General features: G+C 68.9%; 84 protein-coding genes and 4 tRNA genes (1 of these 88 running past the window's edge). 56 read left to right on the top strand and 32 right to left on the bottom strand.

Annotation, left to right across the window (positions count from 1 at the left end):
- The 4 genes from Q9Q40_01850 to Q9Q40_01835 form a co-directional block, all read right to left on the bottom strand.
- Positions 1–3,687, bottom strand: partial view of an ATP-binding protein gene (locus Q9Q40_01850; GenBank protein ID MDQ7005953.1) — the 5' portion only. It extends 420 nt beyond the left edge of the window; only the first 3,687 of its 4,107 coding nucleotides appear in the window; its start codon is at positions 3,685–3,687; its stop codon lies off the left edge, out of view.
- A 648-nt stretch (positions 3,688–4,335) separates the two neighbouring features.
- The gene (locus tag Q9Q40_01845) at positions 4,336–9,588 is read right to left on the bottom strand and encodes a sigma 54-interacting transcriptional regulator (protein MDQ7005952.1); all 5,253 of its coding nucleotides are present in this window, start codon (positions 9,586–9,588) and stop codon (positions 4,336–4,338) included.
- Between the two features lie 450 nt (positions 9,589–10,038).
- Positions 10,039–10,114, bottom strand: a tRNA-Ala gene (locus tag Q9Q40_01840).
- A 61-nt stretch (positions 10,115–10,175) separates the two neighbouring features.
- Positions 10,176–10,250: transfer RNA gene (locus Q9Q40_01835), tRNA-Val, on the bottom strand.
- A gap of 624 nt (positions 10,251–10,874) precedes the next feature.
- Between Q9Q40_01835 and Q9Q40_01830 the strand changes: the two genes are divergently transcribed.
- Positions 10,875–13,649 carry a vitamin B12-dependent ribonucleotide reductase gene (locus Q9Q40_01830; protein ID MDQ7005951.1) on the top strand — a complete coding sequence of 925 codons (2,775 nt, stop codon included), beginning with the start codon at positions 10,875–10,877 and terminating at the stop codon, positions 13,647–13,649.
- A 401-nt stretch (positions 13,650–14,050) separates the two neighbouring features.
- Here the strand turns inward: Q9Q40_01830 and Q9Q40_01825 are convergent, their stop codons facing one another.
- Positions 14,051–14,671, bottom strand: a complete 621-nt coding sequence (locus Q9Q40_01825; protein ID MDQ7005950.1) for an XRE family transcriptional regulator — start codon at positions 14,669–14,671, stop codon at positions 14,051–14,053.
- Positions 14,672–14,978: 307 nt separating this feature from the next.
- Between Q9Q40_01825 and Q9Q40_01820 the strand changes: the two genes are divergently transcribed.
- From Q9Q40_01820 to Q9Q40_01805, 4 genes are all read left to right on the top strand, one after another.
- Positions 14,979–16,295: an adenylosuccinate synthase gene (locus Q9Q40_01820; GenBank protein MDQ7005949.1), complete on the top strand. Its 1,317-nt coding sequence runs from the start codon at positions 14,979–14,981 to the stop codon at positions 16,293–16,295.
- Positions 16,292–16,516 carry a hypothetical protein gene (locus tag Q9Q40_01815; protein ID MDQ7005948.1) on the top strand — a complete coding sequence of 75 codons (225 nt, stop codon included), beginning with the start codon at positions 16,292–16,294 and terminating at the stop codon, positions 16,514–16,516. Before Q9Q40_01820 ends, Q9Q40_01815 begins: the two co-directional genes overlap by 4 nt.
- 78 nt (positions 16,517–16,594) lie before the next feature.
- A tRNA-Lys gene (locus Q9Q40_01810) sits at positions 16,595–16,670 on the top strand.
- A 21-nt stretch (positions 16,671–16,691) separates the two neighbouring features.
- Entirely contained in the window at positions 16,692–17,864 is a 1,173-nt protein-coding gene (locus Q9Q40_01805; protein ID MDQ7005947.1) for a radical SAM protein, read from the top strand.
- 272 nt (positions 17,865–18,136) lie between these two features.
- On the opposite strand, the gene Q9Q40_01800 is transcribed toward Q9Q40_01805, so the two are convergent.
- The 3 genes from Q9Q40_01800 to Q9Q40_01790 form a co-directional block, all read right to left on the bottom strand.
- Positions 18,137–20,329, bottom strand: coding sequence for a response regulator (locus tag Q9Q40_01800; GenBank protein ID MDQ7005946.1), 2,193 nt, complete (start codon positions 20,327–20,329; stop codon positions 18,137–18,139).
- A 73-nt stretch (positions 20,330–20,402) separates the two neighbouring features.
- Positions 20,403–26,201 carry a S8 family serine peptidase gene (locus Q9Q40_01795; protein ID MDQ7005945.1) on the bottom strand — a complete coding sequence of 1,933 codons (5,799 nt, stop codon included), beginning with the start codon at positions 26,199–26,201 and terminating at the stop codon, positions 20,403–20,405.
- A gap of 58 nt (positions 26,202–26,259) precedes the next feature.
- Positions 26,260–26,589 (bottom strand): hypothetical protein, encoded by a 330-nt coding sequence (locus Q9Q40_01790; protein ID MDQ7005944.1) that lies wholly within the window; start codon positions 26,587–26,589, stop codon positions 26,260–26,262.
- Positions 26,590–26,753: 164 nt separating this feature from the next.
- Between Q9Q40_01790 and Q9Q40_01785 the strand changes: the two genes are divergently transcribed.
- The 9 genes from Q9Q40_01785 to Q9Q40_01745 all read left to right on the top strand — a co-directional run bounded on the left by Q9Q40_01785 (position 26,754) and on the right by Q9Q40_01745 (position 37,024).
- Entirely contained in the window at positions 26,754–27,929 is a 1,176-nt protein-coding gene (locus tag Q9Q40_01785) for a type IV pilus twitching motility protein PilT (GenBank protein MDQ7005943.1), read from the top strand.
- 57 nt (positions 27,930–27,986) lie between these two features.
- Complete coding sequence (locus Q9Q40_01780; protein MDQ7005942.1) at positions 27,987–28,487, top strand: RecX family transcriptional regulator; 501 nt, start codon at positions 27,987–27,989, stop codon at positions 28,485–28,487.
- Positions 28,487–31,132 carry an alanine--tRNA ligase gene (gene alaS, locus Q9Q40_01775; protein ID MDQ7005941.1) on the top strand — a complete coding sequence of 882 codons (2,646 nt, stop codon included), beginning with the start codon at positions 28,487–28,489 and terminating at the stop codon, positions 31,130–31,132. Before Q9Q40_01780 ends, alaS begins: the two co-directional genes overlap by 1 nt.
- A gap of 29 nt (positions 31,133–31,161) precedes the next feature.
- Positions 31,162–31,737: a lytic transglycosylase domain-containing protein gene (locus Q9Q40_01770; protein MDQ7005940.1), complete on the top strand. Its 576-nt coding sequence runs from the start codon at positions 31,162–31,164 to the stop codon at positions 31,735–31,737.
- Between the two features lie 288 nt (positions 31,738–32,025).
- Positions 32,026–32,889 (top strand): hypothetical protein, encoded by an 864-nt coding sequence (locus Q9Q40_01765; GenBank protein MDQ7005939.1) that lies wholly within the window; start codon positions 32,026–32,028, stop codon positions 32,887–32,889.
- A 59-nt stretch (positions 32,890–32,948) separates the two neighbouring features.
- Entirely contained in the window at positions 32,949–33,764 is an 816-nt protein-coding gene (locus Q9Q40_01760) for a hypothetical protein (GenBank protein ID MDQ7005938.1), read from the top strand.
- Positions 33,765–34,006: 242 nt separating this feature from the next.
- The gene (locus Q9Q40_01755) at positions 34,007–34,870 is read left to right on the top strand and encodes a hypothetical protein (GenBank protein MDQ7005937.1); all 864 of its coding nucleotides are present in this window, start codon (positions 34,007–34,009) and stop codon (positions 34,868–34,870) included.
- A gap of 53 nt (positions 34,871–34,923) precedes the next feature.
- The gene (locus Q9Q40_01750) at positions 34,924–35,742 is read left to right on the top strand and encodes a hypothetical protein (protein MDQ7005936.1); all 819 of its coding nucleotides are present in this window, start codon (positions 34,924–34,926) and stop codon (positions 35,740–35,742) included.
- A 433-nt stretch (positions 35,743–36,175) separates the two neighbouring features.
- On the top strand, positions 36,176–37,024 hold the full coding sequence (locus Q9Q40_01745; protein ID MDQ7005935.1) for a hypothetical protein: 849 nt from the start codon (positions 36,176–36,178) through the stop codon (positions 37,022–37,024).
- Between the two features lie 114 nt (positions 37,025–37,138).
- Here the strand turns inward: Q9Q40_01745 and Q9Q40_01740 are convergent, their stop codons facing one another.
- Positions 37,139–38,632 carry a S8 family serine peptidase gene (locus tag Q9Q40_01740; GenBank protein ID MDQ7005934.1) on the bottom strand — a complete coding sequence of 498 codons (1,494 nt, stop codon included), beginning with the start codon at positions 38,630–38,632 and terminating at the stop codon, positions 37,139–37,141.
- Positions 38,633–38,960: 328 nt separating this feature from the next.
- On the opposite strand from Q9Q40_01740, the gene Q9Q40_01735 reads away from it, so the two are divergent.
- Together Q9Q40_01735 and Q9Q40_01730 are read left to right on the top strand one after the other, a co-directional pair.
- Positions 38,961–46,055: a thrombospondin type 3 repeat-containing protein gene (locus Q9Q40_01735; GenBank protein ID MDQ7005933.1), complete on the top strand. Its 7,095-nt coding sequence runs from the start codon at positions 38,961–38,963 to the stop codon at positions 46,053–46,055.
- A gap of 139 nt (positions 46,056–46,194) precedes the next feature.
- Complete coding sequence (locus tag Q9Q40_01730) at positions 46,195–47,772, top strand: glucose-6-phosphate isomerase (GenBank protein MDQ7005932.1); 1,578 nt, start codon at positions 46,195–46,197, stop codon at positions 47,770–47,772.
- A 1-nt stretch (position 47,773) separates the two neighbouring features.
- Here the strand turns inward: Q9Q40_01730 and Q9Q40_01725 are convergent, their stop codons facing one another.
- The gene (locus Q9Q40_01725) at positions 47,774–48,697 is read right to left on the bottom strand and encodes an RluA family pseudouridine synthase (protein MDQ7005931.1); all 924 of its coding nucleotides are present in this window, start codon (positions 48,695–48,697) and stop codon (positions 47,774–47,776) included.
- A 123-nt stretch (positions 48,698–48,820) separates the two neighbouring features.
- Here Q9Q40_01725 and argS point away from each other — a divergent pair, with 123 nt between their 5' ends.
- Complete coding sequence (argS, locus tag Q9Q40_01720) at positions 48,821–50,581, top strand: arginine--tRNA ligase (protein MDQ7005930.1); 1,761 nt, start codon at positions 48,821–48,823, stop codon at positions 50,579–50,581.
- Positions 50,582–50,953: 372 nt separating this feature from the next.
- Here the strand turns inward: argS and Q9Q40_01715 are convergent.
- Positions 50,954–51,028: transfer RNA gene (locus Q9Q40_01715), tRNA-Thr, on the bottom strand.
- A gap of 196 nt (positions 51,029–51,224) precedes the next feature.
- Between Q9Q40_01715 and Q9Q40_01710 the strand changes: the two genes are divergently transcribed.
- The 5 genes from Q9Q40_01710 to Q9Q40_01690 all read left to right on the top strand — a co-directional run bounded on the left by Q9Q40_01710 (position 51,225) and on the right by Q9Q40_01690 (position 57,246).
- Entirely contained in the window at positions 51,225–51,623 is a 399-nt protein-coding gene (locus Q9Q40_01710) for a polymer-forming cytoskeletal protein (GenBank protein MDQ7005929.1), read from the top strand.
- Positions 51,624–51,732: 109 nt separating this feature from the next.
- Positions 51,733–52,275: a hypothetical protein gene (locus tag Q9Q40_01705; protein ID MDQ7005928.1), complete on the top strand. Its 543-nt coding sequence runs from the start codon at positions 51,733–51,735 to the stop codon at positions 52,273–52,275.
- 80 nt (positions 52,276–52,355) lie between these two features.
- Positions 52,356–55,100 (top strand): insulinase family protein, encoded by a 2,745-nt coding sequence (locus Q9Q40_01700; GenBank protein ID MDQ7005927.1) that lies wholly within the window; start codon positions 52,356–52,358, stop codon positions 55,098–55,100.
- Positions 55,097–56,212: a DUF3524 domain-containing protein gene (locus Q9Q40_01695; protein ID MDQ7005926.1), complete on the top strand. Its 1,116-nt coding sequence runs from the start codon at positions 55,097–55,099 to the stop codon at positions 56,210–56,212. The genes Q9Q40_01700 and Q9Q40_01695 overlap by 4 nt, the downstream gene beginning before the upstream one ends.
- A complete protein-coding gene (locus Q9Q40_01690; protein ID MDQ7005925.1) occupies positions 56,209–57,246 on the top strand; it encodes a hypothetical protein in 1,038 nt (345 codons plus the stop codon). The genes Q9Q40_01695 and Q9Q40_01690 overlap by 4 nt, the downstream gene beginning before the upstream one ends.
- Here Q9Q40_01690 and Q9Q40_01685 read toward each other — a convergent pair.
- Positions 57,233–57,688, bottom strand: coding sequence for a hypothetical protein (locus tag Q9Q40_01685; GenBank protein MDQ7005924.1), 456 nt, complete (start codon positions 57,686–57,688; stop codon positions 57,233–57,235). The genes Q9Q40_01690 and Q9Q40_01685 overlap by 14 nt on opposite strands.
- 160 nt (positions 57,689–57,848) lie before the next feature.
- Between Q9Q40_01685 and Q9Q40_01680 the strand changes: the two genes are divergently transcribed.
- From Q9Q40_01680 to Q9Q40_01640, 9 genes are all read left to right on the top strand, one after another.
- Positions 57,849–58,487, top strand: coding sequence for a hypothetical protein (locus Q9Q40_01680; protein MDQ7005923.1), 639 nt, complete (start codon positions 57,849–57,851; stop codon positions 58,485–58,487).
- Position 58,488: 1 nt separating this feature from the next.
- Positions 58,489–59,073 carry an AAA family ATPase gene (locus tag Q9Q40_01675; protein MDQ7005922.1) on the top strand — a complete coding sequence of 195 codons (585 nt, stop codon included), beginning with the start codon at positions 58,489–58,491 and terminating at the stop codon, positions 59,071–59,073.
- 64 nt (positions 59,074–59,137) lie between these two features.
- Positions 59,138–59,632, top strand: a complete 495-nt coding sequence (locus Q9Q40_01670; GenBank protein MDQ7005921.1) for an NADH-quinone oxidoreductase subunit I — start codon at positions 59,138–59,140, stop codon at positions 59,630–59,632.
- A gap of 46 nt (positions 59,633–59,678) precedes the next feature.
- Positions 59,679–61,661 (top strand): 1-deoxy-D-xylulose-5-phosphate synthase, encoded by a 1,983-nt coding sequence (gene dxs / locus Q9Q40_01665; protein ID MDQ7005920.1) that lies wholly within the window; start codon positions 59,679–59,681, stop codon positions 61,659–61,661.
- 67 nt (positions 61,662–61,728) lie between these two features.
- The gene (locus Q9Q40_01660) at positions 61,729–63,213 is read left to right on the top strand and encodes a leucyl aminopeptidase (GenBank protein MDQ7005919.1); all 1,485 of its coding nucleotides are present in this window, start codon (positions 61,729–61,731) and stop codon (positions 63,211–63,213) included.
- A 170-nt stretch (positions 63,214–63,383) separates the two neighbouring features.
- Positions 63,384–64,082, top strand: a complete 699-nt coding sequence (locus Q9Q40_01655) for a cytochrome c3 family protein (protein MDQ7005918.1) — start codon at positions 63,384–63,386, stop codon at positions 64,080–64,082.
- Positions 64,075–64,986 (top strand): 4Fe-4S dicluster domain-containing protein, encoded by a 912-nt coding sequence (locus tag Q9Q40_01650; protein ID MDQ7005917.1) that lies wholly within the window; start codon positions 64,075–64,077, stop codon positions 64,984–64,986. Before Q9Q40_01655 ends, Q9Q40_01650 begins: the two co-directional genes overlap by 8 nt.
- Positions 64,987–65,025: 39 nt before the next feature.
- Positions 65,026–66,246, top strand: coding sequence for an NrfD/PsrC family molybdoenzyme membrane anchor subunit (gene nrfD, locus Q9Q40_01645; protein ID MDQ7005916.1), 1,221 nt, complete (start codon positions 65,026–65,028; stop codon positions 66,244–66,246).
- A 1-nt stretch (position 66,247) separates the two neighbouring features.
- On the top strand, positions 66,248–68,011 hold the full coding sequence (locus Q9Q40_01640) for a hypothetical protein (GenBank protein ID MDQ7005915.1): 1,764 nt from the start codon (positions 66,248–66,250) through the stop codon (positions 68,009–68,011).
- Positions 68,012–68,031: 20 nt separating this feature from the next.
- Here Q9Q40_01640 and pcnB read toward each other — a convergent pair whose 3' ends face one another.
- From pcnB to Q9Q40_01620, 4 genes are read right to left on the bottom strand one after another with little or no spacing between them, the layout of a single operon-like run.
- Positions 68,032–69,396 carry a polynucleotide adenylyltransferase PcnB gene (gene pcnB / locus Q9Q40_01635; protein ID MDQ7005914.1) on the bottom strand — a complete coding sequence of 455 codons (1,365 nt, stop codon included), beginning with the start codon at positions 69,394–69,396 and terminating at the stop codon, positions 68,032–68,034.
- Between the two features lie 5 nt (positions 69,397–69,401).
- Positions 69,402–70,157: a succinate dehydrogenase iron-sulfur subunit gene (gene sdhB, locus Q9Q40_01630; GenBank protein MDQ7005913.1), complete on the bottom strand. Its 756-nt coding sequence runs from the start codon at positions 70,155–70,157 to the stop codon at positions 69,402–69,404.
- Positions 70,158–70,172: 15 nt separating this feature from the next.
- Positions 70,173–71,993, bottom strand: coding sequence for a succinate dehydrogenase flavoprotein subunit (sdhA, locus tag Q9Q40_01625; protein MDQ7005912.1), 1,821 nt, complete (start codon positions 71,991–71,993; stop codon positions 70,173–70,175).
- Positions 71,990–72,748, bottom strand: a complete 759-nt coding sequence (locus Q9Q40_01620; GenBank protein MDQ7005911.1) for a succinate dehydrogenase — start codon at positions 72,746–72,748, stop codon at positions 71,990–71,992. The genes sdhA and Q9Q40_01620 overlap by 4 nt, the downstream gene beginning before the upstream one ends.
- A 31-nt stretch (positions 72,749–72,779) precedes the next feature.
- On the opposite strand from Q9Q40_01620, the gene Q9Q40_01615 reads away from it, so the two are divergent.
- The 4 genes from Q9Q40_01615 (at position 72,780) to Q9Q40_01600 (ending at position 76,687) form a co-directional block, all read left to right on the top strand.
- Positions 72,780–73,853 (top strand): hypothetical protein, encoded by a 1,074-nt coding sequence (locus Q9Q40_01615; GenBank protein MDQ7005910.1) that lies wholly within the window; start codon positions 72,780–72,782, stop codon positions 73,851–73,853.
- 80 nt (positions 73,854–73,933) lie between these two features.
- Positions 73,934–74,950, top strand: coding sequence for a DHH family phosphoesterase (locus tag Q9Q40_01610; protein MDQ7005909.1), 1,017 nt, complete (start codon positions 73,934–73,936; stop codon positions 74,948–74,950).
- Between the two features lie 61 nt (positions 74,951–75,011).
- Positions 75,012–75,944: a proline dehydrogenase family protein gene (locus Q9Q40_01605; protein ID MDQ7005908.1), complete on the top strand. Its 933-nt coding sequence runs from the start codon at positions 75,012–75,014 to the stop codon at positions 75,942–75,944.
- Entirely contained in the window at positions 75,941–76,687 is a 747-nt protein-coding gene (locus tag Q9Q40_01600; protein ID MDQ7005907.1) for a metallophosphoesterase, read from the top strand. Before Q9Q40_01605 ends, Q9Q40_01600 begins: the two co-directional genes overlap by 4 nt.
- 5 nt (positions 76,688–76,692) lie before the next feature.
- Here the strand turns inward: Q9Q40_01600 and Q9Q40_01595 are convergent, their stop codons facing one another.
- Positions 76,693–77,217 carry a hypothetical protein gene (locus Q9Q40_01595; protein MDQ7005906.1) on the bottom strand — a complete coding sequence of 175 codons (525 nt, stop codon included), beginning with the start codon at positions 77,215–77,217 and terminating at the stop codon, positions 76,693–76,695.
- Positions 77,218–77,399: 182 nt separating this feature from the next.
- Here Q9Q40_01595 and Q9Q40_01590 point away from each other — a divergent pair, with 182 nt between their 5' ends.
- On the top strand, positions 77,400–77,690 hold the full coding sequence (locus Q9Q40_01590; GenBank protein ID MDQ7005905.1) for a zinc ribbon domain-containing protein: 291 nt from the start codon (positions 77,400–77,402) through the stop codon (positions 77,688–77,690).
- 420 nt (positions 77,691–78,110) lie between these two features.
- A complete protein-coding gene (rny, locus tag Q9Q40_01585) occupies positions 78,111–79,709 on the top strand; it encodes a ribonuclease Y (protein MDQ7005904.1) in 1,599 nt (532 codons plus the stop codon).
- A 62-nt stretch (positions 79,710–79,771) separates the two neighbouring features.
- Here rny and Q9Q40_01580 read toward each other — a convergent pair whose 3' ends face one another.
- A complete protein-coding gene (locus tag Q9Q40_01580) occupies positions 79,772–80,968 on the bottom strand; it encodes a PP2C family protein-serine/threonine phosphatase (protein ID MDQ7005903.1) in 1,197 nt (398 codons plus the stop codon).
- Positions 80,969–81,078: 110 nt separating this feature from the next.
- Here Q9Q40_01580 and Q9Q40_01575 point away from each other — a divergent pair, with 110 nt between their 5' ends.
- From Q9Q40_01575 to Q9Q40_01495, 17 genes are all read left to right on the top strand, one after another.
- Positions 81,079–81,687, top strand: coding sequence for a S24/S26 family peptidase (locus Q9Q40_01575; GenBank protein MDQ7005902.1), 609 nt, complete (start codon positions 81,079–81,081; stop codon positions 81,685–81,687).
- A 123-nt stretch (positions 81,688–81,810) separates the two neighbouring features.
- Positions 81,811–83,838 (top strand): oligopeptide transporter, OPT family, encoded by a 2,028-nt coding sequence (locus tag Q9Q40_01570; protein ID MDQ7005901.1) that lies wholly within the window; start codon positions 81,811–81,813, stop codon positions 83,836–83,838.
- Positions 83,839–83,853: 15 nt separating this feature from the next.
- Entirely contained in the window at positions 83,854–84,207 is a 354-nt protein-coding gene (locus Q9Q40_01565; protein MDQ7005900.1) for a PqqD family protein, read from the top strand.
- Positions 84,204–84,791: a 3'-5' exonuclease gene (locus Q9Q40_01560; GenBank protein MDQ7005899.1), complete on the top strand. Its 588-nt coding sequence runs from the start codon at positions 84,204–84,206 to the stop codon at positions 84,789–84,791. Before Q9Q40_01565 ends, Q9Q40_01560 begins: the two co-directional genes overlap by 4 nt.
- Before the next feature lie 87 nt (positions 84,792–84,878).
- Complete coding sequence (locus Q9Q40_01555) at positions 84,879–85,574, top strand: TVP38/TMEM64 family protein (GenBank protein ID MDQ7005898.1); 696 nt, start codon at positions 84,879–84,881, stop codon at positions 85,572–85,574.
- Positions 85,575–85,786: 212 nt separating this feature from the next.
- A complete protein-coding gene (locus tag Q9Q40_01550) occupies positions 85,787–87,634 on the top strand; it encodes an NAD(P)H-dependent oxidoreductase subunit E (GenBank protein ID MDQ7005897.1) in 1,848 nt (615 codons plus the stop codon).
- On the top strand, positions 87,631–88,341 hold the full coding sequence (locus tag Q9Q40_01545) for a 2Fe-2S iron-sulfur cluster-binding protein (protein MDQ7005896.1): 711 nt from the start codon (positions 87,631–87,633) through the stop codon (positions 88,339–88,341). The genes Q9Q40_01550 and Q9Q40_01545 overlap by 4 nt, the downstream gene beginning before the upstream one ends.
- On the top strand, positions 88,338–88,883 hold the full coding sequence (locus Q9Q40_01540) for an NADP oxidoreductase (protein MDQ7005895.1): 546 nt from the start codon (positions 88,338–88,340) through the stop codon (positions 88,881–88,883). Before Q9Q40_01545 ends, Q9Q40_01540 begins: the two co-directional genes overlap by 4 nt.
- A 23-nt stretch (positions 88,884–88,906) precedes the next feature.
- On the top strand, positions 88,907–90,346 hold the full coding sequence (locus Q9Q40_01535) for a Ni/Fe hydrogenase subunit alpha (protein ID MDQ7005894.1): 1,440 nt from the start codon (positions 88,907–88,909) through the stop codon (positions 90,344–90,346).
- Positions 90,343–90,858 (top strand): hydrogenase maturation protease, encoded by a 516-nt coding sequence (locus Q9Q40_01530; GenBank protein ID MDQ7005893.1) that lies wholly within the window; start codon positions 90,343–90,345, stop codon positions 90,856–90,858. The genes Q9Q40_01535 and Q9Q40_01530 overlap by 4 nt, the downstream gene beginning before the upstream one ends.
- Positions 90,821–91,198: a response regulator gene (locus Q9Q40_01525; protein MDQ7005892.1), complete on the top strand. Its 378-nt coding sequence runs from the start codon at positions 90,821–90,823 to the stop codon at positions 91,196–91,198. The genes Q9Q40_01530 and Q9Q40_01525 overlap by 38 nt, the downstream gene beginning before the upstream one ends.
- Positions 91,195–93,567, top strand: coding sequence for a carbamoyltransferase HypF (gene hypF / locus Q9Q40_01520; protein MDQ7005891.1), 2,373 nt, complete (start codon positions 91,195–91,197; stop codon positions 93,565–93,567). Before Q9Q40_01525 ends, hypF begins: the two co-directional genes overlap by 4 nt.
- Positions 93,564–94,676, top strand: coding sequence for a hydrogenase formation protein HypD (gene hypD, locus Q9Q40_01515; protein ID MDQ7005890.1), 1,113 nt, complete (start codon positions 93,564–93,566; stop codon positions 94,674–94,676). The genes hypF and hypD overlap by 4 nt, the downstream gene beginning before the upstream one ends.
- 18 nt (positions 94,677–94,694) lie before the next feature.
- On the top strand, positions 94,695–95,711 hold the full coding sequence (hypE, locus tag Q9Q40_01510) for a hydrogenase expression/formation protein HypE (GenBank protein ID MDQ7005889.1): 1,017 nt from the start codon (positions 94,695–94,697) through the stop codon (positions 95,709–95,711).
- 12 nt (positions 95,712–95,723) lie between these two features.
- On the top strand, positions 95,724–96,065 hold the full coding sequence (hypA, locus tag Q9Q40_01505; GenBank protein MDQ7005888.1) for a hydrogenase maturation nickel metallochaperone HypA: 342 nt from the start codon (positions 95,724–95,726) through the stop codon (positions 96,063–96,065).
- On the top strand, positions 96,065–96,862 hold the full coding sequence (gene hypB / locus Q9Q40_01500) for a hydrogenase nickel incorporation protein HypB (GenBank protein MDQ7005887.1): 798 nt from the start codon (positions 96,065–96,067) through the stop codon (positions 96,860–96,862). The genes hypA and hypB overlap by 1 nt, the downstream gene beginning before the upstream one ends.
- A 364-nt stretch (positions 96,863–97,226) precedes the next feature.
- Positions 97,227–97,397 carry a hypothetical protein gene (locus tag Q9Q40_01495; GenBank protein ID MDQ7005886.1) on the top strand — a complete coding sequence of 57 codons (171 nt, stop codon included), beginning with the start codon at positions 97,227–97,229 and terminating at the stop codon, positions 97,395–97,397.
- A gap of 536 nt (positions 97,398–97,933) precedes the next feature.
- On the opposite strand, the gene Q9Q40_01490 is transcribed toward Q9Q40_01495, so the two are convergent.
- A complete protein-coding gene (locus tag Q9Q40_01490; protein MDQ7005885.1) occupies positions 97,934–98,320 on the bottom strand; it encodes a hypothetical protein in 387 nt (128 codons plus the stop codon).
- A gap of 413 nt (positions 98,321–98,733) precedes the next feature.
- Here Q9Q40_01490 and Q9Q40_01485 point away from each other — a divergent pair, with 413 nt between their 5' ends.
- Entirely contained in the window at positions 98,734–99,924 is a 1,191-nt protein-coding gene (locus Q9Q40_01485) for a putative porin (GenBank protein ID MDQ7005884.1), read from the top strand.
- 107 nt (positions 99,925–100,031) lie between these two features.
- Here the strand turns inward: Q9Q40_01485 and Q9Q40_01480 are convergent, their stop codons facing one another.
- Entirely contained in the window at positions 100,032–100,703 is a 672-nt protein-coding gene (locus tag Q9Q40_01480) for an HD domain-containing protein (protein MDQ7005883.1), read from the bottom strand.
- 122 nt (positions 100,704–100,825) lie between these two features.
- Here Q9Q40_01480 and Q9Q40_01475 point away from each other — a divergent pair, with 122 nt between their 5' ends.
- On the top strand, positions 100,826–101,722 hold the full coding sequence (locus Q9Q40_01475) for a LysR family transcriptional regulator (protein MDQ7005882.1): 897 nt from the start codon (positions 100,826–100,828) through the stop codon (positions 101,720–101,722).
- A gap of 62 nt (positions 101,723–101,784) precedes the next feature.
- Here Q9Q40_01475 and Q9Q40_01470 read toward each other — a convergent pair whose 3' ends face one another.
- From Q9Q40_01470 to Q9Q40_01415, 12 genes are all read right to left on the bottom strand, one after another.
- A complete protein-coding gene (locus tag Q9Q40_01470) occupies positions 101,785–102,468 on the bottom strand; it encodes a TIGR04283 family arsenosugar biosynthesis glycosyltransferase (protein MDQ7005881.1) in 684 nt (227 codons plus the stop codon).
- Positions 102,465–103,865 (bottom strand): protoporphyrinogen oxidase, encoded by a 1,401-nt coding sequence (gene hemG / locus Q9Q40_01465; GenBank protein ID MDQ7005880.1) that lies wholly within the window; start codon positions 103,863–103,865, stop codon positions 102,465–102,467. Before hemG ends, Q9Q40_01470 begins: the two co-directional genes overlap by 4 nt.
- A 3-nt stretch (positions 103,866–103,868) precedes the next feature.
- Positions 103,869–105,275: an oxygen-independent coproporphyrinogen III oxidase gene (gene hemN / locus Q9Q40_01460; protein MDQ7005879.1), complete on the bottom strand. Its 1,407-nt coding sequence runs from the start codon at positions 105,273–105,275 to the stop codon at positions 103,869–103,871.
- Positions 105,272–106,288 (bottom strand): uroporphyrinogen decarboxylase, encoded by a 1,017-nt coding sequence (gene hemE / locus Q9Q40_01455; GenBank protein ID MDQ7005878.1) that lies wholly within the window; start codon positions 106,286–106,288, stop codon positions 105,272–105,274. The genes hemN and hemE overlap by 4 nt, the downstream gene beginning before the upstream one ends.
- A complete protein-coding gene (locus Q9Q40_01450) occupies positions 106,285–107,007 on the bottom strand; it encodes a response regulator transcription factor (protein MDQ7005877.1) in 723 nt (240 codons plus the stop codon). The genes hemE and Q9Q40_01450 overlap by 4 nt, the downstream gene beginning before the upstream one ends.
- Positions 107,004–108,083, bottom strand: a complete 1,080-nt coding sequence (locus Q9Q40_01445; GenBank protein ID MDQ7005876.1) for a HAMP domain-containing sensor histidine kinase — start codon at positions 108,081–108,083, stop codon at positions 107,004–107,006. The genes Q9Q40_01450 and Q9Q40_01445 overlap by 4 nt, the downstream gene beginning before the upstream one ends.
- A 25-nt stretch (positions 108,084–108,108) precedes the next feature.
- A complete protein-coding gene (hemC, locus tag Q9Q40_01440; GenBank protein ID MDQ7005875.1) occupies positions 108,109–109,011 on the bottom strand; it encodes a hydroxymethylbilane synthase in 903 nt (300 codons plus the stop codon).
- 31 nt (positions 109,012–109,042) lie between these two features.
- Entirely contained in the window at positions 109,043–110,377 is a 1,335-nt protein-coding gene (gene hemA, locus Q9Q40_01435) for a glutamyl-tRNA reductase (GenBank protein ID MDQ7005874.1), read from the bottom strand.
- A gap of 75 nt (positions 110,378–110,452) precedes the next feature.
- Positions 110,453–111,469, bottom strand: coding sequence for a ferrochelatase (gene hemH, locus Q9Q40_01430; protein MDQ7005873.1), 1,017 nt, complete (start codon positions 111,467–111,469; stop codon positions 110,453–110,455).
- 5 nt (positions 111,470–111,474) lie between these two features.
- Entirely contained in the window at positions 111,475–112,773 is a 1,299-nt protein-coding gene (hemL, locus tag Q9Q40_01425; protein MDQ7005872.1) for a glutamate-1-semialdehyde 2,1-aminomutase, read from the bottom strand.
- Complete coding sequence (hemB, locus tag Q9Q40_01420) at positions 112,770–113,774, bottom strand: porphobilinogen synthase (protein MDQ7005871.1); 1,005 nt, start codon at positions 113,772–113,774, stop codon at positions 112,770–112,772. Before hemB ends, hemL begins: the two co-directional genes overlap by 4 nt.
- 168 nt (positions 113,775–113,942) lie before the next feature.
- Positions 113,943–114,113: a hypothetical protein gene (locus tag Q9Q40_01415; GenBank protein MDQ7005870.1), complete on the bottom strand. Its 171-nt coding sequence runs from the start codon at positions 114,111–114,113 to the stop codon at positions 113,943–113,945.
- Positions 114,114–115,343: the final 1,230 nt, after the last annotated feature.

The following is a 115,343-nucleotide window of genomic DNA, read 5'->3' as shown; positions in this document are numbered from 1 at the left end:
GTAGGCCGCCAGCCACGTACGCACCTCGGGGGCCAGGTCCACCGGTTCCAGGCTGGCGTGGAGCAGGTGGGAGTAGTCGGCGAACTCCCGGGCGGTCTCCCGCAGCACCTGCACCTGTTCGTCGATGGTGGCCAGGGCGCGGGTCAGGCTCTGCTCGAGCCCGGGGTCCCGGCGCTCGAGCAGGCGCTGGACGTGGGAGACCATCAGGCTGATCGGCGTCAGGGGATTCTTGATCTCGTGGGCGATGCGCCGGGCCATTTCGGCCCAGGCCGCCAGCCGCTCGGACTGCACCGCGTCGGTCAGGTCCTCGATGACGATCAGCCGCAGGCCGCGTCCCTCTTCCAGTCCGGGCAGGTCGAGGGCGGAGACCCGCAGGTGGCGATGCCGGTCCCCCTCGTCGATCTCGAGGCTCTCCCGGCGCTCGCCGCCCTGGCCGACCAGGCGCTCCACCGTGCGGGCCAGGGGATCGTTCCCGAGCCGCAGCGCTTCGGCGGGGGTGACTCCCAGGAGCTGTCCCGCCCGCGGGTTGGCGGCCCAGACCCTGCGGTCCCGGGTGACGGCCATCACGGCCAGGGGGATGCTGGCGATGATGGTCTCGATCGCCGCCCGCCGACGTTCGAGTCCCCGTTGCTGCCGGGCGAGGGAACGGGCCATCAGGCGAAAAGCACGACCCAGCGAGCGGGTCTCTTCGCAGCCCGCCACGGGAATCGGCGAGTCGAAGTGGCCGGCCGCCAGGCGGCCGGTGGCCTGCTCGAGCTGGGAGAGGGGGCGGACCAGCCGACGGGTGGCCGGACGCAGCAGGGCGAAGGAAAGGGCCAGCAGCAGGGCCGTGCTGACCAGCAGCGCCCGGTCCATGTCGGCCAGGCTCTCGGCATAGCGCCGGCCTGCGCGGGCGAGAGGAATGGTCAGCACACCGGGGTTGCCGTCGGGCCCCCGGTAGGGACTGTAGACCACCGCCGCGCCCGAGGCGGCCGCCGAGAGCAGGCCCTCCCGCCGGATCAGCAGGGGACGGCGGCCGAGGGTCAGCTCGCGCCAGGTGCGCCCGGGCAGTCGTTCGGGCCACAGGCCGGCTCTGACCAGGTCGCTGCGGCTACCGGCGGCGAGGGCACCGTCACGCCAAAGAAAGAGGTTCTCGCCCAGGGTGCGGGCCAGCCAGGCGGCAATGGGTTCCGCGTCGGTGGCTGCCAGGGGTTCGCCTTCCCCCAGGGCCAGGTAGTCCTCCACCAGGCGACGGGCGAAGTGAGCCGTGCGCCGACCGTCGGAGGTCAGGCGCTGATGGGCCTGGGCCGAGGCCGCCGCGCGCCCCGCCCCGGCCAGGGCCAACAGTGGAGCCAGGCCCGCGACGACCAGCACCAGGCCGACCTGCACGCCAAAGCGCCCCGCCGCCGCCCGCAGGCGGGGGAAGACGCCCAGCACCGCGCCACGGGGATCCTGCTCGATACGGTGCAGGGCGAGGGTCAGCAGGGCACCGGCCAGCAGGCTCACCGCCCAGCCCACGGGAATCGCCGCCATCTCCAGCAGCCCCGGCGGCACGACTGCCAGGCAGAGGGTCCCCGTGGCGTCCGCCACCTCGTAGACGTCGTAGCCGCGGGAGCCCGGCTCGTGGATCCGGCGCCAGCGGGGAGCGGTGGGGGGGGCGAGGGGCGCGGGAGGGCCGGCCTCCAACTCCGAGTGGAGAAGATGTCCCGCCGGGTCGAACCAGGCGAGCCGGGGCTCGAGGGCCCCCCGGCGGGGAAGGATCGGCTTGTCGGTCTCGGCCCGGATCGCCGCGCCGAGAGGGTCGTCGGCTCGGCGGGAGGGGATGTTTCCGGGCTCGGCCAGGATGGCCGCGACCCAGCTTCCACCGTCGGGACGCAGGACCTCCGCCCGCACCAGCCGGAACTGGCCCTCGACGAAGCGCTGGGTCTCCACTTCGGGGGCATCGAAGCGCCGGGGAAAGGGGCCGGTCGGGCCGTCTTCGAGGTCGGCGGCCACCAGGCGCGGTTCGGGGTCCACCGGGGGAACGCCGGTGATGAAGCGGTCCACCACGCGCCCCCGGGCGTCGTATTTCCAGACCCCCGACGCCAGGCCCATCCGGCCGAGGGGCGAGTTCCACCACAGGTCGATGGCATCCCGCTCCCGGGCCAGCACCGGCCGGCGGTCGGGAGGAACGGCCAGGGCCAGGGTTTCGAGCAGGGCGTTCTCCCAGGTCCATCCCCGCTGCAGCAGCTCCGGTGCCAACTCGCGCACGGCCCTCTGGCGCCCGGCCGCGGGCAGGGTCAGGGCGTGGACGGAGCCTGCCGTCAGCCCCGCCAGCAGGGCCGCGGCCAGCCATGTGCGACCTCCCACGGCGCTGCCGAGGCAGCGCAGGGCGAGCTGAAAACCCGCCCAGGGGAGTGCGGCCAGGGCGACCATCAGCAGCGCTGCCACCACGCCGCCTCCTTCGGGGAGCACCACCGCACCCGGGGAGAGTTCCGTGGCGAGGGTCAGGCGATGGACCAGGCCCAGGCCGGTCCCCGCCAGGGCCAGTCCGCCGATGCCGATCCCGCGGCGCCGTCGGGGCGAGAGAGGCAGGCCCACCAGGGCGGATACGCCGGCGAGGGCCAGGCCCGTCAGGGCCGCGTCCAGGGGCCGGCCGACCAGCCCTTCGGCCAGCCAGCGGGCCCATGGGTGGGTTGGGAGCAGCGTCTCCGGGAGCCAGGGCGCCGTGGCGGCGCTGCCGAGACCCAGCAGCGGCGCCGGCTGGGCCACCAGCCAGACCCCTCGCGCCACCGCCAGGCGCAGGGCGCCGCCGCGCCCGCCGGCCATGGCGGTGGCGATCAGCCACAGGGTGCCGAGCAGGCCGAAGAGGCCTTGGCGCCTGCGGGCGTGGTCCCGGGCGATCACCTCGGGGGGGGACTGGGTCAGGGTCGCCCGGGCCATCAGGCTGCCGTCGGGAGCCTGGAGGGGGATCATGGACCAGAAGGCGGGGGCGGTCCCCTCGTCGGTACCGCCGATCTCGGCCTGGATGCCTTCGCCCACGGCTTCCCAGCGCAGCCGCGCCTGCACGTGGGGCCCGAGCCCTCCGCCCAGGGGGCCCGGGGCGGGCTCCGGGGGAAGTGCGATCTCGGCCACCAGCCAGCGGGCGGGGTCGGTGTAGCGCCGGGCGCAGACCAGGCGCAGGCTCAGGCCGCGGCGCAGGACCATCAGGGCCGGGCCGGGGGCGAGGCTCGCCGCGAGCCGTGCTCGTTCCCCGGCGGCGAGGGGCGTGGTCCAGCCGGACCAGCCCAGCGGCGGGCCTCCCCCCTCGGGCAGCACCGTCAGGCCGCCACGCTCTCCGAGGCTCTGCCGGCGCTGGTCGAGCCAGGCGTAGTCGCCACCGGCCGGGGGGGGCGGCGCCACCGCCGCGTCGAGGATTTCGACCTGCTCCCGCCATCGCTGCTGCACCTGCTCGGCGGCCGGGGCGAGGAAATGGTCGGGCCCGGGAACCGGGCGCCATTCGGGGGTGGTGGCCAGGCCGCCGAGCACCAGGAGCACCGCCGGCAGCAGGCGCGACCGCGGCTGGCGGCTCCAGGTCGCCAGCAGGAACACCAGCGCCCACAGGACCAGCGCGGCGGCCGCCCAGGCCGCCCGGCGGTAGGGCAACAGGCCGCAGGCCAGCGCCAGGGCCGCCGGCAGGAGAACGGCCGAGCGCGGTGAAGGCCGCGTGCCGGGGCGCTGGTTCATCATCGCCGGATGATAGCGCTCCGGCGCCCTCGAAACAGCTACGAACACACAGAAAAGCCCGCCAGGGGGAGAGGCGGGCTTTCTGTACCAAGGAAACTATCTTCGAGCCGGTTCGGCGTGCGCTTGCTGTCAAGTAGGCCCCGACAAGGGGTACCGAAGGTTAGGGGGCTTGGGTCTTTCGACCCTTTGGCATCGGGCTGGGCGCTGCATCGGTTGCGTGGGTCGCAACTGGGTTTTTCCTACCCTCCGGCCACCCCTTGTCGGGTCTTTCCGCCTTCGCGCCCTGACATAGAGCAATCACCGTACCAGTTTCGTCGCTAGCCTGAAAACGGCCTATTTACAACTAATACGAACAATTTCGGGCAGCATGCGGGGCTGTGTCTCCCTCCACTGCACCGTTGCACTCCCCACCGCTGTTGCAGCTTGCAACAGTCAGCCGGTGGCCCCGGATCGCGTTCACGGCGGCGGGAGCGCTTCGGTGAAGACGCTGCTCCCGGCGCTCGAGAGGCCTGGCGGTCGAACCGCCGGTTTCGAACCGCTTGCGGAGCTTCTTTGCACAGGGCGGCGAGCCGAAGACAACAACCCGGACCGTGGACCCGGGAAGCCGAACTTCGGCTCCCGGGCGGGGATGTCGGCTTTTTCAGCGGGCTGCTAGGGGTCGAGGCGATCGGCGTAGCGCTTGAGCTTGCGGTAGAGGGTGGAGCGGTCGATGCCGAGCATCTCCGCGGCGCGAGTCCGGTTACCTCCGGCGGTGGCCAGGGCCTGGCGGATCTGCTCGAGTTCGGTGGCTTCGAGAGTGCTGATGCTCTCGTCCCGGGGGCGGCCGGCCTGGCGGGCCCGCGCGCGCTCGAGGAAAGCAGCGTTTTCCAGCACGTCCAGCTCGGTGATCACTTCGCCCCGGGTGAAGGCGGCGAGCTTGGTGACTTCGTTCTCCAGTTCCCGGACGTTACCCGGCCAGTCGTAGCGCAGGAAAAGACGCAGAGCGGGGGGTTCGATGGACTTCGGCGCCTGCCCCGTCTTCTTCGCTGCGTGCTCGAGGAAGTGGCCCACCAGCAGGCCCAGGTCCTCGAGGCGCTCGCGCAGGGGAGCCATGTGAACCTGGGCCACGTCCAGGCGGTAGAAGAGGTCTTCGCGGAACTTGCCCGCGGCGACCATCTCCGACAGGTCCCGGTTGGTCGCCGCCACGATACGCACGTCCACCCGGCGGTCGGTGTCTTCCCCCACCCGGCGGATCTCGCCGAACTGGATCGCCCGCAGCAGTTTGGGCTGCAGGTGCAGGGGCATCTCACCGATCTCGTCGAGGAAGAGGGTGCCCTGGTGGGCCTGCTCGAACAGGCCCTTGCGATCCCGGTCGGCCCCCGTGAACGAGCCCCTGCGGTGGCCGAAGAGTTCCGACTCGAGCAGGGTGTCGGTCAGGGCCGCGCAGTTGACGGTCACGAAGCGCTGCTCGCTGCGCGGGCCGTTGTAATGCAGCACCCGGGCCACCAGGTCCTTGCCGGTACCGGATTCACCGGTGACCAGCACCGGGATCTCGGTGGGCAGGATCTTGTCGATGGCCCGGTAGACCTTCTGCATCGGGTTCGACGCGCCGATCATGCAGTCGTAGCGATACCGCACTTCCAGGTTGGACTGCTTTTCGAGGATCTCCACGCGCTGCTCTTCCACCTGTTCGGCGAGCTGCTCGTTCAGGCGGCGGATCTCCTCGGCCTGGGTGCGGAGCTGGGTGACCAGGCGGGCGTTGGCCAGGGCGATGCCCGCCTGGTCCGCCAGGCGGGAAAGCCAGGTCTGGCTCGACTGGTCGAAGAGGGCCATGGGCTTGCGGGAGTCGGTGACGATGGCGCCGACGACCTTGCCGCGCACCCGCAGGGGGTGGGCCAGGATCGAGTGGATCTGCAGGGCGTGAATCGAGCGGGAGTCGCTCAGCCGTTCGTCGGTCTGGGCGTCGTGGGAGGCCAGGGGCTTGTCGTCGCGGATCACCTGCCGCGCCACCGAGCGGCTGAACTCGCGTTCCTCGCCGGCCAGGTCCACGCCCCCCTCCCGGCGGGCCAGTTCCGCGGCGGTGTCGCCGCCTTCCTCGAGAAGGACGAAGCCCCGCTCCGCCCCGGTCAGCTCGATGGCGGTATCGACCAGGATCTCGAGCAGGCGTTCGAGTTCGAGAGTGGAGTTGAGGGCCCGGTTGATCTCGAGCAGGCGTTCGAGGGCCTGGACCTGCCGGGTGGTCTCGGGGGCTGCCTGGCTTTCGGGGGCCGCCCGGTATCCAGCGTTTTCCGCACCGGCGGCGGCCAGCAGGGAGCGCACCCGCGGCTGCGCCCTCCAGCGGGTACGTTGGGGGCCGGGGAGGCCCTCGAGCAGGGCGTCGAGGCCGGCGATGGCGTCCCGCTCGCAGCGGGCGGCGCCGTCGACCTCCCCCAGGCGCCGGCAGGCGGTGGCGGCGGCGGCCCAGGCCCGCCAGGCCAGGTCGGAGCGCTCCCGGCGCGCGAGCACCTCGGCGGCGGCGAGCGCCTCGTCCCGGGCCAGGCTCATCTCGCCTCCCGGCTGGGCCAGTTCCAATTCGGCCGCCAGCAAGCGGGCGCAGGCCACCATCTCTTCCTGGCCTCCCTTTTCCGCCTCGGCGCGAATCTTCTTCAGGGCCAGCCCGGCGCGCTCTTCGTCGCGCAGGGCGAGGTAACTTTCCGCCAGCCCGACCAGCCCCTGGACTTCCAGTTCCGACAGGCGAACGCGGCGAGCCAGGAAGGAGCACTCCTGCAGCAGTTCCCGGGCCCGGTCGGGCTGGCCCGCCGCCAGGTGCGCCCGGCCCAGCAGCAGCGAGCGCCGGGCCCGGAAAAGGGGGGCTTCGGCCCGGCCCAGGCGTGAGAGGGCCTCGTGCACCGCCTCCACGTCACCGAGGAAGGCGTGCAACGTGCCCAGCGCGAAGGCCGCGGCGTTGGCGGCGGGTTCCGAACGGGCCTCCTGGGCCAGAGCCCGGGCCTCCCCGGCCCGGGTCAGGGCGACGCGCAGGCGCCCGAGTTCACCGAGGCGTTCGGCCTGCTCGGCGAGCACCTCGGCGGCGGGGGCGCTGCGTCCCAGCCTGCGATAGAGGGTGGCGGCCTGGGAAAGGCGGCCGACCGCCTCCGAACGGCGTCCGAGGCGGCCGAGCAGCCTTCCGGTCAGGGCCTGGGCCTCGGCCTCTCGTCCCTGGTGGCCGGTGCGCCGGGCGTCGGCCAGCAGGTCGTCGAGGGCTTCGAGGGCGTCTCCCAGTCGGCCCGAGGCCTCCATGGCCAGCACGCGACCGCGCCGGGCGGCGTGGCGGCCGGCCGTGGAGCCGGTGCCGAGGGATTCCTGTTCGGCTTCCCGGTAGCACTCCTGGGCCCGCTCGAGCTGGCCCTCGCGGAGAGCCAGGTCTCCGCGGGCCAGCAGCAGGGCGGCGACGAGGTGGGCCTGCCCCGCGCGTCGTGCCTGGCGCAGCCCGGTCTCGAGACGCTCGGCCGCGTCCGCCAGGCGGCCCATGGCGGCCAGCAGGCGTCCCATCTCCAGCAGGACCCCCGCGCCCCCCGCCGTGTCCCCCAACTCGTCACTGAGGGCCAGGGCCTGTTCGAGCTGGTCGAGGGCCGTGTCGATTTTTCCGGTTTCTCCGTGGAAGGTGCCGGCCGCCCGCAGGGTGCGGGAGAGTTCCGCAGTCTCGGCCCCGACGATGGCGAGGGCCCGGCCGTACTCGGCGGCGGCGTCCTCGGGATGACCGAGGGCGGCCAGGGCGGAGGCCCGGATACGCCGCAGGCGCTGGAGCAGGGAGGCGTCTTCCACCTCCCCCAGGACGGCCAGCGCCCGGTCGCAGAGGCCGAGGGCCTGCCGGGGTGTGCCGGCGTCCAGGGCCGCGGCGGCCGCTTCCACCAGCAGGCGGGCTCCCCTCTCGGTCTGCCCGGCGGCGAGAAGGTGTCTGGCCTGCTGGAGCTGGCGGCCCTCTTGTCCGGCCAGGCACTCGGCCCGGCGCAGGTGGAGCGACTCGAGCGCCCCGGCCGGCAGGCGGGCGACGATGGCTTCGGCCAGGGCGGGGACGGCCAGGGCGAGTCCCAGCCGGCCTTCCGCTCGCCGGACCCGGCGCACCAGGCCCTCCCGGACCAGCAGGTCGATATCGTCGGGGTGGGTGGCCGAGTGGGGCTCGATGGCTTCCAGTTCGTCGAAGTCCAGGCTCTCCCCTTCGGCCAGGGCCAGGGCCGCGAGCACGGCCCGACTACCGGCCGGCCACTGCTCCCACTGGGCATCGAGGCGCTGGGTGGAACGGGGCGAGACCAGGCGGCCCTCGGCCAGTTCTGCCGGTACGGCTTCGGGCAGGGGCGCACCCGGCCCGGCCTTGCCCGAGCGCACCAGGGCCGTGACCATGTCCACTGCTGCGGCGGGCACGCCACCGCTGGCCCGGTGGAGGGCTCGCTGCCAGGGTTCGGGCAGCAGGCTCTCCCCCAGCATCGTGGCGCCCAGTCGGCCGGTGGCCGCCTCGTCCAGGGGGCGCAGTCGCAGCAGCCGGGCCAGACCCTGTTCGAGCAACACGTCTTTCAGCGGCAGTCCGTCGCCCGCCACGGTGGCTACCATCAGGCAGGGGAGTCCCGCCCGGGGGATGCGCCGCGCGAGGTCTTCGACCAGGGTTACCGAGGCGGCGTCGGCGGCATGGAGATCGTCGATCAGCAGGACGCTCTCCCGTCCCACGAGGTGGCGGCTGAACCGTTCGGCCCGGGAGTCCAGGTCCCGGGCCTGGAGGGTGTCGGCCTGCCCCCCCCCGCCGCTGGCCAGGTGCGCGAGCATGGTGTCGGCGAGGCCGAAGGGCCGGCGGGGCGCCTCGGCTCCGCGGATCAGCAGCGCCGGCCGTCCGGAAAGACGGGCCAGCAGCCGGAACTCCTCGAGCAGTCGGGAGCGGCCCATGCCCGGCTCGCTTTCCACCAGGAGCACGGCGCCCCGCTCCCGGGAGAGGTCTTCGAGAGCCGTGCGGAACAGTTCGATCTCCCGCTCTCGACCGGCGAGGGCCGGCGTCAAGGGTTCCGCCAGGGGAGGCAGGCGCTGGGGGTGGCGTCCGGACAGGCCGGCCAGGCGGCGGCGCACCTCGTCGGCGGTGGACGGGCGTTGCTCCGGTTGCTTGGCCAGCAGTTCGAGGATCAGGGCCTCCAGGCTGGCAGGCACCTCCGGGTTGAGGTGCCGCGGTGGGGTGGGGCGGGTGGACAGGTGCGCCCGCAGGATCTCGAAGGGTGTGTTGCCGCTGAACGGGTCCTCGCCGGTGGCCAGGCGGAAGAGAACACAGCCCAGGGAGTAGAGGTCCGCCCGGCCATCGACCGCTCCGCCCCGCAGGGTTTCCGGGGCGACAGTGGCCAGGGTGCCGCGGATCCGGCCCGCATCGACGCTGGCCGCGCTTTCGGCCAGCCCCAGGTCCATCAGCCACACCGGCGGCGGATCCCGCTCCATCTCCGGGCCGACGAGGATGTTGGCGGGTGTCACGTCGCGGTGGACCAGCCCCTGGGCGTGGAGGGAGCCGAGGGCATCGAGCACCGCGTCGGCGACCCGGGCCAGGCAGGCCCAGTCGGGGGAGGCTCCGAGCACTTCGTCCACGGGATGACCGGGAACCAGGTCCATGGTGAACCAGGGCACCGCCACACCCTCGCCTCCGGGCTGCTGCACGCCGAAGTCGTGGACCTGCACCAAGTGAGGGTGACGCAGGCGGGTCAGGAGCTGAAACTCGTGGTGGAAGGCCCGGATCAGGGCCGGGGACTCGCGGCCATCGCTGCCGGCCAACAGCTTGAGAGCCAGCGTCCCGCCGCCGACGGTGTCGCGGACCCGATAGACCTGCGCGGCTGCGCCGGCTCCCAGGCGTCCGAGGATTTCGTAGCGTCCGGCGATGATCCGGGGTGCTTCTTCGGGGGAGGGTGGTTGTCGGGGCTTTTTCATGGACCCCTTATGCCCCGCGACGTTGCAGAGTGCAACAGTGAAGCGGTGGCGGTGCAGGCCGGTGGAGAAAGGGGGAGCGGCGGATGGGGGGGCGGGCCGGAACCTGGGGCGGGTCGGAAAGTCCCGGCGGGAAGGGCCTTGGGGGCGGGGTCAAAAAAAACGACCCCGCCGGGGGGTCGAAGTTGGTAGAGGAAAAGGAGCCAGTCGCCCCTCTTTAGTGCAAACCTAATGCCAGGTATCCTCGGAAGCCACAGAAAGGCTCTTTCGAGATGGAAACAATCGCAGGAGAAAGGGTTCGGGGGCTGGCGAACTGTCCGCTCCAGGTGTCGCCGGCCGCGCCAATCTGGCGCGCGTGCCAGCCTGGCCGGCATGGAGTGACGCGGCGTGACACCGGGGTGCCGCGAAGTGTCAGCGGGTGCAGGATGCATGAGCCGGCGGCGGGAGAGAGTATGGTGGACCGCAAGGGACTCGAACCCTCGACCTCCGCGTTGCGAACGCGGCGCTCTCCCAACTGAGCTAGCGGCCCACTGCCTTAAGAGGGGTGCGCTGCCTGCGCCGCCGCGGCGGGCCGGACAGCCGGATCCTCGTGGTGGGGCGTGTAGGATTTGAACCTACGACTTCCACCGTGTGAAGATGGCACTCTACCACTGAGTTAACGCCCCACGGGGACGGCGGGTTATAGCATGGCCCGCGTTCCCTGTCCAATCTCCGGAGACTGTTGCCGGCAGGGCGCCGGCCGGAGTGTCGGGGGATTCGCAGTTTCGCCTTTGATACGCTGTCAATGCCCGGGGAGGCTGGCGGCTCCCCGTTGCCGGTCCCCCAGCGGGCGTCGCTTCTCCCGGCCGGCAGGCTAAAGCCTTGAAAATGCTATATATTGGGTGATCGCAGGGGGGAGCCACTAGATATTGTGCTTTTGGCGTTGACATGCGGCATCCATCTCGGCTAGGGTTCGCTGGCGTCATCGGGGCCCGCCACTGTCCGTACTTGTTTCCAGCGGCGGTTCGGGCGGGGTCTCGAGGAGGTGCTGCCGGGGATCGAGGGCCGGCGGCAGGCGGCCGGTGGGAGCCGGTCCAGGGAGACACGGGGCGGTCAGGCCGGATCCGTGGGGCGGAGGGCCTTGCGGGAAGTCATGGGCACTTCGGCGCCGGCGGCGCGGAAGTTTTCCTGCAGGTCCCGGGTTGAACATTTGAACTTTGGCTATCCGGCCTGCCCGTGGCCGGGGCTATGTCGCGAGCCGGCTGCCGCGCTTTTCGGGGCGCCACCAGCCGGAAAGATTCGGAGAGAGCATGTCGGTCCAGGAAAACCCCCAGCTTCCCGTTGGTTCTCCCCACCCGGCCAGGATCTCCAGCGGCGGACCGGAGGCTTCCGCACCCCGGAACCGGGGCGGATTCGTCGAAGGGCCGGGGCTGGCCATCGAGCGTTTCTTCACCAAGGCGGGAGAAGATCCTTTCGAGCAGGTGGAGTGGGAGAAACGCACCGCGTCGATCACCAACGAGAAGGGAGAGGTCTTCTTCGAGCAGGCCGACGTGGAGGTGCCCGCCTTCTGGTCGCAGACGGCGACCAACATCGTCGCCCAGAAGTACTTTCGGGGAACGCCGGGAACCGCGGAGCGCGAAAGTTCCGTCCGCCAGTTGATCGGGCGGGTGGTGCGGGCCATCGTGCAGTGGGGCGACGAGGGGGGCTACTTCGCCACGGAGAGCGATCGGGACGCTTTCAGGGACGAGCTGACCTATCTGCTGCTGCATCAGCGGATGGCCTTCAACTCGCCCGTGTGGTTCAACTGCGGCGTCGAGGAAAAGCCCCAGGTCAGCGCTTGTTTCATCAATTCGGTGAAGGACTCGATGGCCTCGATTCTCGACCTGGCCAAGACCGAGGGGATGCTCTTCAAGTTCGGCTCGGGTACCGGCAGCAACCTTTCTGCGCTCCGGTCCTCCAAGGAACCCCTCTCCGGTGGCGGCACCGCCTCGGGGCCGGTTTCCTTCATGCGCGGCTATGACGCCTTCGCCGGGGTGATCAAGTCCGGCGGCAAGACCCGCCGGGCGGCGAAGATGGTGATCCTGAACGCGGATCACCCGGACATCGAGGAATTCGTCGAATGCAAGGTGCGCGAAGAACGCAAGGCGCGAGTCCTGATCGAGGCCGGTTACGACGCGGCTTTCAATGTCCAGGGCGGGGCCTACGATTCGGTCTTCTTTCAGAACGCCAATCACTCGGTGCGGGTTTCCGATGAGTTCATGCGGGCCGTGTCGGAAGATCGTTCCTGGGATCTCAAGGCCGTGATGGACGGTCAGACGGTCAAGACGGTGCGCGCCCGGGAGCTGATGCGCAAGATCGCCGAGGCGGCCTGGGAATGCGGCGACCCGGGGATCCAGTTCGACACCACGATCAACTCCTGGCACACCTCCAAGGCCTCGGGGCGCATCAACGCGTCGAACCCCTGCTCGGAGTACATGTTCCTTGACGACACCGCCTGCAACCTGGCGTCGATCAACCTCAAAAAGTATCTCACCACCGACGGCGAGTTCGATGCCGAGGGGTTCCGCCACTCGGTGTCCATGACGATCCTGGCCCAGGAGATCCTGGTCGACAACGCCAGCTATCCCACGCCCCAGATCACCGAGAACTCGTACAAGTACCGGCCCCTGGGCTTGGGCTACGCCAACCTGGGCGCTACGCTGATGACCCTCGGCCTGCCCTACGATTCCGAGAGTGGGCGGGCCTACGCCGCGGCGATCACGGCGCTGATGTGCGGCGAGGCTTACCACACCTCGGCCCGAATCGCCGAGCTTCACGGGGGGCCTTTCGCCGGCTACGATCCCAACGCCGAGTCGATGCAGGAGGTGATCTCCAAGCATCGTCTGCACGCCGAATCTCTGCCCGAGGACCTGGTGCCCGGCAACCTGCTCCGGGCTGCGCGGACGGCCTGGCGCAAGGCGCAGCAGGTGGGGCGCCGTTCCGGCTTCCGCAATTCCCAGGTCACGGTGCTGGCGCCCACCGGCACGATCGCCTTCATGATGGATTGCGACACCACGGGTATCGAGCCGGACCTGGCGCTGATCAAGTACAAGAAACTCGTCGGCGGCGGGACGATCAAGATCGTCAACAACACTGTGCCCGTGGCTCTCGGCCGGCTGGGCTACAGCAACGAGCAGGTGCAGGAAATCATCGATTACATCGATGCCAACGAAACCATCGAGGGGGCTCCCCACCTCAAGGAGGAGCACCTGCCGGTCTTCGATTGTTCGTTCCGGCCGGCTCGCGGGACCCGTTCCATCGAGTGGATGGGGCATCTGAGGATGATGGCTGCCGCCCAGCCTTTCCTGTCCGGAGCGATCAGCAAGACCGTCAACATGCCCGCCGACGCCACGGTGGATGACGTGGAACGGGCCTACATGGAGGCCTGGCGGCTGGGGCTCAAGGCGGTGGCGATCTACCGCGATGGCTGCAAGCAGACCCAGCCCCTTTCCGCGGCGGCGGGCGAGGGGGCCGAGGGTACGGTGGCCGGCCAACCCCAGCGCCGCCGTCTGCCCGACGAGAGGAAGGCGATCACCCACAAGTTCTCGGTGCAGGGGCACGAGGGTTACGTGACCGTGGGCCTCTATCCCGATACGGGCCAGCCGGGAGAGATCTTCGTGGTGATGGCCAAGCAGGGGTCGGTGGTCTCCGGCTTGATGGACTCCTTCGCCACGGCGATCTCGCTGGCCCTCCAGTATGGGGTGCCGCTCAAGGTCCTGGCGGACAAGTTCGCCCACGTGCGCTTCGAGCCGTCGGGCTTTACCAACAACCCGCAGATTCCCATCGCCAAGTCCATCATCGACTACCTCTTCCGCTGGTTGGCGTTGAAGTTCCTCGACACGGACGTGGAATCCGGCGACGCGGATCTCGAAGGACGGGAGAGCCCGGGGGCGACGGAGGTGGATCCGGGGATGGAAGCCCGGGAAAAAGCTGTTTTTCTCGCCCAGTCCGATGCCCCCGCCTGCCACGTTTGCGGTACGATCATGGTCCGCAATGGCGCGTGTTACGCATGCACCAATTGCGGGGCCACTTCTGGCTGCTCCTGATCTCTCCCCCCCCTTTGAGTCAGGAGTTCAGGGCGCCGTTCCCACCCCCTGGGGACGGCGCCCGTCTTCGTTTCAGGCAGGGACGCAGACGCCGAGGCCGGCCTCCGGAAGGCCCATGCGCGATGCGGCCGAGGGCATCCGGGCGGCGGAGCGCGGCGGCAGGTACGGTTTCGTTTTCCGTCTTTCGAATTTGCCGATGGGTGCTGCCGCGACGAGCTTGTAAGTGGGCTTCCTGCAGCGAGTTGCGACCCTGTCCGCGGCTGGCACGGGGGTTGCTTTCAGAGCCGGGCAGCGTGCGGACGGGAGACCGTGGTCGTCGAGAAAGGCTCGAAGGGCTGCGGGTCGGGCTCTCCCGTTCGCTTTTTTCCCGTCCCCGGCCCGTCCCCGGGTCGAGCGGGTACTCAGGGAGAAGAAGACGCCGCCCGCACCACCGGGCCCAAGGTCACCGTGACCAGGCGACCCACCTCCAGGCAGCGGATGCCGTGCTCGGTGCCGGCCGGCACCTCGATCGACGGGTGATCCGTGGGGGAGAGCAGCAGGCGTTCACCGTTCATCTCGATCTCGAAGCGCCCGTCGACGGCGACGAAGATCTGGGCCACCGAGTGAGCGTGGGCGGAGAATCGAGCGTCGGGCGATTTGGCCTTGAGTTCCGCGACCTGGTAGATGCGGTCGACGGCGGTGCTCAGGTGACGCAGGCTGAAATCCGGGGATTCGAACTGGTCCTTGCGGGATTCGATGAAGGGTTGGTTGAAATCCTCGGAAGGCGTCAGGTCGTCGAAGATGGAATTGAAGTAATGGCGGGTATCGTCGGAGGCGCGGGCCCGATAGGCCGCGAAGAGCAACTCGCGCCGGTCCAGACCGAGGGAATCGGCCAGCCGCAGGACGACCCCGTCGCCGGGAATCTTCCCGTCGTTTTCGATCTGGACGATGTAAGGCTGGGTCACGCCGACCTTCTCGGCGAGTTGCTTCTTGTTCAATTCCAGACGTTCGCGGTGGAACTTGATGATTTCTGCGAAGGTCATCTCTGGCCCCCTACGTGGGATAACGATCCAAAATCAATGGGCAGTTTGGCCTAATTATCCAGTCAGGTCAAGATTTTTCCGACAAACGAGTTAGGTAGCCCCCTTGCGGGTCCTCGGTTCGGCCGAGGCATAATAACTTACCGTTAAAGGTTTAGTCAATCCGGGGCCGGCTCCGAACGGCCGGGCGGTCGGGGGATATCACCCCCGTGGGCTGGGACGGTTCCTCCCGCGCCGGTATACTGCGCCGGTTTGCATGGGAAAAACTACCCTCGCGCACTCCCGTGCGGAGGGCGATCGGGGTCGATACATGACACACCTGGCGGTCATTGGCGCCCAGTGGGGCGATGAGGGCAAGGGGAAGGTCGTCGACCTGCTCTCCCCTCATTTCTCGGTGGTCGCCCGTTACCAGGGCGGGCCCAACGCGGGGCACACGGTCGTCTTCGACGGAGCGACCCACGCCCTGCACCACATTCCCTCCGGGATCTTCCACGAGGGGGTGATCTCGGTGATCGGGCCCGGCACCCTGGTCGACCCCGACCGGTTGCTCGAGGAAGTCGAAGGGCTGGTCGGAAAGGGGGTCCCGGTCGACCGGCGGCTGCGCATCGCCCTGCGGGCCCACGTGATCATGCCCTGGCACCTGGGACTCGACGGGGGCTGGGAGTCGCGTCTCGAGGGGCAGGCCATCGGCACCACCCGCAGGGGCATCGGCCCGGCCTATTCGGCCAAGATGGAGCGCTTCGGGGTCCGGATGGCGGACCTGGCGCGCCCCGAAGAGGTGACGGCGCGCTACAGGGCCGCCCTGGGCATGGGCTTGGCCGGCCGGCTCGAGTCCGTGGGTGCGCCGATGCCGTCCGAGGAGGAGATCCAAAGCGCGGCCCGGCGGTGGTGGGACCAACTCGGTCCCCTCTGCTGCGATACGACCGACCTGCTGCACCAGGCGCTGCGCGACGGACGGACGATCCTCTTCGAAGGCGCCCAGGGAACCTTGCTCGACGTGGACCACGGCAGCTATCCCTTCGTCACGTCGTCGAGCACCGTGGCCGGAGGCATCCCCGCCGGACTCGGGGTGCCGCCCCGGAGCGTGGAGCGGGTCGTGGGCGTGGCCAAGGCCTACCTGACCCGGGTCGGTGCGGGCCCTTTTCCCAGCGAGGACGAGGGCGAGGCCGGCGCGCACCTGCGCAAGGTGGGCCGGGAGTTCGGCACCACCACGGGCCGGCCCCGGCGCTGCGGCTGGTTCGATGCCGTCGCCGCCCGCTACGCCGTGCGCCTGAGCGGGATCGACGGCCTGGCTCTGACCAAGTTCGACGTGCTCAGCGGACTGCCACGGTTGCGGATCGCTGTGGCCTACGAAATCGACGGCGAGCGTACCGAGACCCTGCCGGCGGTGGCCTCCGACCTCGAGCGGGCCCGGGTGATCTACGAGGACCTCGAGGGCTGGACCGAGCCTCTCGAAGGGGTCGGCCGCCTCGAAGACCTGCCCCGCGCCGCTCGGGTCTACCTCGACCGGGTCCAGGAACTGGCCGAGTGCCCCCTGGCCCTGGTCTCAGTGGGGCCGGACCGTACCCAGACCATCGTGCCGGCGGGCAGCCTGCTGGAAGCCGTCGGCGTGGAACTCACTCCATGAGGGACAGTCGGGCTCCCGTCGAGGAGAGTCGGGTGACCGTGGCCCTCCGCGGCGATCGGGAAAGCGCTGAGCGGCTGGCGGCCCGGCTGAGCGCGCGGGGCATCGCGGCGCGGGTGGCGGTGCCGGGACCCGCCCTTCACGACCTGCCTCCCGGAAGGTGGGCGGTGGAGGTCGCCGGCTCCCGAGTCGAGGCCGCCCTGGAGGATATCGAAGACGAATAGGGCCGAGCGGCTTGCTCCCGGCCCGGGGCCGTGAATAATCTCCCAGCGGGGACGGTGCGAGCCGCTCCCCTGGCACGTGGGCCGTTAGCTCAATCGGTAGAGCAGCAGACTTTTAATCTGCGGGTTCGGGGTTCGATTCCCTGACGGCTCACCATTTCTCTCCGCGGTGAGGCACATGGCCGGATCGACGCCCCGGGCGCGTGGGACCTGCCGCCTGCAGCTCGCCGGTCGCACGTGTTGGTTTCGCTGGAGCCCGCGCTCGGTGGTCGCCGCCGTGGACGGGGACCTCGTTTGCTGGGATCGGGCCGGTCGCCCCTGGGCCGGCGTCTGGGAGGGCCGGAGCTGGCGTCGCAGCCTGGCCGGCGAGTACCTGGAAATCCTGGACTCCCGGGGCCTGCGGGTTCTGAAGCCTTGCGCGGCGGAAGAGGCCCGGCGCTGGGACCAGCGGGCCCGGCGGCTGGCCCGGAATCTCCAGGCGGCGCTGGTCGCCCTCGGCGGGGAGCCCGCCGCGATGGCGCCCCGGCTCGAGGCGATGACCGGCGACCGCAGCGGTGATGCCGAGGCGTTCTCGCGGATCTACCGGCCGATCTCCATCCTTCCGCCGGACCGCTACCTCGCCCTGGTGCTCCAGTTTTCGAGGGGCTGCCCCTGGAACCGCTGCACCTTCTGCCACTTCTACCGGGACCGGTCGTTCCGGCCCCTCGACCCGGCGGCTGCGCGGGCTCACCTGGAAGCGGTGGTGGAAGGGTTCGGGGCCGGCATCACCTTGCGCCGCAGCATCTTCCTCGCCGACGCCAACGCCCTGGCCGCGCCCCCGGGCCGGATCGAACAGTGGCTGGGTCTGATCCGGGAGGCCTTTCCCGAGGCCTCTCCCGGTCCCCGAGCCGACGGCATCTACAGCTTCACCGACCTGCTGACCGGCGGCGACCAGGACCCCGCTTTCTGGCAGCGCCTGGCCCGCGGGGGCCTGACGGGGGTCTACCTGGGACTCGAAACCGGCCATGGCGAGTTGCTCGAGCGGCTGGGCAAGCCGGGACCGCCGGGCCGGGCCGTGGAGATGGTGCACCGGATCAAGCAGGCCGGGCTGAAGGTGGGGGTGATTCTGCTGGCGGGCTTCGCCGCCCCCCTGGCAGCCGCTCACCGCCGCGCCAGCCTGGATCTGGTCCGCCGGTTGCCCCTGGGCCCCGACGATCTGGTCTTCGTCTCGCCCCTGGTGGGCGCGCCCGCCGGCGTGGCCGTACTCGATCCCGAGGACCGTCGCCGGCAGGCGCGAGACCTGATCGGCGCCCTGCGGGAGGTATGTGGCCGCCGGGCGGCGCTCTACGACATCCGGCGCTTCGTGTACTGATCCGTCCACCGTGGAGCGGACAATGTGGTTCCCGGCCGGCCGGGCTGCCGGGGGGGGCGGGCTCGAAAAGCTTGCCTCAGGCCGTGGGGCTTGGCTTCCAGGGGGGACGGGAAGGGCAGCCGGCGGCGATCGGCCGCCTCCCGGGTCGCGGCTCAGCCGGCCCGGGTGCCGCCCCGGTGCGCGGCTGGACGCAACCCGGCCCCACCCCGCGGGCTTGCGCCGTCTGGGCCTCTGGACCGGGGTGCCCATTCTTCGCTCCACGGTGGGTGGGTTCAGGGAAGCGTGGGGGACAGTCGGCGGCGCAGGCAGCGGTTGACGGTTTCGAGCAGTTCCCGCCGGCGGATCGGCTTGCTCAGGTAGTCGTTCATTCCCACTTCCAGGCAGAGATCCCGATCCCCCGCCATGGCGTGGGCCGTCAGGGCGATCACCGGCACGTCCTGCAGCTTGGGGTGGCGCCGCATGCGACGGGTGGCCTCCAGGCCATCGAGCACCGGCATCTGGATGTCCATCAGAACCAGGTCGAAGGGTTGCCGCTCGAGCCGATCGAGGGCCTTCTGGCCGTCGTCGGCCCGGCTCACCTCGTGCCCCGCTTTTTCGAGGAGGCTGGTGACCAGCCGTGCATTGACCGGGTTGTCCTCCACGACGAGGATGCGTGCCGCCGGGCACGCCGTCGCCTCGTCGCGGTCCGCCGCGGGAGCCCAGAGCTGGTCGAGTTTTTCCCTCAGCCGGGAGCGGGTCAGGGGCAAGGCGAGGCCGCTTCCGCCCACTTCGACCAGGGGCGGAGCGTTCGGCCCGGCGGCCGCGGCGATCCGGCCGTCACCGGCCAGGGCGGGGTCGATCAGCAACAGCTCGGCCGGCGCTCCCTGTCGGGCGGCCTGGTGGAGGTGGTCGATGGCGGCTTGGGTCGAGTCGGCCTCGCGGCAACGCAATCCCAGGAAGAGCAGCTTCTCCCGCAGGCAACGGCGGACCGCCGCCGAAGGGTGGAGCACCAGCGCCGGACGGCCGGCCAGGTGCCGGGCCGCGGGAGTAGGGGTTGCGTCCACGAGTTCCGCGGGAAGCTCGATGGTGAAGGTGGATCCCTCGCCGGGCGTGGAGTGGACACGGATCTCGCCTCCCATCGCCCGGCACAGTTGCCGGCTCAGGGCCAGGCCCAGGGCGCCGCTTCCGCCTCCTTCACCCGCATCGGTGGGGTGGGTCTCGAAGATCCGCTCCTGCATGTCCGGGGGGATGCCGGGCCCCTGGTCGCTGACGGAAAATCGCAGGCGGCGGCTTCCGGCCTGGACCGGGCCGGCAGGTTCGGCGCGCACGACGATCTCGCCCCGCAGGGAGAAGCGGATCGCGTTGCCCACCACGTTGAGGAGGATCTGGCGCAGCCGGGCGGCGTCGGCGCGGACGGCCCGGGGGAGGTCCCGCCGGGGGATGTCCACCAGCAGCAAACCCTTGGCCTGGGCCCGGGGGGAGAGATGCTGACAGACCTCTTCGACGATGGCCGCAGGCTCGAAGACGGTGGGCAGCAGCTCGAACTGGCCGGCTTCCAGTCGAGAGAAGTCGAGCACGTCGTCGACGGTCAGCAGCAGGTCCCCGGCACAGCGCTGGATCGTCTCCAGGCCCTCCCTGAGAGCCGGATGGGGATCGTCGTCCAGGAGGAACTCGCAGGTGCCGAAGATGCCGCTGAGGGGCGTGCGAACCTCGTAGGAGACGTGGGTCAGCAGACGGTCCTTGGCGCGGGACAGAGCCTGGGCCGCCCGCAGGGCCTGCTCGGCGGCGCTGACGTCGCGGGCCACCAGCGCCATGGCCGGTCGGTCCCTGAACAGCAGGCTGGCGCCCACCACCTCGGCTTCGACGGTCGTGCCGTCCGCCCGGCGAAAGCGCAGCGGCTGGGGCCGCGCGGCCGAGCGTTCGCAGACCTTCGCCAGCAGGGCCTGGAGGTCGCCCGACTCTTCGGGGGCCAGCCACTGTGCGAGAGGAACCGGTTGGTGGGGCTCTTCCTCGCGACCCAACCAGCGGCGGGCGAAGGCGTTGGTGGCGAGGATCTCCAGGCCGGTGGTGGAGACCACGATCACCGCTTCGGGAATCGCCTCCACCAACGCCGCGAAGCTGCGTTCGGTCTGGCGCAGCCTGCGCTGGCTGGCGGATTCGAGCAGATGCAGGTGGCGGTGACGGCGTGCGGCGTCGTCCAGCAGCCAGCCGGTGACCAGGGCCACGGTGAGCAGGGCCTCGAGGCCCAGGATCCGGGCCAAGCCTTCGCCGGCACCGTCGAACAGGCCCGGAAGGGGCCAGGGAAGGGGGATGGCGACGGCCGCCGCCGCGATCGTCGCCCATACGCAGAGTCCAGCCAGGGTCCAGCGGGGCGTGGCCTGGCGGCCCCTGCGCCGGTCCCGCAACCAGCGTCGGACGGTCACTCCGGCCATCATCGCCGGGGGCAGGGCGAAGAGGATGGCGCCGATCGCTCCAGGTTCGTTCAACACAGCTCTCCCGGAGAGCTTATCGGCCCCGTCACGCCGCCCTGTAACCCTGGAATGGCCGCGCCGGCCGGCCTCACGGGCAGGCCGGGGAAGGGTGCCCCTCGACCAGGTAGAAATAGTTCAGGCCGTCGCTCCGCACCCCATGGCGCGCTTCGGGCGCCGGGGCTTCGAGGAAGGTGGTCGATCCGGCCACGGTGGCGGGATCTCCCGAGTGGAGGAATCGATAGCGGGCGGCGCCCCCGATGGGCGTCGAACGCAGGACCAGGTTGGTTGTCGAGACGCCTTGCAGCACCTCGAGGCGGGCCGCCGTCTGCACCGCACCCTCCAGGTCGCCGCAGTCCGTCACCTCGATGCGGGAGGGGGCCGGGCCGGGCAGGTCGCAACCGCTTCCGGAACGCGCGACGACCTGATAGAGGTGGGGCCGGTTGGCCTCCGCCTGGAGGTCGGTGTAGGAGGTCTGATCCGCCGCCACGCGGGCGATCTCCTCGCCGTCACGGTAGATCACGAACTCGCCCGGGCCGCCGCCGCCCCAGCTCTCCACCGCGCCCCAGCTCAGTTCGATGGCGCCGGCGGTCTGGGGGTCGGGGTCCTTCGCCTCCAGCAGGCCCGCGAAGCTGGGCGCGGGGTAGCAGCCTCCCGCCTGGCAGGAGGTGGGCAGCAGGGCCGCCGTGATGGACAGGTCGTCGAGCACCGCGCCCCCGTCCGTACCGCAGTCGGTGGACATGCGGGCGCGGAAGCGCAGCTCGCTGCCGGCCCAGGCGGAGAGGTCGAAGACGAACTCCTGCCAGCCGGAAAGGCCGTCCACGTCGGGTCCGGTGATGGCCCCCTGGCTCGGTGGATAGTCACAGCCGTTGATCCACGATCCGCTGCCGCCGCCCGCGCCGGCGCAGGGCGGGGCCACGGTCTGGGCGAAGGTGCTCGGGTAGCCGCCGATGGGGTCGATCGGCGTGAAAGCGCCGCCGTCGACGGCGATCTCGATGACCAGGCCGTCCCACTGGTACTCGATGTCGTAGTCGACCCACAGGTGCAGTTCCGAGCCTCCGGAACCGTCGAGCGCCACGTCGGGGCTGACCAGGGAGAAGCAGGACAGGGGCGGGTAGCGCCCGTCGCCCAGGGACTCGTCGTCGGTCCAGTAGGACCAGTCGCCCCCGTGGCGCACCGCGACGGGAGAGCGGGACCAGCCCGCCCCCGCGTCATTCTCGTCGACGCTGACCGTGCTGGTCATCTTCGCCGGAACAGTGTCGCCGGCATCGTCGAGCCACGTGCCGAGCTGTCGCGGTCCGCCGGCGCGGAAACGGCCCCGGACCGCGTCCCCCTCGACCTGGGTCACCGTATCCACGGCCCGCACCGCGTAGTGGTAGACCTGCCCGGTGGGCTGGCCCTGATCGTCCCATCCGCTGAGCAGGGCGTCGTCCACCAGCGACGTGGCCGCGGTGCGGGCGAGGAGGTTTCCCGGCCCGGTGACGAAGTTCTCCTCGGTGGAGCGATAGACCGCGTATTCCACCGGATGCGAGCACGGTGAGGTCGCGGCGGCCCAGTCGAGCTGCAAGCTGCAGGTGGCGCCGGCGCCATCGGTGGCGACCAGGCTCGCCGGGGCGCTCGGCGCCAGGCGGCAGTCGGGCGCGGGACCGGTCAGGCCCGTGGAGGCCGCCGCCGAGGCGCAGAGCCCCGAGGCGCTGACCGCCTCGACTTCCCACGTGTCGGTGGCCGGATCCTCCGGCAGATCCACCAGGGCCGCGTCGGGGGCCTGGACCCGACCGGCGAGGACCCGCGCGCCGCCGGTGACGCGGTAGACGTCGTAGTGATCCGCGCCGCCGACAGGGTCCCAGGCCACCAGGACGCCGCCGGTGTCGAGCCGGGTGGCGGTCAGGGCCTGGGGCGTGTCCGGCGGGGTGCAGCCCGGAGCGCAGGCCGCCGTGGCGTCATCGACGATCTGGATGTTTTCGTAGTCGACTTCGACGTTGTCCACCCGCCAGCGGTACTCGTCCCCCGACGAGCCCCCGCAGGAAGAGGCGCCGGTTTCGGTGTCGTTGGAGGCGGCATGGAAGATGAGCTGGAAGAGGGTCGCGTCGGGCACCGGTGGCAGCTCGAATTCGGCGATCTCGCTCAGGTCCAGGTCGACCTGGTGGTCGTTTCCGTCGGCGGACTGGTTGCGGTAGTAGCCGCTCGAGATCAACCGCCCGTCGCGGTTGGTGAAAATGTCGACCACCGTGCGGTCACAGAGCTTGCCGTCCTCGTTGATCAACAGGTGGTAGTCCTCGAGGAAGCGTACCCGCTGGAGCACCGTGCGTGAGCCCGCGGGGCCCGTGTCGACCTGGGGCGAGACCAGGCGGTGGTGCTTTTCGTTGCTGGTCGACAGCCAGGTGCCGTTGCAGGAGGGGAAGAGGGCCATGGGCTCACCGAAGCAGAAGGAGAACTGCCAGGTCTCCTCGCTGGTCGAGCAGTTCTGGTCCAGGTCGAAGTAGTACCAGGAGTCCAGGGGCGCGTCGGAAGAGCCGTCGTGGCAGAGCAGCGTGGCGGAGGTGAAGTCCTCGCTCCAGGTGGCCTGGGTGCGCTGCTCGTCGGCCTCCACCGTCAGGGGCAGGGGCACTCGCCGCTGGACGGAAGAGTCGCTGGTGGTCACCACCAGCTCCAGCCCGCGGGTGTCGCGGGGGGCGGCCCCGTCTCGCAGGGAAAGGCGGTAGGCGGCGACTCCCGCCGCCGAGCCTCCGGCGGGGATCGTGCCGAAGGTACTGGTGTCCTGTTCGATGAAGACGTCACCGAGGGAGGAGACCAGTCGGGCCTGGACACCGGGGAGGTCCGTACGGCCGGGGTTGACCAGCGTCAGCGCCAGGTCCACCGACTCGCCCGCATCGAGGTAACCGTCGTTGTCGCAGCCGCCGCTGATCGTCGCGGCGGCGATTTGCACGCTTCCCGAGCAGGCCACCGAAGCCTTCGCCGTGGCGCTCAACAGCGGATCGTCGTCGTCGTAGGTCACCGTCAGGGTTTCGGAATCAGCCACCTGGAGGATGCCGTCGGAGGTCGCCAGGGCGGTGTTGGCGGCCAGGGGCAGGCTGCCGGTGAAACGTCCGCCGCCCGCGTCGACGAGGGTCAGGGTTTCGGCGTCACCCGAGCCTGTGGTGACGTCGACCGTCGGCGCGATGGTGCGATTGCCGTCGAGAACCTCGATCACCACGTCGCCGCTGCAGGGGTAGCGCTGCTTGTCGAAGCTCACCGTGCCCCCGCTGGTGGAGACGGGTCCGGTGGCGACGACGGCGAAGTCCTGGCGGCTGCTGAGATCCGCCCAGCCGGACCCTGGAACGGACTCGCCCACCACCTCGACCTTCCACAGACCGGGAGTCAGGGTGTAGCCCGCCAGGCGCACCATCTCCACGTTGTCCGGATCGTTGAGGGGGCGGACACCCGGCTGGGTGTACTCGATGGTGAAAGGGGATCGATCCCGTGGATTCCAGGCGTTGCCCCAGTACACCGTGCCGTCGGGGGCGGTCAGGCGAAGATCCAGGTCGTTGACCAGGAAAGTCGGCGAGGCCACCAGGGACGGCGGGTCGGGCCAGGTCAGCACTACTTTCAGGTCGCTCGAGGTGGAGTCCACGTAAAATTCCGCCGACCACGTCTCCCCTGTGCTCAATCCCGCGTTCCGGGGCACGTCCCACAAGGCCAGGCCCCGACTGTCGCCGTCGAAGTAGAGGGCGTCGTCGAGCATCAGGCGGCCCCAGCCCTGGTCTGTCGTGGGGGCGTCGTCCTGTACCAGCGAGAGGTCGCAGTCCCGGTCGTCCCGGCATTGCAGGCCCTGGTTCCCTGCGCAGAGGCTGCACTCTTCGTCGTCCTGGCAGGTGGTGAATGTGTTGCTGCACAGGCCGACGAGCGTGTCGCAGGTGTCGATGTTGCACGGACCGTAGTCGGGTCCTCCGCGGCCGGTCATGTTCAACGCGCCGGCGATCAGCACGGCCTTGAGCAGGGCGGCGGAAGGGATGAAGCCGTCAGCGGCGTTCTCCGTTCCCGTGGGATAGAAGCCCTTGCGGAAGTACTCCCGGGCCAGGGCGGCGAAGCCCGCGGTCAGGGGGGCGGCGAAGGACGTACCGCTGACTTCCCGGGTCGTGCACGTGCGGCCGGTCTCTCCCAGGTCGGAGTCTCCCGTGATCAGCTGTTTGCCGGAGATCACCAGATCGGGCTTGAGTCGTCCATCTTCCGTCGGCCCCCTCGAGGAAAACTCCGCCAGGTTGTCGGGATCCAGGTCCTCGCTGGGAGAAAGGCGGGCCTCGGAGGCGCCCACGGTGACCACGTTTTTCGCCGTTCCGGGCGAGTCGAGGCTGCCGGCGTAGGGGCCCCGGTTGCCGGCGCTGAAGACGATCAGAAAGTCCGGGTGGTTCCAGACCATGCGGTCCGTGAAGAAGGAGAGCAGGTCGTACTGGTTGCCCGCCGAGCCCCAGGAGTTGGTGGAGATACGCGCCCCGGCTTCGTACTCCTGCTCGAACATCCTGTCCAGCACCCGGGGAACGGGCAGACCGAGTCCCACCAGGGTCCCGCTGTCGTTGCCCAGGTCCTCGACCACCAGCTTGGCCAGGGGGGCCATGCCGTCACTCGCGTCGTGGTGCGGTCCGACCGGGTCGTTTTCGTCGGCGGGATTGTCCGGATTGTCTCCCACGGCCGCGATGGCGACCCAGGTGCCGTGGGGGTCACCGCTGCGCACGTCGTAGGCGGTCGCCGAGTCCTGCAGGCTGCCGAGCAGGTTGTAGGCGATGATCTTGCGCCGGGTGTCGTCCACCGGCAGGGGGCCCCGGGAGGCGCCGAAGGCCGGTATGCTGGACACGGGAGGGAGCCCGGCGGCATCCTCCATCCAGCACACGTCCGGGTCCACGCCGGTATCGGCGATGGCGATGATCTCGCCGGCGCCGAGCAGGCCGTGCTTCCAGATCGTCGCCGAGGCGGAGTAGTTCTGTCGGGCGAAGACGTCGTAGGACTGACCGATCCAGACGGCATCGTCGTTGTGCAGGTCCACCATCCCGGCAGGCTCGACGACCACCACTTCCTCGAGCGCCGCCAGCGCTCCGAGATCGAAGGCCAGCCGCCGGAGAGGCAGTTCCAGGGTCAGGGCCGTCACGCCGCTGCTTTCCGCGCCCTGCAGGACTTCGACGCCGGGCAAGGCCCGGCCGACCGCGGCGCGGGCCCCGGCCAGATCGACGCCGGGGGCGAAGAGCAGGTCCAGCCGCAAGGACTCGGCCCGCTCGCCTGGCAGGGGGTGCTGGAGAGCCAGCCCGCGGGCCAGGCGGCCGAGGCGGCGGTCGACCTTGAAGCCGGGTTCGTAGCGTCCGACCCAGCGGACCCCCGCGCTGCCCGCGAGGGTCGCCAGGGCGTAGGCATCGGCGCGTACCAGGTAGGCCTGGTGGGGAACGTAGGACAGGATCTCCGCTCCCGCGGCGAGGATCCGGGCTCGTTGGGCCGGTCCCGGAGCCTGCTCGAACTGCACCACGGCCAGCCGCGGAGCGGTGGCGGGTAGGCTCCGCGAGCCGGGGGGGACGGGGACGAAGGCGGAGAGATCCGGGGGACCATGGAGGAGTGGGTCGAAGCGCGCTCCATCGAAGAGGATCCAATCTCGGAGGGCGGCCAGGCGCTCGAGCTGGCGGCGGGCGGGTTCGTCCGCCGGAAAGATGGCCGCGCCGGGCGGGGCGTTCACCGAAGCCGGGGCCGCGGGGCGTTCGCGGATCGGCCGCTGGCGGGTCGCCGGGGGTTGGTAGCCGGCGGGTCCCTGGCGGCGCCGTTCCGCCGCACGCGTAGGAAGAGCCAGCCCCGCGAAAAAGACCAGCAGACAGAAAAAAGGCACGGCGGCGCCAAACGGCCGCCGCGCACCGGGCAGGTGTGCGAGCCATCTCATGGGGCTAGGGAGTACTGTCCCGGGGCGCCGGGTGCAAGGCGCGGCTGGCGTCGACCGGCTAGGTGGCTTCGCCGTGTACCGTTCCCGTTCGGCCTGGTTCGTCCTTGGCGACCCGGGAAAGCAACGGCGGCAGCGCTGCCGAGACCTCGTCGGGGCCGATGATTTCGGCTCCGCAGCGTGCTGCGCCCAGGCCCAGGTCGGAGGGGGTTTCAGGGGCGATGGCGATCAGGGTGGTGTGTTCGGCCAGCGCCTGGAGTACGGCGATCCCCTCCTCGCCGGTGGAGATCAGGTCGACGACGGCGGCGGCGGGGTCCTCGCCCTGGCGCAGCAGGACCTCGGTCCGTGCCAGGTCCGGTGCCCGGCGGGGTGAGAACCCGGCCAGGCGCACGCTTTCTTCGAGCCCAGACGAAGAAAGGCTGTCCTGTGACAGCACAAGAACCCACGCGGGCATCTCCCGACCCTCCAGGTGGCGCGGCTTGCCGTCGCGCCGGGCAGAAGCCTACATTGCCTTACGAGAAGCTCCAAGACCCCCCGGGGTGAGAGAGGACCGCCGTGCACATCAACGACCTGCTCAAGTCGGCCGCCGAGAAAGGAGCATCGGATCTGCACCTGAAGGTCGGTTCCTACCCGGTGATTCGGGTCGACGGGCGGCTGATGGCGATGACCGAGCATCCCCGCATGATGCAAGAAGACACCATCGCCATGGCGTTCTCGATCATGAGTGCCCGCCAGAAGCAGAAGTTCAAGGAACACTTCGAGATCGACCTGGCCTACTCGGTTCCGGGCCTGGGGCGCTTTCGTGTCAACGTCTTCCAGCAACGCGGCACGGTGGGCCTGGTGCTGAGGATGATCCCGGTCCGGGTCGCTTCGATCCGGGAGTTGGCTCTGCCCCCGGTGCTGGAGACCATCGCGAACGAACATCGGGGCCTGGTGCTCGTGACCGGTTCCACCGGTTCGGGAAAGTCGACCACCCTGGCGGCGATGATCGACTACATCAATTCCCAGCGCTGCGAACACATCATGACCATCGAGGACCCCATCGAGTATCTGCACCGGGACAAGAAGTCGCTGATCAATCAGCGCGAGGTGGAGGTCGACACCAGTTCTTTCGCCGATGCCCTGCGTTCGGCCCTGCGGCAGGATCCCGACGTGATCCTGGTGGGTGAGATGCGGGACTACGAGACCATCGAGACAGCGCTGGTGGCCGCGGAAACCGGGCACCTGGTGCTCTCCACCCTGCACACTCTCGATGCCACCGAGACCATCAACCGCATCATCTCCGTCTTCCCGCCGCACCACCAGAAGCAGATCCGCCTGCAACTCGCGGCGGTGCTCAAGGCCTGTGTCTCCATGCGCCTGATCCCGCGGGCCGACGGCCAGGGCCGCGTGCCGGCGGTGGAGATCCTGCGGGCCACCCCGTACATCAGGGAGTGCATCGAGAACAAGGACAAGACGAAGATGATTCGGGACGCCATCGCCCAGGGGACTTCCCAGTACGGCATGCAGACCTTCGACCAGTCCCTCTACGACTTGTGGGCAAGCTCCCTGATCACCCGCGAGGAAGCCCTGGCCCGGGCGACCAACAGCGACGAGTTGCGCTTGCGGATGGAGGGTATCCAGTCGACGGCCGCCGCTTCCCAGGACGAGATGCAGCAGATGATGGGTGGAGAGAACGTCGAGGAGGTCGCCGTGGCCGACCTGCCCGAGATCACGCGCCTGGGGGATTGACCGCGGACACGGCAGAACGATGAGCGCGGTGTCGGCCGGCCGGGTTATCCTCTGCCCATGGGCGGCACGGCGTGGGACAAGGCACTCGATCTCCTCTCCCGGCGTTCCTATACCCGGGGCGAGATTCGCCGGCGCCTGGTGCGCGCGGGGTGGGACGAGGGGGAAGTCGGGGAGGTCCTTCTCAAGCTCGAGCGACTGGCTTTAGTCGACGACCGCCAGGTCGCCTATAATCACGCGCGCCGCCGGGCGCTCGAGAGCCGGCGGGGGCGGCGACGCATCCGGGCGGAACTGATCCGAAGAGACCTGGAACCGGATCTCGTGGAAGAAGTCCTGGACGAGGTCTTGCCTCCCGAGCAGGAGGAACAGGCCCTGCGCCGCGCCGCGGCCCGGCTGGCGCCGGGGGGGCGGATTCCCCGGCAGCGGAGCGAGCGCGATCGCCTGGCGCGTCGGCTGCTGCGGGCGGGGTTTGCTCCTGGCAGCGTACGGTCGCTGCTCGAAGGCTCGGGCCAGGACGATCTGGATGGGGCCTGGGGCCCCGGCGACGAGGACGAAGACTGATGGACTCGCAGGATGTACGGCGGATTTTCCTCGAATTCTTCGCGGCCAGGGGGCACCGGGTGGTGCCGTCTTCGCCGTTGATTCTGCCATCCGACCCGACCCTGCTTTTCGCCAACGCGGGGATGAACCAGTTCAAGGATGTCTTCCGCGGCCGTGAGAAGCGGCCCTACTCCCGGGCGGCCTCTTCCCAGAAGTGCCTGCGGGTCTCCGGCAAGCACAACGACCTCGAAGAAGTCGGACGTACGCCGCGGCACCACACCTTCTTCGAGATGCTGGGCAACTTCTCCTTCGGTGACTACTTCAAGCAGGAAGCCATCGTCTGGGCCTGGGAGCTGGTCACCGAGCATTTCCGTATCGATCCCGAGCGCCTGTGCGCCACGGTGTTCGAAGGGGACGCAAACTTTCCCGGTGACGAGGAGGCCGCCGAGATCTGGCGGCGGGAGGTGGGTCTGCCCGCCGACCGGGTGATCGCCCTGTCGCGCAAGGACAACTTCTGGCAGATGGGGGACACGGGTCCCGCCGGTCCCTGCTCGGAACTGCATTACGACATGCGTCCGGGAGGCGACGCCGCGGCCACGCCGGCCACCGATCCGGATCGCTTCCTCGAGATCTGGAACCTGGTCTTCATGCAGTACGATCTCCAGCCCGGCGGCGGCAGCGAAAAGCTGCCGGCCCCCTGTGTGGACACCGGGGCCGGGCTCGAGCGGCTGACGGCGGTGCTCTCCGGTGTGCGGAGCAACTACGACACCGACCTCTTTCAGCCCCTGATCGGCGCTCTCGCGGCGGAGGCCGGCATCCAGTACGGCCGGCAGGAGGCCAGCGACGTCTCGCTGCGGGTGATCGCCGATCACCTGCGGGCGATCACCATGCTGGTTTGCGAAGGGGTGATCCCCGGGCCGGAGAAGCGGGGTTCCGTGCTGCGGCGTATCCTCCGCCGGGCCCTGCGGCACGGGCGTTTGCTTTCCCTGCCGGCCCCGTTCCTCTATCGCCATCTCGAGCAGGTCGTCGAAGTGCTCGGGCCGACCTTTCCCGATCTGCGGGAGCATCTACCCGTGGCCCAGAAGGTCGTGCGGCGGGAGGAGGAACGCTTCGAGCGCACCCTGGCCGACGGTTTCGAGCAACTCGAGGAGCGCATCGCCCAGGTCCTGGCCGCCGGCGAGCGGGTGTTTCCCGGCGAGGAGGCCTTCGTTCTGGAAAGCGAACGAGGCCTGCCCCTGGACCTGTTGCGGGACGCCCTCGACGAGCGGCGCCTGCGCCTCGACGAGGAGGGGTACCGCCGGGCGCGGCGCCGGCACGTGGAGACATCGCGAGTGCCGGGGAAGGAAGGGGCGCGAGTCGAGTCGCTGGAGGGGCTCGAGTCGTGGACCGGCCGGGGTTCGCGTTTCGTCGGCTATACCAGCGAGCGGTCCGAGGATGTCCCCGTGCTGGCACTGTTCGCAGGCGGCCGGCCGGTATCCGCCCTGGAAGAGGGCGCGGAGGGTGACGTGCTGCTCGAGACGACGCCCTTCTATGCCGAATCGGGCGGGCAGGTGGGGGATCGGGGCCGACTGACCTCCCCCGGGGCGCGGGTGGTGGTGGACGATTGTCGCTCGCCCCTGTCCGGGGTGGTGCTCCACCGGGTGCGGGTGGAGTCCGGGCGGCTGGCCGTCGGTGACAGGGTGCTGGCCGAGGTCGACCCGGGCGGTCGCATGGGTGCCCGGCGCCACCACACGGCGACCCACCTGCTGCATGCGGCCCTGCGGCGCGTTCTCGGCTCCCATGTCAAGCAGGCCGGTTCGCTGGTGGCTCCAGGCCGCCTGCGCTTCGACTTCAGCCACTACGAGGGGGTGGCCGGAGACGACCTGGAGGCCATCGAGGCCTTCGTCAACGAGGCGGTGATGGCGGATCATCCCGTGGAGACCCGGGAAATGCCCCTCGAGCAGGCCCTGGAGTCCGGGGCCATCGCCTTCTTCGGCGATCGCTACGGCGAGCAGGTACGGGTGGTGCAGATCGACGAGGTCAGTACGGAACTCTGCGGGGGCACCCACGTGGCCCGCACCGGCGAGATCGGCCCGGTGAGGATCCTCTCCGAGCGGGGTGTGGCCGCCGGCGTGCGCCGGATCGAGGCTGTCGCCGGCCCTCCCGCCCTGGCCGCCGCGGCGGCGGACCGGCGGCTGCTGACCGAGATCGGCCGCCTCCTGGGCGCGGGGGGCGAGGAATTGCTGCCTGCCCTCACGCGCCGGCTGGAAAAGCTGCGGCGGCTCCAGAAAGATCTCGATGCCCTGCAACTCCAGTTGGCTCGGGGAGAGAGCCGGGAGGCCCGGACCGCGGTGGCGGTGGGCGGACTGACGGTGATCGCCCGCCGGGTGGAGGGCCTGGATCGCGGCCAGCGCCGGGACCTGGCCGACTCCCTCCGCCAGCAGGATCCCCACGCCGTGGTCGTCCTCGGAGCCGCCGATGGGGGCAAGGCTGCGCTGCTGGTGGCCCTGGGCAAGCAGGCGGCCGAACGGCTCGATGCGCGAAAGGTGATTCGAGCCCTGGCGCCTCGGGTCGGTGGTGGCGGTGGCGGGCGCCCCGATCTGGCCGAGGCCGGGGGCAAGCGGCCGGAGGGCGTCGACGAGGCGCTGGCCGCGGCCCCCGGAGCCGTCGGGGAACTGCTGGCCTGATCCGGATTCCACAACTTATCTTCGTCTTCATGAAGGCGCTCTTCTCACGGTTCGGGCTGGGGGGCTGCGGCCTGGCCCTGCTCGCGTGTGCCGCCTCCAGCCTGGCGGGAGAGGAGGCGCCCCCCGCGATGGCCCCCTACCAGCGACTGATCGAGCAGGTGGCCGAGCGCCATGGCCTCGACCCTCACCTGTTCTCCGCGCTGGTGGAAACCGAGTCCGCCCGGCGGGCGGGGGCGGTTTCTTCGGCCGGTGCCGTCGGCCTGGCCCAGTTGATGCCCGAGACGGCCCGCCGCTTCGGTGTTCTCGATCCGAAGAACCCCGAGGACAATCTCGAAGGGGCTGCCCGCTATTTGCGCTGGCTGCTCGATCGTTTTCGGGGTCGTGTGGACCTGGCGCTGGCGGCCTACAACGCGGGGGAGGGGGCTGTCGATCGCCACGGGGGACTGCCGCCCTATCCGGAAACCATGACCTTTGTTCAGAAAGTGATGGCCCGCGCGGGTCTCCGGCAGCCCTCCGTCAGCCCCCCGCCCAGGCCCGTGCGGCTTCTCCGGCGTCCGGACGGCTCCTTTCTGATGACCAACCGGCCTGTCTCGCGGGGCCGCTAAGTCTTTTTTATTCTATCTCTTTGGGCGCCTTTCGCTGCGGAGGGCGGTCGCCGCGCATTTTTGAGAAAAAGGTTCTTGACTCCCCTTCGCTTCGGCGTACTTTCCGCTCGAGCCGGAGTAGCTCGCCGGTCCCCCGGCGGCGGCTGCGGTGTGAAAGGCCAGTGACTTGAACAGCAAACAAAAGAAAGGGGGTCGGTTCGTCGGGTCAGGCATGACACAGCAGATCGAAACGAAGCAAAAAGAAGTTGGTAGAGAGACGGTAACCAACCAAGGAAAAGGAGCCATTCAATGAGGAAGCTGATCTACGCCGCTCTTGCTACGGCGGTGCTTCTCTCCCTCGGGTGTGCAATCACTAACTACCCGGTCATTTTCGATTCTCGTGGTCCCTGGGGCGACAGCGTCCTTGAGGATCAGTACGAGCAGGCTTACATCATCCCCAGCTCCCAGGTCGCGACTCTCTGGAGCGACGGTTCTGACGAGCTCTACACGCTGGTGGCCCAGGATTGGAAGGGTGATCAGTGGCTGAAGACCTACAACAACTTCGACGCCTCCGGCGCCATCAACTTCCTGGATCAGACCTACTGTGATCCGAACCGGCAGACCGACTGCGCCATCTGGACCGCCTGGAACGCCGATCTTCCCGACGCCTATCCCCACGGTTCCGCCCACGATCCTCAGGGTGGCCCGGGCAACAACGTCACGGACGATCCGTTCGACGGTACCCTCGATGACAGCTGCTCCGGCGCTCGTTCGCTCTCTCTGCTGCTGAGCATGGGCTCCCGCATCGGTGAGTGCGGCAGCGGCGTCTGGGCCGACAAGCAGAACGCGGCTTTCGAGTTCAGCCTCCTTGAGCAGGTTTCTTTCCGCGGCAAGGACGTCTACGAGCTTCCTATCGACAGCTCCATCGCCTCCTTCACCCTCACGGGTCAGGACGGCACCGTTGGCGAGGCCCCGATCTACGGCCGCTTCAACGGTTATGTCGACAGCGAGCTGCGGCTGGCTTTCCCCATCACCCCGAACATGAAGTACCAGCTGCGCGCCCTCGAGAACTGGGTTGACGCTCACGGCAGCTACATTCAGGTCGACGTGACCTACGGCTCCATGAACGCCCAGTTCAACGTCAACGTCCAGACCCTCGCCGATCGTTTCTGATCTGCCAGCTGTACGGACGACGTGAAGGAAACTGAATTCAACGATAGGAGCGAGAAACCATGAGGAAGCTGCTCTACAGCGTGCTCTGCCTGGCCCTGCTTGCCTCCCTGGGCTGTGCGATCACCAACTACGGCGTCATCACCGACGACCGTGCTGACTTCTCCGGTGTCATCCGGACCGGCCACAAGGCCTATGTGACCCCGACCTCTCAGATCGCCACGATCTGGAGCGATGGTTCTGACGAACTGTTCACGATGGTTTACCAGAACCAGTATGCTGACCGCAAGCTCTACACCTTCAACAACTTCGATCCGACCGCGTCGGTCCTCTTCCTGGACCAGACCTACTGCGACTGGCGTTATGAGGGCTGTGAGATCACCCGCGCTTGGGATCCGCACCAGGACGCCCTGGACGATCCGTTCGACTTCGAGTTCTTCGAGGATTGCTCCGGCGCCCGCTCCCTGAGCCTCCTGGTCAGCCAGGAAAGCCGTCTGGGTGAGTGTGGTGACCGCGTCTTCGCCGACCTGCAGAACCTGGCCGGTGAGTTCGCCGATCTGCCCGTCACCCAGTTCCGTGGCGAGGCCGCCTACGTGATTCCGGTCAACGCCGGCAACACCAACGTCAGCGTCACCACCCCTGAGGGTGTGACCGCCAGCGTCCCCCTCTACGGCCAGTTCACCGGTTTCGTGACCGAGAAGCTCCAGGTCGTGATCCCGATGACGCCGAACATGAAGAGCCAGCTGAACTGGGCCCGTAACTTCGTGGACCAGAACGGCAACCTCGGCACCGTGGAGATCCAGTACGGCTCCCTCAACGGCACTGTCAGCCTGGCGGTGGCCCGCGACGGCCTGATCCACAACGCGAACCGCTTCTGATCTGAGTTCCATTGCCTGACTTGACGCAGGGGCGGCCTTCGGGCCGCCCCTTTTTTATGCTCCCGGGGCCCTCCGGGGGCTCGTTTCTTTGCGCTCTCGTTCATCCGCTTGCGAAGACCGGTTGAAAAGGGAGTTTGTTGGCAACCGAGAGGGAATATCCGGCCAGATTTGCCTTGCGTCCTGGCGGTCTGCCCGTACCTTCCAGGAACATTCGTCAGAGAAACCACAACAAGGAGCCACTCATGCGAAAGACGATGTATCTGGTTTTGGCCGTTGGTCTGTTGGGGAGCCTCGGCTGTGCCATCACGAACTACCCGGTGATTCTCGACAGCCGGGGCCCCTGGGCCGACAGCGTGCTGGACGACCAGTACGACCTGGCCTACATCATTCCTTCCTCCCAGGTCGCCACCATCTATTCCGATGGATCCGACGAGCTCTACACTCTCGTGGCCCAGGACTGGAAAGGCGATCAGTGGCTCTACACCTACAATAACTTCGACGCTACCGGGGAAGTGCTGTTCCTCGACCAGACCTACTGCGATCCCAATCGCCAGACCGACTGCGCGATCTGGACCGCCTGGAACGCCGATCTTCCCGACGCCTATCCCCACGGTTCCGCTCACGACCCCGCGGGAGGTCCGGGCAACAACGTGACCGACGATCCCTTCGACGGCACTCTCAACGAGGACTGTTCGGGGGCGCGATCCCTGTCGCTGCTGCTGTCGATGACCAGCCGCGTCGGTGAGTGCGGCAGTGGTTTGTGGGCCGACAAGCAGAACGCGGCCTTCGAGTTCAGCCTGCTCGAGACGAGCACCTTCCGCGGCCGCCAGGTCTACGAGCTGCCCATCGACAGCTCCATCGCGGCCTTCACCCTGACGGGCCAGGACGGCTCGGTGGGACAGGCGCCGATCTTCGGTCGCTTCACCGGCTACGTGGACCAGGATCTGCGTCTGGCCTTCCCGGTGACGCCCAACATGAAGTACCAGCTCCGTGCTCTCCAGTCTTGGATCGACGCTCACGGCAGCTACGTCCAGGTTGACGTGAACTACGGCTCGCTGGCCGCCAGCTTCGATCTTCAGGTCGAGACGCTTCCGGACCGGTTCTGAGAAGCGCGATGCCGACATCCAGACACGAAAGCGAGAACAAGGAGCCCACAGCGATGAAGAAGATGATGATTTACGGCCTGCTGAGCCTGCTACTGCTGACTTCCCTCGGTTGCGCGATAACCAACTACGCTGTCATCACCGACGACCGCGCTGACTTCTCCGGCGTGATCCGGACCGGACACAAGGCCTACGTGACCCCGAGTTCCCAGATCGCCACGATCTACTCGGACGGTTCCGACGAGCTGTTCACGATGGTCTACCAGAACCAGTACGCGGACCGCAAGCTCTATACCTTCAACAATTTCGACCCGACCGCGTCTGTTCTCTTCCTGGACCAGACCTACTGCGACTGGCGCTACGAGGGCTGCGAGATCACTCGCGCCTGGGATCCGCACCAGGACGCCCTGGACGATCCTTTCGACTTCGAGTTCTTCGGCGACTGCTCGGGTGCCCGTTCGCTGAGCCTTCTGGTCAGCCAGGACAGCCGCCTGGGCGAATGCGGCGATCGCATCTTTGCGGATCTGCAGGGTCTCGCCGGTGAGTTCGCCGATCTGCCCGTCACTCACTTCCGGGGCGAAGCGGCCTATGTGATCCCGGTCAACTCCGGTAACACCGCCGTCAGCATCAGCACTCCGGACGGCGTGACCGCCAGCGTTCCGCTCTACGGCCAGTTCACCGGCTTTGTGACCGAGAGACTGCAGATCGTCATTCCGATGACTCCCAACATGAAGAGCCAGTTGAACTGGGCCCGCAACTTCGTGGACCAGAACGGCAACCTCGGCACCGTGGAAATCCAGTACGGCTCGCTGGGAGGTACCGTCAACCTGGCGGTGGCCCGGGATGGCCTGATTCACAATGCCAACCGCTTCTGAGCGATAGTTTCAGGAAGCGTCCCGAGGAGGCGGCCCCGGAGGGCCGCCTCCTGCTGTTCGCGGCTCCAGCGGCATGCGCTGCCCGGACGGTGTCCGGAGCCTGCCCGGCAGGTGCCGGGGTTTTCCGGCCGGCCGGCCGGGGCCCGGTGAGGCATCCCGTAAGGCCCCCGAATCAAGCTACTTGACTCTGCCCGCGGAGGATTCCCTCAAGTTCTGTGTTGCACTTCCGCCCTGTCGCCGTAACGTCCTGTAAGCGTCGCCTGCGTCCGTATGCTTTTCCCGGCTTGGGATGGCTGTCGGGCGAGGGGTGGGGACGAGAGGCGGAAAGAAAACCTGGACCCAGGTGGGGGAGCGAAAGGAGCACCGAATGCGCCGGGTGACAAGCGTGACCGTAACTAGCGTGACCGTAACTAGCGTGACAGTAGCTTTGGTGATGGCAGTCGTGGCGGCGTTGTCGCTGGGCTGTGCCGTGACCAACTATCCCGTTATCTTCGACAGCCACGGGCCGTGGGGTGATGCCGTCATGGACAGCTTCTATGACGCGGCCTACATCGTGCCCACTTCCCAGATCGCCACGATCTACTCGGATGGTTCCGATGAGTTGTTCACGGTGCTTTCCCAGGACTGGAAGGGCGATCAGCGGCTGAAGACCTTCAACAACTACGACCCGACGGCGACGATTCTCTTCCTGGATCAGACCTACTGCGATCCCAATCGCCAGACCGACTGCGCCATCTGGACCGCGTGGAACGCCGATCTGCCGGACGCCTACCCCCATGGCTCGTCCAGCGATCCCGGCGGGGGGCCGGGCAACAACGTGACCGATGATCCCTTCGACGGTGATTTCGACGACTCCTGTTCGGGAGCCCGTTCGTTGTCCATGTTGCTCAGCCAGACCTCTCGCGTCGGTGAGTGCGGCAGCGGCCTGTGGGCCGACAAGCAGGCCTCGGCGTTCGAGCTGTCCATGCTCGAGGCGACCACCTTCCGGGGCCGGGACGTCTACTCCATTCCCGTCGATTCCAGCATCGCCAGCTTCGAGTTGACCGATGCGGACGGCAACGTGGTGCACGCGCCGATCTACGGACGCTTCCAGGGTTACATGGATCAGGAACTGCGTGTGGCGGTTCCGGTGGGGCCGAACGCCCGCTACCAGTTGCGCTGGATCGACCATTACATCGACCAGCACGGGAACTTCATCGACCTGCACGTGACTTACGGCAGCCTCCAGGCCGACTTCAAGGTGCGGGTGGAAACGGTGCAGAACGCCCTGGCCAGGATGTAGCGCCGGGCGATGCCCGGGGAACCTGTCCCGGATGCAGGATATGCCGGTAGGCAACAAGGGGCGCCCGGTCGGGCGCCCCTTTTGCTGCGCCTGCCCGACGCCGGGGCCTGTTGACTAGCGGCAGGCCGGCCGCCACCGGCGGGCGGCCGCCACGGCGGCCGCCGGGTCGATCAGGCCGTGACCGGAGGCGGCATCGAAGCCTTTCGGGGGTAAGTCACGGGCGGTCTCGCGGATGATCCGTTCCACCTCCCAGACGGGCATCTCCGGGGCGACCTGGAGGATCATGGCGGCCAGGCCGCCGACCCAGCCCACCGACATGGAGGTTCCCGAGGCCAGGGTCAGGGAACGGGGTCCACCGCCGGTGGGGACCGGAACCTCCCACCCCGGGGCCGTCACGTCGGGGAAGGGAACCTCCGGTGAACAGGGGTTGGGTCCCCGGGACGAGGGGCCGATGATCTTGCCGTGGCGATCGATGGCGGCCACCGAGAGCGGACCGAGACCAAAAGGGAACAGGCCGGTGAGGGCGGCGGGTGTCTGGCCCGTGGCCGGATCGGGGCCGTCGTTGCCCGCGGCGAAGACGGGCACGATGCCCGCCGCGCGGAGAGCCTGGACCATCGGGCGGTCCCGGGGCTCGCAAGCGGCCTTGCCGTGTCCCCAGGCTCCGAGCATCACGTCGGGCCTGCCCTCGAAGATCAGCCAGTCGGCGGCCAGGGACATGTTCACGTTGTTGTAGCTGTTGTGGTAGTTGGACAGGGCGGCGACCCACCGGGCTCCGGGCGCGGTGCCCAGCGCGTGGCCCAGAGTCGGGCGTCCCAGGGCGCAGGAAAGTACCTGGGAGCCGTGGGGAACCGTGTCCAGGGCCGCGGGAGAGCCCCCTACCGGGTCGTACCAGTAATCATCTTCCCGATGAGCGTCGGCCAGGGCCTCGTGGGTTCCCATCACACCGCTGTCGAGGATGCCGATCACCACACCGCGGCCATCGATGCCGTCTTCCCAGAGTCGGCGCAGGCCCAGCATCTCCACTCCCCAGCTGTCGCCGGGGGGAATGGGGGGGGCCTTGCCGATCAGTCCCATGCCTGCCGCGCGGCGGGCCTCCCGGACACCGTCGTACTCCGGAATGACCTCGGCCACCTGGGGATGCATGCGGACTTTTTCGAGGGCTTCCGGACGGATGGAGATGAAGATCCTGTTCCGAAAGCGGAGCTTCTCGTAATAGTCCAGCAGTCCCCGGGCGAGAAGTTCTTCGAGCAGCGGTTCGACGAGCGCCTGGGACTCTTCGGCCACCTGCGCGAGAGCCCGCAGCGTTTCCTCTCGGCCCTGGCCGCGGGACAGGCAGCGCTCCTGCTGGGAGGCCATCAGGGCCGGGATGTCGACCTGGCGGCGCAGCTCCAGCAGGGCGCGGACGAATCCCTGGTTTCCGGCGTCCCGGGCGAGGATCTCGAACCGGGGGGAAAGGGGACGAGCACTGGCGGGCCCGGGATCGGGGGCCAGGGGGACGGTCTCCGGCTGGCCGGGTCGGTGTGTGCCCACGCAGCCGGCGACGATGAGAAGACCGGCAAGCGCTGCGGCCGGCCGGGCGGCGAAAGAGAACGGGAAATGGCGGAACAAGTTGAACTCCTTGAAGTGGGAAAGCTTCGCCCGGCGAGGCATCCGGGCAAGAAAGAGTATAGGTCCGCCGGGTAAAAGAATGGCCCAGGAAGGGATGCGCCCGTCCGGTCTTGAACGTACATTGGCCAGCCGAGGGGCAGCCCTCGTTGGCGCGGGCGGATCGGAGGGAAGTTTCATGGAGCGACAGGCACGCTTCTGTCGACGCGTGGACTCCGACCCTACAGACCCGAACGCGCCAGGGTCTTTCCGCCTCGACTCTTGCATGACCAGACGGTTCGTCAGCCGGGTGGGGGCCTCCCCGCGCCCGTGGAGCATTGGAGGAACGGTGATGAAAATGGTGAGGAACAGGCTTTCCGCCTTCGCCACGGTGGGCTTTTTCCTCACGGCCTGGTGCCTTTCGGGTGCCAGCGCCCTGGCTGCCCGGGTGGACCAGATCGACCTCGTCGACGGTGAGGACCTGGTGCGCTACGGGCGCCGCACGAGCGACTCCCTGGGCGATCACATCGCCACGGGCGATTTCAACGGGGACGGGACCCTGGACATCGCCGTGGGAGCCTCGGGCTTCGACGGAAGTCTGACCGACCGGGACTCCGCAGGCGCGATCTACATTTTCTACGGCAACGCACCGTACGAGAAGGTCCAGGATCTGGGCGCGGGCGCCACGGCCGACTTCGTTGTTCTCGGCGCGGCGACCCAGGACGGCCTGGGGGTCTATTTCACCCTCGCCGACCTGGACCGGGACGGCACCGACGACCTGATCATGGGGACTCCCGCCGGCGCCGGGCCGGAAGGTGTCGATGCCGATGGTGACGGCACGATCGACAGGGCCGGGCTGCAGAGTCGCGGCGAGGTCTACGTTCTCTTCGGCGGTCGTTCGCGGGCGACGCCTTTCGACCTGGCTCGGCCCGACCGCAAGCTGATCCGCGCCGACATGTGGATCTATGGCGCCGCGGCCTCCGATTTCCTCGGCGAAGGCGTCGACGCGGCGGATATCGATGGAGACGGCAGCCTCGATCTGCTGCTCGGTGCTCCGGGGACGGACGGCCCCGCCGGGAACCGGGAAAACGCCGGGTCGATCCAGATCCTCCTGGCCAGCCAGACCGATTTCACCAACTGCCCGGACGGCAACGGCAACCCCTGCCAGAGAGATTTGCGCACCTCCCCCGCCGACGCGGTGATCCATGGACCCTCCTGGGACTGGGACGGTGACGGTACTTTCAACGAACTGGGAGAGAACGAGCAGGCCAAGATGGGCTCGACCTTCGCCACCGGCGACTTCAACGGCGATGGTGTGGCGGACATCGCCCTGCAGTTGCGCCGCTCGCGGGGGCCGGCCGACGATCGGATCGATGCCGGCTTGGTGGGTGTGATCTATGGCACCTCGCCCTTTCCGGCGTCGATCGACCTGGATACCACCGGTGCCCTCGATCAGACGGTCCACGGCAAGGATGCCTACGACATTCTCGGTGACAGCCTGCTGCTGGCGGATCTCAACGGCGATTCCACCGATGACCTGATCATGGGTGTGCCTTTCGGAGACCAGGACGACGACAACGACGGCACCTTCGACCGGAACAACGTGGGCGAGGTGACGGTGGTCTGGGGCGGTAACGCGCTGCTCGAGGCCGACCTCGACCTGGCCAACCCGGGTTTCGGCCAGGCCGACTACTTCTGGACCCTCGTCGGTCACGGTGACGAGGACGGCTTCGGCGAGGTTCTCGGGGTGGGTGACCTGGATGGAGACTCCCAGCCCGACCTGGTGGTCACCGCACCCTATGGCGCGGGGCCGGCGGACGGCCGGAACGGCGCCGGCGAGGCCTGGATTCGCTATGGCGACGGTACATTGGGCCTGGCTTCTCCCGATGAAGACTTCAAGGACGCCGGTGGGCCGGTGATCTGGGGTAAGGGGCAGGCCGACGGCCTGGGGTTCTCGATGGCGCTGGCGGACATCGACGGCGACAACCTGGCGGAGATCCTGCTCGGTGCCAGCTCGGCGACTTCTCCCGACCCGGATCCGGACAACACCGCCGATGCCGGCGAACGTCCCGGTGGCGGCGCCATGTGGTGGGTCACTCCGTGGGACGGCGATGGTGACGGTTTCCGCGATCTCTACGACAACTGCTACCTCGACTTCAACCCGGGGCAGGCGGACGACGACGGGGACCTGTGGGGCAATTTCTGCGACAACTGCTCGGTCGATGCCAACCACGACCAGAAGAACTCTGACGACGACAGCTTCGGCGACGCGTGCGACGACGATGACGACAACGATTTCGTTCCGGACGCCTACGGTGCCGGCTCCACCGGTCCGTGCAATACGGGCGTTACGGATACCTGCGACGACAACTGTCCGACGGTGAAGAACGGCAGCTTCGATGCGGGCACTCCTCAGGCGGATACGGACGATGACGGTGTTGGCGACGTCTGTGACAACTGCCCCAACGATCCCAATCCGGGCCAGGAAGACCACGACCTGGACGGCAGCGGTGACGCGTGTGACCCCGACGACGACAACGACGGTATTTCGGACGCCTCCGATACCTGCCCGTTCACGCCGGGGCTGAACACCGACAGCGACTCGGACGGCCTGGGCGATGTTTGCGACAACTGTCCGAACGTCGCGAATGCCGGCCAGGAAGACGCCGACGGCGACGAGGTGGGTGACGCCTGTGACAACTGCGTGAACACCTGGAACCCGGACCAGGACGACGTGGACGGCGACACCATCGGCGGTGCCTGCGACAACTGTCCGGCCGATGCCAACACCGACCAGGCGGATGGCGACCTGGATGGCGCCGGTGACGTCTGCGACAACTGCCCGAATGACGCCAATCCCGACCAGCGGGATACCGACTCGCCCCTCGAAACCGGCGAGTGCCCGTGGGTCGATGCCGATGGTGACGGCACGATGGATCCGGGTGAGTCCGGCGGTCCCGACGGAGTCGGCGACGTCTGCGACAACTGCGTCGATCTCTGCAACCCGAGCCAGACGGAGCAGAAGGGATTCTTCTCCGACACCGACCACGTCGGTGGTGAGTGCGATAACTGCGGTGGGATGAACAACGGTGACTGCGACGTGGATCCGCTCTTCTGCGATTCCGACGGCGACGGCACCATGACCCAGGAAGAATACGACTCCGGCTTCCAGATCAATACCGACGGGGACACCCAGGGCGACGCCTGCGACTCCGACGACGACGATGACACGGTGCCCGACTCTTCCGACAATTGCCGGCTGATCGACAATCCCGGCCAGGAAGACGCCGACGCCGACGGTCGTGGAGACGTCTGCGACAACTGCGTCAATACGGCCAATCCCAACCAGGTGGATACCGACGCCGACGGCTTCGGTGACGCCTGTGACAACTGCCCCAATGATGCCAACTTCGACCAGGTGGACTCGGAAGGTGACGGCACGGGCAACGTTTGCGACGACGACGACGACAACGACACGATCCTCGACGTGGACGACAACTGTCCGTTCGCGCCGAATACCGACCAGGCCGACAGTGACGGCGATGGTGTGGGCGACGTCTGTGACTTCACCGAACTGGACCTGGCCACCGACACCGACGACTTCGTCGTCTACGCCGCCGAGATCATCGACAACGGTGGCTGGGCGGTGGCGGCCGGCGACCTCAACGCCGACGGCTTCGGCGACCTGGTTTTCAGCGCTCCCTTCGACGATGGAGCGGCCAACGACCGGGCGCAGGCCGGCGCGGTCTTCGTGGTCTTCGGACGGGTGACTTCCGGCAAGTTGGACTACGCGGTGCAGAACCCTGACGTGGTCTTCTACGGTGAGCAGCCGGAGGACGTGTTGGGGCAGGCGCTGGCGGTCGGTGACGTCAACGGCGATGGTACTGACGACCTCGTGATGGCGGCCTCGAGCGGCGAGTGCGATTTCGGGGGTGATTCCTGGACCGGAGCGAGCTGCCGGAGCCTGGACAAGAACACCGGCATCTATCACGAGGAGCGCTGCAAGGGCTGTGGCCGGGTCTACGTGTTCTACGGTCGAACCACGTGGAACAGCAGCTACGACCTGCGCAACGACGCCGACCTCAATCAGCCCAACGCCGACGCGACCTTCATCGGGCGATCCGGCGGTGACAGCCTCGGGCGTGCGCTGGCCCTGACCGACCTCAACGGCGATGGGCAGCTCGATGTCTGCATGGGGGCGCCCAATTACCGGGTCGATCTCAACGCCGATCCGCAGAATCCCAACGACATCATCTACGGCGGCGTGTTCGTCGCCTTCGGCGGGGCGGACTTCCCCGTGGTGACCAAGTACGAGTTCGGCGATCCCGACTACCTGATTCGGGGCGCCGACGAGGCGGATCGCGCCGGGCGCGTGCTGGCCGGTGGGGACGTCAACGGCGATGGTGTGGGCGACCTGGTGATCGGTGCCCGCGGCGCTTCGGGCCCGGCCAATACCCACACCCGTGCGGGGCAGGCCTATCTCTTCTACGGCGACTCGGCCCTCACCTCGGGAACCGGTTTCGACCTGGAGATCGATGGTTCGACCAAGCCCTACGTCTACGGTGTTGACAACGAGGACGCGTTCCCCAACGACATCGCGGTGGGCGACCTCAATGGTGACGGCACCGATGACATGCTCTTCGGCGTCTCTTTCGCGGCGAGTAAGGACAATCTCCGCAGCGGTGCCGGCGAGGCTTACGTGGTTCTTGGCGGCGCCAGTTGGACCGGTAACGACGCTGTCGACATGCGGGCCAACAACATCTTCTACGGTCGGAACAACGCAGACGCTTTCGGCCATGCGGTGGGCATCGGTGACATGGACGGCGACGGTGTGCAGGAACTCTTCTTCAGCGCACCGCTTTCGGCCGGCTCCTTCGGCGGCGGTCGCAATGCCGCCGGCGAAGTGATCATCTACAACTGGAACGACGTGAAGAACAACTTCATCGTCGACACTCTGGACACCACGCTGGTCAAGCCCGTCACCTCGGTACTGGGTGCCGAGGTCAACGACACCTTGGGATACGAAGAGACCAACCTCGAACTGGCCGATCTCAACCGGGACGGGGTGGTGGAGTTGATCGTCGGAGCCGAAGGCGGTGACGGCGATCCGGACGATACGACGGACCGCACCGACGCGGGAGAGGTCTGGGTCGTGGCGCCTTCCGATGTGGACGGTGACCAGCTCCGCAACCTGGCCGACAACTGCCCCTCCGATTCCAACCCCGATCAGCTCGATACGGACGGCGACGGCTGGGGCGACGTCTGCGACAACTGCCCGGACACCTCCAATCCCAAGCAGGAAGACGACAACAACAACGGCGTGGGGAACGCGTGCGAATGTGACGACGACCTGGACGGTATTCCCAACAGCGGTCCGTGCGCCAACTTGCCGACGAACAACTGCGCCGCGGGCAACCGGGACAACTGCCTGGACAACTGCCCGAACACTTCCAATCCGACCCAGTCCGACGTGGATGGCGATGGGACGGGCGACGCGTGTGACAGCGACGAGGATGGCGACGGCGTGGCCAGTGGCTCCGACAACTGCCCGCTGATCGACAACCCGGGGCAGGAGGACGCCGACAGCGACGGCACCGGTAACGCCTGCACCACGACGAAGATCGATCTGGCCGCCGGTGGCCGGGTGATCTACGGCGAGGAAAACCAGGACGCCTTTGCCAGCGGCGGCGTGACCGGCGATTTCAACGGCGACGGCGTGATGGACCTGGCCGTGGGGGCCAGGAGTGCCGATGGGCCCACCAACGGCCGCAATGGCTGCGGTGCGGTCTACGTCTTCTACGGGCCGATCGCCTCCGGCATCGACCTGGCGCTCACCGCGGCGGACGTGGAGATCTACGGGCAGGATGCCGGCGACGAGTTGGGCTATGCGCTGGCAGCCGGTGATCTGAACAACGACGGCATCGACGACATCATCGCTTCGGCCCCGGGTGGCGACGGCAACGGCAACACCGCCGCCGATGCGGGGCAGGTCCACGTGTTCTACGGTGGTTCGCTGCCGGCCACGCTGGACCTGGCCAGCACCTCGTCGAACCTGCTGTTCTTCGGTGAGCAGGCTTCCGACCGCTTCGGTGAGAACCTGGTGACGGGGGACTGGGACGGCGATGGCGCGGCGGACCTGGCGATTGCCTCTCCAAACTCCGCTTCCAACTTCGACGGGAACCCGGGCGGCGGCGAGATCTGGCTGCTGCTCGACCAGGTGCTCAACACCATCACCACGGTCGATCCCTTCAGCGTCAGCAACTACATCAGCGGCGTGGACAACAACGACCACCTGGGCCTGGCGATGGTGGCCGGTGACCTCGACGGCGACAGCACCGACGACCTGCTCGTCGGTGCGCCGGACGCCGACGGAGTGGGCAACAACAAGGCCGATGCCGGGGAGGTCTACATGATCTCCAATACGATCCTGGCCGGCGACCAGAACATCGAACTGTTCAACGCCAGCGACTACACGCTCTTGCTCTACGGTGACACGCCGGCGGACCGGGCGGGGGCGAGCCTGGCCCTGGCCGACCTCAGCGGCGACAGCACTCTGGACATGCTGATCGGTCTTCCGGGCCAGGGGTCGCCTCCGGGGGCCACGGCGCGTCTCGACGCCGGTGGCGCCGAGCAGATCGATGGCCGTGCGGACTACACGGCGATCGACGGGCAGGAACTGGTGCAGGCCACCGATCGTTCCTTCTTCGGTGCCGTCGCCGGTGCGCAGCTGGCCAGCAGCCTGGCTGTCGTGGACTACGACGGCGGCGGCGGGCTGGACCTGATCTTCGGAGCTCCGGGCATGGCCGGTCCCGACGGATCCCGCAGCGGCGCCGGTGCCGTGGTGGTGCTCGAGGGCAGCCGGATTCCTTCCACCACGTCGATCATCGACCTGGCCAACATCGTGCCGGCCCAGGAGATTCACGGTGCCGACGTGGACGATTCGGTGGCGGGCCAGCCCTGGCTTCCGGTCACCGAACTCGACGCCTCGACTCCAGGGCTGGAGCTGAGCGTGCCGGCCCTGGGCGGCGACGGGCCCGATGGCACCCGCACCGCCGCCGGTGAGGCCTGGCTGGTTTCCCAGAACGATTCGGACTGGGACGGCTTCACCGACGACGTGGACTGTGCGCCGACGGACGGTTCGGTGGGGGCCCTGAGCAACACGGGCCTGACCTCCACCTGGTCTGACAAGCAGACCTTCAACTGGGCGGCGGTCAACGGCGCGGCAACCTACAACTTCTACCGCGGGACGGTGGTCCAGCCCTGGCAGTACAACGAGAGCTGCCTGCAGACGGGCCTGACCAATCCGACGGGCACCGACGCGACCACTCCCGCGGCGGGCCAGGCCTACTGGTACGACAGCACGGCCCAGTCCGGCGCCGCCTGCATCGGCCCCCTCGGGGACGACGGCAACGGCTCGACCCGGCCGGATCCGCCCGCCTGCCCCTAGGGGCCGGGGGCCGCGAGTCCTGGAGACGGCGCCTGCGGGCGCCGTCTTCTTGTTTCGCCTGCAAATCCCGCTGCCCTCGCGCCATCCCCGCAGTTATGCTTGGCCCCGCCGACCGGATGGGGCGGCGAGCGAGGCATACATGAGCGGAGCATCGACCTGGCAGAGTTTCCTGGATCAGAGCCTGGCCCACGAGGAACTGGGCGTCTGGCTGGATTTCTCCGGGCTGCCTGCCGCCGAGCGCCCCGACGCCGCGCTGGTGGAAAGGACACGTCGGGCGCTGGCGGAGATGGCCGCCCTCGAAGCGGGAGCCATCGCCAACCCGGACGAGGGGCGCCAGGTGGGCCACTACTGGCTGCGGGATCCCCAACTCGCCCCCACTGCCGAGCAGCGGAACGCGATCCGGCAAGCCCAGCACCAGGTCCGGGAGTTCGCCGCCGCGGTGCGCGAGGGGACGGTCGCGGCGCCCTCGGGGAGGCCTTTCGGCCACCTGCTGATAGTCGGTATCGGCGGTTCGGCTCTCGGTCCGCAACTTGCCGCCGCCGCCCTGGGTCGCTGCAGCGATCCCCTGGAGATGCACTTTCTGGACAACACCGACCCCGAGGGTTTCGAGCAGGTCTTCTCCCGCCTCGAGGGTCACCTCGATCGTCTGCTCGTCGTGGTGGTTTCCAAGTCCGGAGGGACTCCAGAAACCCGCAATGGCCTCGAGGAGACCTGGCGCCGGCTGGAGGGCGCGGGGCTGAAGCCTCCCCGGCACCTGGTGGCCGTCACCGGGGAAGGCAGCGCCCTGGCCGACAGGGCCCGGGTCGAGGGCTGGCTGGCCACCTTTCCCATGTGGGACTGGGTGGGTGGGCGCACCTCTCAGACCTCGGCGGTGGGCCTGCTGCCGATGGCTCTCGAGGGGCACGACGTGGAGGGCTTTCTTGCCGGCGCCAGGGAGATGGATCGCTGGACCCGAAGTGCCGACCCCCAGGCCAACCCGGCGGCGCGGATGGCCATGGCCTGGTATGGGGCCACCGGTGGCCGGGGCCGGCGGGACATGGTGGTCATTCCCTACCGTGACCGCCTGTCTCTCTTCGCGCGCTATCTCCAGCAACTCGTGATGGAGTCACTGGGCAAGGAGAAGGACATCTGCGGCAGAGTCGTGCGCCAGGGGCTGACGGTCTACGGCAACAAGGGCTCCACCGATCAGCACGCCTACGTGCAGCAACTCCGAGACGGGCTGGACAACTACTTCCTGACCCTGATCGCCACCCTGGAGGATCCCCGGGAGGCGGACGCGGGCGGGCCCACCGCGGGGGATTACCTGCTGGGCTTCCTGCTGGGCACCCGGCGCGCCCTGCTCGACGGCGGGCGGCGGGTGATCACCCTCGTGCTGCGGCGGATCGACGCCTTCTCTCTGGGAGCCCTGATCGCCCTCTACGAACGCAGCGTGGGGCTCTATGCGGGGATGATCGGTATCAACGCCTACCACCAGCCGGGGGTCGAGGCGGGAAAGAAGGCCGCCGCCGGCGTCCTCGAATTGCAGGCGGCCCTGTTGGAGCACATCGCCGCCCGCGCCGACCGGGAACTCGACGCGGCCGGTTGGGCCGAGGCGGTAGGGCGGCCGGAGATGGCGGTGGAGGCCCACTGGCTGCTGGAGCACCTGGCGGCCTGCGGTCGGGGGGTGCGGCGGGTGCCGGCGCATCCGGCCCCCCGCTTCCGCTCCACGGTGGACTGAGTCAGCCTTGGCGCAGGCGCAGGCGGCGATCGAGGCGGGTGAGGTCGTCGGGCAGCGGGGCGGTGAAGAGCTCCTTCTGCCGGGTTTCCGGGTGCACGATTTCGAGCCGCCAGGCGTGGAGGGCCGTGCGGGTGATGGCCTGTTTCGGCCCGCCGTACCAGCCGTCGCCCAACAGGGGCCAGCCGAAGTGAGAGAAGAGAGCCCGGACCTGGTTGCGGCGGCCCGTGACCAGGTGGACCAGCACACGGGCGGCCGGCCCATCGGGGCTGTCGCTGGTGGCCTGCACCGCGTAGTCCAGCACGGCCTGCCTGCCCAAGGTGGGTGAGGGGGTGACTTCCACCCGGTGGGTGTGGGGGTCTTCCGCCAGGGAGCACTCGAGGCGGGCGAAGGGCGGGTCGGGATGACCGGCGACCCAGGCCAGGTATTCGCGGCGGGGTTCGCGCCGGTGAAACTGCTCTCGCAGGGTCTCGGCGGCCTTCTCGTTGCGGGCCATCAGCACCAGGCCGGAGGTGCTGCGATCGATGCGGTGGATGACCCACAGGGGGTCGCCCCGGTGCCCGGCCAGCTTGAGCGCCGCCGCCACCCGCGCCACCAGGGGCAGGTCGTCGGGGTCTTCTTTGCCGGTGGGGACCACCACCACCCCGGGAGCCTTGTCGACCACCAGCAGCGAGCGATCCTGGTGCAGAACCCGGAAGCCGGGCCCGGTGATCGCCCGCCGTGGCCGAGGACCCGCCGGGGCGGCGTCAGCGATTTCCACCACCGCACCGCCTTGCGGACGCGAGACCGGATCGCGGCAGACCCGGCCGCCGATGCGCACGCCGCCGGCCTCGATCAGCTCCCGGGCCTTACGGTTGGACACCTCGGCCCAGGTGCGGACCAGGGCGGTCAGGGTGGCGGAGTTCGCTTCGGGGACGGTGTGTTTCATGGGGTCACCATAAACCACCCGGCCCGCCGTGGCCGCCGCCGGTCGTGCCCGGCCGGCCTTCGTGCTAATTTGCGGGCTTCGCCGGGCTGAGCGGGTCCGCTGTCGGGAGGGTAGGTTGCACCCATGTCGATTCTCGAGCATCTGTCCCAGATGGTCGGCCAGGCCTTCGCTGAAGGCGGCCTCGAGGCCTCCTACGGCCGGGTGGAGGTTTCCCGCCGCAGCGATCTGGCCCACTTCCAGTGTAACGGTGCGATGGCGGCGGCCCGGCAGGCCCGGCGTGCTCCGCGGGAGATCGCCCTGGAGGTGGCCGAGCGCCTGACAGGCCTTCCCGGGCTGGCCGAGGTGCAGGTGGCCGGGCCCGGTTTCATCAATATCAAGCTCACCGACGACGAACTGGCGCGCCGGGCCGACGCGGCTCTGGCCGATGAACGGGTCGGTTGCGACCGGGTGCCCGATCCCCAGAAGGTGGTGCTCGACTTCGGTGGCCCCAACGTGGCCAAGGCGATGCATGTCGGTCACCTGCGCTCGAGCATCGTCGGCGATTGCCTGCAGCGGTTGCTGCGCTTCGCTGGCGACGAGGTGGTTTCGGACATTCACATGGGTGACTGGGGTCTGCCCATCGGCATGCTGATCTGCGAGTTGCAGGACCGCCGTCCGGATCTGCCCTACTTCGACGCCGAGGCTACCGGCCCGTGGCCCAGCGAGCCGCCGGTCAGCGTGGACGATCTGGCCGAGCTGTATCCGGTGGCCGCGGCCCGCTGCAAGGAAGACGAAGCGGCGCGTGCTCGGGCCCGGCAGGTCACCGCCGAACTCCAGGCGGGACGGCCGGGCTACCGGGCCTTGTGGCAGCAGTTCATGAAGGTGTCCCTGGCGGCGATCCAGCGGGACTTCCGCGCCCTGGGCGTGGACTTCGACCTGTGGCTGGGAGAGAGCGCCGTGGCCGAGCGGCTGGGCGTGATGGTCGAGCGATTGCGTGCCGAGGGCTTCGTGGTTCCCAGCGAGGGAGCGGAGGTGATCCACCTCGACGATGGGGGTCGGGAGATCCCGCCGTTGATCGTGGTCAAGGCCGATGGCGGTGTGACCTATGGCGCCACCGACCTGGCCACCATCGAGGACCGGGTGGAGAAGCTCGCCCCGAGCCAGATGCTCTACGTGGTGGACAAGCGCCAGGAGCTGCACTTCGAGCAGGTCTTCCGCGCCGCCCGCAAGACCGGCATCGCGACGGGCGTGGATCTCGAGCACATCAAGTTCGGCACGGTCAACGGCCCCGACGGGCGTCCCTTCAAGACCCGGGAGGGGGGTGTGATGCGTCTGTCGGAATTGATCGCCAGTGCCACCGAACAGGCCCGCCGCCGCCTCGACGAAGGGGCGCTGGCCAGGGATCTCGACCCCGCCGAGCGGGAGGAGGTAGCACGCAAGGTGGGCCTGGCGGCGCTCAAGTTCGCCGACCTGAGCAACGACCGGGAGTCCAACTACATCTTCGACCTTGAGAAGTTCACGCGCTTCGAGGGACGCACCGGGCCGTACCTGCTCTATGCTGCCGTGCGGATCCAGTCCATCTTCCGCAAGGCTGCGGAGAGGGGGCTGGAGGCCGGCCCCGTGGCGGCGGCCGGCCTGGGTGACAGCGAGCGCAGCCTGGTGCTGCGGCTGTTCATGCTTCCCGAGGTGATCCGCCGGGCCCGGGCCGACCGCGCTCCCAACGCCCTGTGCGAGTTCGCCTACGACCTGGCCCAGGAGTTCAGCCGCTTCTACAACAACTGCCCGATCCTCCCCGAGCCGGACCCCGCCTTGCGTGGCGCCCGTCTCTCACTGGCCAGGCTCACGCTGCGCCAACTCGAGCTGCTGCTGGGGCTGGTGGGTATCGAGGTGCCCGAGAGGATGTAGCGGGCGCCCGTTTGCAGCGGAAACCCACCGACTCTGGCGGTAGCCGGGCCGGGCGGGCTGCTCTCCCCCCGCCGCGCGTCCGCTGTCCGTCGTTCCTTCCACCCGGCCCGGACCACCACCGGCGCCTTCTCGGCGGCGGGATCCAAGGCCGACGACGCCGGCCTCCACGATGGAAACCTCCACGACAGGTCTACCGACAGTGGGGCCGCGGTCGAAACGAAAGAAATGACGGCCCGAGGCATGATTCGAGAAGTCGGGATGGGGCGACAGAAGAATGGATCCATCGAAGGCCGCGGGACGAGACGGCGGCATGGAAAGGCGCTGGAGAGCTCGCCTTGTCGGCGGGTTGCCGGTCGGGTGGCCGCTGGATGTTGGAGCCAGAGGCGAGGTTCGAACTCGCGACCTGCTGATTACGAATCAGCTGCTCTACCACTGAGCTACTCTGGCACTGAGCTACTCTCACTGAGCTACTCTGGCACTGCTACCCTGGCACTGGGCTGCCCCGGCCCGCGGGCTGCCTGGGCTGCGCCGGGGTCGGCGGAAACAGGCCGGGCGGATTCTAGCGCCTGGGAGGGGGCGATGCCACAGGCCGAAGCCTCGGGGTGGGGGGGAGGGCCCGTGCGGGAAGGGTTAGACTCGGGGCATGGCGCGACGACGATTCGGTGACGACTATCCTCCCGACCGGCAGTGGTCGGAGAAGGCCACGGTGGTGGGACGCGGGTTCCGCTTCGAGGGGGAGATCCTCGCCGAAGACGTGGTGATCATCGGGGGGCGCGTGGATGGCTCGGTTCGCACACCGGCGATGGTGCACGTGCTGGCCGGGGCGGTGGTCAATGGCCCCATCGAGGGCGGCGCGGTGTTGATCGAAGGCGCGGTCGACGGCGACATCACGGCTACCGAACATTGCGAGTTGCGGCATTCCGGACGGGTGCGGGGCAACATCCTCGGCCCGCGGGTGGCGGTGGCGGAGGGGGCCTACCTGCAGGGGCGGGTGCGGGCGACCGACGGCGGGGTCCACCGCTTCCGTGAACGTCGACGCTGAGGAACGTCGCCGCCCTGCGGTCCCGCTTGCTCCCGCACGTGCAGCATGCCCTCCGCGGATCCGGCGGTCGACGGTGTGCGAAGCGCCCGGCGAAGCCTATATTCGCCCCATGTCCACCCTTCCTCATGCGGCGGGATCCGCGGCCTCCAGGGCGCCGGCCCTGCATTTCGAAACCCCCTGCCAGGCGGGCATGCACCGCTTCAAGGCTCTCGCGGCCCTGGTCGCGGCGCTCGTGCTGTGCTGGGCCGGTGCCCGGGCGGCGTTGGCCGATTCGGTGCCGGGTGTGGGGCTCGGCATCGCGGGGGCCAGCCTTTTCGGGCTGGCGGCGCTGCTGGAGTACCGGCGCGCCGCCGCCGGCCGTCCGCCGCTGGTGCTCGACGACGAGGGCCTGACCGTCGACGATGGGCTGGGCGAGGCCTGGCGGCTCGGCTGGGAACGGATCGCGCGGGTCGGCGTCGAGCGCGTCACCGGTCGGCGCCGGGTGGTGCTGGTTCTCACCGGTGAACCCCCGCGCCTCGTCAGTCTGCCCGCCATCTGCCACGGCGACGCCCCCCCGGAGTGGCTGGCGGGCATGATCGAGACCTTTCGCGTTCGCGCCGCCTCTCCGGCGTCCCCCGCCGCGGACGACTCGGGCCCTCCCCGGCACCCCTGAGGGCCGCCCCCAACACCGCTCGGCCCAGAATCTCCACGGAAGAGTTCACCCTGTCCCCGCGGCTCGGATAAAATCCGCGGATGATCAATCCATCCATCGTCTCCGCCCGGGTGCGTCGATCCGCGGCCTCCACGCGGGTCGGCCTCGTGCCGCTCGTCTCCCTCATGCTTCTCCTGCTGGCCCTGCCGGCGGCTGCCGCGGCCGCCACCGGCGGTCCCCGGGACCTGGTCTTCGACAACGGCGCCCGGGCCGTGGTCTGGCCCAAGCCTGGTTCGGGGACCGTGCTGGTCGCCGTGGCGGTGGCCGCCGGTTCCCAGGACGAGGCCCCGGGTCGCGAGGGTTCGTCTCACTACCTCGAGCACCTGCTCTTCGATGGTTTCGACGATCTCGACGAGCGCGGCGTCACCGAGTCCTTCGAAAGGATTTCGGCCTACGTCAACGCCTTCACGCGGGAGCAGACCACCGTCTTCTTCGTGCTCGTGCCCCGGGAAAACGCCGCCCGGGCCGCAGGCCTGCTCGTGGGCATGCTGACCCGCTCCACCTTGCGTCCGGAGGTCTACGAGAAGGAAAAGAAGGTCATCCTCGAGGAACTGGCCAAGGACCACTCCCGCCCCTCCACCCTCGTGGAAGAGACCCTGCGGCAAGCCCTCTGGCAGGGTACCCCCCTCGAGCATCCCGTCGCGGGCTACCCCGAGTCGGTGACCTCCACACCCCGGGACGAGGTGCTGGCCTACTGGAAGCAGCACTACGTCCCGGCCGCCATGCGCGTGCTGGTCAGCGGCGATCTGCCCCGTGGCGAACTCGAAGCCCTGGCCCGGCGTTTCGAAGCGCTGGCCGCGGCCCCCGCGCCGCCGGCCCGTACCGACCCCGCGAGTTGGCCCGGCTGGGGCCAGTGGCAGGCCCGGCCCAAGCCGGAGGGCGCCACCGGAGCCCCGGGGGAGGGCGGTCCCATGGGCCACGGTGGCGGCCCTCCGCCGGCCATGGAGGAAGGCGGCCGCCTGACCCTGAGCCTGCTCGCTCCGCCTCCCGATCCGGTCGGTCCCTCCGCCCTCGAGATCGCCACCCGCTGGCTTGGGGCCGACGATGGCCCGCTGGCCTCGGTGCTGGTTCCCGATCTGGCCGAGTCCGTCGCTTGCGGCCGTCAGCCGGGCCGGCCCCGTGACCTGGTGGACATCGACCTGCGGGCCAGGAAAGGGGTCGATCCCGCCGATCTGCTCGCCCGCCTCCTCGGTGCCCTCGAGGCCGCGGCTTCCGGGCCCGAAGACGTCGACGTGATGCGTCTTCAACGGGCCTGGGCCGCCGAACGCGCGCTGACCGGGCAGCGCCTGCACTATGCCGCGGTCTTCTACGGCGCCGACCTGGCTTCCGCCGCCGGCTCCCTGGCCGCGGCCCTCGACCCGCCTCCGGTGACGCCGGCCCAGGTGCGCGCTGCCGTGGGTGCCCTGCTGGCCGATCTGCCCCACCGCGCCCGGGCGGCCTGGGTCGGGGAGGGCGGTCCCGCCGAGGCCGGGCCTCTGCCGGCTCCGCTGGCCCCGCCGCCCCCCCGGGCCGCGGCCGAACTGGCGGAAGGTCCCCTCGGCAGCCGGGTCACCGTTCTGCCCAACGGCCTCGAAGTGGGCATCCTGCCCGAGACGGGCAACGACGTCTTCGGCATCCACCTGCTGGTGGCCGACCGGGGGTTCCGTGAGAAGAACGTGCCCCCGGGCACCACCGATCTGCTCCATCGCCTGCTGGATGGCGGGACCTTGCTGGCCGGCTCCAAGGAACTCGCCCACCGCCTCGAGCGCGCGGGCATCGACGTCAAGACCGCCGACAACCCGATGATCCCCTTCGACAATCGCTATAACGTGCCCGACTTCTCCTACGTGCGTCTGGAGGGACCCGCCGCCTCTCTCGAGGAAGGGCTCGCCGTGCTGGCGGAAATGATTCGCGAACCCTCGTGGGATGCGGCGGGCTGGTCGAGTGCCCTCCAGGGACTGCGCGCCGCCCGCAAGTCGGAGGCCCGGGGCGGCGGCGGTGCGGTGGCCCGCCTGCGCGCCGCCCTCTTCGGTGCGGACCACCCCCTCGCGCGGCCCCTGGCGGGACGACCTGACGACCCCGTGCCCACCGCCGAGGATCTGCGCGCCTTCTGGGGCCGCTGGCCCGGAGGTTACTTCGCTCCCCGGCACCTGGTGCTCACCGTGGCCTCCCCGGTGCCGGCCGGTGAGACCCTGGCCATGGTACGCGACTATTTCTCCGGCGGCGCCGATGCCGAACCCGTGCGCGGCCCCTATCCCACTCCCAGGGCCCATGGGGGCGGGGAGATCATCGAACCCGGTGACGCTCCCCAGGTCAGCGTGATCGCGGCGCGGCTGGCCGACGTGGAGCCCGCCGACCGGGCTGCCCTGCTCACCGCCCTCGACGCCCTGTCCGACCGGATGGTGGCCCGGATTCGCGAGGAACTGGGGCTGGCCTACCGCCTGGGCGCCGGGGTGCGGGTGGTTCCCGGTGGCGGCTGGCTGCTCAGTGCGTCGGTGGGTACCCGGCCGGAGAACCAGGAGCAGGTGCGCGCCCTGCTCGACGAGTTGATCGCCGAACTGCGCACCGGGCTCGTCGACCCCGAGCGGCTCGAGCGGCTGGCCGCCCGCCGGCGCTTGTCGGCGATGCTGCGGGGGCTGTCCGCCGCTTCCCGGGCCTACCGCCTGGGCCGGCGGCTTTTCGAAGGCCCCAGCTCGACCCTCGACGTGGCGGGTGCCGACTTCGCCGCCGTTGGTGCCGAGCAGGTGCGCGCCGCGGCGAGGAAGTACCTCGACCCGGACCGGATGCTTTTCGTCGTCGCCCCGTGAGCGTCACGCGGTCCATCGACGCGGTCTTCGTGGAGAGCTTCGCGGGCGGCTCCCACGAGGCCTTCGCCGAGGGCTGGCTGGCCCGCAGCCGCCACCGCTGGCGGCGCCTGGGCCTGCCCGCCGAGCGCTGGAAGTGGCGCCTGCGTGCAGGGGCGCTGGCCCTCGCTCCACGCCTGGGGGCTCTCGATCCACCCCCCCGGGCGGTGGTGGCCACCAGCCTGGTGGACCTGGCCCACCTGCGGGCCCTGTCGGGCCTCGACCGCCGCCGCCGACCACCCGCCTTCCTGCTCTACATGCACGAAAACCAGTTGACCTACCCCCGTCCCCCCGGTGAGCCTCTCGACCGCTCCTTCGCCGGGGCCCACCTGGCTTCCTGGCTGGCCGCCGACGCCCTGGCCTGGAACTCCCGTTCCCACCGGGACGCCGCGCTGGCGGCCACCCGCGATTACCTCGAGCAGATCCCGCCCCCCCGCCCCCGCGGCCTGCTCCGACGCCTGCGGGCCTCGCGTATCCTGCCGCCGGGGGTGGACCTCGGCGTCTTTCCCGCTCCCGCGTCACGGCCGGTGGGCAGCCCGCCGGTGATCGCCTGGAACCACCGCTGGGACGGCGACAAGCGCCCCGGGGCCTTCGCCCGCGTCCTGTTGCGCCTGGCCGACAAGGGGCTCGATTTCCGGCTGGTCCTGTTGGGGCCCGTGGTTCAGGTCGAGATCGCCGCCCTCGCGCTGATCCGCGAGAGGCTCGGCGATCGCATCTTGCGTGACGGGCCCGCCCGCTCCCGGCGGGAGTACGCCGCTTGGCTGGGCCGGGCGGACATCGCTGTTTCCACCGCCGGGCAGGAGAACTTCGGCTACGCGGCGGTGGAGGCCATGGCCGCCGGAGCCGTGCCCCTCTTTCCCCGCCGGCTGTCCTACCCCGAGTTGTTGACCCCCTCCCTGCGCGACGCCCTGCTCTATGGGACCGACCGGGAGCTGGCGGCCCGCCTCGGTCGCTGGCTGGCCCGGCCCGCCCTCTTCGCCGGGCTGAGGCGCCGGGTGATGCTCTGCGCCCGCCGCCACGACTGGGCCCGCCGGGCAGCCGCCCTCGACCGCTGGGTCGGACAGGAGGCGTCGTGAGCGCCCGCCGTCCATCCCCGCGCCCGCGGGCCGCGGGTTTCGTCGCCCGAGCCGGTCTGCGGGCGGACCTGGCCGGCGGCACCCTCGACATCTGGCCGATGGGCCTGCTGCACCCGCCGGCCCTGACGGTGGCGGTGACCCTCGACCTGGTGGTGGAGGCGCGGGCCCGTTCGCCGCGCCGGGCCGGCGAGCTGGAACTGAGATCCCTGGACCTGGGCCGCCGAAGGCGGTTGACCCGGCCCTGGCCTCCTCTCCGCCGGGGGCCCCTCGAGCTGCTCGAGCGCCTGGCGCGGGATCTGAGTCCCGGCGGCGTTCACCTCGAGACCTGTTCGCCGGTGGCGGCCGGCTCCGGGCTGGGCACCTCCTCGGCCCTGGGGCTGGCGGCGGCCGCCGCCCTGACGGCCCTGGCCGGCCGGCGGGGGCCGCGCCGGGAACTGGTGCGCCTGGTGGCCGACGTGGAGGCCCAGGTGCTGGGCATTCCCACCGGCGTCCAGGATCACCTGGCGGCCCTCCATGGCGGGGTGATCGTCCTCGAACATCGGCCGGGAGGGTCGCGGCTGCACCGCGTGGAGCCCCGGGTCGTGGACCGGCTGGCCCGTCACCTCCTGCTGGTGGATGGAGGCTGCGGGCGTTCGTCGGCGCCCTCCAACTGGGACATGATCCGTCGTCGCCTCGACGGGGAAGGACCCGCCCGGCGGGCCCTCGAGCGGGTGGCCCGGGCCGCCCGCAGAGCCGCCGAGGCGCTGGTTCGGGGCGATTGGCGGGCCCTGGGGCGGGCCATGCGGGCCGACGCCGCGGCGCGGCGAAGCTGGTCCGGGCAGGTCTACACCCCCCGGCTGGAGGCGATCGTCGCCGCGGCGCGCCGGGCGGGATCCTGGGGGGAGAAGGTTTGCGGGGCCGGGGGGGGCGGTTACCTGGTGCTGCTGGTGGAGCCCTCCCGGCGGGAGCCGGTGGCCGAGGCCGTCCGGCGGGCGGGAGGCCGGCCCGCGCCGGTGGGCCTGCGGCGGACGGGGCTGCGGGTCAGCGGGCCTTGACCGGCAGCCGCACCCGCTGCTGCCCCGGGGCGCAGTAGCCGCTTTTCTTCACGCAGTAGAAGTACTTCAAGGTGCCTTCCAGCACGTGCTCTCCCGGGGCCTTGGGGACGAATTCGAGCACCAGCGGGTCGATGGTCTCGAAGCCGAACTTGCTCACATCGTTGATCGGCTTGGTGCTGCCCACGAAGGCCTTCCGGGTCGAGAGATCCAGGGCGTCGGCCTTGTCGATCTCGAGTGTGATGCCGGGGTAACGATTGAGGCGGATCCCGTCGGGAGGGGTGACATGCACCTGCACCGTGGCCGGCTCGCCCACCGTGGCGGCGGCGGGCCGCTGTTCGACGCGGATGCCCATGGTGGGAGCGGTCTTCTTGCGGGAGCCGGGCGCCGCCTGCGGGGCGCACACCGCAACAACCAGACCCAGGACCAGCAGCCAGCTCTTCATCGGGAACCTCCCATGGCATGATGGACAGCACGTGCAGGGTAACATCGGGGGCCGGAGCCCGCCCCCGGGGCCATTGCCCGTGGCGCGGGCCCGCGTTCCGCGGTAAGAAATGGGGAGGGTTGCGGGCTGTGCCCGGCGGCCCACCCGGTGGAGAACTGCCATGAAGAGAAGCTGGAAGGTGATGGCCGCCCTCGTTCTGGCCGGGGCCGTGTCCCTGCCCTGGGCGGCTGCGACCGAGCGGATCCGCTTCAAGAACGGCCACACGATCGTGGTGCTCTCCTCCCGTGTCGAAGGCGATTTCATCTACCTGACCCTGGAAGACGGCAGCGAGGTGGGATTTCCCAAGGCCCTGGTGGCCGTCCAGGAGGAGGGGGAGTTCCAGCGCTACGCCCGCCCCACCAACGGCTTCGGAGGTCGCGGCCCCTCGGCCCGGGAAACCATGGCCTACCGCCGCAGCCAGGTTCGTGCCGGTCACCTCTCCGCGGGGCTCTCCGGCGTGGCGCGTAAGGTGAAGGGGCGCGAACTCAACTCGGTGGGTTTCTCCTTCCGGGGCTCCGGCTGGGGGGCCAACGAGGACGCCTCCGCGCGCCCCCAGCCGCTGAGCGTCCTCGCTCCCGAGGCGCGGCGCACCGTCGCCAGTGCCGGCGGTGGAACTCCCTCCGGTGGTGCGGGCACCTTGCCTGCCGTGGGGACGCGACGGACCCGGTCCCCCGTCAAGGAGCCGGGCATCGTTCCCCGGCTCGCTCCGCGGCTCCCGCGCGGCAAGAACAAGACGGTCACCAACAACGGAAAGTTCTGAGTTGATCATCGGCCTGGTCGGTCCCAACGCCTCCGGGAAGGGTGAGGCGGCGGCGCATCTCGCCCGCCTCGGCTTTCCCGTCGTCTCCCTCTCCGACGTGGTCCGCGAAGAGGCGGCCCGGCGGGGGCTGCCGCCTGAGCGCGAGCACCTGATCGCCGTCGGGCAGGAACTTCGCGCCGCCGAGGGGCCCGGCGTCCTGGCCGAGAGGATCCTTCCCCGTCTCGGGCGGCGCGGCGTGGTCGATTCCATCCGTTCGCCCGCCGAAATCGCCGTCCTGCGGCGACGGGAGGATTTTCGCCTGCTGGGTATCGACGCCCCCGTGGAACTGCGCTGGAAGCGGGCGATGGAGCGGGGCCGGGCGGGGGATGCCGCCGACCTGGAGAGCTTCCGCCGCCAGGAGGCTCTCGAGAACACCGCCTCTCCCACGGCCCAGCAGGTTCGGCGGGCACTGGCCGAAGCGGACACGCTGATCTCCAACGATGGCAGCCTGGAGCAACTTAGGGGTAAGGTGGAACAGGTTTTGGCCGCCTGGGGAGGGCTGCCGGAGGCGGGGCCAGGATTGACGCGGCCCGGAGCCAGCGCCTAGAATCGGCCTTCCCCTCGAGGACCTGCAAGAGGACCGGCCCGCTGGGGCCCACGGGAGAAGAGGCGTGAAGGTAGCCCGCAAAGAACTCAACTTGTTGGAAAAGATGTACCTTCCCGAGGTGCTGCGAGGGATGGGCACCACCATCCGGCACGCACTCGATCCCCGGCACAACGTCACCCGCCAGTACCCGGAGGTGCCGACTCCCCTGCCCGACGGCTACCGGGGCATTCCCGCGCTGGTCAAGGACGAGGACGGCCGCCTCAAGTGTGTGGCCTGCCAACTGTGCGAATTCGTCTGCCCGCCCGAGGCGATCAAGATCGTGCCCGGGGAGTATCCCGACAGCAACGTCGAAAAATACCCCGACCGCTTCGATCTGAACATGCTGCGCTGCATCTATTGCGGCCTGTGTGAAGAGGCCTGTCCGGAAGAGGCGATCTTCATGAGCGACGTGGCGACTTTCGTCGTGGCTTCCCGCGAGGAGGCTGTTCTGCCCAAGGAGAAGCTGCTCGAACTCGGCGGTGTTCGAGCCGGTGGTATTCGCAAGTGGGCCTCGAAGTAAGCCCGCCTTCCCGCTTCCGGTCTTTTCTCCACGAGGGGCAGACGAGATGGAGCACGTCCTCGATGACGGCATGAAAGCGCGCCCCGAAGCCGAGGGGAATCCGGCGGCCGGTGTGCGTCTCGATCAGATCGACACGCCGGCCGACCTGCGCGGCCTCGAGATCCGCGATCTCGAAGAGCTGGCCCGCCAGATTCGCTCGTTCCTGGTTCAGGTGGCCTCCGAGAAGGGGGGCCACTTCGCGCCCAGCCTGGGGGTCGTGGAACTCACCCTGGCCCTGCATTACGTCTACCAGACGCCCCGGGACCTGATCGTCTGGGACGTGGGACACCAGGCCTACGCCCACAAGTTGCTGACCGGCCGGCGGGCGCGGTTGCACACCATTCGCCAGGACGACGGCCTGTCGGGCTTCCTCAAGCGCAGCGAGAGCGAGTACGATTCCTTTGGCGCCGGGCACGCTTCGACGGCGCCCTCGGCGGCGCTGGGCATGGCGGCGGCGCGGGATCTGCGGGGTGAGACCGACCGCCACGTGGCCGCGGTGATCGGCGACGGCGCGATGACCGGCGGGCTGGCCTTCGAAGCCCTGAACAACGCGGGCGCCCTGGGCAGCAACCTGCTGATCGTCCTCAACGACAACGCCATGTCCATCTCGCCCAATGTCGGCGCGGTGGCCCACTATCTGACCTCGCTGACGACCCATCCTTACTACCGGCGGATGAAGGGCGAGATCCACTCGGTGTTGCAGAAGATCCCACGGGTCGGACCGGCCGCCGGCGAGTTCGCCCGTCGTCTCGAGCAGGGTCTCAAGGGCGCGCTCGTGCCGGGGGCGCTGTTCCAGGCCCTGGGCTTCACCTACCTGGGGCCCATCGACGGCCACGACTTGGAAGAACTGGTCGATGTGCTGCGCCGGATTCGGGAATCCCATCTCGGGCCCGTGTTGCTCCATGCCCTGACCCACAAGGGCAAGGGTTACGCGCCTGCCGAGGCGGACCCCTGCAAGTGGCACGGGGTCAGTCCCTTCGATCCGGCCACCGGGGACAAGCCCAAGGCTGCGGCCGTGACGGCGCCGCCGCCTCCCGAGGCTTCGCCGCCGAGTTACACCAGCATTTTCGCCGAGGCCCTGGTCGATCTCGCCGGCCGGCGGGAGGACGTGGTCGCCATCACCGCGGCGATGCCTACCGGTACCGGCCTCGACCGCTTCGGCCAGGCCTATCCGGAGCGCTACTTCGACGTGGGCATCGCCGAGGGCCACGGGGTGACTTTCGCCGCCGGCCTGGCGAGCCAGGGGCTGCGGCCGGTCTGTGCGATCTATTCCACCTTCCTCCAGCGGGCCTTCGATCACATGATCCACGACGTGGCCCTCCAGGGCCTTCCCGTGGTCTTCGCCCTCGATCGGGCCGGGCTGGTGGGGGCGGACGGACCGACCCATCACGGAGCCTTCGACCTGTCCTATCTTCGCCTGGTGCCGTCACTGGTGGTGGCCGCGCCCCGTGATGGCGACGAACTCGCGGACATGCTCGAAACGGCTCTCGCCCAGAACGAGCGCCCCTTCGCGCTGCGCTATCCGCGGGGAGCGGCGCCGGGGCCCCGGCGCCGGGCCCCACGTGTGCTGCCCCTCGGAAGCTGGGAGGTGCTCGAGGAAACGGGTGGCGAGGTGGTCTTCGCCGCGGTGGGCAGCCTGGTGCCCATCGCCCAGGGCGTCGCCCGCACCCTGGTCGAGCGAGGCGTCGGTGCCACCGTGCTCAACGCCCGCTTCATCAAGCCGCTCGACGTGGACATGCTGCGCCGATACGTGGGAGCGGCGCGGGTCGTCGTCTCGCTGGAAGAGAATACGATTCGTGGCGGGTTCACCTCGGCTTTGCTCGAGGCTGACGTGGAACATGGCTTGGGGCTTGCCGGCAAACTGCTGCCGCGAGCGATCCCCGATCGATTCATCGGGCACGGATCCCGTCCGCGCCTGCTCGCGGAAGCGGGGATCGACGAGGCTTCCGTGCTCGATGCCGTGACCCGCCGGCTGGAGTGGGATCACTGAGGGGGGTTGCGGATCACGAGCCCAGGCTGACGCTGGGGTGCCTGGAAAACGGGAGGGAGTACGGAGGATGACGAAAGTACAGGTGTCGCCGCGGGAATGGTTCGACCTGCAGACCGACGTCGATCTGCTTTTTCTTTTCGAGGGCCAGGCCGCGCGCAAACTCTTGTCGGGCAAGGCCGGTCGGCAGCTCGAAGAGTCTCTCGCCCGGCGCGGTTTTTCGGCGGGCAGTGGCAAGACGGCGGCGGTGGAGATCGATATCGCGTCGGGTCGCCGCCTGCTGATCGTTGCCGGACTCGGCGCGAAGGACGAACTCGATACGCGGCGCCTGCATCGTGCCGCGGCGGCGGCGGTCCGGGCCGCCCGCGCGTGCAAGGCCCGGTCGGTGGGAGTCGGCCTTCCCGGGCCCGGCGGCAGGCTGCGCGACGTCGGGGAGCGCTGCCGGGCCTTGTTCGAGGGCTTGTTGCTCGGCAGCTACACTTTCGACCGCTACCGCAGCAAGCCCGACAACGCGCCGCCGGCACGGCGCGTGATCGTCGCCGCCGGGAGGCACGCGGCAGCGGCGAAGAAGACCCTGGCGGCCGCCGTGGCTCTCGGTGAAGGCGTGGCGCTGGCCCGCGACCTGGTCAACGAGCCGGCCGGCACCCTGGATCCGGTGACCTACGCGGGCCGGATTCGCCAACACTTCCGCTCGAAGAAGGTTCAGGTGAGGGTCTTCGGACGCGCTCAGATCGAAAAGCTGTCGATGGGGGCGCTGTTGCAGGTGGCCGTCGGCAGCGAGGTGCCGCCCAGGGTGGTGCACCTGGTCTGGCGCCCGGCCCGGCCCCGGAAGAAGGTCGCGCTGGTGGGCAAGGGTGTGACCTTCGATTCCGGGGGGTACAACATCAAGACCACGGGTCACATCGAGACCATGAAATGCGACATGGCCGGATCGGCGGCCGTGATCGGCGCGATCCATGCGGCTTCCCGGTTGAATCTGCCGGTGGAAGTCCACGGTGTCGTCGGCCTGGTCGAGAACCTGGTGTCGGGCAAGGCGTACAAACCGGGGGATGTTTTGCGCACCCGCTCGGGCAAGACGGTCGAGATCAACAACACGGACGCCGAGGGCCGGCTGGTGCTGGCCGACATCCTCGATTACGCCGGCACCACGATCAAGCCCGACCTGATGATCGACCTGGCGACCTTGACGGGGGCCTGTGTCGTGGCTTTGGGAGAACACTGCTCGGCGGTGTTCGGCCGCGACGAGGATCTTCGCAAACAGCTCCTCGCCGCCGCGCAGCGGGCCGGTGAGCTGATGTGGCCGCTGCCCATGATCGGGGACTATTTCGAGCAGCTCCGGTCGCCGATCGCCGACTGTCGCAACACCGGCAGCCGCTGGGGTGGGTCGATTACGGCCGCCTTGTTCCTCGAACAGTTCGTCGGGCAGACGCCTTGGTTGCATCTGGACATCGCCGGCCCGGCCTTCCTGGAAAAGCAGGATCCGTTCTGGGGAGAGGGCGGGACCGGTGCGGGGGTGCCCACCCTTCTGGCGCTGCTCTCCGGGCTTAGTCTCTAACTCATAGAAAAACAATATCTTGAATCGCCCTCCGGTGAACTTTCCGGAGGGCGATTAAGCGTACCCTCGGGGTTCGTTAATTATCGGGGGCTAGCTATCTGCTAAGTTTCTTTCGCCGGCGCTTTGCTGAAACCTGACTGATCGCGACAAGGCCGGTAGGAGGTCCGAAAGTGGATCGATCACCCCCTGAGTCCGAGCCCCAGCTCCGTTTACCGGAAAGTTCGTCGCTGGTGGTGCTGCTGGTCTTTTTTGCGGGCATCGCCCTGATCAGCCTGATATCCATCGTCGCCAGCGAAGACGTACCGGGGCATTCCCAGATGATGCCCGATCGGGCCTACGGCCCCGAGGACGTCACCGGTGTCGACTTCGATTTCGAGCCGCTGCCGGGGTTGACCGGGGAGTCCAGCGCGCCCTACACCCTGCCGCCGCCGCCGTTTTCGGATCCCGACATCTTCCCCTGCTCGAGTTGTCACGAGGAGGGGGACTACGATGCGACGCGACGCGAACTCGGCTTTCACGAGGAGATCCAGCTCAACCACGGTCCCCGGGATCGCTGGTGCTTCGATTGCCACAATCCCGAGCAGCGGGACGTGCTGCGGTTGAGCTCCGGCCGCACCGTGACTTTCGAGGAATCCTACGAACTCTGCGGGCAGTGTCACGGCACGATCTTCCGGGACTGGAAACAGGGCATTCATGGTCGTCGCAGGGGGTATTGGAACGGCGCCAAGAGCTACCTGCTCTGTGCCCACTGTCACAACCCGCACTCGCCGCGGCCCGCGCCGATCAAGCCGTTGCCGCCGCCGATCCATCCCTCCTATCTCGCTTCGGATTTGGGGCGGTCCGCCGAGGGGAGCACCCACGATGAGTGAATCCGATCGCACTTCTCCGACCAGCCGCCGGGCGTTTCTCACCGCCGCCGGACTGACCAGCATGGCGGCGGTTTCGGCCGCCGTGGCGGGATCGAAGCCGGGTTTCGTCGAGAAGCTCCTGGCGCGCCGTTTCGTCGAACTGACTCCACAGCAGGTTCAGCGGCGCCTCGACGAAGTCCGGAGAGACTGCGAGGAACGCTACGGCCGCGAAGTGGACGTCAAGGCGACCAAGGCCCTCGAAGGAGTGGTCTTCGGTTACGGCCTCGATCTTTCCCGTTGTGTGGGTTGCCGGCGTTGTGTCTATGCTTGCGTCAAGGAGAACAACAACTCACGACACCCCCAGGTGCACTGGATCCGGGTACTGCAAATGAAGAAGGAGGAGGGCATCGACCTGGTGCACTCCACCGCCTACTACAACCCGGAGGAAGTGCCCGAGGAAGACTACTTCTACGTTCCCGTGGCCTGTCAGCAGTGCCGCAATTCGCCCTGCACCCGGGCCTGTCCGGTCCGGGCCACCTGGCAAGAGCCTGACGGTATCGTTGTCATCGACTACGACTGGTGCATCGGCTGCCGCTGCTGCATGTCGGCCTGTCCCTATGGCGCCCGGCACTTCAACTGGGCCGATCCCGAGATCGATGCCGAGGCGATCAATCCCGACATGCACTATCTCGGCAATCGTCCGCGTATGCGGGGGGTCGTGGAGAAGTGCACTTTTTGCATCCAGCGGACACGGGAGGGGCGTTATCCCGCCTGTTGTGAGATCTGCCCGGTGGGCGCCCGAAAGTTCGGCAACCTGCTCGACGAAGAGAGCGAGATCCGCTACCTGATGCGCGAGAAGCGGGTCTTCGTGCTCAAGGAAGAACTCGCCACCCGGCCGAAGTTCTATTACTTCTATGCCACTTGACGCCTGCCCGGTGTCGGGGCCGGCCTGGACGGAGCCGTGATGGAAAGGTTGCGCAAGATCTGGGAATTCATGTTCGGCATCCTGCGGATGTCCCTCAGGGGTGGGACCACCTACTACCTGTGGCTGGGCTTTCTGGGGCTGCTGCTGATCAGTGGTGTGCTGGCCTATCTGGACCAGCTTCGCGTGGGCCTGATCGTGACCCACATGCGGGACCAGGTGTCCTGGGCGTTCTACATCGGCAACTTCACCTTCCTCGTGGGTGTGGCCGCCGCCGCCGTGTTGCTGGTCATTCCGGCCTACGTCTACCACTGGAAGCCGATCAAGGAGATCGCAATTTTCGGCGAGCTGCTGGCGATCTCCGCGATCGTGATGTGCCTGCTTTTCGTGACCGTGGACATTGGTCGTCCTGAGCGGTTCTGGCACCTGATTCCGGGCATCGGAACGCTCAACGTGCCGTCCTCGCTGCTGGGCTGGGACGTGCTGGTGCTCAACGCCTACCTGCTGCTCAACGCGGTGATCGTCGGCTACATGCTCTACAAGGCGTTTCACAAGGAGGAGGTCAATCAGCGTTTCGTGGTCCCGCTGCTGCTGGTTTCGATTCCGGCGGCGATCAGTATTCACACCGTCACGGCCTTCGTCTACAACGGAATGGCGGCACGACCGTTCTGGAACGCCTCGATTCTCGCTCCGCGATTCATCGCCTCGGCCTTCTGCTCGGGCCCGGCGGTGTTGATCATTCTTTTCCTGATTCTGCGGCGGGTGTCCCGGATCCACATCCGGGACGAGGCGATCTGGAAGATCGCCGAGCTGATGGCTTACGCCATGTTCATCAATCTCTTCCTGGCGGGAGCCGAGCTGTTCAAGGAGTTCTATTCCCGCACCGAGCACCTGGTGCACACCCGCTACCTCTACACGGGCCTGGGCGACCACACCACGCTCGTACCCTTTGCCTGGGCCTCGCTTTTCTGCTCGGTGGTGGCGTTCCTGCTCTTCCTCGTGCCCTCGACGCGGCGCAACGAGGTGACCTTGGTGATCGGCTGCTTGCTGATCTACACCGGCGTCTACATCGAGAAGGGCATGGCCCTGGTCATTCCCGGTATGACGCCGGACACCCTCGGAGAGATCTACGAGTACGCGCCGACCATCACGGAGCTGAGAGTCGGGGCCGGGATCTTCGCCGTGGGTTTCCTGGTCTTCACCCTGCTGTGCAAGGCGGCGATTCCCATGATCCACAGAACCTACGCGGGCGAGGAGGCCTGAAGTGAATTCGGGCCGGCCGGCCGCGGGCGCGGATCCTGGATTGAGGGAAGAGATCGCAAGGCTCGAACAGCGAATCGAGGAACTTGCGACCGATCTTGCCCGCCTGCGCCAGCGTGCCGACGGTATGCCCGCAAAGGAACCGGCCCCGGAGGCGCAACCTCCTGCCGTCACCGAACCACCTGCGGCCAAGGCGTCACCCGGCTCTCGGGTCGAGCCCTGGGCGCCGTTGGTCGGTCGCTCCCTGATCGTTCTTTCGGGAGCCTTCGTTCTCAGGGCGCTGACCGAAAACGACCTGCTGCGCCAGGGACTCGGTGTGGGCCTGGCCTGCATCTATGCCCTGGTCTGGCTGGTGGCTGCCGACCTGGCGGGAGCCGGGGGGCGCAGGCTGAGTGCCGCGGCTCACGGGCTGATGGCCGCGGCCATCACCCTGCCCCTGGTCTGGGAGGCGACGGTCGACTTCCGGGTCTTCTCACCGCTCCATGGCCTGGTCGTTCTGAGCTTCTTTTCGGCGATGGCGGTCTACATCGCCGATCGGCACGGGTTGGTGATGCTGGCGGCGGCGGGCCTGTTCGGCGGATTGGTGGTACAGGCGGCCATCGCTTTCGGTGCGGGGGGGTGGGAGATGACTCTCGCCTTCGCCCTGGCCGTCGGCCTGGCAGCCGATCTGCAGGCACTGCGCCGGGGCTGGCGCGTGCTGGCGGGAGGCGTCGCCGGCGTCGTCGATCTTCTCTTCGGGTTCGTGACGGCCGCTTTTCTCTTCACCGATGCCGAGCGGGCCGCCGACGTGGTTCCCCCCGGTGCCCTTGTCGCCGGATTGGTGGCCCTGGTGGTGATCTACGTCGTGCCCGGGGCGCTGCGGGCGATACGCAGCGGGGGCAAGATGAGGGCCGGCGAGATGCTCCAGGCCTGGATGGCGACTCTGATCGGCCTCGGCGGCGCGGTGGGCGTTTGCCGGCAACTGGGATCCTGGCATGCGGGAGTGGGTTCGTTCGCGCTGACGGCCGCCCTGGCCCTCTATGCCTTGTCGTTTTTCTTCGCCGACCGACGGATCGAGGGCCGGCAGCATTTCATTTTCTTCAGCTTTCTGGCCCTGGCGTTTGCCGGTGCCGCGTTGCCCGTGCTCTTTTCGCGGGAGATGGTCGCGTTGAGCTTCTCGCTGGTCGCCCTTCTGACCGCCTGGCTGGGGGCCCGTTTCTCCCGCGCCACGCTGAGTTTTCACGCCGCGTTTTTTTGTGGGGGCGCGGTGATGGCTTCCGGACTGTGGAGCCTGGCGTGGCATGCCTGGACGGGCTCGTCGGGAGGGAAGGTGACGGGCCTGATGGGCGCGGTGTGGCTGGTTTGCGCCGCCTGTACGTGGATGCGGGTGGCCTGGCACGGGCGCACCTGGGGGCGCTTCTCCCGCGTGCCCAAAGTGCTTCTGATCGCCATTGCCGCCTACTCCGGCGGCGGCCTGCTGGTGGCCGCGGTGTCCCGGTCCTGGTCACCGGCCGCCGGCGATCGTCCCCTGGGCATCGCCCTGTCCACCATGGCCCTGTCGGTGGTGGCGACCATGCTGGCCGAACTGTCCCGCAGTCGGCGGCTGGGCGAGGCCCGCTGGCTGGTCTACCCGACCCTGGGGCTTGGCGCTGTGCGCCTGCTGCTGGTGGATTTGCGGGCCGGCTCGACCCTGGCCTCGGTGCTTTCCCTGGTCGCCCTCGGTGGTGCGCTGATCCTCACCTCCCTCAGGCTCAAGGGCGCCGGCGAGGAGTCGGCCGGGGACGCCTAGCGGCCCGTCGAGAAAGGGTGTCAGAAGGTTCGCGCGCCCTTCTCGCCGTGCTCGCGGCTGCGGCGCCGACGCCGCGGAGCCCGCTTGCGTGGTGGTGGGGGGCCTTGGGGGAAAACCTCCTGGAAACGGCTTCTCCAGCGTACGGCCTCGGGTTCGAGGTCGCCGGTGGCCCGCGCCTGGAGTTCGAAGAAGTCGAGGGCGTCGGGGAAATAGGCGCGCTTGACGAAGGCCGTGACGGAAAAGCGGCGGCGCTTGTTTCGCGGCGAGAATCGCCCGAGGGCCAGCACGACCTGGCGGATCCGCTCGGCCTCCCGCCGGCTGATCGCCAGGCGCTGGCCGATCGGACGCAGGGCCTCGGTGACCGCCGTGGTGGCATCACGGCTGCCGGCGTCGTGCAGGGGCGTGAGCAGCACGGGGGCCAGGAGGATCGCCAATCGCACGGCCGGGGAAAGAGCGCGACCAGCCTGGGTCCAGGCATCGGCGACCCGCAGGCTGCGGCGCAGGGCCTCGACTTCTTCGAGGCGACCTTCCCGGGCGGAGCGGGCGAGGTGCTGGTGGAGTTCAGGAAGAATGACTTCGAGCAGGCCATGGGTCATCAGCGCGTCGAAGGCCGGGGCCATGGCGCCGCCGGAGAACATCCGGAGCAGGTCCTCGTGAATGCGGGGAGCCGCGGCGTTGAGGATCTCTCCCGCATGACGGCGAATGGCCTGTTCGGTGGCGGGGTCGATCCGGCAACCGAGTCGTGTGGAGAGACGGATGGCGCGGAGCATGCGGATCGGGTCTTCGCGCAGCCTGACGTCGGGATCGCCGATGCTGCGTACCAGCCGCGCGGCGGCGTCTTCGGTGCCGCCCACGTGGTCGAGAATCACCCGGCGCTGGACGTCGTAGAGCAGCGCATTGATCGTAAAATCCCGGCGCCGGGCGTCTTCTTCGGCAGTGCCGAAGACGTTGTCGTCGCGGATCAACAGCTCGCCGTTCTCCTGGCCTTCGCCGGAGTGGTTGCCCGAGCGGAAGGTGGCGACCTCGATGATCTTGTCACGGAAAAAGACGTGGGCCAGTCGAAAACGCCTGCCGATGATGCGGCAGTTGCGGAACAGTTTCTTGACTTGCAGCGGCTGGGCCGATGTGGCCACGTCGAAATCCTTCGGGCGGAGCCCGAAGATCAAGTCCCGTACGCTGCCCCCCACCATGTAGGCCTCATGGCCCGCTTCGGTCAGTCGCCGGATCACGCGCAGGGCGTCGTCGTCGAGGCACTCCTCGTCGAAGGTGCGCGGAACCTCCTTGAAGGATGCTTCCGGAGCGGGCGGCGGTTCGGAAGACGGGGGCGCCGGTTCCCGGCCGAGCAGGGCCTGGAGATAGGCGGGAGTGGGTTGCGATGTCGGCAAGGGTTCTATCTCCCGAAGAGGCTGGTCAGCCAGTGCTTGTTGGCCTGGCGATTGAGCTCGGCGATGGCGTCGGTCAGCGGGATGTCCTTGGGACAGACCTCCACGCAATTCTGGGCGTTCCCGCAGCCGGTCAGGCCGTTGCGGCCCATCACGGCGTCGAGACGCTCCCCGGCGTTCATCGCCCCGATGGGGTTGGTGTTGAAGTAGTGGGTCTGGCCGAGCGGAGCGGGGCCGATGAACTGGGAGGGGTCCTTGCCATCGTAGTTGGGGCAGGCTTCCATGCAGCAGCCGCAGGTCATGCAGCGACTGAAAACGTAGGAAAGACTTGCTTCCTCCGGCGGCCGGCGCGGACCGGGACCGAGGTCGTGGGTGCCGTCGATGGGAATCCAGCCGTGAATCTGCTTGAGGGCGTCGAACATCGGCTTGCGATCCACCATCAGGTCGCGAATGACCGGAAACTTGCTCAGCGGGGCCAGTTCGATCGGCCCGTCCGGCAGGGAGTCGATCAGTGTCGAACACGACTGCCGGGGAACGCCGTTGACCAGCATCGTACAGGCGCCGCACACTTCTTCGAGGCAGGAGCAGTCCCAGACCGGCGGTGCCGTGGCCTTGCCGGCGGCGTCGACGGGGTTGCGGGCGATTTCCTGGAGGCAGGCGATGATGTTCAGGTTGGGCCTGTAGTCGAGGCGGAACTCCTGGACGTAGCTCGGCTCCTGGGGGCCGTCCTGCCGGCGGATACGAAAAACGATTTCGCTGCGCATCGCTGGGTCTCCCGATCAGTCGTAGTGGCGGGCCACGGGCTTGGAAATCGAAGTGTCGACCGGCTCGTAGGAAAGCACCGGTCCCTCCGGCGACCAGGTGGCGATGGTGCTCTTGAGCCAGTTCTCGTCATCACGTTCGGGGAACTCGGGTTTGTAGTGGGCTCCTCGCGACTCGTCCCGCTGGAGCGCACCGAGGGTGATCACCCGGGCCAGCTCCAGCATGTTCCAGAGCTGGTGGACAAAGGGAATCTCGGGATTCGCCCAGCTGGAAGTGTCGGTGACGCCGATCTTCTTCCAGCGCTCCATCAGTTCCTGGATCTTGGCGTCGGTCTGCCGCAGCTTGTCGTTCTCCCGCACGATGGTCACGTTGGCGATCATCGTGTCGCCCAGCTCCCGGTGCAACTTGTGCGGGTTTTCGGGGCCGTCCATGCGGGCGATCTCATCGAAGTGTTTCTCCCACTGGCTGACGCTGCGGTCGTAGAGTCCAGCGTCCAGATCGGTGGCGAGGCGGTCGAGGTTCTCGGCGAAGATCACCGAAGACGGGCCGGCCAGGGTGCCGGCGTAGATGCACGAGAGCAGGGCGTTGGCCCCCAGGCGATTGGCGCCGTGGTACTGGTACTCGCATTCGCCGGCGGCGTAGAGGCCGGGAATGTTCGTCATGTGGTTCTTCGGCGAGCTCTTGTCGATCATCCCGTCGGCGGTGGGCTCGTAGTCGACCCACAAGCCACCCATCGAGTAGTGTACGGCGGGAAAGATCTTCATCGGCACCGTGCGCGGGTCGTCGCCGACGAACTGCTCGTAGATCTCGAGAATCGCCCCCAGGCGACGGTCGAGGAACTCGCGGCTCTTGTGGGTCAGGTCGAGGTAGACCTTCTGCTCGCCGTCGAGGCCCATGCCCAGGTCGACGCAGACGTGGTAGATCTCCCGCGCACCGATGTCCCGCGGCACCAGGTTGCCGAAGCGGGGGTACTTTTCTTCGAGGAAGTACCAGCGCTCGCTTTCGGGGATCTCGGACGGTGGTCGGGTGTCGCCTTTCTTCTTCGGCACCCACACGCGGCCGCCTTCACCTCGGGCCGATTCACTCATCAGCCGCATCTTGTCTTCACCGGGAATCGCCGTCGGATGGATCTGGATGAACTCACCGTTGGCGTAACGCACCCCGGCGCGGTAGCAACCGGCGGCCGCCGAACCGGTGTTGATCATCGAGTTCGTGCTCCGGCCGTAGACCAGGCCCGGGCCGCCGGTCGCCATCACCACCGCGTCGGAGCGGAAGGCCTGCACCTTCATCGTTCTCAGGTCCATCGCGACGATGCCGCGGCAGGGTCCCTCCGGGCTCTCCAGAACCGGTGCGAGGAACTCGAAGCCTTCGTACTTGGTGACCAGTCCCTGGGCTTCAAAACGCCGGACCTGTTCGTCGAGGGCGTAGAGCAACTGCTGGCCGGTGGAAGCGCCGGCAAAGGCCGTGCGGTGGTGCAGCGTGCCGCCGAAGCGGCGGAAGTCCAGGTTGCCCTCCGCCGTGCGGGAGAAGGGGACACCCATCCGGTCCAGCAGGTAGATGATCGCGGGGGCGTCGTAGGCCATCCCGCGGCACAGGGGCTGGTGGGCCAGGAAATCGCCGCCCTTGACGGTGTCGTAGTAGTGGATCTCCGGCGAGTCGTCCTCGCCCATGATGTTCACGGCGGCATTGATGCCACCCTGGGCGCATACGGAGTGGGAACGCTTGACCGGAACGATCGAGAAGAGATCGACGGGGCAACCGCGTTCGGCGATCTTGATGACGGTCATCAGGCCGGCCAGGCCGCCACCGACGACGATGATGCGGGGCTTGTTGCTCATGGGTGCTCACCTCCCTCGACGCCGCGGTCGTGGAGTTCGTGGATCTCGAGGACCTCGGAATCCGCCGCCGGCGTGGCCGCAGCGTGCACGTGGGACTCGCTCTTGTCGAAGATGAGAATCGGCTCGAGGCCCAGTGGCCGGAAGGCCAGCAGCGAGTTGAGGCCCGTCACGGCCAGCGCCAGGGCGACCGCCAGTGCCGCCCAGGACCAGCGCTTCTGGGCTTGACGGCCGCGCAGCAGGCCCCAGTGAATGGCGAAGCCCCACAGACCGTTGCCCAGGTGGAAGGACGCCGAGCAGACCCCGATCACGTAGAAGGCGAGGATGAAGGGGTTCTGCAGCTTATCGCTCATCAAGGCGAAAAGATCACTGGTGTCGTAACCGAAGTAGTGACCGAAGCGGGTCGCCGCCAGGTGGTAGCCGATGAAGAAGATCAGCACCACGCCACTGATGCGCTGGAGCGCGAACATGGCATTCTGCCGGTAACCCAGGGTACGGTTGTTGAAACGAGCTTCCCGGAAGATGATCACCCCGACGACAAGGTGAAAGAGAATCGGGAGAAAGATGCCCAGTCCTTCGATCAGGTAGAGGTAGGGCAGGGAGGTGAGGAACTCTACCTTCGCGTTGTAACTCTCCGCTCCGTGGAGGGCGAACGAGTTGGTGAAGAAATGCTCCGCCAGGAAGACGCCGATGGGAAACACGCCGCTCAGGCTGTGCAACCGGCGAAGCGCAAAATACTGGCGCTCCGTGAGGGCCATGGGTGTAGACCTCCATGAGGAATGGCGTTGAATGAACTGTTTCCTTACAGCCTGGGATCGCGAGGGCCGTGGGAGCCAGCGGGAATCCCCCTGGAGGCCGCCGCGCGGCGGAACGGGCGAAGCCCTGGGTAAGGAGGAGAAACTTACCATTTACGCGCGTCTGAATACAGGCACTCCGAGGCTTTTTTTCCTCTGGGTTCTTTTTCTCCTCGGTGCCGTCGGGCCGACCGCGCCGGCCGCCGCCGCCGAGGCGCCGGATTCCGCCCCCGCGGCCCCCCTTCTGGAGGGCTGGACCCGGCTGACCATCGAAGGGCGCAAGTTCCTCGTGGCCCGGGGCCGGTCGGTGATCGAGCGGCGTCAGGCCCCGGCGGCGGGAGAGGCCGACCCGGGCCCCGTCGCAGAGGTTCGCGTGGTGTCCACCGCCCGGGTTCTGGGGCACGACCTCAGCCGCCACCATGTGGTCAGCCGGGCCCGGGTGGACGGCCGGCTGATCGAGTGGGTCGAGCGGGACGGCAGGGGTCGCCTGCGCCGGGGGCGCCTGGTGGGGGACCGGCTGGTCGTCAGCCGCTTCAGCCGGCGTGCTTCGGTCGAGACGGGCGCCTGGACCCTCGATCGCCGCCGCGTGTTCCCCCTGGCCGGGGCCTGGGAGCGGGTGCCGGCCATCGATCCCTACGGGCTGCTGGGCCGCCTGGCCACGGCCGCCGCCGGAAGCACCGGCCGCATCTTCCTCCTCACCCGTCGCGGGCCCGTGGAAGTCGTCTACCGCGCGGAGGCCTCCGTCCGGGAGCGCTGGCGCCTGCGCGACGAGGACGCCGGCCGCAGCCGCCGCTACGCCTTGCGGGTGCGCCGGGTGGACCTGGCTCCCGCCCGACAGGGTGGGCGCACGCTCTTCGACATGGAAGGCCCCCTGCAGTTGTGGGTCGAGGAGGGCTCGGGGGCGCTGCTGAAGATCAGCGGACACGCCCCCAAACTCCGCGGGGCGATCACGCTGCGCCTGACGGCGTTCTCCCGCAGGCCTCCGGGGGCCTTCGGCGAGGTGCCGGATCTGCCCCCCGATCCGCCTGCCGCGGAGGCTGCGGTTGACGGCGGGGGAGCGGGCTCCTAGATTCCACTCCTTTTCGTCTCATCGGGCCTCCACCCGCACGCGGCCGCCGCCCCGGGGCCAAAAGCGAGGAAGGACTGTTGGTGTCGAGCAAGAACGGCGAATTGCACCGTCTGCTGCAATCGGCGCGCCGCGTCGTGCTGACCACCCACCGCAGCCCGGACGGCGATGGTGTGGGCAGCGAAGTGGGCCTGGCCCGGATGCTTGCGGCGGCCGGCGCCGAGGTGCGCATCATCAACGTGGATCCCCTGCCGCGCCTGTTGACCTTTCTGGATACCGCCTTCCGCGTCGAGACCTACGAGCCGCAGGTCCACGATGCGGTACTGGCCGCGGCCGACGTCATCGTGATGCTGGACAACTCGGTGGCGGCGCGCATGGGACGGATGGAGCCGGTGGTGCGCCGGGCCGCCGCTTCCAAGGCCTGCATCGACCACCATCCCGACCCGGACTCCTACTGGAATCCCTGCCTGGTGGACACCGGCGCCTGCTGCACGGGCCAGCTCATTCATGCCCTGGGAGAGGCGCTCGGCTGGTCCATCGACCCGCCGGCGGCGGAGGCGCTCTATACCGCCCTGGTTTCGGACACGGGGCGCTTTCGCTTCGCCAATACATCGCCCGAGGCCTTCCGCATGGCTGCCGCGCTGGTCGAGCGGGGCGCCCGGCCGGCCCGCATCTACGCCCGCCTCGAAGAACAGTACAGCGAGGGCTTTCTGCGGATGTACGGCGAGGTACTGGCCGGCATGGAGAGCCGCTGCGAGGGCCGACTGCTGCTGCTGCGGATCCCCCTGGCCATGATCGAGCGCCATGGCGCCGCCGGCGAGGACCTCAGCGAGATCATCAACCAGTCCCTGGGGCACCGCGAAAGCCGGTTGGCGGTTCTCTTCCGGGAACTGGAGGACGGCCAGACCAAGATCAGCCTGCGCTCCAAGGGGGCCCGGGACGTCAATCGCCTGGCCCGCCGTCACGGGGGCGGGGGCCATCGCAACGCCTCGGGGATCGTGCTGCCGCAGCCCCTGGAGGCCGCCGTCACCCTGCTGCTTCCTGAACTCGAGGCCCTGGCCACCGAGGAGGAGTCGCCTCCAGGCCCCTCGCCGGCATGAGGCTTTTGGAGCGGCCTGCTAGGCTTGTCTTCCCCGCCGCCCGAGGACGCTGGAGGCTCCGATGGGTCGTAGTAAGGCGTTGCTGGTTCGACTGCTCAAGGCCAGTCCCCGACCTCTGGTCTGGCGCTTTGCCCGCCGCTACATCGCGGGCGACCGCCTGGACCATGCCGTCGAGGTGGTTCGTCGCCTGGAGCGTGAGGGATGCCGGGCCACGGTGGACGTGCTTGGCGAGGACGTGACCCGCGAGTCCGACGTGGAGGCCTACGTCGAGGAGTATCACCAGGCCATCGAGCGGATCGTCGCCGAGGGCCTCGATGCCAATGTCTCGATCAAGCCCACCGCCTTCGGTCTGCGGATCTCCGAGGCCCTGTGCTACCGCGCCCTCCGCTCGGTGCTGGAGAAGGCGGACGAGCACGGCATGTTCGTCCGCCTCGACATGGAGGACAGTCCCACCACCCAGGCCACGCTCGATCTCTATCGGCGGCTCAGGAGCGAGGGCTTCGAGCGGTTGGGGGTGGTGCTCCAGTCCTACCTGCGGCGCACCCTGGACGACGTCCGGACCCTGGCCGCGGAGGGCGCCAGCGTGCGGCTCTGCAAGGGCATTTACGTTGAGCCGCGGGAACTGGCGTACAAGGAGTACCAGCTCATCCGGGAAGCCTATGTCGACGCCCTCGAGGTGCTGCTGCGGGGAGAGGACACTCACACCGCCATCGCCACCCACGACGACTACCTGGTCTTCCATGGCCGCCGACTGGTGCGTGAGCTGGGCCTGGGGCCTGGGCGATACGAGTTCCAGATGCTGCTGGGGGTGGACGAACAGCTGCGACGCCTGCTGGTGGCCGAGGGGCATCCCTTGCGGGTTTACGTGCCCTACGGCCGGGGCTGGCACGGTTACTCCCTGCGGCGCCTGGTGGAGAACCCGCACCTGGCCGCCCACGTGGTGCGCAACGTACTCGGCTTCGGCATCGGTTCGGAAAAGGCTGCCCCACGGTGAGGATCTTCGCCATCGGCGATCCCCACCTCTCCTTCGGTCGGCCCAAGCCGATGGATGTCTTCGGTGAACTCTGGAGGGATCATCCCGCCCGGCTGGCCGAAGCCTGGGACCGGTCGGTGGCGGACGACGACGTGGTGCTCGTGGTGGGGGACATCTCCTGGGCCCGCACCCCTGCCGAGGCCGTCCCGGACCTGGACTTCCTGGCTCGTCGCCGGGGGCGGCTGAAGGTCCTGATACGGGGCAACCACGACTCGTGGTGGAAGAGTGCCGCCAAGGTGCGCGGCCTCTTGCCCGCCGGGATGGCGGCGATCCACCACGACGCCCTGCGCCTCGACGAGGGGGTCGTCCTCTGTGGCGCGCGAGGGTGGAGCCTGCCGTCGATGCCCTGGAGCGATCCCGACAGGGATCCGGCGATCTATCGCCGGGAGCTGGGGCGTCTCGACCTCTCCCTGGCCGCCGCCGGGCGTCTGCGCCGGCCGGGCGACGCGCTGGTGGCCTTGTTGCACTATCCGCCCCTGGGGCCCGACGCCGCGCCCGGCCAGGCGGGGGAGGTGCTCGAGCGCCTGGGCCGGGCCGGGGTCGTGGTGGCCGCTTACGGGCACCTCCACGGCGCCGACCACCGCTGGGCTCCCCGGGGCGAGATCGGCGGGGTGATGCTGCGTTTCGTGGCCGCGGACTACACGGGTTTCGCCCCCCGCCTGGTCTGGAGCCCCGAGAGCGGCCCGGTGGACGAGCCGGAGTAGGGTCGTCAGGGCCGGGCGCCGCCCGACGCCTCGAGCTGCCGGGCCATGCGCCGGATCCGCTCGGCCTCGTCGGGCTCGAGGGCGGCCAGGGCTTCCGCGGCGATGCGCTGCACCCGTCGCTCTTCGGCCTGCTGCTCGGGACCCTCCTGGTCGAAGTCGGCCAGGCCCTGCCCGAAGCGCACCAGGTGCACCAGTTCGTGGGCCAGGGTCAGTTCGAGGACGGCGTCGAGGCCGAAGTCCCGGGCCCGGCGCAGGATCTCCTCGTCCCGCAGGACAATGCGGTAGCGCTGCTGGTCGGCCGGGGCGGGTTCGATGCGAACGATCTGGGCCAGGGCCGAGGCCGGGAAGTGCAGATCCGGGTGGTCGGCGGCGGAGGCCAGATCGTAGCGAAAGCGGGTGGACCATTCCCGCGGGCGAATCGCGTAGTAACGGGCGACGGCTTTCTCCGCCTTCTCCAGGCAGCGGCAGACCTGCGCGTTCCAGGGGGGGCGGGTCAGGCGCTCGTCGGCTGGGGAGGCGGCGGGCATCATCGGGTCTCCAGGGGCGTCGTCGCATGGTACCGGTCGCGCTCGGCGGTTGACAGGGCAAGGGGGAGATCTTATCCATGCGCCGGCCGAGACCGCGGGCGCGGGCGGTGTTTTTCGCCCATACTGGCGCCGCGAAACCCGCCCCACACCGCCCGCGGCCCCAGGGGCCATCAGGGAGCAGGGCCATGCCGATTTACGAATACCAGTGCCAGAAGTGCGGTCACGAGTTCGAAAAGATCCAAAAGTTCTCCGACCGGCCGGTCCGGCGCTGCCCCGAATGCGGGGGCAAGACCGAAAAACTGATCTCCCGGAGCGCCTTCGTGCTCAAGGGGGGCGGGTGGTACGCCGACGGCTACTCAGGTGGAAGTAAGGCCAAGAAGCGGGCCGCCTCGTCTTCCGGGTCTTCCGGGAGTGACGCCTCCGCGGGCAAGACCTCCTCGTCGAAGAAGACCGGCTCCGGCTCCAAGAAGGAGTAGGCGCCCTCCCGGGGGCGCCGGGGGGCGGTTGAACCCCTGTCATTGACCACGCCTGCCGATGGCGGCTAACATGGCCGGCGACCGGATCGAAGAATCCGGCCGGAAGGTTGTCGTGGCACCGATGCAGCCCAGCCTGGTCGAGTCCCTCAGCGCCACCCGTGGCAGGTTCCGCGGGGCCGCTGCGGTTGTCTCCAGCCGAGGGGCTGCCTTGCATCTTTTGACGTTCCCTGGTCGACCCCTTTCCCCGGCGCCCTCCCCCGCGGCCCCGTTGGGGAGAATCTTCGCGCTGGAGAGGGAGTCACCCGAGGGAGCGGTCCGGACCCCTCGCCCTTCGGATCCGGGGCACCGCCGCGCAGCATGAGCCGGTGAACACGGCCGCCTTCCGCCCACTCCAGCGCCCGGCGCTGCGGAGGAAGGCTGATGATGGTTCTGGCCCAGACGGGCGCCTGGCCCCTCGAGACGGGGCTGTGGGCGCTGGGGCTGTTGCTTGCGGGGGCCGTCCTGGGGGCGGGCGTCGCCATCTGGTGGGCCGGTCGACGCGGCCGGGGATGGCTCAGCCAGGCCCGGGAGCAGGCCGCGGAGATGGTCCGCGAGGCCCGCGGTCGGGCCGGCGCCGAGGCGCGGGCCTTGCTGGCCCAGGCGGAAGAAGACGCCCACGCCCGCCAGGAAGCGTGGACCGAGGAAGAGCAACGCCGCCGCCAGGCTCTCGAAGAGGCGGAAGAAGAAGCGGAAAAACGGCACCGGCGGCTGGTCGACCGGGACCGGGCCCTGGCTCGCCGGGACCAGATCCTCGGCACCCGGGAAAAGGAGATCGACCGGCGTTCGGCCGAACTCGATCGGCGCCATGAAGAGGTCGAGCATCGCCTCGAGCAGGTCACGGTGCGCCTCGAAGAAGTTTCGGGGCTTTCCCGGGACGAGGCCCGCCGCCAGCTCCTCGACGCCTTGAGGGCCGAGGTGCGACAGGCGGCGGCGGCGGAGGTGCGGGCGATCAAGGAGGAAGTCCAGCTCCAGGCGGACTTCGAGGCGGCCAAGATCATGGCCCTGGCCACCGAGCGGCTGGCTTCCGACTTTTCCGCCGAGCGCACCACGTCCGTCGTGCCGTTGCCGGACCCCGCCCTTCGCGGCCGGATCATCGGATCGGAAGGCCGTAATATCCGCGCTTTCGAGTCCCTCAGCGGCATGCAGCTCGTTCTCGACGACAATCCGGGGCACGTCCTGATCAGCGGTTTCAATCCGATCCGGCGGGAAGTGGCCCGTCGGGCCCTCGAGAAGCTGATCGAGGGGGGGACGATCCATCCGCGCAAGATCCAGCAGGTGATCACCGCCATGCAGCGCAAGGTGGACCAGGAGACCCAGCGCGCCGGCAAGGAAGCCGTCGCCCGCTTCGGCTTCAAGGGGATCCACCCGGAGATCGTCTCGCTTCTCGGGCGGCTCAAGTACCGCACCAGCTACGGGCAGAATGTACTCGAGCACGTCAAGGAGGCGGCCTACATTTGTGGAATCATGGCCAAGGAACTGGGTCTCGATCAGAAACTGGCCCAGCGTTCGGCCCTGCTCCACGACATCGGCAAGGCCGTCGATTTCGAGCGGGAGGGGACCCATCCCGAGATCGGCGGCGAACTGGCCCGCCGCTGCGGCGAGCCGGAAGTGGTGGTCAACGCCATCGAGTCCCATCACGACGATTGCGAGGTGATCCACCCCATCGCCGTGCTGGTGGCGGCGGCCGACGCCCTCTCCGGCGCTCGGCCCGGTGCCCGGCGGCGGACCACCGTCGATTACATCCGCCGCATCACCCGCCTCGAGGAGCTGGGGGGCTCCTTCGACGGCGTCGAGAACTGCTATGCCCTCCAGGCCGGAAGGGAGCTGCGGGTGATCGTCAACGCCGGCAAGCTCGACGATGACCACGCCGCCCTGCTCTCTCACGATCTTTCCCAGCGTATTCAGAGCGAGGTGGACTACCCGGGGCGGATCAAGATCACCGTCATCCGTCAGCTCAGGGCCCAGGCGGTGGCGCGCTAGCCGCGGAGGGTCCGGCGCCTGCCTCGCCCGCGCGACGCTTTTTCAACGGGCGGCTGGCTCCGTCAGGGACGGCGGATGACGAAGACGGTCTGGTCGTCGGCGCGGGGGATCGGAGACCATTGCTCGACCGCCGCGAAGGTGCGCTCGACGATGGTCTCGGCGGGAAGATGCCGGGTCTCTCTGAGCAGGCGCTCGAGGCGGCCGGCACCGAAGAACTTGCCGGTAGGGGAAACCGCCTCGGTGATGCCGTCCGTGTAGAGCATCAGGGTCGAGCCGGGGGGGAATTTCTCGAAGCCCCGCTCGTAGCGCGCCCGGGGGTTGGGGCCGAGGACCATGCCGCCCCGCTTGAGGCGCGTGATGCGCCCGCCGCGCCAGAGCAGTCCCGGGGGGTGGCCGGCGTTGCAGTAGACCAGGTTTCCCGAGGGTTCGAATTCCGCGTAGAACAGGGAGATGAAGCGGCTGGCCAGGGCGGATTGGGCCACCACGCGGTTGACACGTTCGACGGCCGTGGTCAGCCGGTACTGCACGTCCAGGGCGACCCGCAGGCCGGTGATCACATCCCGCGCCATCAGGGCGGCCGGCAGACCGTGACCGCAAGAGTCGGCGATGACCACGCCCAGGTTCTTCGGTGTTTGCAGGGGAAAATCGAAGAGATCGCCGCCCACGTCCTCGGCGGGGATGGATCGGGCGGCGATATCGAAGCCGAAGAAATCCGGCGGGCGCTCGGGAAGCAGGCTGAGCTGGATCTGGCGTGCCTCCGCCAGATCGTGCAGCAGGTGTTCCTGGGTCAGGCGCAGGTTGATCACGTGGCGGATGGTGCCCAACAGGTAGACCGCGCGCACCGGGTCGAGGGGCTCGCCCAGGGTGAAGGCGATGAAGTGCCGCCCGTCCTTGCCCACCGTGATCGCGGCGAAGCGCCGGGCTCCGACCCGCCCTTCGATGCTCGCGTCGAAATCGGGGTCGTCTTCCTCCATCAGCAGGAAACCTTCCTCGAGCAGCCGCTGGATCGGGCGGTAGTCGGCGGAGACGGTGAATCCGGGACGCGCTCGTCCGGAGCGCCCGACGGTGTGTTCGAGGCGGTAGTGGCTGCGATCGGAATCGGCCGCGTAGAGCCGGCCACCGGTGATTCCCAGGCTCTCTCCGGGGCCCGCCACGATGGCCTCGAGGATGCCGGCGAGGGTCGAGGATCGCTCGCCCGTCTCCTCGATGCTTTCGAGGGCCTTCTCCAGGCTGCGATAGGTCTTGTGATAGTCGATCATGCCGGCTCCGACCGGGACTCTGGGCCGCATCGAGCCCCAAGCCGGCACACTAGCGCGGATCCCTCCCGGGCGCTACGGCAGGGGTGCGGCAGGGTGGTTACAATGGCCCCATGTCGGAATTCGAGGGGCAGGAAGAGGTGGCGGCGTGCGACTTGGCCGCCTTTTTGCGCCATTTTCTCTCCCAGGCTCGCGAGCGGGGCCTGGAGGTCTCGCGCCAGACCCAGTCCATGTGGCCCTTCTTCCGTGGCGGCGAGACGATCCACTGGCGCGAGCCTTCGCCCCCGCCCCGGGTGGGTGACGTGGTGCTCTTCCTGATGGCTTCTCGGGCGCGGGGCGTGGGGGCCGAGGTGAAGGCCGTGGCCGGAGAAGAAGGCGCTCGCCCGTTGCTGCTCGCGGCCCTCAGGGGCCTGGTCGTCCACCGCGTGGTGCGACGGGAGGCCGATGGCCGCCTGCGGACTCAGGGTGACAACCGGGCCCGGCCCGATCTTCTCCCCGTGCCGGTCTCCGATGTCCTGGGAGTGGTCACCGCCGTCGAGCGGGACGGCCGGTGCTGGTCGCTCGAAGGGGCGGGAGCCCGTTTCTACGGGCGGGGCGCGGCGGCGATCTCCCGGCTCACGGCGCGCTGGGTGCCTTTTCGTGGGGGATGGCGCTTGCAGCGGGGTGCCCACCGGCTGTGGTCCCTGCTACACGGGCTTTGTCACCCGAGCCGGGCCGGCTGAGAAGTCCCCCTCGGGGGTCGGCTTGACCCGCCCGGTCGCTCCCGGTTAGATACGCCGGTCGGTATCGGCCGAGATCAGGTCGAAGGCGGAGGGGTCCTGCACCGGCCAGGCGGAGGAGAGTTCATGAGCGACCCGGGCAACACCAGGAAGTACCACTACAAGCCATTCGTCCCCGAGCAGACCGATCTTCCCGAACTCACCCTCAGGGCCCTTCTGGTGGGGGTCTCTCTGGCTGCGATCCTGGGAGCGGCCAACGCCTACGTGGGGATGAAGGCCGGCCTGACCGTGGCGGCCACCTTCCCGGCCGCGGTGATCGCGCTGGCGGTCGTGCGCCTGTGGCGGGGCTCGATCCTCGAGGAGAACATCATCCGGACCACGGCTTCGGTGGGCGAGGCCCTGGTGGCGGGGGCGATCTTCACCGTGCCCGCCTTCGTGCTGGTCGGATACTGGGAAAATCTGCTGACTCCCGGCAACTACCTCGAGGGTAGCCTGCTGCTGCTGATCGGCGGCGTGCTGGGAGTGCTTTTCGTGATCGTGCTGCGCCGGGCGCTGGTGACCGAGTCGGATTTGCCGTTCCCCGAGTCGGTGGCGGCGGCGGCGATTCACAAGGTCGGCCAGAAAGGCGCCACCGGCGCGAGTCTCGTCTTCGGCGCCATGGGGGTGTCGATGGTGATCGAGTTCTTCAAGCACAGCGCGGGGGTGACCCTGATCCGCGAGCGTATCGAAGGTGTGGTCACCTTCACGCGCAGCATGATTCCCCTCGGCGGCGAGCAGAAGCCCTTTTTCGGTGCCCTGGCCTGGCGCACGCCCAACGCCTCCCCGATGCTGATGGGCGTGGGCTACATCATCGGCCCTCGACTGGCGGCGATCAATTTCTCGGGCGGCGTGCTGGCGTGGGGGTTTCTGGTGCCGCTGATCCTGATGATCAACGGTCCCGAGGGGGCGATCACGGCCCTGGCCGCCAGTGAAGGGTGGGGCGCGGCGGCCGGGGAGGCCTGGTCCAACATCGTGCGTCCCATCGCCGTGGGCGCGATGCTGGTGGGCGCGGCCTACACCCTCTACGGCATGCGTTCCCAGCTGCTGGCGGGCATCACCAAGGCGGCGGGTGATCTGCGCGCGATGAAGACCGGGACCGGCAAGCCCTCCCGCTACGAGCACGACCTGCCGGTGACCGTCATCGGTGTCACCATCGCCGCGATGGTGATTCCCACCTTCCTGATCTACTGGCATTTCACCGGAAACCTGGTGGCGGCCGCCGTGCTGGCGGTGGTGATGATCGCCGCGGGTTTTCTCTTCTGTGCCGTGGCGGGTTACCTGGTGGGCTTGATCGGCTCGTCCTCCAATCCCATCTCGGGGCTGACCCTCTCCACGCTGATCCTGGCCGCCGGGCTGATGGTCGTGCTCTCCCAGACGGGACCGGGGAGCATCGCGGCGGTGTTGGGGGTGGCGACGGTGGTCTGCTGCGCCTGCGGCATCGGCGGCGACATGATGCAGGACCTCAAGGTCGGGCATATTCTCGGGGGCACGCCCTCGAAGATGCAGATCGGCGAGATCCTCTCGGTGGTGGTGGTCTCCTTCCTGCTGATCGCTCCCATCGGTTACCTGCATGCGGCGGATCTGAAGATCCACCCGGGGGTTGGGGGTATCGGTGGGGAGAACCTGCCGGCGCCCCAGGCCGGTCTGATGGCGATGCTGTCGAGGGGCATCATCGGCGGGGAGATGGCCTGGCCCCTGGTCTTCGTCGGTGCGGTCTTCGCCCTGGGGATGATCCTGATCAAGGCGCCGAGCCCGATGCTCATCGCGGTGGGTATGTACCTGCCCTTGCAAAGCACTTTCGCCATCTTCGTCGGGGGGCTTTTCCGGTGGATGGTGGACTGGCTGCTCAGTCGCCGGGGTGCCAGCGAGGAGCAGATCGAGGAGGCCGGCGGAAGGGGCGTGCTGGTGGCCTCCGGATTGATCGCCGGTGAAGCCCTGACAGGGGTGGGGCTGGCCGTCTGGGTCATCGCCACCGACGCGAGCGGTGCGATCTGGGCGCCTTTCGACGGCGGCAGCCAGGCGATTCCCACCCTGTTGATGCTCGGTGTCTTCGCGGCCATCGCCGGGATGCTGATCCTGCCGCCGCTGCGCCACTTCACGGGCGCGAAGAAGTAGCGCGGGATGGGGTCGGTGGACGCCGTGAACGAAGACTGGGGCCCGCTGCGGCCCCGCCGTCTGTTGCCCTACACGCCGCGGGAGCCGGGCGAGGTCTGCGAGCGGGTTTCGGTGCTCGTGCCGCGCTTCCGGCATCCCCGGCTTCGGCGCTGGTGCGAGCGTCTGCGCCTGCCTCCCTATCGGATCCATCTCGACGATGTGGGCTCCTTCGTCTGGTTGCAGTGCGACGGAAACCGGCCGGTGGCGGAGATCGGCCGGCGCCTGACGGAGGCCTTCGGCGAGCGGGTGCAGCCGGTCGAGCAACGGTTGACGACCTTCTTCCTCCAACTCCAGCGGGCCGGCATGGTGAGCCTCGAGGATGAATCATGAGCGGGGGCTGCACCTACTACTCGGTGGACGTGGAGGCTTCGGGGCCGGTGCCGGGGCTCTACAACCTGCTCAGCGTCGGCGTGACGGTGGTCGCTGAAAAAACGGGGGGCGGGTGGGAGACCGCCGAAGAGATCTACCTCGAATTGCGGCCGGTCTTCGCCGGGCACGATCCCCGGGCCAACGCGGTCCATGGGCTCGACCTGGAGCGGCTCGCCCGCGAAGGACTCGAGCCCCGGGCCGCCATGGAGGCTTTGGCCGACTTCGTGCGGCGTACCTGTCGCCGGGGCACCGAGCCGGTCTTCGTCGGGCACGTGGCGGTCTTCGACTGGATGATGGTCGCCTGGTACTTCGCCTGGTGCGGACTGGCCAATCCCTTCGGCTACAAGGGGATCGACACCAAGTCGCTGGCCATGGGAGCGCTGGGGCTGCCCTGGCTCGAGACCTCGCGGGAGACTCTCGAAGAGTGTCTGGGCCTCGAGCATCAGGACCCGGAGACGGCTCACCGGGCCGATGCGGATGCGCGCGCCCAGGCGCTGCTGCTGATCGCGCTGCTGGAACGGGCACGGCTGCGCGGGGCGGGGTGAGCGTCGACGGGGAGGAAACTTCCCGCTTCGTGCCGGCATCCCAGCCCGTGGACCGCGGCGGTGGCGCCGAGGCGGCGAGTGGTGAGGATGGTCGACACGATCAGGGGTTCGGGCGGACGTCGAAACCGCCGGGCGGCGCTCAAGGCGGCGGTGCTGGCGGTTTTCGTTCTCGCTGCGCTGGCGGTGCTGCGCTGGACCTCGCTGGTGGAGTTTCTGACCCCCGGACTGCTCGGTGGTGCGTTGCGAGAGGCGGGGGCCTGGGGCCCCGTGCTCTTCGTGGCGATCTACGGGCTTGGTGTCTGCCTGTTCGTGCCGGGAACCCTGCTGACCGGGCTGGGGGGCGCGATTTTCGGTCCCTGGTGGGGTTTCGTCTATGCCTGGTGTGGAGCGATGGCGGGTGCCGCCGGGGCGTTCTGGATCGGGCGCACCCTGGGGCGCGATTTTGCCGCCGGTGTGATCGGTGACCGCCTTGGCAAGTATGACGAGGCCATCGAGCGCAACGGCCTGGCCACCGTGCTCTACCTCCGCCTGGTGTACTTTCCCTTCACGCCGATGAACTTCGGTATGGGGCTGACCCGGGTGCGCTTTCGCGACTACCTGCTGGGTACGGGGTTGGGCATCGTGGCGGGCACCTTCGTCTTCACCTTTTTCGTCGGCACGTTGAAAGAAGTGTGGGTCTCGGGGGAGTGGGCTCGGCTTCTCTCCGCCCGGGCGCTGGTCTCGCTGCTCCTGTTCCTGTTTTCGTTTTTCATTCCCCTCCTGGTGCGCCGGGCCCGGGGTTGACGCACCCACCCCGGCCGCCGGGGCGGCGCGTCCGGGGGTTGCCCGCAGGATCCAGGGGCCTATGGGTATCCGGGAGGGGCGACGTCGGCCTAAATCGCCTCTAGGTTCTTGTAAATACGGGGCTTGGTTGAATCGTGATAAATATCACAATATAATGCCCATGGGCTGATCCCGCATGGAGCCACCGTCAGAGGGGCGGCGAGGAGGCATGGATGGGGCAGGGTTCAGTGGATCCAAAGGTTGTCGCCACGGTTTGTGAGCGCTTCGGCAACGATTCCGGGCGCCTGCTGGACGTGCTGCGAGCGGTTCACGCCGAGCGGGGCCACGTGGATGACGCCACGGCCCGGGAGATCGCCCGGCGACTTTCGGTGCCGTTCGTGGATGTGCGGGGTGTGATTTCCTTTTACGCCTTCTTTTCTTCCGCGCCCCGCGGGCGGACGGTGATCCGCCTGTGCAACGATGTGATCGACCGGCTGCGCGGCGCGGAGCGGGTCGGCCGGGCCTTCGAGGAGGAACTGGGCATTCGCTTCGGTGAAACGACTGCCGACGGCGCCTTTTCCCTCGAGTGGACTCCCTGCATCGGTATGAGCGACCAGGCTCCCGCGGCCCTTGTGGGAGATGTGGTGCTCACCCGCCTGTCCAGCGACCGGGCCCGGGAAATCGTCCGGGAACTCAGGGCGCACGGTGATCCGCGCAAGCTGGTGCGCACCCTGGGTGACGGCAACAACGCTCACCCCCTCGTGCGCTCGATGGTGGTCAACCACCTGCGCCAGAAGGGGCCGGTGATCTTCGACGGTCTCCAGCCCGGTGCCGCCCTGCGCCAGGCGCTGAGTGTTTCTCCCATGGAAGTGATCCGGGCGGTCAAGGCCGCTCGTCTGCGGGGGCGAGGAGGGGCGGGATTCCCCACCGGCATGAAATGGGAGTTCACCCGCCAGGCCGCCGGCCGGCGGCGATTCGTCGTCTGCAACGCCGACGAGGGTGAGCCCGGAACCTTCAAGGACCGGGTGGTTCTCACCGAGCGGCCCGATCTGCTCTTCGAAGGCATGACCATCGCCGGTTACGCCGTGGGCGCCAGCGAAGGCCTGGTCTACCTGCGGGCCGAGTACGCCTACTTGAAGGCTTTCCTCGAGGACGTGCTGCGCCGCCGCCGGGAGGCGGGCCTGTTGGGCCACGACATCTGCGACAGGCCGGGCTTCGACTTCGATATCAGGATTCGCCTCGGGGCGGGGGCCTATATCTGCGGAGAGGAGAGCGCCCTGCTCGACAGTCTGCAGGGCCAGCGCGGTGATCCGCGCAACCGCCCGCCGTTTCCCGCCCAGTCGGGCTACCTCGGTTGCCCGACGACAGTGAACAACGTGGAGACTCTTTGCTGCGTGGCCCGGATCCTCGAGCGAGGGGCCGCCTGGTTCGCCGACCAGGGCAGCTTGCGCAGTACCGGCACCAAGCTCTTCAGCGTCAGTGGCGACTGCCAGAGGCCGGGAGTCTACGAGCTTCCTTTCGGTGTGAAGGTCCGTGAGTTGTTGACCCTCGCGGGTGCCGACGAGGCGATCGCCGTACAGGTGGGCGGACCTTCCGGAAAGATGATCGGCCCCGATTCCTTCGAGCGCACCCTGTGCTACGACGACCTGGCCAGTGGGGGGTCGATCATGGTCTTCGGGCCGGGTACGGATCTCCTCGAGGTGGTGCAGGATTTCCTCGCCTTCTTCATCGACGAATCCTGCGGTTACTGCACGCCCTGCCGGGTGGGTAACGTGCTGTTGGCCGAGCGGCTGGCCCGCCTGCGTCGCGGCCTGGCCGGCCCGGCCGACATCGCGTACCTCGAACAGCTCGGTCGCAGCGTCAAGGCCGCGAGCCGCTGCGGGCTGGGGCAGACGTCCCCCAACCCCATTCTGAGCACACTCGAGGCTTTCCCCGACCTCTATCAGCAGAAAGTGACGAACGAAGATGACGGCGACCTGCTGCCCACCTTCGACATTCAGGGCGCCCTGGAGCCGTCGCGACGACTGACCGGCCGGGACAGCGTGCACTTCCCGCGCGCCGGCGAGGAGAAGGCCCAATGAGCGGGACCATCGAGTTCTTCATCGACGGCCGACCGGTGCACGGGCGCCCCGGGCAGACCATCCTGGAGGCGGCGGAGGACAACGGCGTCTACATCCCCCGCCTGTGTCACATGAAGGGCCTGACACCCTTCGGGGGTTGCCGGGTCTGCACCTGCCTGGTCAATTCCCGGGCCCAGGCCGCCTGCACCCAGCCCATCGCCCCGGGAATGATCGTGGACAACGATTCCGAGGCGGTGCGGGAGATTCGGCGGCAGATCATCGAGATGCTCTTCGTCGAAGGCAACCACTTTTGCATGTTCTGTGAGAAGAGTGGTTCCTGTGAGTTGCAGGCCCTGGCCTACCGTTTCGGTATCACCGCCCCGCGCCATCCCTACCTGTTTCCCAGGCGGGAGGTCGACGCCACGCACGATGGCGTCTTCATCGACCACAACCGCTGTGTGCTCTGTGGCCGCTGTGTGCGGGCCTCCCGCGAGGTCGACGGGAAGGCGGTCTTCGGTTTCGTGGGCCGCGGTCCCGAGCGCCGGGTGGCCGTCAACGCCCCCGGGGGGCTGGGTGCGAGCGAAGCGGCGACGACCGATGCGGCGATGGAGGCCTGCCCGGTGGGTGCGATCCTCGTCCGGGGCAGGGCCTACGCCACGCCGATCGGCCGGCGCCCCTACGATCACAAGCCCATCGGCAGCGATGTGGAGGAAGGAGGGACCCCTTGAACAAGCCGGCGATCGCCACCACCTCCCTTGCCGGATGCTTCGGTTGCCACATGTCGATTCTCGACATCGACGCGAAGATCCTCGACCTGATCGAATTGGTGGATTTCGACAAGTCGCCCATCGACGACATCAAGCGTTTCACCCGCACTTGCAAGGTGGGGCTGGTGGAAGGGGGCTGCTGCAACGAGGAGAATGTCGAGGTGCTGAGGGAGTTTCGCCGGCACTGCGAGGTTCTCGTTTCTCTCGGTGACTGCGCGATCATGGGTGGCATTCCCGCGATGCGGAACATGGTGCCCCTCGAAGAGTGCCTCGACGAGGCCTACCGGAACGGCCCGACGGTGTACAACCCTTCCGGCGGGTTGCCCGACGATCCGGAGATTCCCTTGCTGTTGAACAAGGTCTATCCGGCTCACGAGGTGGTGAAGATCGACTACCACCTGCCGGGCTGCCCGCCGCCGGCGGAGGCGATCTGGCAGGCGCTGGTGGCCCTGCTCGAAGGTCGTCCGCTGGACCTGCCCTACGAGTTGATCAAATACGACTGAGCTCCTGACGGGGAGATGCCGAGATGAACGAGAGTCCTACCCGCCGCATCGTGATCGAGCCGGTCACCCGGGTCGAAGGCCACGGCAAGGTGACCATCCTCCTCGACGAGGAGCAGCAGGTGCGCCAGGCGCGGTTGCACATCGTGGAGTTCCGCGGCTTCGAGCGCTTCATCCAGGGCCGCCCCTTCTGGGAGGTGCCGGTTCTGGTCCAGCGCCTGTGCGGGATCTGTCCGGTCAGTCATCACCTGGCGGCGGCCAAGGCGATGGACCGTATCGTCGGCGTGGAGCAGCTGACCCCCACCGCCGAAAAGATGCGCCGGCTGATGCACTATGGGCAGATCTTCCAGTCCCACGCCTTGCACTTCTTCCACCTGGTTTCGCCGGACCTGCTCTTCGGCTTCGATGCCGACCCCGCCGTGCGCAACATCATCGGCGTGGCCCGCAAGTTCCCCGAGCTGGCCAAGCAGGGCGTGCTGATGCGCAAGTTCGGCCAGGAGGTGATCCGGGCCACGGCGGGCAAGAAGATCCACGGCACGGGGGCGGTTCCCGGTGGGGTGAACAAGAACCTCTCGCTGGCCGAGCGCGATGCGCTGCTCGAGGAGGCCGAGCCGATGCTGGAGTGGTCCCTGGCCGCGCTGAAGATCGCCCGGGACTACACCCTCGAGCACCAGGAGGAACTGGCCGACTTTGCGGCCTTCCCTTCCAGCCACATGAGCATCGTCCGTCCGGGCGGCGGGCTCGACCTCTATGACGGCCGCCTGCGGGCCGTCGACGCGGAAGGGCAAGTGATCTTCGATCAGCTCGAAGACCAGCGCTACGCGGAAGAGATCGCCGAGGAAGTACGCTCCTGGTCCTACATGAAGTTTCCTTTCATCCGTTCCCTGGGGCCTGAAAAGGGCTGGTACCGGGTCGGTCCCCTGTCCCGGATGAGTGTTTGCGACAGTATCGACACCCCCGAGGCCGAGAAGGCCCGCCGGGACTTCGTCGAGTTCGCCGCCGGCCGGCCCAGTCCCCTGAGCATGGCCTACCACTGGGCCCGAATGATCGAACTGCTCCATGCTTTCGAAAAGGTGATGGAGTTGCTCGAAGATGCCGACCTGCAGGGAGACGAGTTGCTGCTGCGGGGGGAGCGGCGGGAAGAGGCGGTAGGCATCATCGAGGCGCCCCGCGGCACGCTGATCCACCACTACCGGGTCAACGCCGACGAACAGATCACCATGGCCAACCTGATCGTCTCCACCACCCATAACAACGAACCGATGAACCGGGCGGTGACCAGCGTGGCCCGGCGTTACCTGTCGGGTGCCACCATCACCGAGGGTCTGCTCAACAGGGTCGAGGTGGCGATTCGCGCTTACGATCCCTGCCTTTCCTGCGCGACCCACGCGATGGGCCGGATGCCCCTGGTGGTGACCCTGGTGGGGGCCGATGGCGCGGTGATCGAGCAAAGGTCACGCCCGTGAGACCCCGGGTCCTGGTTTTCGGCTACGGCAACCCGGGCCGTCTGGATGACGGCCTGGGGCCGGCCTTCGCCGAGGCTCTGGCCCGGAAAGACCTGCAGGGCGTGCGCACCGATGCCTGTTACCAGCTTGCGGTGGAGGATGCGGCGGCCCTGTCCGATTGCGACGTGGTGATCTTCGCCGATGCGGCGGTACGCGGGGCCGAGCCCTTCTTTCTCGAAACGCTGGAACCGCGTCCGGCGCTGAGCTTTTCCTCCCACAGCGTCGAACCCTCGGCCCTGCTGGCCCTGGGTCGTGAGCTCTTCGCCGCCCGCCCCCGGGCCTGGGCGCTGGGCATTCGGGGCTACCATTTCAACGAGTTCGGCGAGAGACTCTCCACCGCCGCTGAAGCGAATCTCGCGGCGGCGCTGGAGTTCTTCGAGGGCTGGCATCGTGCCGGCTTTCTTCCTCCGTGCGAGGAAGGGAAGCGAGCGGATCATGTCGGAGCGCAAGGCAAAGATTCTCTACGTGGATGACGACCAGGGACTGCTCGACGCGATGCGGGCGGTGCTCGAGTCCAGTGGCTACGCGATGGTCGAAGCCCACAGCGGCGAAGAAGGCCTGCGGGTCTACCGCGAGCAACGGCCGGATTTCGTCATCGTCGACCTGATGATGGAAGAAGTCGACGCGGGGACCCGGCTGGTCAAGGAACTCAAGGCGGAAGGCAATACCGCGCCGATCTACCTGCTCAGTTCAGTCGGGGATCAGGTGCACCTGTCCATCGATCCGGTGGCCCTGGGTCTCGACGGAGTCTTTCAGAAGCCTCTCGATCCGGGCGTGCTGCTGACCACGCTGAAGATCAAGCTGGCGGGGTGAAGCGGGGCGCCGGCAGCCGGCGCTGCCGCGTCGGCCTCGAACTCGAGGGCGCGGTGCAGGGGGTGGGCCTGCGTCCGACGATCCGGCGCCTGGCCGAGGAGGCGGGGGTCGGTGGCTGGGTGCAGAATCGCTCCGGCACGGTGCACCTGGAACTCGTCGGTCCGGAACGGGACGTGCGGGCCTTCGTCGAGAATCTGCCCGCGCGCCTGCCACCCCGGGCGCGCCTGGAGGCACTCAGGGCCGGGCCCTTCCTGCCCCTGCCGTCCGCGGAGCCGACTCCCGCTTTCGAAATTCGCGAAAGCCGCGAAGAACCGACCTATCGTATCGCGATTCCCCCCGACCTGGCGGTCTGCGGGGCTTGCCTGGCGGAGGTCTTCGACCCCGCTTCCCGCTTCCACGGTTACCCGTTTACGACATGCACCGACTGCGGGCCCCGCTACACGGTGGTGGCGGCCATGCCCTACGACCGGGAGCGTACGACCCTGGCGGACTTTCCCCTCTGCGAGACCTGCCGGGCGGAATACGAGGATCCGCGGAGCCGTCGCTTCCACGCCGAGAGCATCGCCTGTCCGGAGTGCGGGCCCCGGCTCCGGCTGCTGGACGCCGCCGGTCGAGAACTCGCCGGTGATCCACTCTGCCAGGCCCGGGCGGCCCTGGTCGCGGGGAAAGTCGTCGCCGTCAAGGGCCTGGGTGGATTCCTGCTGGCGGTGGATCCCTGCCGTCCCGGGGCCGTGGCCCGCCTGCGAGAACGCAAGCGACGCCCCCACAAGCCTCTGGCGGTGATGGCCTCCAGCCTGGACGGGGTCCGGCGCCATTTTCACCTCGGTGCCCGCGCCGCGGAAGCCCTCGCCTCGCCCGAGGCGCCGATCGTCCTCCTCGCCCCGCGCAGCGACACCGTTGCCGCTGCCGTCGCGGGGGTGCTGGCCCCGGACACCGGCGAGCTGGGGGTGATGCTGCCCACCACGCCCCTCCATGCCCTGCTGGCCCGTCCCCTGCCGGGGGACCCGACACCCGCCTTCGAGTTGCTGGTGATGACCAGCGGCAATCGCAGGGGCGAGCCGATCTGCACGCGCACCGATCAGGCCCTCGAACGCCTGGCCGGCATCGCCGACATGTGGCTGACTCACGATCGGCGCATCCTGCTCCGCTGTGACGACTCGGTGGTGGCCGAGGCGCCGGGGGGGATGATGCTCTGGCGGCGGGCCCGGGGGTTCGCCCCGGCGGCCGTGGGGCTGGCGCAGCCCCTGGATCGCACGGTGCTGGCCCTGGGGGCCGAAATGAAAAACACCGTCGCTCTCGGCTTCGACCGCGAGATCGTCCTTTCCCCCCACGTGGGTGACCTGGAGACTCCCGAGGCCTGCGCGGGACTCGAGCGGATCGTGGAGGCGTTGCCGCGTTTTCTTCGGCGTGAGGTGGAGGTGGTGGCGGTGGACCTGCATCCGGACATGCACTCCACCCGTTGCGGCCGTCGCCTGGCCGCCGAGGCGGGCCTGGAGGTGGTGGCGGTTCAGCATCACCTGGCCCACGCCGCCGCCACGATGGCCGAATGGGGCCTCGAACGCGCTCTGGCCGTGGTCTTCGACGGTACCGGCATGGGCAGCGATGGGGTGATCTGGGGTGCCGAGGTGCTGGAGATCGGCCCCGACGGTTGGTGGCGCAGGGCGAGCTTCGTCCCGGCGCCGCTGCCCGGGGGGGATGCGGCGGTGCGGCATCCCGGCCGCCAGTTGCTGGCGCGTTGGATCGATGCCGGTGCGGTGGTGCCCGAAGCCTGGTGGCGGCGTCTGGGGCTGGAGGGAGACCAGCGGCGGGTCTTCGAGGTGCAGGTTGCCCGGGGACTGAACACGCCACGTACCCACGCCGCCGGCCGGGTCTTCGACGCCTACGCCGCCGCGCTGGGCGTGGCCCCCGGGTCGATCACCTGGCAGGCCCAGGCGCCGGCGCGTCTCGAGGCTCTCGCCCGTGGGCACCAGGGCCCGCTGCCCGGGCAGGTAGACTTCGTCGAGCGGGAGAAGGGGGGGCGGCTGTGGATCGATTGGATGCCGGCTTTCCTGCCCTGGCTCGAGGGGCCGGCCGGAGCCGCGCGCCGCGGCGGCTGGGCGATGGCCTTCCACCGGGCCATGGCCCGGGCGGTGATGCGCCAGGTGGAGTTCGCACTGGAAGCGGGCGCACCCCGTGGCGTGGTGCTCACCGGTGGGGTGATGATGAACCGCCTGCTGGCAGGCATGCTGGAGCAGGGTCTCGAAGCCCTGGGTGTCGAGCGGTACTGGCCGCGGCGGGCTGACCCCGGGGACGGCGGCATCAGCCTCGGGCAGGCGTGGGTGGTGGGTCGAGGCCGGCTCGATCCCTCCCGCCCGGCGGAGGAACGGTGACCAGAGAGCTGCGCTACATCGAGGGTTTTCGGCGGAGCGGGGCGGCGGAGCCTCTGCGCGGGAGAATCGCCCTCCTGGGTAAGCGCCTGGCGGAGAGGGGCCGGAGCGTGCGGTTGATGGAGGTCTGCGGCTCCCACACCATGGCCATCGGCCGCTACGGCCTGCGGGATCTGCTGCCGGAGAACGTGGAACTGGTCAGCGGGCCGGGTTGCCCGGTCTGCGTCACCGACAACGGCTACATCGATGCGGCTCTCGAGCTGGCCCGGCGGGAGGCCGTGATCGTCACCTTCGGCGACATGATGCGGGTTCCGGGCAGTGCGGGGAATCTGGCCGCGGCGCGCACCGCCGGGGCGCGGGTGGAGGTCGGCTACTCCCCCGAAGTGGCCCTGGAAATCGCCCGCCGGGAGCCTGCACGGGAGGTCGTCTTTCTCGCCATCGGTTTCGAGACTACCGTCGCGCCGGTGGTCTCCCTGGTGGCGGCGGCGGCGGAAGAGAGGCTGGGCAACCTCTCGCTGCTTGTCGCCTTCAAGTTGGTGCCTCCCGCCCTCGAAGCGTTGATCGCCGATCCGGAACTGCGGATCGATGGTTTTCTCTGTCCCGCCCATGTCAGCGCGATCATCGGCAGCGAGGCCTACCGCAGCATCGTCGATCGCCACCGGTTGCCTTGCGTGGTGGCGGGCTTCGAGCCCCTGGACATTCTCCTCGGCCTGGCGGGCCTGCTCGAGATGCTCGCCGACGATCGGCCCGCTTTGGCCAACCAGTACGCCCGCGTCGTGCGCCCCGGGGGCAACCCGAGGGCCCGGGCGCTGATCGAGCGCTACCTGCAGCCGGTGGACGCGACCTGGAGGGGTATCGGGACGATCCCCGCCAGCGGGCTGGGCTTGCGGTCCGAGTGGGCGGCTTTCGATGCGGCCCGACGGTTCGATGTGTCGATCAGCGGTGGCCGGGTCGATCCGCGCTGTCGCTGTGGAGAAGTTCTCAGGGGTCGGATTCGGCCCCCCGAATGCGGCCTGTTCGCCACCGTCTGCACCCCGGAGCGGCCCGTGGGGGCCTGCATGGTCTCCTCCGAGGGAAGCTGCGCGGCCTGGTTCCGCTATGACCGGCAGTGACGGCGGGAAGGAGATGTCATGAGAAACGAGGGTGCCTCCCGCATCGAGCTGGCTCACGGGGGCGGCGGCGGACTCGGCAGGGAACTGATCGAAAAAGAGATCCTCTGCCGCTTCGGCGACGGGCCGCTGGCAGCCCTGCCTGACGGAGCCCACTTGCCGCCCCTGGCGCGGGGCTGTGTTTTTTCCACCGACAGCTTCGTCGTCCAGCCCCTGGTTTTTCCCGGCGGGGACATCGGCATGTTGGCGGTGCACGGCACGGTCAACGACATCGCCGTCAGTGGAGCCCGCCCCCGCTGGTTGTCGCTGGCGATGATTCTCGAGGAGGGGCTCGAGCGGGATCTGCTGGGCCGCATTCTGGATTCGGTGGCCCGGGCGGCGCGGGAGTGCGGGGTCCAGGTGGTCACGGGTGACACCAAGGTGGTGGCCCGGGGCCAGTGCGACGGCCTCTACCTCAACACCGCCGGGGTCGGCGAGCCCATCGAGGGCTTCGATCTGGACCCCGGGCGGCTGGAGCCCGGTGACCGGGTGCTGGTCAGTGGCACCCTCGGGGATCACGGCATGGCGGTGATGGCGGCCCGGGAAGGGATCGCGCTGGCCGCCGGCCCGCGCAGCGACACCGCACCGGTGCATCGACTGGTGGAGGCCCTGACGCCCTGGGCGGGAGATGTGAAGTTCATGCGGGATCCCACCCGGGGCGGTGCGGCGGCGGTGTTGGCGGAAATCGTCGGGGGGCGGGAGCTGGACGTGATCGTGGAGGAAGCGGCGCTGCCGCGTTCGGCCGGCGCCCAGGCGGTGGCGGAGATTCTCGGCATGGACCTGCTGCAGGTCGCTTCGGAGGGACGAGTGATCGTGATTTGCGCCGAGGCCCGCGCCGACGCGGCCCTGGCGGCGATGCGGGCCCTGGCGGAAGGGCGCGGTGCGGCGGAGATCGGCCGGGTGGTCGAGGGACGCGGCCGGGTGATCCTGGAGACCGCCATGGGCGGCCGCCGGCTGGTGGACGTGCCCCGCGGCGAGCTGCTGCCCCGGATCTGCTGAGGAGGGCGGGCTGTGCACGAGTTGAGCGTCGCCACGGCCATGGTCGAGCAGCTCGAGCAGGCGGCCTGCCGGGAGGGGGCCTGTCGGGTGCTCGTCGTCGAGCTGGCCCTGGGGGGCCTCAGCGGCGTCGAGCGGGAGCCGCTGGAGTTTTGCTTTCCGCTGGCGGCGGAAGGCACCTTGCTCGAGGGAGCCGAGCTGCGGGTGCGCGAGGTGCCGGTGGAGGTGGAGTGCCCCCGCTGCGGTGCGCGCACCCGGCCGGAGGCGCCGGGTTTGACTTGCCGGAATTGCGGTGAGAGCCGCACGCGGGTGGTTGGCGGACGAGAGATGCAGGTGACGAGCATGGAGATCGAATGATGTGCAGGGACTGCGGTTGTCAGCAAGGTAACGCCCGGGCCTGGGCCCACGATCATGGCCATCATCACGACCACGACCACGACCACGGGAGCGGGGCTGCGCGGCGACGGATCGACCTGGAGACCCGGGTGCTGGCCCACAACGATGCGGCGGCGGCGGACAACCGGCGCCGGCTCGAGCAACGGGGGGTGGTGGCGGTGAACCTGATCTCTTCGCCCGGCTCGGGCAAGACCACACTGCTCGAGCGAACCCTCGAGCGCCTCGAGGGTGAGCTGTCCTGCGCGGTGATCGCCGGCGACCAGCAGACCGACAACGATGCGCGCCGTCTGGAGGGACGCGGTGCCCGGGTGCGGCAGATCGAAACCGGCAGCGCCTGTCACCTGGACGCGAGCCAGGTGGGGAGGGTGCTCGACGAGGCGCTCGGTGACGACACCCGCCTGCTGCTGATCGAGAACGTGGGCAACCTGGTCTGCCCGGCTGCCTTCGACCTCGGTGAGCGCCACCGGGTCACCCTGCTCTCGGTGACCGAGGGCGAGGACAAGCCCCTCAAGTATCCGCTCCCCTTCCACGATGCCGACGTGGTGTTGATCACCAAGGTCGACCTGCTGCCCTACCTGGACTGGGACCGACAGGCCTGCCACCGCGCCCTCGAGAAGGTGGGATTCAGCGGGCGCCGGATCGAACTCAGCGCCCGCACCGGTGAAGGCCTGGACGCCTGGGTCGAGTGGCTCGCCGCCCTCGCGCCAGTGTCTGCCCCTACGGCTGGCCCGGCACGGGGTCGCGCATCTGAAACGTGATGCTGCGGGGCGACACCTCGTCCGTGCGAGCGTGGGCCTCCAACACCTGCTCGGGAGTGGCCTCCGGGTCGGTCGGCACGAAACGGTAGTCCCCTGGCTCCAGGCTGAAGGGGGGGAGGACGCCACGGCGCGTGTCGTGCAGCCGGGCAGGATGAGCAGGTCGCTCTCCACGTTCGCCGCCACGTGACGCACCTTGGCCGACTCCATCACCTGCGGGGCCGCGCCCGCCTCGCGCCGGCGCAGCAGCCAGCCCCGCTGCCGCGTTTCCTCGGGGCAGGTGAGGTGGCGGATCACCGCCCCTTCCTCCCGCTGGATCTCCCGGTCGCCGTTGCGCAGGCGCCAGACCGGCCAGGGGCTGTAAGGGGTGGCCCAGCGCAGCGTGGGGTTCGAGACGATGTCCGCGGGGGAGTCGGTGGCCAGGCGAGCGATGCGGGCCGGGCCCTGGCCCAGGGGACTCAGGGTGATCGTGTGGCGCGGGCGGGAAGCGGAGACCTTGCCCGAGTCCAGGTCGGTGAGCACCACCGTGGCCGTGTAGCGGCTCGAGCGGCGCAGCTCGCAGGGCAGGTCCAGTACCAGCTCTCCATGTTCTCGCCGACAGGGGGGCAGGTTGCCGGAAACGAGAATCGGCCGGCCGGCGGGCGCCGAGTCGCGGCACACGGGCTCGCCGTACCCGTCCTCGTCGTCAGTGACCATCATCTCGAGGGCCAGGCGTGCCGGGACGGAAGACGAGCCGACCGCCAGTTGGCCCAAGGGCAGCCGCGCCTGGACGACCGCCATCGGTTCGTCATGGACCCAGCAGGGACCGTCGAGGGTGACATGGAAATCCGGATCGTCGTATTCCTCCGGGGCCAGCAGGGCTGCGGACACAGGCTCGGGAGCCTGACCGCGCCAGCGCAGGCGAGCGAGCCCGGAGGCCTGGCTGACACGGTAGCCCCACAGCTCGGGCAAGCGCTGGGTGTCGAGGTCGATGCTCAGGTAGTGCTCGCGCTCGGCGGGCTCCGCCGCCGGAAGCCGGGCGCTCAGCAGGCAGTCTCCTGCAGAGATCTTCGCCACCCTGCTCGATGATGGGCGCTAACTCTGCTCCGAAAGGACCATGTACCGTATCCTTGCCGCCAACGCCGCTGCAGGGGACCGCCGCAACCCGCTCGTCCACCCGAAGTACGAAAAACCCCGACTGCTCGCCACCACCCCCGCGTCTCCGACGACAATCCCTACTCCGAAGCCCACTTCAAGGCACTCAAGTACCAGCCGGGTTTCCCCGGCCGCTTTTGCGGGCACCATCACGCCCTCTCTCATGGCCGCGTCTTCTTCCCCTGGTACAACAACCATCACCATCATGGGGCCCTCGCCAGGCTCACTCCGGCCGACGTGCATTTCGGCCGGACCACGGCCGTCATTCAAAAACGCCAAAGAGTCCTCGACGATGCTTTCCGTGCCCATCCAGAACGCTTCGTTCATGGCAGGCCAACGCACCCAGATCCCCCCCCTCAGAATCCTGGATCAATCCGTCCATGGAGGAATGGCCCTTGCGAACTGCGCAGTAACATCAAATCCGGAGTGTCTCAAACTCGTTGACAGGCTCCGCGCAGCGGGATGCGGCTGGCGCCGGATCCCGCAGCGGGGGCCGAGGAGCGTCCCGCAGCGCTCTTGTTCCGCCGGGCGGTAGCGCCCGGAAATCGGCGTCATGAGTGTTTCTTTTCCACTCCCATCGATGCCTGCCTGGTGACCGGAAAGCGATGGGTGTCACACGATAGTCACATATGTGTCACAGGCCCGAGACCGGGTCCGGGCATGCTCGGGGCCGTCAACCGAGCTACGAAGCCGCGCTTGGGACTTGCCAGGTGCTCGGCAGAATTCAAGAGAAGAGGAAAATGATGATGCTGATACGACGTTGCCTTGCCGTACTCGTGACCGCGGCCCTGCTTGCTCCGTGCGCTCTTGCTGGAGAGGGCAACGGTCCGTCCTGGTTCGAAAAACTGAAATTCAAGGGAGACCTCCGTCTGCGCTACGAGGGGTTCAAGCACACGGGAAAGTACGAAGACGGTCAGCGGGATCGTTTCCGCCTGCGCTACCGCCTGGGCCTGGTGGCCGACATCAGCGAAGGAATTCGCATCGGTGCCGAACTGCGATCGGGCAACCGCCTCGATCCGGTCTCGGATAACCAGACTTTGGACGAGGGATTCTCCAAGAAGGAAATCGCCCTGGCCCAGATGTACGTCGACTTCGCTCTTTCCAGGCGCTTTTCGCTGATCGCGGGCAAGTTCTCACCGAAGAAACTGTGGAAGGTTTCGGACATGCAGATCGACGACGACGTGGTCAGTGAAGGCGCCATGGGTCGCTGGACCTTCGGTGGGAGTGACGGCGCCCTGGACCAGTTGCATGCCAATGCCTGGCTCTACGTCCTCGAGGAGTCGAGTTCGGGACCGGATGCCTATGCCTGGGGCGGGCAGATCTACCCGGTGTTCGATGCCGGTGCGCACGCCAAACTCACCGTCGGAGTGGGGTACGAGACCATGGTACGTCCGGAGGTCATGGCGTCGCTGACCCTCGACGGAAAGATCAAGGGCAACAAGATGACCCACTTTCAGGCCGTCGATGGCAGCCTGGTGTCCGATTTCCAGGTGGCCAATGCCTTCGTGGAGTGGAAGAACTCGGCCAACAAGCGCTGGCCGGTGAAGGTCAGCGCCTTCTTCTACAAGAACCTGGGCGCCAACGGCGAGGGCAAGAACAACGACAGCGCCTACTTCGCACGTCTGCAGATCGGCGACTACAAGAAACCCGGCCAGATGGCCTTCCGTCTCAGCCGCTACTACTCGGAGCCGGATGCCATCTTCTACGCTTGGACCCAGTCCGATTCGACTCGCGGATCGAACCTCGACGGCTATCGCTTCGACTACCGCGTCGGCCTGCACTCGGGGGGGCATCTCAACCTGACCTGGTACCGCACGGATTCGGCCGTCGACGCCTGGCCCCCCGCCGGATCGACCACCACGGCCAGCCTGTCGAACTTCGACAGCGAGACGATGAACCGCTGGCAGGTGGACTACGTGCTCAAGTTCTGACACGGGATCTCGGCGCGACGGTCCTCGCGCCGTTCGCCGGAGTGTATTCGGGCCTCGGTCGTTGCGGCGATCGAGGCCCTTTTCATGCGGGTCGGCTGTTTCCGGCCCTAGCAGCCGGGACCTCGACCGGAGGCCGCGTCGCGGGAAGCGGCGCCGTGGGGGGGATCCCCGTTCTCGAGTTCCGCGATACGGGCTTCGAGTTCGGTGAGCAGTTGGCGCAAGCCCTGGGGGCTCTCGCCTTGTCGCAACGCCGCGACACAGCGGCGGTAGTACCACAGCATCGCCTCCCGGCCCTGGCGAAATCGCTTCCAGGTCGTTGATCCGTGCCGCCGGAGGTCGAAGAGGGTCGTCAGCACGTTGGCCAGTTTGTCCGCCGCCGCCACCAACCGGGCGTCGGCATCCGCCGCCGCGAGGCGCTCGAGGTAGGCTTGCTTGCGTGGTAGCCATTCAGCCTTGGGACCGCAAGCGGAGTCGGTGTCCGAGTCGGTGCACAGGTCCACCATGGCGTAGACCCGTTCGCCGAAGCTGCGTCGCAGCCTCTCCCGTTTTTCCGGGCCGCTGCCACGGCCGTCCTCGAGCACATCGTGCAGCAAGGCGGCCTGGACCTGCTCCAGGTCGGCGCCGTACTCCATGGCGAGGGTCGCGGCGAGCATCGGATGGGCGAAGTAGGGGGTGTCGCCGCCCTTGCGGTTCTGGTCGGCATGAACCTCTGCGGCGTAGGCCAGGGCCTGGCCGAGAGCGGCGGCGGGAAAACGGACTGCTGCCTTTGCCTTGGACATGGCATCCTCTGCACAGGGAGAGGAGGTTTGACGCGTTCGTGGGGTCCCTGTTCCCCGACAAGGTGATCTTGGGCGCAATCGTCCTATTTGTCCATACAAACATTTTTATGTAAAACTTGCGCATGACTTATCACTGGAACTCTCTCTCGCTGGACCGGGTGCGTGCTTTCGTGGCGGTGGCCCGCACGGGTACCTTTCGTCAGGCCGCCGCGCTGCTGCACCTTTCGCAGCCCGCTGTCTCGATGGCCGTCGCTGCCCTCGAGGAGGAAATCGGCCTGGTGCTGCTGGAGAAGGCGGGCCGGCGCAAGGCGCTCACCGAAGCCGGTCGGGCTTTTCTCGAACCGGCGGCGGCTCTGCTCGAACAATGGCAGGATCTGCCCGGAGTCGTCAGTGCGCGCCTCTCGGGTCGCCTTGGCGGCCGCCTCCGAATCGGGGCGGGGGAAGCGGTGAGTCTCTACCGGCTTCCCGCGGTGCTGGCGGCGTTTCGCCGCCGGCATCCGCAGGTCCAGGTCCACCTCTCGGTCCAGCCGCGTCGGCACGCCCTCGAGCAACTGAGGGTGGCGGAGATCGACCTGGCGATTCGCTCGGCGGGCGATCTCCCGGAAGATCTGGCGTACACGGAGGTGTGGCGTACGCCGCGGGTGGTCATCGCTCCACCGGCGACGGACCTGCCCGCACGGCCCGGCGTGGCTGCGCTCGCGCGGTACCCTTTCGTGCTGCCGCCGCCGCCCGCGCGTTCTCGCGCCCTGGTGGAAGCGGCCCTGGCCGGTGCCGGGAAATCACTCCAGGTCGGCGCGGAGGCGGGCGGCTGGGAAGTGATCAAAGCGGCGGTGGGTGCCGGGCTCGGCCTGGCTGTGGTTCCCTTCTTCTGCCTGAGGCCGGCCGAGCGTCGCAGGCTGCGTGTGCTGCGTCCCCGACCGGCCTTTCCCCCGGAGAGCTACGGCGTGATCCATCGGGCGTCGACGGCCCTTCCCGCCGCCGCGCGGCACTTTGCCGACCACCTGAAGGCGAAGGGTTGAACCCTCGGCCCCGGGGGGCGGTCGGAGCAGGAAGGGCGAAGGAAGCCGCGGACGGGGTGTCCTCAACCGCCGTGGCGGCGGTAGGCCCGGGCCAGGCGGGCTGGATCGACGCCGAGAGCGTAGCGCGCACGCAGCCACCACATCAGGAGGATCGTCCGGGCGATGCCCTGCTGCTCCCAGCGCCGGGACGAAGTGATCACCCGTTCCCGCAGGCAGGCCGGCGGGCCGCGGCGCTTCAGGCGGCGGCTGAGTTCGATGTCCTCCATCAGCGGCAGGGAAGCGTAGCCTCCGACGTCTTCGAAGAGATCCCGGCGGACGAAGATCCCCTGGTCCCCGGTGGCGATGCCGCTGAGCCGCGAGCGGAGGTTGATCATCGTCTCCACCAGCCGCAGGACCCTGGGAGCCCCGTCCAGACGCAGGTCGAAGCGGCCCCAGCCGGCGCCGGCGCGGAAAGCCCCGGTGATGGCCGCGACGAAGTTCTCCGGCACGAGGGTGTCGGCGTGGAGGAAGAGCAGCCCGTCGCCGCAGGCCTCGGCGGCTCCCCGGTTCATCTGCCCGGCGCGTCCGGCCGGGCTGTCCAGCAGGCGGTCCACCAGCGGTCGGGCCCGTTCCCGGGTGCGGTCCGCGCTGCCGCCGTCGACCAGGACCACTTCGTGACCGAGCCGGCGGGCCGGCTGGAGGGCGGCGAGGGTCGCAGAGATCCCCTGCTCCTCGTCGAGGGCGGGGATCACCACCGAGAGTTTCACCGGGTCGCTTCCAACCCCAGGAGCTGCGCCGCGGCGGCCTGTCCGGCCCGCACTCCTGCCGCCGCCGCCTTGGTGAAGGCGATGCCCTCGAGGGCGTTGCCGGCCACGAAGAGGCGGGGATGGCGGGCCAGATCGCCGCGCAGCGCTTCTACCCGGCGCAGGTGGCCGGGTTCGTACTGGGGAATCGCCCGGGGCCAGCGCACGATGCGATGGAAGACCGGCGCCTCGGTCAAGCGCGGGAAGAGGCGGCGCAGCTCGCCGGTGACCTGGGCCAGCATCGTTGCGTCGTCCAGGCCCGCCGCCTGGGGGTCGGCACTGCCGCCGAGCATCACCCGCATGAGCAGATGTCCGGCGGGCTCCCGGCCTGGGAAGAGATGGCTGTCCCACAGGCAGCCGAGGATGCGCAGGTCTTCACCGCGGGGGATCAGGGCGCCGAATCCCACCGGCACGGCTCCCCTCATCGCCGGCCCGTAGCCCAGGGCGACGACCGTGACCGGAGGTGTGGGAATCGCCTCGAGGATCCGTGCCGCGGTGGGCGCCAGGCCCTCGAGCAGCCCCGCCATGGCCCAGCATTCTCCGGCGAGGACTACGGCGTCGGCCTCGAGGCTCTGAGCGCGGCCGCCGATGCGCAGGCGGTAGCCGACCCCCTCGGCGGCCTCGAGGCTCTCGACGGCCGCGCCGGTCTGCACCTCCACGCCGCCCCTCGTCGCCAGGGCCTGGGGCAGGGTCTCGAGTCCGCCTTCGAAAGATGTCAGCTTGCCCGCCGGTCCCGTGGGCGAGCCTTGCAGCTTGCGCCGGCGACGCAGGGCCAGCAGGGCGCGAATCAGTGAACCATGCTGCTGCTCGAGTTCCACGAGCCGGGGAAAGGCCGCCGCGGCGGAAAGTTGGCGGGCGTCCCCGGCAAAGACGCCCAGCACCATCGGTGCGATCATCCTCTCGGCGATCTCCCGTCCCAGGCGGCGGTGGGCGAAGTCGAAGATGGACTCCTCGTCGTCACCCTTGCCCGGACGAATCCAGGGCTCGGCCAGAACCCGCGCCATGCCGAAAGGGGAGAGCAGCCCGGAGAGCGCGAAGCGGAGGGGGTTGGCGGAGACTTCCCGCAACTTCCCCCCACGCACGATGAAGCGCCGGGCGGCCGCGTCGTTTGCCGGCAGGGGCGTCAGGCCCACCGCGCGCACCAACTCGTCGAGCAACGGCTCGTTGTCGAGGTAGCCGGTGGGGCCGCCCTCGAAGAGGTAGCCATCCTGGGCCACGGTCAGGGCCTTGCCGCCGCAGCGATCGTCCTTCTCGACGACAAGCACCTCGAGACCGCGCCCGGCCTGCTCGGCTCGGCGCCTGGCGGCCACGGCGGCCGCCAGGCCCGAGATGCCGCCTCCCACGACCACCAGCCGCGGCATGGTCTACACCGTCCGGCTGAAGACGGGGCTGTCACCGTCGGCATGTTTCTCCCGCCAGTAGCGGTCGAAGCAGCGCGCCAGGTTGCGGATGAAGAGTTCGCCCAGGGGCGTGGCCTCGATGGTGTCGGCGCTGATGGTCACCATCCCCGTGTCGGCGTGTTCCTGCAGTTCGGCCAGATCCCGGGCAAAGTACTCATCGAAGCGAATGCCGAAGCGCTCTTCCACCCGGGCGAAGTCCACCCGGCCGTTGCACATCAGTTCGTGGATCACCTCCCGGCGGATCTCGTCGTCTTCGGTCCGGGCCACCCCCCGCTCCACCGGCAGGCGCCCGGCTTCTATGGCGGCCTGGTAGCGGGAGAGTTTCTTTTCGTTCTGTACGTGCAGCCCCTTGACATCCCCGATGGCGGAGATACCCACGCCGATCACGTCCGAGGCCGGGATCACCGTGTAGCCCTGGAAATTGCGTCGCAGGCGGCCCTCCTCGCGGGCGATGGCCAGCTCATCGTCGGGCCGCGCGAAGTGGTCCATGCCGATGGCGCGATAGCCCGCCGCGAGGAATTGTTCGCGCGCCCGGGCGAAAAGGGAGAACTTGGTTTCCCTCGAAGGCAGGTCCGCCTCGATCAGCTTCTTCTGGTGGCCGCGGATCCAGGGGACGAAGGCGAAGGAGTACACTGCGCAGCGGTCGGCCTCCATGCCGATCACCGCGTCCACCGTGCGGGCGAAGGACTCGAGCTGCTGATGGGGCAGGCCGTAGATCAGGTCGATGTTGATGCCTTTGAAGCCGCGTTCCCGGGCCGCCTCCACCAGAGTGCGGGTGGCCTCCTCGCTCTGGACTCTGCCGATGGCTTGCTGCACCCGGGGAGTGAAGTCCTGCACCCCCATGGAAATCCTGTTGAAACCGAATTCCGCCAGCACGTCCAGGTGTTCGATGCGGGTCACCCGGGGGTCGACCTCCACCGCCAGTTCGGCGTCCTTCGTCGGGTGGAAGGCACCGAGGATGTGGGCCAGCACGCGCCGTAACTCCTCCGGCTCGTGATAGGTGGGCGTGCCCCCTCCCAGGTGGAGCTGGGAGACCGAGCGCCGCCGGCCGAGGGCTTCGGCCACCATGTCGACCTCGCGGCGCAGCAACTCCAGATAGGGGCGGGCGCGATCCTTGTGGGGGGTGATGATCACGTGACAGCCGCAGAACAGGCAGCGTTCCTCGCAGAAGGGGAGATGCACGTAGATCGACAGGGGCTCGTCGGGATGCGCGGCGGCGAGGGCCAGGCGCTCGGCGTAGGCCGCCGCGTCGATGCCCTCGTGGAACTCCACCGCGGTGGGATAGCTGGTGTAGCGTGGTCCCGGGCTGTCGTAGCGCTCGAGCAGCCGCGCGGTGGCTTCCCAGTCTCCTTGCTGCTTGCTGCCGCTCATCGCCGTTCCTCCTGCACCACCCGCACCAGGGCCTCGACGCTTTCGATGGGGGCGTCGGGGGTGATGCCGTGACCGAGGTTGACCACGTGTCCCCGGGGTTCGACCCGGGATAGCAGATCCCGGGCCGCGGTGGCGGTGGCTTCGGGGCCGGCGGTGAGGATCGCCGGATCCAGGTTGCCCTGGACGGCGCGATCCGGCCCGAGACGCCGGCGCACGTCCTCGAGGTCCACTCGCCAGTCGAAAGAGAAAGCCTCGGCGGGAAGCTCGATCATCTCCTCGAGCAGGTGGGGCGCGCCGTGGAGAAAAAGGATGCGCGGTACGCCGATGGACTCTGTCTTCTCGAGCAACCGCAGCAGGTGGGGCCGGACGATCCGGCGCCAGGTCCTGGGCGAGAGCATGCCGGCCCAGGAGTCGAAGATCTGCACGGCCTGGGCGCCCGCCTCGACCTGGTCGGCCAGGTAGAGGGCCGAAAGCTCCGTCAGGCGCGCGAGCAGCTCGTCGAGGACCTCCGGCGCGCTGGCCGCCAGGGCCCGCAAGGCGGGGAAGTCCCGCTTGCCCCGGCCTTCCACCAGGTAGGCCGCCACCGACCAGGGAGCGCCGGCGAAGCCCAGCAGGGTCGCCCGGCCGTCGAGGCGCTCGCGCACCAGCGCGAGGGTCCGGCAGACCTCCGGCGCAATCTCTCCGGAGCGGGGTTCGGCCAGGGTGGCCAGGTCGCGGGCGGTGCGGATCGTGCGGTCGGTGACCGGTCCCGGGTCGAAGCGCACCTCGACACCGAGGGCCGCCACCGGGCTCATCAGGTCGGCGAAGACGATGGCCCCGTCGAGGGGAAAGCGCTCGATGGGCATCAGGGTCACTTCCGCGGCCAGCTCGGGAGTCGTGCTCAGTTCCTCGAAGCTGTGGCGCTCGCGCAGCTCGCGGTATTCGGGAAGGTAGCGCCCCGCCTGGCGCATGATCCACAGGGGGCGGCGCTCGGTGGGTTCACCGCGCAGGGCGCGAAGCAAGAGGTCGTTCATCGGGGGTCCTCGGGCTCGAGGGTCAGCCGGTAGCCGACGCCTCGAACGGTGTGCAGGTGGCGGGGGGCTTCGGGTTCACGCTCCAGGCGGCTGCGGAGGCTTTCCACGATGGCCAGGATCGCACGGGTCGAGGGTAGCAGTTCACGGCCCCAGACCTTCTCCAGGATCGTCTCCCGCGTGACGGTCTCGCCGGGCTCGGCGGCCAGGGCCGCGAGCACACCGGCCTCCCGGGTGGTCAGCTCGAAGTGCGCTCCGTCCCAGGTCTTCACCTCCCGGGTTGCGAGATCGATTTCGTTGTCGCCGAAGGTCAGGATCTTCCCGGTCGTACCGCGGGTCAGCCACAAGCGTCGGCGCAGGATCGCCTCGATGCGCGCCAGCAGCTCACCGAGGTGGAAGGGTTTGGGCAGGTAGTCGTCGCCGCCGGCCCCCAGGCCCCGCAGCCGGTCGTCCAGGGTGCCGCGGGCGGTGAGAAAGAGCACCGGCACGTCGCGGCCCGCGTGCCGGATGCGTTCGCAGATGGTGAAGCCGTCGAGGCCGGGGAGCATCACGTCCAGTAGCAGCAGATCGAAATCTTCCTCGAGAGCCCGGGCCAGGGCGGCCTCGCCGTCCCCTTCCACCACGCTTTCGTAGCCCTCGTCCTGGAGGTTTTCGCGGATCCCCTCGGCCAGATCCTGCTCGTCTTCGACGATCAGGATCCTCGCCTTCGCGCTCGCCGTCATTTCTGCCCTCCGGCCGCCGGCCACCAGGCGGTGAAGACCGCGCCGTGACCGGGGCCATCACTGTGCGCCTCGATGCCGCCACCGGCCAGCCGCTGCAGGCGGCGGACGATGTACAGGCCCAGGCCCGAGCCCTCTCCGCTGCGCCGCATCTCGTCACCCGGGCGGTAGAACTTGTCGAACAGTCGCGGGGCCAGGACGGGGGCGAAACCGACGCCCTCGTCCCGCACCTCGACCTCCACCCGGCGTCCGCGGCGGCGGGCTCGCACCTCGATCCGGCCGCCTCCGGCCCGGGCCACCGCCTTGCGGGCATTGTCCACCAGGTTGGCGAGCACCGTCTCCACCGCGGCCGGGTCAGCGAGCACTTCGAGATCTTCGGGGATCGCCACCTGCAGTTCGGCTCCCGCCGCAGCGAGGCGGTCTTCGATCCCGGCCATGGCGTTGTGAGCCGCCCGCGCCAGGACTACCCGCTCGGGAGACAGATGCAGTCGGCCCTCGTCGAGTCGGGCGGCGTCGAGCAGGTTGCGCACCATCGCCTCGACACGGGAGAGATTGGCCAGCACCCGGCCGAGCAACTTCTGTCGTCTTGCGGGAGGAGGATCCCTCAGCTTGAGGGTTTCGGCGGCCAGGCGGATGCTGGCCAGGGGGCTCTTGAGTTCGTGGCCCACGGCGGCGAGGAAGTTCTGCTGCCGCCGCTTGAGCAGGGCCTCTTCTCCCAGCGTGCGCCAGAGCACCACGATGCCTGAAAGCAGCACGCCGAGGAAGAAGGCGCCCTCCCAGGCGTAGCGCGACAGGCGCCGCCGCCCCTGCTCGTGCAGCGCTGCCAGGTGGTCGGGATCGAGGTGCACCTCTCCGTCACGGAAGATCAACTCGTCGAAAATCGCCTCCACCTCCCCGGGAGCAGCGCCCTGTTCGAGCAGCATCCGCGCCACCCGGCGATCGCGCAGCAGGTGCTCTTCGACGGCTGCGCGGTTGGCGCGGATGTCGAGCACCTGGTCGAGCAGCCACCACCCCGCCTGGGCGGCGCAAACCCCCAGGAGCACGATGAAGCCGATCTGGATCAGCCGGGTTCTTTCCATCTTGGCCGTGCCTTCCCCAGCCGTTCTACTCCAACTCGTCGAAGACCCGCCGGGCCAGGGAGAGAGGGTCGCTTCCCTCGGCCTCCGCCCGGCGCAAGCCCGCTCCCCGATCGATCACCGCATGCAGCCGCAACTTCCCGCCGGGCAGGGTCTGGCACCAGGCACCGAAGGGGAGCTGGCAACCGCCTTCCACCAGGCGCTGGAGTTCCCGCTCGGCGAGTACGGCCCGCGCCGCGTCCGCCTGGTGCAGGGGCTGGACGGCTGCCTGCACGTCGCGGTCGGTGGCGCGGGCCTGGAGGGCCAGCGCGCCCTGGGAGGGGGCGGGAACGAAGAGCGCGGGGTCGAGACGCACCAGCTCCACACCGCTGAGGTCCAGGCTGGACTCGCCGGCGGCGCGGAGGCGGTCGAGCCCCGCTGCGGCGAGCAGGATGGCGTCGTAGGCACCTTCCTTCAGCCGCTGCACCCGCGTCGGTACGTTGCCGCGGAGGGACTGGACCTGCAGGTCGGGGCGCAGTGCGGCGAGGAGTTTCTGCCGGCGCAGGGATGCCGTGCCCACCGTTGCGCCTTCGCGCAGGGGGAGGGCCCCCGCCTCCGTCTCGAGTGCGTCCGCGGGAACCAGGAGCAGGTCGGCGGGGTCGACCCGCTCGGGCATGGCGACGATGCTCAGTTCGGGGGGGCTCTGGGTCGGCAGGTCCTTGAAAGAGTGCACGGCCAGGTCGACGCGTTCTTCGAGCAGGGCGGTCTCGATCTCGCGGACGAAGAGGCCGGGAGCACCCACCTCGGCGAAGGGGCGTACCTGGTCCTTGTCGCCCTGGGTGCGGATGATCACGATCTCGGTCTGGTGGCCGAGGGCCTCGATCCGGCTGGCCATGGAGGCGGTCTGGGTCCGGGCCAGGGCCGAGCCACGGGTGCCGATGCGAATCAGCATGGGGGGTCTCCGGGGAGGTGCCGGCAGGCGCTCATTTCTTCTCGCCATCCATGGCCTTCCCGTCGGGGGCCGACTGCAGCCGCTGCCACTCGGCGGCGAGCTGCTTGTCGGCGTGGGCGAAGAAAGTGTCGATCGCCTCGAGGCCCTTGTGCATGGCCACGGCGCGCAAGCCCACGCTGGGGACGTGGGCGAAGCGCCGGGCGAGGGTCACGGCCCACTGCTCGACGGCCTCCTTCTGCTCCGGGCCGAGCTGGGACAGCTCTTTGCGCATCAGGCGCTCGACCCCCTCGAGGGCGGTCTGGCGGTAGCGCCGCTGGAGGGCGCCGAGCATCGGAGACAAGGCCCACTCCGTCATCTTCTGGCGGAAGTCGAGCAGGGCGTTGTCGACCATCTCGCGGGCGGCGGCGGCACGGGAGATGCGTTCGCTGCGGTGGCTGTCGGCCTCGGCGATGATCTCTTCCATGCCGAGCCGTGGCGTGCCCGCGGCCCGGGCGTCGGCCGGCTCCACGTCGGGGGGGACGGCCATGTCGATCACCAGCGGTGGTTGTCCCGAGGGCGAGCGTGCGGAGAGCCGCTCCAGGGTGGCCCGGCCGATCACGGCTCCCGGCGCGCCGGTGGCCAGGATCAACACTTCCACCGGGTCCGGGTCGTGGCTGAACTCTTCGAGGGTGCGGCCGCTGCCGCCGATCTCCCCGGCCAGGCCCAGGGCCCGTTCCGCCGTGCGATTGACCACGATCACCTTCTGCCCGGCTTCGGCCAGGGCCCGCGCACAGCGCACGGTCATCGGCGAGACGCCGACCACGGCGGCCCGCCCCGGCGTGTGTTCGAGGCGCTCGAGGGCATGCTCGATGGCGATTTCGGCCAGGGAAGTGCGGCCTTCGGCGATAGCGGTGGAGGCGTGAACGTCCGCGGCCACCTTCAGGGCCTGCTGGAAGCAGCGTTCGAGGCGTCGGCCGCCCGTACCCACACGCCGGGCGAGCTGCCAGGCCTCGCGTACCTGGCCGGTGATCTCGCTCTCCCCCACCCGGGCCGACTCCAGCCCGCAGGCGACACAGAACAGGTGTTCGACGGCGCCCTCGCCGGCCCAGGCCTTGAGGTAGCGCTGGGCCTCTCCGGGCTCGGGGGCGCGCCCCACCAGGGCCTGGAAGATACGGGGGCGATAGGAGCGCAAGGGCGCGCGGGGCCGGGCGACGAAAACCACTTCCACCCGGTTGCAGGTGGCCAGATAGACCACTTCTTCGGCGTCGATCTCCTCGAGCAGGCGAGGCAGTCGGGCTTCTCTTTCCTCGGCGGGAATCGTGAAGCCCGCCAGGGTCTGGGTTCCCCCCTCGCGCCAAGAGAGTCCGACGATGCCGACACGATCCATCAAGGCCTCCGTGATGCCTGCAGCGAGCCGCCCGGGGGCGTGGGTCAGGGAGAAGGAACGAGGTTAGCAGATTTGTCAGCCATGGCGCCCCTCGGCCGGCGAAGGAGCCCGCTCCAGGGTGCGGCAGACGGCTGTCTCGAGGCCGGCGACGAGCCTCGGGTGGTCTTCGAGGGCGGGCACCCGGAGAAAGTCCTCGCCGCCCGCCCGGCGAAAAGCGGTGGCGGCGCGCAGGTCGAGTTCCTCGAGGGTCTCGAGCCCTTCGGTGAGAAAGCCGGGGGCGATCAGAGCGACGCGGGTGACACCCCGCCGGGCCAGATCGACCAGTTGCGGCTCGGTGGCGGGGGTCAGCCACTTTCCCGGACCGAAGCGGGACTGAAAGCAGAGGGTGGCCCTCTCGGCAGGCCAGGCAAGGCGCTCGAGCAGGGCCTGGAAAGTGGCCCGGCACTCCCGGGCGTAGATCCCCCCGTCCCGCCGCTCGTGGGAGACCGGTACGCCGTGGAAGGAAACCAGCAGGTGTCGAGGGGGAGCGACCTTCTCCGCCACGGCTTGCTCGAAAGTCGCTGCCAGGGCCGCCACGTAGTCGGGATCATCGGCGGCGAGCCGAGCGAGGCACAGGCGCCCGGGCGCGGCCGAGGCACCCGCTTCGGCCGCCCCGGCGATCGTGCCGGTGGTCGAGCCGGTGCGCTGGGCGAAGAGGGGCAGTACGACGCAGGGCGAGGAGGATTCTGCCATGTGGCGCCTGACCTGCTGCTCGATGTTTTCGGGGCCGTAGCGCAGCACGGCGCGCACCGTGGCCCGCCGCTCCAGGCGGCGTTCCAGGGCGCGGGCCAGGCGCTGTGTGCCGGCGAGAAGAGGGGAACCCTCGTCGGTCCACAGTTCCCTGTAGAGGGCAGCGACCCGCGGCGGCCGGCGCCGCAGGACCAGCCCCTCCAGCACGGGCTTCCACAGCCAGCGGGGCCAGTCCACGACCCAGGGGTCGGAGAGGAACTCCCGGAGGAAGGTGGCGACCGCCTCGGGGGTCGGCTCGGTGGGGGTGCCCAGGTTGGCCAGCAGCACCAGGGGCGCGTCGCCCCCGCTCTCGCCGCCGGCCACCGTGGCTACTCCCCGGGCCAGGCAGCGAAGATCTCCGCCAGGGCTCCGGCCAGACGCTCGACGTGCTCCTCCCGGTGGGCCAGGGAGAGGAATCCCACCTCGTAGGCGGAAGGGGCGATCATGATCCCTCGCTCGAGCAGGCCGGCGAACAGTGGTTTGAAGAGTTCGGCTCCCTTCTCCGGAATCTGTTCGGCGCTGCGTGGTGCGCTCTCGGCGCCCAGGGCGAGCCAGAAGATCGAGCCCAGGCGAACGAGGGTGATGGGGAAGGGCGCCCTGGCGAGGACAGGGGCCAGGTGCTCGTCGAGCTGGCGCCCGATCTCCTCGAGTTGCCGCCAGCCGTTGTTTGCGGCCATCACGTCCAGGGCGGCGAGTCCCGCGGCCATGGCCAGGGGGTTGCCCGAGAGGGTGCCGGCCTGGTAGACCGGGCCGTCGGGGGCCAGGTGTTGCATCAGGCCCCGTCGCGCACCAAAAGCGCCCACGGGCAGACCGCCGCCGATCACCTTGCCGAAGGTCACCAGGTCGGGGGTCACGCCGCTGCGCTGGGCCACGCCACCGGGAGCGACGCGGAAGCCCGTGATCACCTCGTCGAAGATCAACAGCGCGCCGTGGCGGGAAGTCAGCTCTCGCAGGCCCTCGAGGTAGCCCGGTGCGGGGACGAGCAGGCCGTTGTTGGCGGGAACCGGTTCGAGGATCACCGCCGCGATGGACTCGCCCTCCTTGGCGAAGAGTTCCTGCACCGCCCGCGGGTCGTCGAGGGGCAGCACGCGGGTCAGCTCGGCGAAGGCCCGGGGAACTCCCGCCGAGGCGGGCTCGCCGAAGGTGGCCAGTCCCGAGCCTGCCGCCACGAGCAGGTGGTCCGCGTGGCCGTGGTAGCAGCCGGAGAACTTGACGATCAGGTCGCGCCCCGTCGCGCCTCGGGCCAGGCGAATGGCGCTCATGGTCGCCTCGGTGCCCGAGGAGACGAAACGCACCTGTTCGATGCCCGGATAGAAGCCCACGACCCGCTCGGCCAGCTCGACCTCGGCCAGGCAGGGGGCGCCGAAAGACGAACCCTGGCGGACGGCCTTCGTGACGGCAGCCACCACTTCCTCCCGGGCGTGACCGGCGATCAGGGGGCCCCAGGAACCGATGAAGTCGAGGTAGCGGCGCCCCTCGGCGTCGACCACCTCGGCGCCCTCACCGCGAACGATCACCCGCGGCGTGCCGCCCACGGCACGATAGGCGCGCACCGGCGAGGAGACACCGCCGGGAAGGACGCGACAGGCCCGCTCGAAGAGCTGGGCGTTGCTCTTGGTGGTGCTCAAAGCCAGCCCTCCTCGAGCGCCTGCCTGGCGTGGTAGGTGATCAGCAAGTCGGCTCCGGCCCGGGCCATGGCCAGCAGGTTCTCGCGCACGATGCGGCCCTCGTCGAGCCAGCCTCTCTCGGCGGCGGCCTTCACCGCGGAGTACTCGCCCGAGACGTTGTAGGCCGCCAGGGGCAGGCGGGTCGCCTCCCGCACGGCGCGGATCACGTCCAGGTAGGCCAGGGCGGGTTTGACCATCAGCATGTCGGCGCCCTCCTCCACGTCGAGCAGGGCTTCGCGCACCGCCTCCTGCACGTTGGCCACGTCCATCTGGTAGCCCTGGCGGTCGCCCTTGCCGGGGGCCGAGTCGGCGGCGTCGCGGAAGGGGCCGTAATAGGCCGAGGCGTACTTCACCGAGTAGGAGAGGATCGCCGTCGTCTCGCAGCCTGCCTCGTCGAGGGCGTCCCGCAGGGCGGCGACCCGTCCGTCCATCATGTCGGAGGGCGCCACCACGTCGGCCCCCGCCTGGGCGTGGGCCACGGCCATCGCCGCGAGCTGCGCCAGGGAGGGGTCGTTGAGCACCTCGCCGTGCTCGTCGAGGAAGCCGCAGTGGCCGTGGTCGGTGTAGGCGCACAGGCAGACATCGGTAATGACCAGCAGGTCGTCACCGAAGTGCTTCTTGATTTCCTGCACGGCCCGCGGGACCGCGCCCTCCGCATGGGAGGAAGCCGTACCGCGGGGGTCCTTTTCACCCTCCGCCGCCAGGCCGAAGATCAGCACGTTGCGCACGCCCAGCTTGGCGTCCGCTTCTATGCGGCGCAGCAGCTCGGTGCGCCCCATGCGCTCGATGCCCGGCATCGAGGCGATGGGCTCACGGCCCTCGTCGGTGGGCAGCACGAAGTGGGGCATGATGAGTTGGGAGGGGTGGAGCCGCGTTTCCCGCACCATGGCGCGCATCAGGGCGCCGTGGCGCAGGCGGCGAGGGCGGACTCTTCCCGGAACGGTTGCTTCGACGGACTTCATGGCCAGGCCTCCACGGGGCGTAGGAGTCGATGGTGACCGCTAGTCGGCCGGGGGGCAAGTGCCGGAGTGCGGAAACCCGGCCGCCGGTTGTGGCGTCTGAACCGAAGCGCCCATGAATGTTCGGGGCTAATTGCCTTTGGCGGTCGATCTAGTTTCCGGACGAGAAGGTCACCTTCGGTAGAGCAGCGGGTGGAACACGCCGAAGCCGGATGCGTCGGTCTGAAAGACCTCGAAGCTGATGGTGTCGATGCCGGCGCTGAGGTTCACCTCCGTGGCGACCCTCTGCGCGCTGCCCTTCCAGGTGTCGTATCCGAGGACGACCGCACCGTTGCCCCTCACCGTGCCCCCGACGCGAGCGAGGAGCCCGGCTGCCGAGCCCCGGTGGGGGTCCAGTCCGCTCGCGATTTCGAGTCGCCAGGGGCCTTCCGCTCCGGCGGGAACCGAGACCTCGTAGCTGTAGACCTCCGGGGCTTCGCACGAGCGGGTGGTGTAGATCGGAGCGCCGCCGTTGCGAGGGTGGGTGGCTGGACCGAAGTGATGCAGGCGACCCGTTCGCCGGCAGCACCGGCGAGGCAGGCCCTGAGCTGGGCGAGGCGCACCGCCGTCCTGTCCGGGGTTCGTGACCCGTCACGGCGTGCCGGGGGACCGTACCTTTCACCGCAATCATCCGTATGGCAGCTGAACTCGGCCCAGCAGCAGTCGATGTCTTTGCATGTGCTTGCGTGGCGCGATGAGGGAGGTGCCTGGCAACAGGAACGGCGGCGGGGCTGTTGACACGTCGCCTTGAAACCGTGCATAATTAAATTCGCGGTCCATAGTTGGTGATATGTCAGATGTCCAGATGGAGTGACAGTGGTTTTGTGAGCAGGCGGGGGAATTCGGCGGGCAAACCGTGGCGCAGGTTTTGCTCACCTCACCTCACCTCACCTCACCTCGGCCTTGTCTGTCACGTTCACAGTAGGTTCTTTTCCGGAGTCGCTTCCGCGGAAGTACTAGATCCTCTTCGCATTCGCCCTCCCCCTTGCCAGGTCGGCCCCCGCGAATGTCAGTTCGGCGTGAGAATCGGAGTTGGCAGAAGATCGGATTCTCTCGGGGCTATCGAGTACTGGGAGTTTCCGGCAGACCTCTCAGAGAGCCGGAAGTATTGGGTTTGTGTGAAGGAGAATCTCATGACGCGGGGATGGAAAGTCGCTGCGACCGCGCTCGTTCTGGTTTCCGCGGCAAGTACGGTGTGGCTGATCACCATGAGCAACTCCGAGGCAGAAGCAGGACAAGGCTATCCAGTGTGAGCTGTACGGCTGGGGAAGCCCTGAGTGTCGGATGCTCATGGAAGATGTCGGCATGATGAATCCGGGTCAGGTGTATTTCTTCGAGGCTTGCGAGGAGAATCCGCCGGCGTGCGAGTAATCGTTCTGCTCAGTTGCGCAGGGGCCGGGGCGTGCTCTGGTCTCTGCGCTTCTCAGATGGCATGCTGGATACTCGAAGGGGCTGGTGATGCAGGGGAGTGGAACGGCCAGTACTGTCTTTCGAGTGGGGCGAGTTCGCCCGTGTCTGGTAACGGCGGTCGGC

Source organism: Acidobacteriota bacterium (assembly GCA_030949985.1).
Lineage (GTDB): Bacteria > Acidobacteriota > Polarisedimenticolia > J045 > J045 > JALTMS01.
The sequence above is the reverse complement of the archived record's forward strand: the minus strand, read 5'-3'. Positions and strand labels throughout refer to the sequence as shown.

Coding starts and splice junctions, on each gene's coding strand:
- Q9Q40_01845 (MDQ7005952.1), bottom strand. CDS start 9,588: ATGAAAAAGCCCCGACAACCACCCTCCCCCGAAGAAGCACCCCGGATC.
- Q9Q40_01830 (MDQ7005951.1), top strand. CDS start 10,875: ATGTCGGTCCAGGAAAACCCCCAGCTTCCCGTTGGTTCTCCCCACCCG.
- Q9Q40_01825 (MDQ7005950.1), bottom strand. CDS start 14,671: ATGACCTTCGCAGAAATCATCAAGTTCCACCGCGAACGTCTGGAATTG.
- Q9Q40_01820 (MDQ7005949.1), top strand. CDS start 14,979: ATGACACACCTGGCGGTCATTGGCGCCCAGTGGGGCGATGAGGGCAAG.
- Q9Q40_01815 (MDQ7005948.1), top strand. CDS start 16,292: ATGAGGGACAGTCGGGCTCCCGTCGAGGAGAGTCGGGTGACCGTGGCC.
- Q9Q40_01805 (MDQ7005947.1), top strand. CDS start 16,692: ATGGCCGGATCGACGCCCCGGGCGCGTGGGACCTGCCGCCTGCAGCTC.
- Q9Q40_01795 (MDQ7005945.1), bottom strand. CDS start 26,201: ATGAGATGGCTCGCACACCTGCCCGGTGCGCGGCGGCCGTTTGGCGCC.
- Q9Q40_01780 (MDQ7005942.1), top strand. CDS start 27,987: ATGGGCGGCACGGCGTGGGACAAGGCACTCGATCTCCTCTCCCGGCGT.
- alaS (MDQ7005941.1), top strand. CDS start 28,487: ATGGACTCGCAGGATGTACGGCGGATTTTCCTCGAATTCTTCGCGGCC.
- Q9Q40_01770 (MDQ7005940.1), top strand. CDS start 31,162: ATGAAGGCGCTCTTCTCACGGTTCGGGCTGGGGGGCTGCGGCCTGGCC.
- Q9Q40_01765 (MDQ7005939.1), top strand. CDS start 32,026: ATGAGGAAGCTGATCTACGCCGCTCTTGCTACGGCGGTGCTTCTCTCC.
- Q9Q40_01760 (MDQ7005938.1), top strand. CDS start 32,949: ATGAGGAAGCTGCTCTACAGCGTGCTCTGCCTGGCCCTGCTTGCCTCC.
- Q9Q40_01755 (MDQ7005937.1), top strand. CDS start 34,007: ATGCGAAAGACGATGTATCTGGTTTTGGCCGTTGGTCTGTTGGGGAGC.
- Q9Q40_01750 (MDQ7005936.1), top strand. CDS start 34,924: ATGAAGAAGATGATGATTTACGGCCTGCTGAGCCTGCTACTGCTGACT.
- Q9Q40_01745 (MDQ7005935.1), top strand. CDS start 36,176: ATGGCAGTCGTGGCGGCGTTGTCGCTGGGCTGTGCCGTGACCAACTAT.
- Q9Q40_01735 (MDQ7005933.1), top strand. CDS start 38,961: ATGAAAATGGTGAGGAACAGGCTTTCCGCCTTCGCCACGGTGGGCTTT.
- Q9Q40_01730 (MDQ7005932.1), top strand. CDS start 46,195: ATGAGCGGAGCATCGACCTGGCAGAGTTTCCTGGATCAGAGCCTGGCC.
- Q9Q40_01725 (MDQ7005931.1), bottom strand. CDS start 48,697: ATGAAACACACCGTCCCCGAAGCGAACTCCGCCACCCTGACCGCCCTG.
- argS (MDQ7005930.1), top strand. CDS start 48,821: ATGTCGATTCTCGAGCATCTGTCCCAGATGGTCGGCCAGGCCTTCGCT.
- Q9Q40_01710 (MDQ7005929.1), top strand. CDS start 51,225: ATGGCGCGACGACGATTCGGTGACGACTATCCTCCCGACCGGCAGTGG.
- Q9Q40_01705 (MDQ7005928.1), top strand. CDS start 51,733: ATGTCCACCCTTCCTCATGCGGCGGGATCCGCGGCCTCCAGGGCGCCG.
- Q9Q40_01700 (MDQ7005927.1), top strand. CDS start 52,356: ATGATCAATCCATCCATCGTCTCCGCCCGGGTGCGTCGATCCGCGGCC.
- Q9Q40_01685 (MDQ7005924.1), bottom strand. CDS start 57,688: ATGAAGAGCTGGCTGCTGGTCCTGGGTCTGGTTGTTGCGGTGTGCGCC.
- Q9Q40_01680 (MDQ7005923.1), top strand. CDS start 57,849: ATGAAGAGAAGCTGGAAGGTGATGGCCGCCCTCGTTCTGGCCGGGGCC.
- dxs (MDQ7005920.1), top strand. CDS start 59,679: ATGGAGCACGTCCTCGATGACGGCATGAAAGCGCGCCCCGAAGCCGAG.
- Q9Q40_01660 (MDQ7005919.1), top strand. CDS start 61,729: ATGACGAAAGTACAGGTGTCGCCGCGGGAATGGTTCGACCTGCAGACC.
- Q9Q40_01650 (MDQ7005917.1), top strand. CDS start 64,075: ATGAGTGAATCCGATCGCACTTCTCCGACCAGCCGCCGGGCGTTTCTC.
- nrfD (MDQ7005916.1), top strand. CDS start 65,026: ATGGAAAGGTTGCGCAAGATCTGGGAATTCATGTTCGGCATCCTGCGG.
- sdhB (MDQ7005913.1), bottom strand. CDS start 70,157: ATGCGCAGCGAAATCGTTTTTCGTATCCGCCGGCAGGACGGCCCCCAG.
- sdhA (MDQ7005912.1), bottom strand. CDS start 71,993: ATGAGCAACAAGCCCCGCATCATCGTCGTCGGTGGCGGCCTGGCCGGC.
- Q9Q40_01620 (MDQ7005911.1), bottom strand. CDS start 72,748: ATGGCCCTCACGGAGCGCCAGTATTTTGCGCTTCGCCGGTTGCACAGC.
- Q9Q40_01615 (MDQ7005910.1), top strand. CDS start 72,780: ATGAACTGTTTCCTTACAGCCTGGGATCGCGAGGGCCGTGGGAGCCAG.
- Q9Q40_01605 (MDQ7005908.1), top strand. CDS start 75,012: ATGGGTCGTAGTAAGGCGTTGCTGGTTCGACTGCTCAAGGCCAGTCCC.
- Q9Q40_01595 (MDQ7005906.1), bottom strand. CDS start 77,217: ATGATGCCCGCCGCCTCCCCAGCCGACGAGCGCCTGACCCGCCCCCCC.
- Q9Q40_01590 (MDQ7005905.1), top strand. CDS start 77,400: ATGCCGATTTACGAATACCAGTGCCAGAAGTGCGGTCACGAGTTCGAA.
- rny (MDQ7005904.1), top strand. CDS start 78,111: ATGATGGTTCTGGCCCAGACGGGCGCCTGGCCCCTCGAGACGGGGCTG.
- Q9Q40_01580 (MDQ7005903.1), bottom strand. CDS start 80,968: ATGATCGACTATCACAAGACCTATCGCAGCCTGGAGAAGGCCCTCGAA.
- Q9Q40_01575 (MDQ7005902.1), top strand. CDS start 81,079: ATGTCGGAATTCGAGGGGCAGGAAGAGGTGGCGGCGTGCGACTTGGCC.
- Q9Q40_01570 (MDQ7005901.1), top strand. CDS start 81,811: ATGAGCGACCCGGGCAACACCAGGAAGTACCACTACAAGCCATTCGTC.
- Q9Q40_01560 (MDQ7005899.1), top strand. CDS start 84,204: ATGAGCGGGGGCTGCACCTACTACTCGGTGGACGTGGAGGCTTCGGGG.
- Q9Q40_01555 (MDQ7005898.1), top strand. CDS start 84,879: ATGGTCGACACGATCAGGGGTTCGGGCGGACGTCGAAACCGCCGGGCG.
- Q9Q40_01550 (MDQ7005897.1), top strand. CDS start 85,787: ATGGGGCAGGGTTCAGTGGATCCAAAGGTTGTCGCCACGGTTTGTGAG.
- Q9Q40_01545 (MDQ7005896.1), top strand. CDS start 87,631: ATGAGCGGGACCATCGAGTTCTTCATCGACGGCCGACCGGTGCACGGG.
- Q9Q40_01535 (MDQ7005894.1), top strand. CDS start 88,907: ATGAACGAGAGTCCTACCCGCCGCATCGTGATCGAGCCGGTCACCCGG.
- Q9Q40_01525 (MDQ7005892.1), top strand. CDS start 90,821: ATGTCGGAGCGCAAGGCAAAGATTCTCTACGTGGATGACGACCAGGGA.
- hypE (MDQ7005889.1), top strand. CDS start 94,695: ATGAGAAACGAGGGTGCCTCCCGCATCGAGCTGGCTCACGGGGGCGGC.
- hypB (MDQ7005887.1), top strand. CDS start 96,065: ATGTGCAGGGACTGCGGTTGTCAGCAAGGTAACGCCCGGGCCTGGGCC.
- Q9Q40_01490 (MDQ7005885.1), bottom strand. CDS start 98,320: ATGAACGAAGCGTTCTGGATGGGCACGGAAAGCATCGTCGAGGACTCT.
- Q9Q40_01485 (MDQ7005884.1), top strand. CDS start 98,734: ATGATGATGCTGATACGACGTTGCCTTGCCGTACTCGTGACCGCGGCC.
- Q9Q40_01480 (MDQ7005883.1), bottom strand. CDS start 100,703: ATGTCCAAGGCAAAGGCAGCAGTCCGTTTTCCCGCCGCCGCTCTCGGC.
- Q9Q40_01475 (MDQ7005882.1), top strand. CDS start 100,826: ATGACTTATCACTGGAACTCTCTCTCGCTGGACCGGGTGCGTGCTTTC.
- hemG (MDQ7005880.1), bottom strand. CDS start 103,865: ATGCCGCGGCTGGTGGTCGTGGGAGGCGGCATCTCGGGCCTGGCGGCC.
- hemN (MDQ7005879.1), bottom strand. CDS start 105,275: ATGAGCGGCAGCAAGCAGCAAGGAGACTGGGAAGCCACCGCGCGGCTG.
- hemE (MDQ7005878.1), bottom strand. CDS start 106,288: ATGAACGACCTCTTGCTTCGCGCCCTGCGCGGTGAACCCACCGAGCGC.
- Q9Q40_01450 (MDQ7005877.1), bottom strand. CDS start 107,007: ATGACGGCGAGCGCGAAGGCGAGGATCCTGATCGTCGAAGACGAGCAG.
- Q9Q40_01445 (MDQ7005876.1), bottom strand. CDS start 108,083: ATGGAAAGAACCCGGCTGATCCAGATCGGCTTCATCGTGCTCCTGGGG.
- hemC (MDQ7005875.1), bottom strand. CDS start 109,011: ATGCTGATTCGCATCGGCACCCGTGGCTCGGCCCTGGCCCGGACCCAG.
- hemA (MDQ7005874.1), bottom strand. CDS start 110,377: ATGGATCGTGTCGGCATCGTCGGACTCTCTTGGCGCGAGGGGGGAACC.
- hemB (MDQ7005871.1), bottom strand. CDS start 113,774: ATGAAGTCCGTCGAAGCAACCGTTCCGGGAAGAGTCCGCCCTCGCCGC.